At 36.4% G+C, this 115,343-nt stretch carries 98 protein-coding genes and 1 other annotated feature (2 of these 99 cut by a window edge); of the genes, 86 read left to right on the forward strand and 12 right to left on the reverse strand.

Translation table 11 applies throughout. The features are described 5' to 3' along the window. The 12 genes from MHI40_RS04225 to MHI40_RS04280 all read left to right on the forward strand — a co-directional run. A protein-coding gene (locus MHI40_RS04225; RefSeq protein ID WP_093537215.1) for an EsaB/YukD family protein crosses the window boundary here: on the forward strand, nucleotides 1-23 show its final stretch. Its footprint begins 217 nt before the window's first position; 23 of the gene's 240 nt are visible here — the last part of the coding sequence; its start codon lies off the left edge, out of view; its stop codon occupies nucleotides 21-23. Between the two features lie 14 nt (nucleotides 24-37). After that, on the forward strand, nucleotides 38-1,411 hold the full coding sequence (gene essB, locus MHI40_RS04230) for a type VII secretion protein EssB (protein ID WP_340761655.1): 1,374 nt from the start codon (nucleotides 38-40) through the stop codon (nucleotides 1,409-1,411). Nucleotides 1,412-1,474: 63 nt separating this feature from the next. Next, nucleotides 1,475-5,953 carry a type VII secretion protein EssC gene (essC, locus tag MHI40_RS04235; RefSeq protein WP_340761656.1) on the forward strand — a complete coding sequence of 1,493 codons (4,479 nt, stop codon included), beginning with the start codon at nucleotides 1,475-1,477 and terminating at the stop codon, nucleotides 5,951-5,953. Next, on the forward strand, nucleotides 5,950-8,796 hold the full coding sequence (esaA, locus tag MHI40_RS04240) for a type VII secretion protein EsaA (protein WP_340761657.1): 2,847 nt from the start codon (nucleotides 5,950-5,952) through the stop codon (nucleotides 8,794-8,796). Before essC ends, esaA begins: the two co-directional genes overlap by 4 nt. Next, a complete protein-coding gene (essA, locus tag MHI40_RS04245) occupies nucleotides 8,786-9,295 on the forward strand; it encodes a type VII secretion protein EssA (RefSeq protein ID WP_340761658.1) in 510 nt (169 codons plus the stop codon). Before esaA ends, essA begins: the two co-directional genes overlap by 11 nt. A 17-nt stretch (nucleotides 9,296-9,312) precedes the next feature. Beyond that, nucleotides 9,313-9,672, forward strand: a complete 360-nt coding sequence (locus MHI40_RS04250; protein ID WP_093537220.1) for a YwqH-like family protein — start codon at nucleotides 9,313-9,315, stop codon at nucleotides 9,670-9,672. Nucleotides 9,673-9,693: 21 nt separating this feature from the next. Further along, nucleotides 9,694-9,996: a YwqI/YxiC family protein gene (locus tag MHI40_RS04255; protein WP_093537221.1), complete on the forward strand. Its 303-nt coding sequence runs from the start codon at nucleotides 9,694-9,696 to the stop codon at nucleotides 9,994-9,996. Beyond that, nucleotides 9,993-11,453: a ribonuclease YeeF family protein gene (locus tag MHI40_RS04260; RefSeq protein WP_340761659.1), complete on the forward strand. Its 1,461-nt coding sequence runs from the start codon at nucleotides 9,993-9,995 to the stop codon at nucleotides 11,451-11,453. The genes MHI40_RS04255 and MHI40_RS04260 overlap by 4 nt, the downstream gene beginning before the upstream one ends. Before the next feature lie 20 nt (nucleotides 11,454-11,473). Continuing rightward, complete coding sequence (locus tag MHI40_RS04265) at nucleotides 11,474-12,187, forward strand: hypothetical protein (RefSeq protein ID WP_340761660.1); 714 nt, start codon at nucleotides 11,474-11,476, stop codon at nucleotides 12,185-12,187. A 55-nt stretch (nucleotides 12,188-12,242) separates the two neighbouring features. Then, nucleotides 12,243-12,962, forward strand: a complete 720-nt coding sequence (locus MHI40_RS04270; protein ID WP_340761661.1) for a hypothetical protein — start codon at nucleotides 12,243-12,245, stop codon at nucleotides 12,960-12,962. 17 nt (nucleotides 12,963-12,979) lie between these two features. Beyond that, nucleotides 12,980-13,777, forward strand: coding sequence for a hypothetical protein (locus MHI40_RS04275; RefSeq protein ID WP_340761662.1), 798 nt, complete (start codon nucleotides 12,980-12,982; stop codon nucleotides 13,775-13,777). 128 nt (nucleotides 13,778-13,905) lie between these two features. After that, complete coding sequence (locus MHI40_RS04280) at nucleotides 13,906-14,664, forward strand: hypothetical protein (RefSeq protein WP_340761663.1); 759 nt, start codon at nucleotides 13,906-13,908, stop codon at nucleotides 14,662-14,664. A gap of 82 nt (nucleotides 14,665-14,746) precedes the next feature. Here the strand turns inward: MHI40_RS04280 and MHI40_RS04285 are convergent, their stop codons facing one another. Then, nucleotides 14,747-14,956 (reverse strand): hypothetical protein, encoded by a 210-nt coding sequence (locus tag MHI40_RS04285; protein WP_093537227.1) that lies wholly within the window; start codon nucleotides 14,954-14,956, stop codon nucleotides 14,747-14,749. Between the two features lie 200 nt (nucleotides 14,957-15,156). Between MHI40_RS04285 and MHI40_RS04290 the strand changes: the two genes are divergently transcribed. From MHI40_RS04290 to gdhA, 3 genes are all read left to right on the forward strand, one after another. After that, nucleotides 15,157-15,594 (forward strand): HEAT repeat domain-containing protein, encoded by a 438-nt coding sequence (locus MHI40_RS04290; RefSeq protein WP_093537228.1) that lies wholly within the window; start codon nucleotides 15,157-15,159, stop codon nucleotides 15,592-15,594. Nucleotides 15,595-15,824: 230 nt separating this feature from the next. Further along, entirely contained in the window at nucleotides 15,825-17,420 is a 1,596-nt protein-coding gene (locus MHI40_RS04295) for a M20/M25/M40 family metallo-hydrolase (RefSeq protein ID WP_340761664.1), read from the forward strand. Nucleotides 17,421-17,913: 493 nt separating this feature from the next. Beyond that, nucleotides 17,914-19,296 carry an NADP-specific glutamate dehydrogenase gene (gdhA, locus tag MHI40_RS04300; RefSeq protein ID WP_340761665.1) on the forward strand — a complete coding sequence of 461 codons (1,383 nt, stop codon included), beginning with the start codon at nucleotides 17,914-17,916 and terminating at the stop codon, nucleotides 19,294-19,296. 246 nt (nucleotides 19,297-19,542) lie between these two features. Here the strand turns inward: gdhA and MHI40_RS04305 are convergent, their stop codons facing one another. Continuing rightward, nucleotides 19,543-21,243: a methyl-accepting chemotaxis protein gene (locus MHI40_RS04305; protein ID WP_340761667.1), complete on the reverse strand. Its 1,701-nt coding sequence runs from the start codon at nucleotides 21,241-21,243 to the stop codon at nucleotides 19,543-19,545. A 371-nt stretch (nucleotides 21,244-21,614) separates the two neighbouring features. On the opposite strand from MHI40_RS04305, the gene MHI40_RS04310 reads away from it, so the two are divergent. From MHI40_RS04310 to MHI40_RS04320, 3 genes are all read left to right on the forward strand, one after another. Then, nucleotides 21,615-22,100, forward strand: a complete 486-nt coding sequence (locus MHI40_RS04310; protein ID WP_245762690.1) for a C40 family peptidase — start codon at nucleotides 21,615-21,617, stop codon at nucleotides 22,098-22,100. A 232-nt stretch (nucleotides 22,101-22,332) separates the two neighbouring features. Then, on the forward strand, nucleotides 22,333-23,409 hold the full coding sequence (locus tag MHI40_RS04315) for a branched-chain amino acid aminotransferase (protein WP_340761668.1): 1,077 nt from the start codon (nucleotides 22,333-22,335) through the stop codon (nucleotides 23,407-23,409). A gap of 65 nt (nucleotides 23,410-23,474) precedes the next feature. Further along, nucleotides 23,475-24,272, forward strand: coding sequence for a gamma-glutamyl-gamma-aminobutyrate hydrolase family protein (locus MHI40_RS04320; protein ID WP_340761669.1), 798 nt, complete (start codon nucleotides 23,475-23,477; stop codon nucleotides 24,270-24,272). A gap of 18 nt (nucleotides 24,273-24,290) precedes the next feature. On the opposite strand, the gene MHI40_RS04325 is transcribed toward MHI40_RS04320, so the two are convergent. Beyond that, nucleotides 24,291-24,890: a transposase gene (locus MHI40_RS04325; protein ID WP_340761670.1), complete on the reverse strand. Its 600-nt coding sequence runs from the start codon at nucleotides 24,888-24,890 to the stop codon at nucleotides 24,291-24,293. Nucleotides 24,891-25,160: 270 nt separating this feature from the next. On the opposite strand from MHI40_RS04325, the gene MHI40_RS04330 reads away from it, so the two are divergent. The 3 genes from MHI40_RS04330 to MHI40_RS04340 are packed head-to-tail and all read left to right on the forward strand — an operon-like array spanning nucleotide 25,161 to nucleotide 28,458. Further along, the gene (locus MHI40_RS04330; RefSeq protein ID WP_340761671.1) at nucleotides 25,161-25,868 is read left to right on the forward strand and encodes a response regulator transcription factor; all 708 of its coding nucleotides are present in this window, start codon (nucleotides 25,161-25,163) and stop codon (nucleotides 25,866-25,868) included. Next, on the forward strand, nucleotides 25,858-27,219 hold the full coding sequence (locus MHI40_RS04335; protein WP_340761672.1) for a sensor histidine kinase: 1,362 nt from the start codon (nucleotides 25,858-25,860) through the stop codon (nucleotides 27,217-27,219). Before MHI40_RS04330 ends, MHI40_RS04335 begins: the two co-directional genes overlap by 11 nt. 39 nt (nucleotides 27,220-27,258) lie before the next feature. After that, nucleotides 27,259-28,458 (forward strand): hypothetical protein, encoded by a 1,200-nt coding sequence (locus tag MHI40_RS04340; protein WP_340761673.1) that lies wholly within the window; start codon nucleotides 27,259-27,261, stop codon nucleotides 28,456-28,458. Nucleotides 28,459-28,976: 518 nt separating this feature from the next. Here MHI40_RS04340 and MHI40_RS04345 read toward each other — a convergent pair. Next, nucleotides 28,977-29,954 carry a proline dehydrogenase family protein gene (locus tag MHI40_RS04345; RefSeq protein WP_340761674.1) on the reverse strand — a complete coding sequence of 326 codons (978 nt, stop codon included), beginning with the start codon at nucleotides 29,952-29,954 and terminating at the stop codon, nucleotides 28,977-28,979. A gap of 263 nt (nucleotides 29,955-30,217) precedes the next feature. On the opposite strand from MHI40_RS04345, the gene MHI40_RS04350 reads away from it, so the two are divergent. The 3 genes from MHI40_RS04350 to MHI40_RS04360 all read left to right on the forward strand — a co-directional run bounded on the left by MHI40_RS04350 (nucleotide 30,218) and on the right by MHI40_RS04360 (nucleotide 34,427). Beyond that, the gene (locus MHI40_RS04350; RefSeq protein WP_340761675.1) at nucleotides 30,218-32,533 is read left to right on the forward strand and encodes a 5'-nucleotidase C-terminal domain-containing protein; all 2,316 of its coding nucleotides are present in this window, start codon (nucleotides 30,218-30,220) and stop codon (nucleotides 32,531-32,533) included. Between the two features lie 206 nt (nucleotides 32,534-32,739). After that, on the forward strand, nucleotides 32,740-33,588 hold the full coding sequence (locus MHI40_RS04355) for a hypothetical protein (protein WP_340761676.1): 849 nt from the start codon (nucleotides 32,740-32,742) through the stop codon (nucleotides 33,586-33,588). A 197-nt stretch (nucleotides 33,589-33,785) separates the two neighbouring features. Then, nucleotides 33,786-34,427, forward strand: a complete 642-nt coding sequence (locus MHI40_RS04360; protein ID WP_340761677.1) for a hypothetical protein — start codon at nucleotides 33,786-33,788, stop codon at nucleotides 34,425-34,427. A 132-nt stretch (nucleotides 34,428-34,559) separates the two neighbouring features. On the opposite strand, the gene menC is transcribed toward MHI40_RS04360, so the two are convergent. Next, on the reverse strand, nucleotides 34,560-35,666 hold the full coding sequence (menC, locus tag MHI40_RS04365) for an o-succinylbenzoate synthase (protein WP_340761678.1): 1,107 nt from the start codon (nucleotides 35,664-35,666) through the stop codon (nucleotides 34,560-34,562). 453 nt (nucleotides 35,667-36,119) lie between these two features. Between menC and MHI40_RS04370 the strand changes: the two genes are divergently transcribed. The 4 genes from MHI40_RS04370 (at nucleotide 36,120) to MHI40_RS04385 (ending at nucleotide 39,287) form a co-directional block, all read left to right on the forward strand. Next, nucleotides 36,120-36,317, forward strand: a complete 198-nt coding sequence (locus MHI40_RS04370; protein WP_340761679.1) for a hypothetical protein — start codon at nucleotides 36,120-36,122, stop codon at nucleotides 36,315-36,317. Nucleotides 36,318-36,456: 139 nt separating this feature from the next. Continuing rightward, nucleotides 36,457-37,440 carry a GMP reductase gene (gene guaC / locus MHI40_RS04375; RefSeq protein WP_340761680.1) on the forward strand — a complete coding sequence of 328 codons (984 nt, stop codon included), beginning with the start codon at nucleotides 36,457-36,459 and terminating at the stop codon, nucleotides 37,438-37,440. 93 nt (nucleotides 37,441-37,533) lie between these two features. Next, nucleotides 37,534-37,962: a VOC family protein gene (locus MHI40_RS04380; protein WP_340761681.1), complete on the forward strand. Its 429-nt coding sequence runs from the start codon at nucleotides 37,534-37,536 to the stop codon at nucleotides 37,960-37,962. 146 nt (nucleotides 37,963-38,108) lie between these two features. Beyond that, a complete protein-coding gene (locus MHI40_RS04385; RefSeq protein ID WP_340761682.1) occupies nucleotides 38,109-39,287 on the forward strand; it encodes an aminotransferase class I/II-fold pyridoxal phosphate-dependent enzyme in 1,179 nt (392 codons plus the stop codon). Between the two features lie 194 nt (nucleotides 39,288-39,481). Here MHI40_RS04385 and MHI40_RS04390 read toward each other — a convergent pair whose 3' ends face one another. Together MHI40_RS04390 and secA are read right to left on the reverse strand one after the other, a co-directional pair. After that, nucleotides 39,482-40,402 carry an LCP family glycopolymer transferase gene (locus MHI40_RS04390; protein WP_340761683.1) on the reverse strand — a complete coding sequence of 307 codons (921 nt, stop codon included), beginning with the start codon at nucleotides 40,400-40,402 and terminating at the stop codon, nucleotides 39,482-39,484. Nucleotides 40,403-40,566: 164 nt separating this feature from the next. Beyond that, nucleotides 40,567-42,936, reverse strand: coding sequence for a preprotein translocase subunit SecA (gene secA, locus MHI40_RS04395; protein ID WP_340761684.1), 2,370 nt, complete (start codon nucleotides 42,934-42,936; stop codon nucleotides 40,567-40,569). Between the two features lie 163 nt (nucleotides 42,937-43,099). Between secA and MHI40_RS04400 the strand changes: the two genes are divergently transcribed. The 21 genes from MHI40_RS04400 (at nucleotide 43,100) to MHI40_RS04500 (ending at nucleotide 72,483) form a co-directional block, all read left to right on the forward strand. Next, nucleotides 43,100-45,409 (forward strand): hypothetical protein, encoded by a 2,310-nt coding sequence (locus MHI40_RS04400; RefSeq protein ID WP_340761685.1) that lies wholly within the window; start codon nucleotides 43,100-43,102, stop codon nucleotides 45,407-45,409. A 39-nt stretch (nucleotides 45,410-45,448) separates the two neighbouring features. Next, nucleotides 45,449-47,950, forward strand: a complete 2,502-nt coding sequence (locus tag MHI40_RS04405) for a phosphodiester glycosidase family protein (protein WP_340761686.1) — start codon at nucleotides 45,449-45,451, stop codon at nucleotides 47,948-47,950. Nucleotides 47,951-48,039: 89 nt separating this feature from the next. Continuing rightward, nucleotides 48,040-48,444: a hypothetical protein gene (locus MHI40_RS04410; RefSeq protein ID WP_093537250.1), complete on the forward strand. Its 405-nt coding sequence runs from the start codon at nucleotides 48,040-48,042 to the stop codon at nucleotides 48,442-48,444. Between the two features lie 460 nt (nucleotides 48,445-48,904). Next, the gene (locus tag MHI40_RS04415; RefSeq protein WP_093537251.1) at nucleotides 48,905-49,969 is read left to right on the forward strand and encodes a glycosyltransferase family 4 protein; all 1,065 of its coding nucleotides are present in this window, start codon (nucleotides 48,905-48,907) and stop codon (nucleotides 49,967-49,969) included. 71 nt (nucleotides 49,970-50,040) lie between these two features. Beyond that, the gene (locus MHI40_RS04420; protein WP_093537252.1) at nucleotides 50,041-51,156 is read left to right on the forward strand and encodes a DegT/DnrJ/EryC1/StrS family aminotransferase; all 1,116 of its coding nucleotides are present in this window, start codon (nucleotides 50,041-50,043) and stop codon (nucleotides 51,154-51,156) included. An 80-nt stretch (nucleotides 51,157-51,236) separates the two neighbouring features. Next, nucleotides 51,237-51,974 (forward strand): hypothetical protein, encoded by a 738-nt coding sequence (locus MHI40_RS04425; protein WP_340761687.1) that lies wholly within the window; start codon nucleotides 51,237-51,239, stop codon nucleotides 51,972-51,974. Then, nucleotides 51,971-52,984, forward strand: a complete 1,014-nt coding sequence (locus MHI40_RS04430) for a Gfo/Idh/MocA family protein (protein ID WP_093537254.1) — start codon at nucleotides 51,971-51,973, stop codon at nucleotides 52,982-52,984. Before MHI40_RS04425 ends, MHI40_RS04430 begins: the two co-directional genes overlap by 4 nt. An 18-nt stretch (nucleotides 52,985-53,002) precedes the next feature. After that, the gene (locus MHI40_RS04435; protein WP_340761688.1) at nucleotides 53,003-54,319 is read left to right on the forward strand and encodes a nucleotide sugar dehydrogenase; all 1,317 of its coding nucleotides are present in this window, start codon (nucleotides 53,003-53,005) and stop codon (nucleotides 54,317-54,319) included. 13 nt (nucleotides 54,320-54,332) lie between these two features. Then, complete coding sequence (locus MHI40_RS04440; RefSeq protein WP_340761689.1) at nucleotides 54,333-55,064, forward strand: acyltransferase; 732 nt, start codon at nucleotides 54,333-54,335, stop codon at nucleotides 55,062-55,064. After that, complete coding sequence (locus MHI40_RS04445; protein ID WP_340761690.1) at nucleotides 55,065-56,480, forward strand: lipopolysaccharide biosynthesis protein; 1,416 nt, start codon at nucleotides 55,065-55,067, stop codon at nucleotides 56,478-56,480. Between the two features lie 13 nt (nucleotides 56,481-56,493). Then, nucleotides 56,494-58,092 (forward strand): asparagine synthase C-terminal domain-containing protein, encoded by a 1,599-nt coding sequence (locus MHI40_RS04450; RefSeq protein ID WP_340761691.1) that lies wholly within the window; start codon nucleotides 56,494-56,496, stop codon nucleotides 58,090-58,092. Continuing rightward, nucleotides 58,089-59,153 (forward strand): non-hydrolyzing UDP-N-acetylglucosamine 2-epimerase, encoded by a 1,065-nt coding sequence (gene wecB, locus MHI40_RS04455; RefSeq protein ID WP_340761692.1) that lies wholly within the window; start codon nucleotides 58,089-58,091, stop codon nucleotides 59,151-59,153. Before MHI40_RS04450 ends, wecB begins: the two co-directional genes overlap by 4 nt. Before the next feature lie 351 nt (nucleotides 59,154-59,504). Then, nucleotides 59,505-60,803 (forward strand): O-antigen polymerase, encoded by a 1,299-nt coding sequence (locus MHI40_RS04460; protein WP_245762691.1) that lies wholly within the window; start codon nucleotides 59,505-59,507, stop codon nucleotides 60,801-60,803. Then, on the forward strand, nucleotides 60,800-61,915 hold the full coding sequence (locus tag MHI40_RS04465; protein ID WP_340761693.1) for a glycosyltransferase: 1,116 nt from the start codon (nucleotides 60,800-60,802) through the stop codon (nucleotides 61,913-61,915). Before MHI40_RS04460 ends, MHI40_RS04465 begins: the two co-directional genes overlap by 4 nt. Continuing rightward, a complete protein-coding gene (locus MHI40_RS04470) occupies nucleotides 61,912-62,979 on the forward strand; it encodes a glycosyltransferase (RefSeq protein ID WP_340761694.1) in 1,068 nt (355 codons plus the stop codon). Before MHI40_RS04465 ends, MHI40_RS04470 begins: the two co-directional genes overlap by 4 nt. A gap of 28 nt (nucleotides 62,980-63,007) precedes the next feature. After that, entirely contained in the window at nucleotides 63,008-63,871 is an 864-nt protein-coding gene (galU, locus tag MHI40_RS04475) for a UTP--glucose-1-phosphate uridylyltransferase GalU (RefSeq protein ID WP_093537350.1), read from the forward strand. A gap of 13 nt (nucleotides 63,872-63,884) precedes the next feature. Next, on the forward strand, nucleotides 63,885-65,105 hold the full coding sequence (locus tag MHI40_RS04480; RefSeq protein ID WP_340761695.1) for a glycosyltransferase family 4 protein: 1,221 nt from the start codon (nucleotides 63,885-63,887) through the stop codon (nucleotides 65,103-65,105). A gap of 80 nt (nucleotides 65,106-65,185) precedes the next feature. Further along, nucleotides 65,186-66,223: an LCP family protein gene (locus tag MHI40_RS04485; RefSeq protein ID WP_093537264.1), complete on the forward strand. Its 1,038-nt coding sequence runs from the start codon at nucleotides 65,186-65,188 to the stop codon at nucleotides 66,221-66,223. A 1,457-nt stretch (nucleotides 66,224-67,680) separates the two neighbouring features. Then, nucleotides 67,681-70,239: an SH3 domain-containing protein gene (locus MHI40_RS04490; protein ID WP_340761696.1), complete on the forward strand. Its 2,559-nt coding sequence runs from the start codon at nucleotides 67,681-67,683 to the stop codon at nucleotides 70,237-70,239. 18 nt (nucleotides 70,240-70,257) lie between these two features. After that, complete coding sequence (locus MHI40_RS04495; protein ID WP_093537266.1) at nucleotides 70,258-70,953, forward strand: SH3 domain-containing protein; 696 nt, start codon at nucleotides 70,258-70,260, stop codon at nucleotides 70,951-70,953. Continuing rightward, nucleotides 70,954-72,483 carry a SpoIID/LytB domain-containing protein gene (locus MHI40_RS04500; protein ID WP_340761697.1) on the forward strand — a complete coding sequence of 510 codons (1,530 nt, stop codon included), beginning with the start codon at nucleotides 70,954-70,956 and terminating at the stop codon, nucleotides 72,481-72,483. It abuts the gene before it with no gap. Nucleotides 72,484-72,688: 205 nt separating this feature from the next. On the opposite strand, the gene MHI40_RS04505 is transcribed toward MHI40_RS04500, so the two are convergent. Both MHI40_RS04505 and MHI40_RS04510 read right to left on the reverse strand, forming a co-directional pair. Beyond that, nucleotides 72,689-73,858: a CAP domain-containing protein gene (locus MHI40_RS04505; RefSeq protein ID WP_340761698.1), complete on the reverse strand. Its 1,170-nt coding sequence runs from the start codon at nucleotides 73,856-73,858 to the stop codon at nucleotides 72,689-72,691. Nucleotides 73,859-73,888: 30 nt separating this feature from the next. Beyond that, nucleotides 73,889-74,524, reverse strand: a complete 636-nt coding sequence (locus MHI40_RS04510; protein WP_340761699.1) for a YigZ family protein — start codon at nucleotides 74,522-74,524, stop codon at nucleotides 73,889-73,891. 140 nt (nucleotides 74,525-74,664) lie between these two features. Between MHI40_RS04510 and MHI40_RS04515 the strand changes: the two genes are divergently transcribed. Then, on the forward strand, nucleotides 74,665-75,810 hold the full coding sequence (locus MHI40_RS04515; protein ID WP_340761700.1) for a sensor histidine kinase: 1,146 nt from the start codon (nucleotides 74,665-74,667) through the stop codon (nucleotides 75,808-75,810). A 35-nt stretch (nucleotides 75,811-75,845) separates the two neighbouring features. Further along, complete coding sequence (locus tag MHI40_RS04520) at nucleotides 75,846-76,520, forward strand: response regulator transcription factor (RefSeq protein ID WP_340761701.1); 675 nt, start codon at nucleotides 75,846-75,848, stop codon at nucleotides 76,518-76,520. Nucleotides 76,521-76,819: 299 nt separating this feature from the next. On the opposite strand, the gene MHI40_RS04525 is transcribed toward MHI40_RS04520, so the two are convergent. Both MHI40_RS04525 and MHI40_RS04530 read right to left on the reverse strand, forming a co-directional pair. Next, a complete protein-coding gene (locus tag MHI40_RS04525; protein ID WP_340761702.1) occupies nucleotides 76,820-77,233 on the reverse strand; it encodes a hypothetical protein in 414 nt (137 codons plus the stop codon). A 130-nt stretch (nucleotides 77,234-77,363) separates the two neighbouring features. Continuing rightward, nucleotides 77,364-77,741 (reverse strand): nuclease-related domain-containing protein, encoded by a 378-nt coding sequence (locus MHI40_RS04530; RefSeq protein ID WP_340761703.1) that lies wholly within the window; start codon nucleotides 77,739-77,741, stop codon nucleotides 77,364-77,366. Between the two features lie 130 nt (nucleotides 77,742-77,871). On the opposite strand from MHI40_RS04530, the gene MHI40_RS04535 reads away from it, so the two are divergent. The 20 genes from MHI40_RS04535 (at nucleotide 77,872) to MHI40_RS04630 (ending at nucleotide 94,937) form a co-directional block, all read left to right on the forward strand. After that, nucleotides 77,872-78,453, forward strand: a complete 582-nt coding sequence (locus MHI40_RS04535; protein WP_340761704.1) for a nuclear transport factor 2 family protein — start codon at nucleotides 77,872-77,874, stop codon at nucleotides 78,451-78,453. 106 nt (nucleotides 78,454-78,559) lie between these two features. After that, nucleotides 78,560-79,402 (forward strand): DegV family protein, encoded by an 843-nt coding sequence (locus tag MHI40_RS04540; RefSeq protein WP_340761705.1) that lies wholly within the window; start codon nucleotides 78,560-78,562, stop codon nucleotides 79,400-79,402. 281 nt (nucleotides 79,403-79,683) lie between these two features. Then, nucleotides 79,684-80,745: a DEAD/DEAH box helicase gene (locus tag MHI40_RS04545; protein ID WP_340761706.1), complete on the forward strand. Its 1,062-nt coding sequence runs from the start codon at nucleotides 79,684-79,686 to the stop codon at nucleotides 80,743-80,745. Next, entirely contained in the window at nucleotides 80,742-81,365 is a 624-nt protein-coding gene (locus tag MHI40_RS04550; protein WP_340761707.1) for a ComF family protein, read from the forward strand. The genes MHI40_RS04545 and MHI40_RS04550 overlap by 4 nt, the downstream gene beginning before the upstream one ends. Nucleotides 81,366-81,408: 43 nt before the next feature. Continuing rightward, entirely contained in the window at nucleotides 81,409-81,825 is a 417-nt protein-coding gene (locus MHI40_RS04555) for a TIGR03826 family flagellar region protein (RefSeq protein WP_340761708.1), read from the forward strand. Nucleotides 81,826-82,087: 262 nt separating this feature from the next. Then, nucleotides 82,088-82,351: a flagellar biosynthesis anti-sigma factor FlgM gene (gene flgM, locus MHI40_RS04560; protein WP_340761710.1), complete on the forward strand. Its 264-nt coding sequence runs from the start codon at nucleotides 82,088-82,090 to the stop codon at nucleotides 82,349-82,351. 15 nt (nucleotides 82,352-82,366) lie between these two features. Then, nucleotides 82,367-82,861, forward strand: coding sequence for a flagellar protein FlgN (locus MHI40_RS04565; protein WP_340761711.1), 495 nt, complete (start codon nucleotides 82,367-82,369; stop codon nucleotides 82,859-82,861). Nucleotides 82,862-82,873: 12 nt separating this feature from the next. Beyond that, nucleotides 82,874-84,511 (forward strand): flagellar hook-associated protein FlgK, encoded by a 1,638-nt coding sequence (flgK, locus tag MHI40_RS04570; protein WP_340761712.1) that lies wholly within the window; start codon nucleotides 82,874-82,876, stop codon nucleotides 84,509-84,511. A gap of 48 nt (nucleotides 84,512-84,559) precedes the next feature. Continuing rightward, the gene (gene flgL / locus MHI40_RS04575; RefSeq protein ID WP_340761713.1) at nucleotides 84,560-85,429 is read left to right on the forward strand and encodes a flagellar hook-associated protein FlgL; all 870 of its coding nucleotides are present in this window, start codon (nucleotides 84,560-84,562) and stop codon (nucleotides 85,427-85,429) included. A 55-nt stretch (nucleotides 85,430-85,484) separates the two neighbouring features. Next, nucleotides 85,485-86,039, forward strand: coding sequence for a DUF6470 family protein (locus MHI40_RS04580; protein WP_340761715.1), 555 nt, complete (start codon nucleotides 85,485-85,487; stop codon nucleotides 86,037-86,039). Between the two features lie 19 nt (nucleotides 86,040-86,058). Next, entirely contained in the window at nucleotides 86,059-86,496 is a 438-nt protein-coding gene (fliW, locus tag MHI40_RS04585) for a flagellar assembly protein FliW (protein WP_340761716.1), read from the forward strand. A 4-nt stretch (nucleotides 86,497-86,500) separates the two neighbouring features. Then, nucleotides 86,501-86,713: a carbon storage regulator CsrA gene (csrA, locus tag MHI40_RS04590; protein WP_340761717.1), complete on the forward strand. Its 213-nt coding sequence runs from the start codon at nucleotides 86,501-86,503 to the stop codon at nucleotides 86,711-86,713. A gap of 187 nt (nucleotides 86,714-86,900) precedes the next feature. Beyond that, entirely contained in the window at nucleotides 86,901-88,637 is a 1,737-nt protein-coding gene (locus MHI40_RS04595; RefSeq protein ID WP_340761718.1) for a flagellin N-terminal helical domain-containing protein, read from the forward strand. Nucleotides 88,638-89,064: 427 nt separating this feature from the next. Then, entirely contained in the window at nucleotides 89,065-89,790 is a 726-nt protein-coding gene (locus MHI40_RS04600; RefSeq protein ID WP_340761719.1) for a hypothetical protein, read from the forward strand. Between the two features lie 561 nt (nucleotides 89,791-90,351). After that, nucleotides 90,352-90,720, forward strand: a complete 369-nt coding sequence (gene flaG, locus MHI40_RS04605) for a flagellar protein FlaG (protein ID WP_340761720.1) — start codon at nucleotides 90,352-90,354, stop codon at nucleotides 90,718-90,720. A 15-nt stretch (nucleotides 90,721-90,735) separates the two neighbouring features. Next, nucleotides 90,736-92,244 (forward strand): flagellar hook-associated protein 2, encoded by a 1,509-nt coding sequence (locus MHI40_RS04610; RefSeq protein ID WP_340761721.1) that lies wholly within the window; start codon nucleotides 90,736-90,738, stop codon nucleotides 92,242-92,244. A gap of 39 nt (nucleotides 92,245-92,283) precedes the next feature. After that, on the forward strand, nucleotides 92,284-92,685 hold the full coding sequence (gene fliS / locus MHI40_RS04615; protein ID WP_340761722.1) for a flagellar export chaperone FliS: 402 nt from the start codon (nucleotides 92,284-92,286) through the stop codon (nucleotides 92,683-92,685). Next, nucleotides 92,682-93,035 (forward strand): hypothetical protein, encoded by a 354-nt coding sequence (locus MHI40_RS04620; RefSeq protein WP_340761723.1) that lies wholly within the window; start codon nucleotides 92,682-92,684, stop codon nucleotides 93,033-93,035. Before fliS ends, MHI40_RS04620 begins: the two co-directional genes overlap by 4 nt. 67 nt (nucleotides 93,036-93,102) lie before the next feature. Further along, nucleotides 93,103-93,489 (forward strand): hypothetical protein, encoded by a 387-nt coding sequence (locus MHI40_RS04625; RefSeq protein WP_340761724.1) that lies wholly within the window; start codon nucleotides 93,103-93,105, stop codon nucleotides 93,487-93,489. 114 nt (nucleotides 93,490-93,603) lie between these two features. After that, nucleotides 93,604-94,937 (forward strand): IS3 family transposase gene (locus MHI40_RS04630; RefSeq protein ID WP_340761725.1). Its coding sequence is split into 2 segments (ribosomal slippage): nucleotides 93,604-93,991 and nucleotides 93,991-94,937, totalling 1,335 coding nucleotides; the frame shifts between segments, so codons are not numbered across the junction. Nucleotides 94,938-95,003: 66 nt separating this feature from the next. Here the strand turns inward: MHI40_RS04630 and MHI40_RS04635 are convergent. Then, on the reverse strand, nucleotides 95,004-95,330 hold the full coding sequence (locus MHI40_RS04635; RefSeq protein ID WP_340761726.1) for an SCP2 sterol-binding domain-containing protein: 327 nt from the start codon (nucleotides 95,328-95,330) through the stop codon (nucleotides 95,004-95,006). Nucleotides 95,331-95,499: 169 nt separating this feature from the next. Between MHI40_RS04635 and MHI40_RS04640 the strand changes: the two genes are divergently transcribed. The 15 genes from MHI40_RS04640 to MHI40_RS04710 all read left to right on the forward strand — a co-directional run. After that, entirely contained in the window at nucleotides 95,500-96,249 is a 750-nt protein-coding gene (locus MHI40_RS04640) for a C40 family peptidase (RefSeq protein WP_340761727.1), read from the forward strand. Nucleotides 96,250-96,267: 18 nt separating this feature from the next. Next, nucleotides 96,268-97,956: a methyl-accepting chemotaxis protein gene (locus MHI40_RS04645; RefSeq protein WP_340761728.1), complete on the forward strand. Its 1,689-nt coding sequence runs from the start codon at nucleotides 96,268-96,270 to the stop codon at nucleotides 97,954-97,956. A gap of 156 nt (nucleotides 97,957-98,112) precedes the next feature. Continuing rightward, on the forward strand, nucleotides 98,113-99,795 hold the full coding sequence (locus MHI40_RS04650) for a methyl-accepting chemotaxis protein (protein ID WP_340761729.1): 1,683 nt from the start codon (nucleotides 98,113-98,115) through the stop codon (nucleotides 99,793-99,795). A 138-nt stretch (nucleotides 99,796-99,933) separates the two neighbouring features. Continuing rightward, nucleotides 99,934-101,616 carry a methyl-accepting chemotaxis protein gene (locus MHI40_RS04655; RefSeq protein WP_340761730.1) on the forward strand — a complete coding sequence of 561 codons (1,683 nt, stop codon included), beginning with the start codon at nucleotides 99,934-99,936 and terminating at the stop codon, nucleotides 101,614-101,616. A 190-nt stretch (nucleotides 101,617-101,806) separates the two neighbouring features. Continuing rightward, nucleotides 101,807-102,238 (forward strand): hypothetical protein, encoded by a 432-nt coding sequence (locus MHI40_RS04660; RefSeq protein WP_340761731.1) that lies wholly within the window; start codon nucleotides 101,807-101,809, stop codon nucleotides 102,236-102,238. Between the two features lie 475 nt (nucleotides 102,239-102,713). Beyond that, nucleotides 102,714-104,381, forward strand: coding sequence for a dihydroxy-acid dehydratase (gene ilvD, locus MHI40_RS04665; protein ID WP_340761732.1), 1,668 nt, complete (start codon nucleotides 102,714-102,716; stop codon nucleotides 104,379-104,381). 39 nt (nucleotides 104,382-104,420) lie between these two features. Then, nucleotides 104,421-104,672, forward strand: a binding site (T-box leader). Nucleotides 104,673-104,807: 135 nt separating this feature from the next. Continuing rightward, complete coding sequence (ilvB, locus tag MHI40_RS04670; RefSeq protein WP_340764386.1) at nucleotides 104,808-106,559, forward strand: acetolactate synthase large subunit; 1,752 nt, start codon at nucleotides 104,808-104,810, stop codon at nucleotides 106,557-106,559. Continuing rightward, nucleotides 106,556-107,071: an acetolactate synthase small subunit gene (ilvN, locus tag MHI40_RS04675; RefSeq protein WP_093537301.1), complete on the forward strand. Its 516-nt coding sequence runs from the start codon at nucleotides 106,556-106,558 to the stop codon at nucleotides 107,069-107,071. Before ilvB ends, ilvN begins: the two co-directional genes overlap by 4 nt. A 131-nt stretch (nucleotides 107,072-107,202) precedes the next feature. Then, entirely contained in the window at nucleotides 107,203-108,234 is a 1,032-nt protein-coding gene (ilvC, locus tag MHI40_RS04680; RefSeq protein WP_340761733.1) for a ketol-acid reductoisomerase, read from the forward strand. Beyond that, nucleotides 108,221-109,762 carry a 2-isopropylmalate synthase gene (locus tag MHI40_RS04685; RefSeq protein WP_093537303.1) on the forward strand — a complete coding sequence of 514 codons (1,542 nt, stop codon included), beginning with the start codon at nucleotides 108,221-108,223 and terminating at the stop codon, nucleotides 109,760-109,762. Before ilvC ends, MHI40_RS04685 begins: the two co-directional genes overlap by 14 nt. A gap of 174 nt (nucleotides 109,763-109,936) precedes the next feature. Next, a complete protein-coding gene (gene leuB / locus MHI40_RS04690) occupies nucleotides 109,937-111,037 on the forward strand; it encodes a 3-isopropylmalate dehydrogenase (RefSeq protein WP_340761734.1) in 1,101 nt (366 codons plus the stop codon). Between the two features lie 19 nt (nucleotides 111,038-111,056). Then, a complete protein-coding gene (gene leuC / locus MHI40_RS04695; protein ID WP_093537305.1) occupies nucleotides 111,057-112,466 on the forward strand; it encodes a 3-isopropylmalate dehydratase large subunit in 1,410 nt (469 codons plus the stop codon). 15 nt (nucleotides 112,467-112,481) lie between these two features. Then, nucleotides 112,482-113,063, forward strand: coding sequence for a 3-isopropylmalate dehydratase small subunit (leuD, locus tag MHI40_RS04700; RefSeq protein WP_340761736.1), 582 nt, complete (start codon nucleotides 112,482-112,484; stop codon nucleotides 113,061-113,063). 375 nt (nucleotides 113,064-113,438) lie between these two features. Continuing rightward, nucleotides 113,439-114,287, forward strand: coding sequence for a VOC family protein (locus tag MHI40_RS04705; protein WP_340761738.1), 849 nt, complete (start codon nucleotides 113,439-113,441; stop codon nucleotides 114,285-114,287). Between the two features lie 375 nt (nucleotides 114,288-114,662). After that, nucleotides 114,663-115,343: the start of a methyl-accepting chemotaxis protein gene (locus MHI40_RS04710; protein ID WP_340761739.1), read on the forward strand. Its footprint extends 1,008 nt past the window's final position; only the first 681 of its 1,689 coding nucleotides appear in the window; it begins with the start codon at nucleotides 114,663-114,665; its stop codon lies off the right edge, out of view.

Below are 115,343 nucleotides of genomic sequence, written 5' to 3' on the forward strand. Positions count from 1 at the left end.
GTGATCGAATTGAAATTATTTGATAGGAGCTACAAAGATGGTCAATCATTCACATACATACTTGAAAAACCGAATCGGTGCGGAAATTAATGAAGAACCTTCTAAAACTACTTTTGTCTTTCAGAAAGAGAGAGTTGGGTTTAAACGAACAGAAGAGATTATTTTTTTAAAAGAAGTTAATCCAAAAATAAAAAAAGACATAGTCATAACCGACGATGAGTTAATTATTCAAGCAGATATTCCTGCATCCTTTAAGAGATATGATGCTATCCATGTGGAGGATGAAAAGTCTAGGTGGATGTTTGCATACCAATTAGTGGAAAAGGTATATTCACATCCATACCCGCGCTTAAATTTAATTGTTTCTCCGGAAAACATTATATATAGCAAAGGGATGGATCCGAGTTTTCTTTATTTTGGAGTGTTAGGTAGTTTACCACCCTTTGAAACAAATGATGAGCGGGTCTGGTTAGAAACAAAAGCCGTAGTTGCAGCCGCAATAGACGGCTCTTTCACATTTGAGGAGTATTTAAAGTATTCAGAGATTTTGGAATTGAAGGATCTAGGCTCTACGATTATGACGATGAAGGAAAGTGACTCGCTACTCAACTATATAAGTCAGCAAATGGAGCTATTAGAACAAAAAGAACTAGAAAATGTGAAGCTTCCTCGAAAGAAATGGAAATTAACTAAGTGGTTATCGATTGGGTTAGGTGTACTTATTATTCCTGCTATTGTATTTGCAATTATTTACTTCGTACATGAAAAGCCAAAAAACGAAGCCTTTATCGATAGTCAAATGTCATTCCTCGGTCAAAACTACAGCCAAGTAGTAACAATATTAAGCCCTTATAGCGTTAAGTCCATGCCGTTTATCGTGCTGTATGAACTTGCCTATTCCTCCGTTACAAATGAACGCTTAGATGAAGAACAAAAGAAAAATGTGCTTTCTAATATTACCTTGCAAACGGATCCTGATTATTTGAAGTATTGGATTTATCTCGGACGTGGTGAGGCAGAAAATGCTGTAGATATCGCTAGAGCAATGGAAGATGGAGAGTTAATCACGTATGGTCTGTTGAAATTAAGAGAAGAAGTGAAGGCAGATAAAGATTTAACTGGTGAAGAAATGCAAGAAAAGCTAAATGAAATAGATCAAGAAGTAGCGGAATATGAGATGTTGATGGAAGAAATAGAAGAACAAGAACAACAAGCAATAGAACAACAGGAACAGCAAGAACAGCAAGAACAAGAAAAAGAAGAACTAAAGAAAAAGGAAAAAGAAGAACAAGCACTGGAACAAAAACAAAAGGAACAACAAGAACTAGAGCAAAAACAAAAGGAACAACAAGCACTAGAGCAAAAGCAAAAGGAACAACAAGATCAGCAAAAAACGGAACAACCAAAGTAATAGCAAACAAAAATATTGCTCCCTATATAAAATTCGAAAATGAATTGAAAGAAGGTGTACCTATTGCAACAATTATGGTTGTTCTATGACGAAAACTATCAGCAAATTACAATTCCTGAAAAAGGTTTTACCGCTTTGACGATTGGTCCAGCAATTGAACATGATATAACGATTCAGACGTTCCCCTTTCTAAATGGACCTTTAACGTTAAAAAAAGAGGAGGATGGACTCGCCGTTTATAGTGAAGATAATTCCTTTGGAAAGTTAACAGACGATGAGGGATTGACAATTGAACAAAAGGAAAAGTCCCTCCACCTATATGCTTTTTCCACTCCGGTCTCTTCCGGAACATACTATATAGACTTTAAAAATGAAGTTTCATTTGATACCCAATTAGAAATCGCAACATTTCAAAGACTGAAAACTAGTTTTCCAAGAATAGAATCTGGACATTTTTCACTAAATCAAATCGCAGATGGGTGGATTATAAAAAAAGACTACGGGTGTCCATTATATGTAAATGGGAAATTAGTGGATTCTAACACGATTCTAGCTAACGGTGATGTGCTTCAGTGGGCTTTTATGGAGATGAAATTACTTCAGAAAGACTTAATAGAGGTAACTGCTGCAGTTCCTTATACGACGAAACTTCCTATAATTGACATTCCGGCATCTGAAATATTGCAGATGTATCCAGATTATCGTCGAACACCAAGAATGATTTATGATCTTCCAGATGACAAAGTTTCGTTAACATTTCCTACCCAAGAAACGGAGGCTTCTGGAAGAGGATTATTGCTTATTATAGCACCGCCACTTGTGATGCTTGTTGTAATGGCACTTGTAGCTATTTTCATCCCAAGAGGAATTTTCGTCATTATTTCTATTACTATGTTTTTAACAGTATTAGTTACCTCTACCGTTCAATACTTCCGAGACAAAAAGAAAGATAAGCGAAATGCGGAAAAAAGACTTCGAGTTTATACCGCCTATTTAGAGAATATGAGAGAACAGCTTTATGAATTATCCGAGAAGCAGAAGAAAGTATTGACCTACCATTTCCCCTCTTTTGAAGAAATGAAACAAATGACGGAAGACTTGTCTAGTAGAATTTGGGAAAGAACGCTAGAAAGCCATGATTTTTTAGAATTCAGATTAGGAACAGGAAATGTGAAAGCTAGCTATGAAGTTAAACTATCTTCTGGAGATTTAGCAAACCGAGAAATAGATGATTTACTAGAACAAGCTCAGCGAATGGAAAAGGTTTACAAAGAAATTCCAGACGCACCAATTACAACGAAGTTATCAGAAGGCATCTTAGGTTTAACTGGTAAAGAAACCGTTATAAAGCGTGAATTACAACAAATAATTGGTCAATTGGCATTTTCACAAAGCTATCATGATACAAGATTTATCTATATTTTCAATCATGAGGAATATGCTGAAATGGAATGGATGAAATGGTTACCACATTTTAAACTGCCGCATATGCATGCAAGAGGTTTGATACATAACGAAGAAACGAGAGATCAATTATTATCTTCGTTATATGAAATTATTCGTGAGCGAGATACTGACGTCCAAAAGGGGAAAACAATATTTGCCCCCCATTTAGTTTTCTTCGTGGCAGATTATTCCCTGCTTGCTGAGCATGTCATCTTAGAATACTTAGAAAGCCAGCATACAAAAGACCTTGGCATATCTGTTGTTTTCGCAGAATCTGCGCAGGAACGAATGACCGAAAATGTTCATACGCTCATTCGATATGTAAATGAACGGGAAGGAGATATCCTCATTGAGGCAGGAAAGGCTGTTGATATTCCTTTTTATTTAGATGAATTTGATGCTTCGACTAATGAAAGGTTTACACGAATGCTTCGAACATTGAATCACCAAGTAGGCATTAAAAACTCGATTCCAAACTCGGTAGGTTTCCTAGAGATGTTTGGCGTGAAAGATGTAGAGGATGTACCAATAGCACGAAATTGGACATTGAATGAGTCAGCAAAATCACTTGCTGTTCCAATTGGTTTCAAAGGGAAGAATGAACTTGTTGCATTGAATTTGCATGAGAAGGCGCATGGTCCCCATGGATTGTTAGCGGGGACAACTGGTTCAGGTAAAAGTGAATTTTTACAGACATATATTTTATCGCTTGCAGTCCATTATCATCCCCATGAAGTAGCTTTCTTATTAATCGACTATAAAGGTGGAGGAATGGCTCAACCTTTCAAGCATATTCCCCATCTTTTGGGAACAATTACGAATATAGAAGGTAGTAAAAACTTTAGTATGCGAGCACTTGCATCTATAAATAGTGAGCTCAAACGAAGACAACGTCTATTTGATCAATATGTTGTGTCGCATATTGATGATTACTCAACCTTGTATAAAGAAGGAAAGGCAATGGAACCTCTTCCTCATCTATTCCTTATTTCGGATGAATTTGCAGAGTTAAAACGAGAGGAACCAGATTTTATACGAGAGCTTGTGAGTACGGCTCGAATTGGGCGAAGTTTAGGGGTACATCTTATATTGGCTACTCAAAAGCCCGGCGGTATTATTGACGAACAGATTTGGAGTAATGCGAGATTTCGAGTTGCACTAAAGGTTCAGGATGCATCGGATAGTAAAGAAATCCTGAAGAACGGAGATGCGGCTACGATTACTGTAACTGGACGTGGTTATTTGCAAGTTGGAAATAATGAAGTGTATGAGCTATTTCAATCTGCATGGAGTGGGGCTCCTTACAAGGAGGAAGTTTTAGAGGGTGAAGACGATGTGGCACTTATCACAGATCTTGGTTTATATCCTCTTTCTGGTATTGCGACAAATGTGAAAAAGAAATCTAGTGGCTTGACAGAAATGGAGGCAGTTACTGCTAAAATTGCTAAAATAACTAGTGATTTGGGTATCCAAAAGGTGGCTAGTCCATGGTTGGAGCCGTTACCTTTGCGTCTTGAAAAACAACAAGAGGTAACTACTATTCAACCAGGGTTCCCTTTAGGAATGATTGATGAACCAGAAAAGCAAAGTCAGTCATCAATTGCCTATAACTGGACAAAGGATGGAAATCTTGGCGTGTTCGGTTCCTCAGGGTATGGGAAATCATATACATTACTTACAACTATATTGGGACTTGCGGAAAATCTTTCTCCAGAAGAAGCAAATTTTTACTTGCTTGATTATGGAAATGGCTCGCTACTTCCTCTCAGACAGCTCCCTCATACTGCTGATTATTTCACGATTGATGAAGAGTTAAAAAGAGAAAAACTAGTGAAGCTTATGAAAGAAGAAATCACCAAAAGAAAGGTTACTTTCCAACAATCAGAGGTTAGTAACATTCATATGTATAATAATTTATCGACGGAAAAGTTACCTCTTCTATATATAGTCGTTGATAATTATGATATTGTCCGTGAGGAAATGGAAGAATTGGAAGCACAACTAATTCAATTTGGTCGAGATGGTCAATCGCTTGGAATTTACCTGTTTGTGGCTGCAACAAGAGTTCAATCCGTTCGACAGTCCTTAATGAATAATTTAAAAACTAAAATTGTTCATTATTTAATGGATGCAACGGAATCATTTACAGTAATCGGACGAGTACCATTTGACCTAGAACCTTTCCCGGGTAGAGCAATTCTAAAGAAAGAAGATGCCTACTTTACTCAAATTTACTTGCCAGCTAGTGGGGCAGATGACTATGAAGTATTAGAATCTATTAAGAATAAAGTAAGTAATTTAAGAGCGCAATATAAGGAACGAACACATCCGTTACCAATTCCAATGCTTCCACTAGAGCTATCAGCTTCAAGTTTCTCTTTCTACTTGGATGGAAAGAAAAAGAATGGAATCGTACCAATTGGATTGGATGAGGATACAGTTCTTCCAATTACCATCGACTTTAAGAAAAATCGTCATTGTCTACTCATAGGGCAAGTCCAAAGAGGGAAGACCAATACGATCACTTTGATGCTTCACACACTATTAGAACAGAAAACAGGGTTTATCTCTATATTTGATTCGTTTGACAGAGGATTATCCAAATTTACTGCTTATGAATCCATTGATTATCTGGAAACGAAAGAGAATTTAGTGGAATGGATTACTCGGACCGAGCAATATTATGCGGAAGTAGAACGGGACTATCTCGAAAGTATTCAACAAGGGAATCCAGGAAAAATCACGCTTTCTTATTTCATCATTGATGGCTATACAAGATTCCTGCAAGTAGCTGATATTACCATACAGGACAGACTAGCGAAATTGATGAAACGATACGGTCACTTAGGATTTAATGTCATCGTGTCTGGGAATAACGCTGAAATTACGAAGGGCTATGATGCCTTTACGAATGAGTTGAAGCTTGTTAGACAGGCGCTCGTCTACATGAAAAAGTCAGAGCAGACTTTGTTTACAGTTGCATATGAACGAAAAGAAGCAGAGCTTCCACTTGGATTTGCACATTATATTTTAAATGGGAATGCCATTAAAGTTAAAATCCCTTTAAGTGAGTTGGAGAGGACGAACGTACAATGAAATCAACTAAAAATACCAGACTATTAAAATATGGTGTTGGAATTCTATTAATACTAGCTATTCCTATTATCTTTTTCCAACTGATGGGCGTTAATATTCTCGATTTGAATAACTCGAACAAGCGCACTATTGCAATCGTAAATGAAGATATGGGATTAACAAAAGATGCAGAACAAGTACAAATGGGTGTCGAAGTAGTCTCTATTTTAGCAGAGGACTCAGATTTTGGTTGGAAAGTAATGGGACGTGGTGCGGCAGAAAATGGGTTAAAGTCTAACCAATACGATGCCATTGTTTATATTCCTTCCAATTTCTCAGAAAATATAATGTCTTATGATGAACAAAATCCGAAAAAAGCAGAGTTTGCCTATCAAGTTCAGCGTCAGAAAACGGGATTGCGTAAGGAACAGGTTTTACATGAAATAGAAGTAGCAACGGACCGCGTAAATGATAAAATTTCCACTCTATACTGGAGCTATATAGCGCAGGAAATGAATCATATTAAAAAAGAGTTTACGAGCATTTTAGGAAAAGAAACAGAATTCCTTAGTTCCATGTCTGCTTATTATAAGCCTGAGTCGGAAACATTAGCTGAACAGATGCAAACGCAAAAAGATCAAATGGCGGCATTGCAAACGACAATCGGATCAGCAAATAATGCACATAATAGTCGAATTGAAAATGCCGATACATTCGGATTGCAGATGAATAACTTCATCACCTATATTCAGCAATATAAAGAATTTCAAAATACACAAAGGCAAATACTACAACAAGTACAGGATGCCAGCTTGGCAAAAATTCACGCAGCAGCAGCAACACAGGCTGAACAATTTAATCAGTCCGTGCAAATGTTAGAAGAAAGTAATAACAATATAAATGAAGAAATTCAAAAAGTGAATCATGTAATCGATACAAATAAAGAAAAATTTAATGAATTATCCGAACTACGTAAAAATGAAGTGGATCGTCAACTGGCAGATTTACTAGTAGTGCAGGGAACTGCAATCGATCGCTACAACAATACAATCTTAGATAGTTTAGAGAAAGGCATAGAAGCAGGGAAAAGTGGAAATGCAGTTCTTGCAGCAGCTTCCATAGGAACAGAGCCGAACCAATTTACTTCTATTAAAGAACAACTGGAGAAAAAAGCTGCGGACAAAGCTTCTGTTGTTCTACCTGGTTTAGAAGAACAGCGTGTGAAAGTGGATAGTATATTAACAGGGTTAACCTCTTTAAAAACAAAAGTGGCTGAAACGGATCCTGCATCGGCTTTTATAAGTGAAATTGATATCCTTCAAGCAGAATTAGGCTCGATTACAGCAGCTTTATCAGAAAAAGAAGCTACATGGACTAATACAAACCAAACCGCAACGACTGACTATACACAAGCTTCTGAAGAGTATGTAAAACTATTGGAAAACTATAACTCTATTTATAGGGAATACGAGTCTATACAACAAATTATAAATACTTACCCAACTGATACTGCACGTATTGGAATGGAAATAATGCAAAAAGAAAATGATTTGCTTGCTAACCCTAACGTTTCAAAAAATCAAAAAGATAGATTACAAGAACTATTTGATAAGGGAGCAGCTAAAACAGATACTAGTTCTTTGCTATCCTACTATGCTACTTTAGAGCAATTTGAATTTACTCTCAATGAAGGTGGAGGCAGTGCAAATAAGGATGCTATTCTAAAGGATGAAATTTTAACAGCGTTGTTGAAAAATGTGGTAAATATTAATGAATTGGAGTTAGAAGGTTGGACTTCGGTTGAAGAAAGTATTCCAGAAACAGAACTAGGAATGTCTGATTTAAGTACAACATTTGCAGCAATCATGTCTGGTTACAAAGAAACTGCGGAACAACAGCATGCTTCTTTGATCAGCGAACTAAATTCTATCGATGAACAAGCAAATGTCTTACTTGCTCAAATTCAGAATCCAGCGAATATGATTCCATCTGGAGAACCGGTGGCAACTACCTCTGAAGGGCAAGTAATGGCTGGTCAACAAAATGTCACTTCTCAGCTTGTAACATTAAGTGGAATGATTCAATCTTTATCGCAAAAACAAAGCAGTTTAGTAGATTATGCCAATGATTTAACTGTGAAAGCAGACAATATAAAAGAGACATCTAATGAATTCAGTGGTAAATGGGATACGAATGTAAATGCTATGTCTGATTTTGATAATGATATTCAAGAGTTTTTAGCTAACACGTATGTAGATGGTCAGGAAAATGGATATGCATTTAATCACTTTGTGAATCCATTGGAAGTAAAAGGCGAAGCAGCTGTTTCGGATGAAATGGAAAAAGTTCCGCCTGTAATTTTATTTATCATTCTACTAATCAGTAGTTTATTAATCGGTTATTTCTCTTATCAGATGAAAGAAGGACCTATTGGACTCCAGTTAGCTCTGACTGCTCTATTGTCTATACTTGTTGGTCTTATTATCAGTTTCTACAGTATCTATATGTATATTTTAAATGACCACCGTGCACTAGAATGGACAATCTTTACTATTCTTTTATTGCTTGCTGGCGCAGCTATCATTCGTGCTGCATTAGAGTTCGGACAATCCGTTGGGTGGCTAGCTAGTGTGGCGTTGATGTGTTTATACATTATTCCATTATTAATACTTGCTGTACCTGATATTAATATACCAGATGTCTTGTCTACCGTTTATATGTCTATCAAATATGAACCTGAAACTAGCTTTATATGGGGAGCAGTGATTACAGCAGTTATCGCTCTAGCAATGCTTGCTACTACTTACTTTATGAGTACTAATAAATCAAAAGCATCTGTGGCAGATGAAGCGTATGAGAGCTAAATGGCGGTTTATCCTTCCACTGATAATACTTATGTTTATAGGAACTAGTTTTATCGTTGTTGCAGAAGAACCTAAAGAAGCAAAAGACTTGGATCCTTTGATTTATGAAAAACTAGAATTTAAGAAAAATACCGATTATCTACATGACAAGCAAAAAACAGAGATGAAAAATACAATTCCTGAAAAGCAATTTGATATATACTTTGACGGGAGAAATAAGCTTCCTAATCGAGGAGATACATCCTTTTTGTTTCAAACAGCTGAGCGCGGGGAAAAAAGTACCGTAACTGCGAAGTCTTCAGAGCTAAAATTATTTTCTAGCTCTGATACAAAGAAACTAGAATTATCAGCTGCCGACATGAAGGAAGAGAAATCTTCAAATAATAGCGTAAGAAATATCCTGTTTTTCGGAATAATAGCGCTAGGTGTTCTGATGTTGTTTGTCATTCTATTACCAAGGCTAGTCAATGCTAATGATTCCAAAATAATTGCAAAATGAATTAGGAGGTAATGTATATGCTTGGTCATTATTATGCACTCTTAGCTAAAAAGAGGGAAGATTTGCAGAGATTAATAACATGTCAGTCTTCTTTGCAGGGGAAACAATCCGAATATAACACGAATGAACCCAAATGTTTGGAACCGGAACTAACATCCACTACTTGGCAAGGAAATCACGCAAATAAGTTTGACGATATACGGGAATCTGGCATTCACACTAGTTATGTAGATATATCGGGAACTCAATTTTCTAATGTATTTAGTGCTATTTCCGCGAAAATTAGTGAATTGAATGCAGAAATTATATCGATTCAACAGATTATCGCCAATATTGAAGCAGAACAAGCACGGCAAGCTCAAGCGAAAGCATACTAACTTGCAAGGGGGAGAAACGTTATGTCTACAGAAGTTAAAATAGTCTATGCAGATGTAGAAAATCAGCTTGGAGAAATGACTGGTGCAGTTAATCTACTCAATCCAAAAGCAGAACCACCTATTAGTGGAAATACCCTAGATGTTGTTACAAAATTTAATGAGTTATCCTTAAAATTGGATCAATTACTTGTAAAATATCAAACATTGTCGACTGGAAATATTCAAACAACTTCTGCTTCTATCGACTTTATGGAAGAGTCCGATCAAAAAATATCAGCAGCGATGCAATGTACAGTAAATGGAACTAGTGTGGTGGCGAGATGAAAATACTAAGCATACAACCATTTCATGAGGGACTTCAAGGGAATATTAATATGCTGTCAAGACTAGAAGGGGAAATTAATGCGATTCAAACTGCGGTTCAAGGCTTAGTTATGATGGAGGAAACGCTTAAAGGAGAAGGTGGGAATGCAATAAGATCATTCTATAATGATTGCCATCTCCCCTTTCTACATTTCTTTTTAACATTTAAAGACCTATTTAATACGACCCTTACTACGATGAATTCCGCCTTGGATACTTTAGAGCCGGATGCTAATGGCTATATTCGACAAGCATATCTGGAAGGAGAAGTAGAAGATGGGCTAAACGAAATTTCTCAAGTAACCACTAGTTTAACGGACGAATCCAATAGTATTATCAATTCTGTTTCCGATATAGTTCCACTGCCACATTTAGACGATAGTGGTGTGCAAGAAGGTGTAACTAGCGCTAAAACATCTAGAAATAATACGGTTTCGGATTTAAATGAATTCGATTTGTCTCAAACCAATGCACTGCTTCTTATAGAGGCAGCCATGTTAAATATGGAAGCATGGCTAACAGATATGGAGTATTTAATGGAAGAAGGATTAACGGATGTTAACTTCCCAGCCGATAGTTGGAACTCAGTGCAAGATGCAACGCCGATTGGTCAATTTTATTTGCAGCATCAAATAGACATGCTTGCCTCAAATCCACGAGTAGAAGAAAATGGTGTGGAAGTGTCAGCCCCTACCCCTACTTCTACTGCTAAGGAAAGTTTATGGGAAGGCATTATGTCTACTGTAGGCGTTAATATTAATGATTGGCAAAATAAGCCTATCAATGCAGCTGCGACTTTATTAGGCACAGCTGTAGTGGGAAACTCCACCTACAAAGAAGTCAGATTAGCTGCCCAGGGATTTGGGATTACTAGAACTACTAGGACAACTAAACAGAATGTCACTAAAACAGTTATTAAGATTACTAGACCAGACTTAATTGGTGTTAAAAACAAAACATATTCTGGGGCAAACGCTACAAACTATGAAAAGATTTTTAAAAGAGTGGATCCAGCAACAAATGTCAAATCCACGTTTCGTTTTTCTGCAAATAAACTTGGATATATTGGAGTATTTGCTACAGCCGGTGGAGATATCGTACATGGTATACAAAATAATGAGTCTGCGAGCGAAATAGCTGGTAATGTAACAGGTGACGTTGCAGTTGCTGGTGCATCAATGGCAGCTTCAGCATGGGCTGGGGCCCAAGCTGGAGCAATGGTAGGTGTAGCCGGAGGACCAGTAGGCGTTGTTGCAGGAGCAGTTGTAGGATTAGTCGTAGGTGTAGCAGTAACTGCTGTTTTAAGTGAAGTGAAAATTATGGACGTTGATGGTGATGGTGAGTCCGATTCTATAGGTGATGCTATTAAAATAGGAACTAAAGGTCTTATTGACGGTGTTGCTGGTTGGTTTGATTAATAGATTAATTGGAGGAGAAAGTGATTAAACAGCAAAATATTGACAGTAATACATTGTCTTACTTAAAATTTCAAACTCCCGAGATGAATAAAAAAAATATTATAGTATTTTTCATTATATTTTTATATTTCACCGGAATAATTCCTATAATAGGTGAACCGTTTTCTTTTTCATTTTTTATGGCAGCAATAATACCAATTGCACTCATTTCTATATGGGCAATTGTTTATGTAATTGATCCTTATAAAAATGAAAAGTCCTATTATTTATTCTTCGGTATTTATGGAATAGTGAATACGTATGTATTTTTTTTAGTTGTAGTAAAACTACTTTATGTGAATATTGGAGTAGAAGGTACTAAACCGTTTGTTTTATGGCTAATGTTATTTATAGCTCTGTTAGTAGGAGTGAATATATTAAATGTTAAAGCTTTAAATTCAGGAACTTATGATAAGTTACAGAAGAAAAAAAGTCTAAATATGTCATGGGCAATGATTGGGGCTTTAGGGTATATTGTCGGTCAGTTTATATTATCGTTCATTTACAGTGATGACGCGGTAAGTACACTACTGATTGTGTTAGTTTCTTTACTTGCTCTTTTGACTTCCTATTTTTCCGTTTATATTCATCGTTATTATTTTATTCATAAGAATATAGAACTGGTAAAACAGGTATATCCAAACTTTAGTTTGCCGAAAAGTGAGAGAAATACGAGAAAGAAAAAGTTAAAATAAACGGTATATTTTAGCAGGAGTTAGTAAGGAGAGAATTCTAATTCAAAAAGAAAAAATGGATAACATTTTCTCGTCTTATTTAAAATTTGACTCACCTAAATCTAATAAAGAAGGAGTAATAGGATACTTACTTTTATTTTTGTATTTAATGGGGGTTTTCCCTATTTTAGCGGTTCCCTTCTCATTGCCATTTTTATTAGCAGCTATTGTCCCTGCAGCTTTAATAACATGTTGGGGAATTATTTATATAATAGATCCTTATAAATATGAAAAATCCTATTATTTATATTTAGGGGTATACGGTGTCGTCAATACTTACGTCTTTTTTGTAAGCATACAAAAAATGCTATACAAAAATCTTGAAATAAATGGTTGGGCTCCATTTATGTTTAATATAATATTATTCATTCTACTAATTTTGGGGATGAACTGGATGAACTGGAAAGCTCTTTATAGTGAGACATATTATAAGTTACAACAAAAAAGTTCCATTCCAGTAGGATGGGCATCTATCGCAGGGGCTTCATATATATTAGGACAAATAATATTGTCCGTTGTCTATACAGACTCGGGGATCAGTATATTAATGATAGTTTGTCTTACTCTTTTATCTTTTTTTACGGCATTTTTATCTATTAATATTCACCGATACTTTTTTATCAGAAAGCATATGGATAGAGCGTTGGCAATTTACCCAGAATTCGGTTTACCAAAGGATGAGAGGCACGAAAACGAAAAGAAAAAAAGAAAGAGAAGAAAAAAGAAAAAGAAATAGAGGAAGAAGGGAAAATAATGATTCCAACATTTACTGTACAAGACATTTTTGTAATGATGCAAACGTTAAATACGAAAACTTTAATAGGCTTTTCGAATCCCTTCGAACATTTAACAAAGTACGAAATTGAAAGGGAATGGGAGAAAACCTATAAAAAACTACATAAGTTAAATCTAATTGACTTAGTCGATAAGGAAATAAAATTAGAAGAAAACTTTGGAAATGCACTATGGATTATGTCACGTACCAATATGGTTGTGGAGATTATAAAAGATGGGACTCAAAAAAGTTATTTTTATTTTAGTAAAGACCATGTGGTGGAATGCAAAGAGAACGATGACGGTGAGTTTACATTATATGTACATGGAACTCCAGACTATGTTTGGAATAATGTTATTTATCCTCGAATGCTTTTAGGTGTAGAAAGTCGCTCAAACGGTGAAGGGGAAACTATTCTTATACCTACTTCTTCCTATAATTCGTGGGTTAAAGCACGTTCCATAACGGATGTACAGAACTTGGAATTTATCAATTCGGGTGAAATTTGGAAGAGTGTTAGTAGTCAGTTGGATGCTGCATTGAAAAGTATGGTACATAATAATCGATTAATGGTATTTTTTAAAGAGGATAATCATTGGGGTATCGAAGGGATGCATGTGTTGACTTCACCTAGAAATAATTGGACATTCAAAATGGTGAAAAAAGACAATAAAGAGTTATTGGAAGGAAAACAAAGTTCCAATTTGGAAATTGTTTCAGAAATCTTAGATGTGTTAGTAAGGATGCAAAATCAACAAACAACACTTAATAAGTGATAGTAGAGAAATCAAGCACCTTTTCGTCAGTTGAAAAGAGTGCTTGTTGTCTATGGAGTAATATTTGTTTTATTCTATTAACCCTCCAACAATACTAATAATAATTCTTTTGAGTGGGGAGTGTATCAATGGCTTGTAAGCTGAGTGAACAGGATTTTGAAGTGCTAAAAGAGCCTCTTAAATCAGGAAGACAGGCACCTGGTTCAATAGCTGGAGCACTATTTTTGACTATATTTCTACAGGGAATTCTATTTTCATTAGAGTATTTCTTTGTAGGAGTTAACACTACCTATCCATATAAAGATGAAATACTTTCAGTTCATTTATGGATAACTGGCGTATTAATTTTGTTTTCTCTTCTTTATTCTATTCCTGCAGTATATAAAAGAAGCGACAAAATGCAGTATTTTATTTCCATTTTAGTATCACAAAATTTATTTTCTGTTAGCTTTTTAATCTGTGCATTATTTTTGATAGGGAATGACGATGGGAGTGGAACAAAGGAAAGCTCAGAATCTTTACTAAACTTTACCTATGTAACGCTTGGAATTGGGCTGTTGGTCTTCGTTCTCACAAGTATTCGTTTCTATATTTTGTTACAAAGAGGGGAGTATAGAAAAGGATCAAAAAAAGAAGAACTTCGTGGACGGTTTGAAGTGAAATCATATATACCTGTTGCTACTGTTGCAGGTACAGGATTGGTTTTTGTCATACAATATATTGCTAGAATATCTACACTCAATGATTTAAATATGATCATTTTCATTGTTATAGGTATAGGTTTATTTTTTACTATGGTATTTGTATTGCCAGAACAATTGGTGATATTATATTGTAAAATTCGTTTTCAAAGTTTTAACTTCAATGAGCGAGGTTATTTAAAGTAGAATACTATTAAATAATAGTAGAGAAATCAGGCACTTTTTTGTGTAATTAATCAAAGTTCCTGATCTCTCTCAAGTAGTAATCTTATGTATTTTCATGAAGTATTTTGACATTTAATTTTTCTAATTGCGCTAGGTTGATTGTATAGCTGTTTTCGGTCTCTACAAATATTCCGCCATCAACTTTATTTCTTTCAGCTGTACGGATATCTGTATTCGTTTCGAATATCAGATTATTACCACCTTTAAATTTCAGGTAAAATTTATACTTTTTCAATTCACCAGTATTACGCAATATTCTCCCTCCTTTAACGGAGTATAGCATTTGCCTATCTAAAGGTTAATAGATAAAAGATAGTTTTATTGGGTATATAGTTTGTGAGACTTAATGAGGATACCTTTCTTATAGAATAAATTAGGTGATATTACTTAAGTAGTATATAATGAAGGGATGCTGAAAATACTGAATTAGAGAATATAAAGGAGTTTGATCATATGGGAAACAATACAATAAAAACGGAATTACCAGAGAATTATGAAGAACTAAAAAAGGCAGCTAATCGTACTGCAAGCTGGAAATCGCGTTACGATGCAGTAGTTGAATTAGGAAAGTATAATCACAGCCAAGTGAAGGATATATTAAGAACAAGACTTGCAAATGATCCGGTTTACAAAGTACAAGAGGCTGCTTTCCAAAGTTTATTGGATTTTGGAGAAGAAGCACAATTACCAAAGCGTAAAAAGTTTGAGTTAGTAAAAGGAGCAAACAAAGTGTTTGTTCGTGTTAAAAAGAGTTTGCCTAAAGACCATACATTTGAAGAGTTTTTAACAAAGTTAAAGAGAATGCGTATTGATGTATATGATACGTATGAAGGTGACAAAGGCGATGAATTCAAAACTTGGTTAGAAAACGAATGGTCTAACTTAAAATAATTTTAAATACAAAAAAGCAATTGTCTTCATAGGCAATTGCTTTTTTCGTGCATATAAATTTATTATTTATACTTCTGAATTAAGTTGTATTCGGTAATAAGATTAAGTTTTTATAGAAAATAATTTAGTAAATAATAAGTATAAGTAATAATATTCCTTATTAGATTGACACTTAATAGGGTAGCGCATATATTTTAAATAGATAGTTAGTAATGATTGGAGAGAATATCATGGGGAAATTATGGGATATACCTGAGAAGCTGCGTACTTTGCTATGTGAATTGGTTAGTTGGGATAGTATTACTTTAACAGAAGGTGAAAGAGCATTTGCACCAAAATTAGTGAATAAGTTAGGGGAACTTCGCTATTTTCAAGACCGTCCGAGTTTATTACAAATGCATGATGCGGGGCTAGGAAGACAAGTAGTGACGGCATTATATAAACATCCTGAGGCGACCGAAACAGTTGTATTGATCAGTCATTTTGATACAGTTCAGACGGAAGAGTACGGTGTATTACAGCCGCTTGCATATTTCCCTGAAGAGTTAACAAAAAGATTGATGGAAAATCCGGAAGAATTACCAGAAAGCGCTCGTGCGGATTTGGAGACTGGTAAATATTTGTTTGGTCGCGGTACGATGGATATGAAGATGGGTCTTGCCTTACATATGCAGTTGATAGAAAAAGCAAGTGTCGAGGAGTGGCCGATCAATCTTATTTTGACAACGGTTCCAGATGAAGAAGTCAATTCTGCTGGTATGCGTGCTGCTGTTACACATTTAGTCCGAATACGGGAGGAATTCAACTTAACTTATAAGCTTTTTTTAAATAGTGAACCTTCCTTTTCTCAAAACCCTACTGATATTGCAGAATATATTTATACAGGGTCGATAGGCAAAATTATGCCTGCTGCTTTGTTTTATGGGAAGGAAACGCATGTTGGGGAACCTATGAAAGGTATGACTGCCAATTATATTGCATCTTTCTTAACACAACGTATGGAATGGAATGATTTATTCCGGGAAACAGACCTTGGAGAAAGTACGCCGTTACCTGTTTCATTGCAGCAAAAGGATTTAAAATTATCTTATTCTACCCAAACACCGTATCGTGCTGTTGCATTATACAATGTGTTTTTACTAAAACGTACTGCATCGGAAGTAATGGATCTGTTCGAGGAAGTAACAGAAGATGCAATGGAGGCATTGAATGAAAGTTATTCCATGATTTGTGAGCGTGAACAAGTAACAGGTGTGGGGCAAGTGAAAGTTATACGTTATGCAGAACTATTAGCATACGCAAATAAAAAGCTGGGCATCGAGCAGGTGGAACAGCTAAAAGCACAAACACTTTCTAATGAGGAGTGGGATGATAGAGAAAAGTCACTTCGTATCGTAGATGATCTGATGATCCAGTGTCAAGAGCTTGCACCAGCAACAGTGATCCTATTCGCGCCACCTTATTATCCGGCAGTGAACACATCGGATGATCCGGTGATAAAAGATGCAGTAGAATTGATGCAGCAAGCAGGTCGATCGTTTAACAACAAAATTGATCAAATACATTATTTCAATGGAATTTCCGATTTAAGTTATGTCAATTACGTGGATGACGGCAAAGGTTGGACCGCATTTGAAAAAAACACACCTGTTTGGGGAGATACTTATGATATTCCATTTAATGATATGGCGAAGCTAAAAGGTCCTGTTTTGAACGTTGGACCATTTGGTAAAGATGCGCACCAAAAAACAGAGAGACTTCATGTAGACAGTGCATTTGTGGAGATGCCCGAAATGCTAGAAAAATTGTTGAAGAGTTTGTACTAAGTATACAAAAAAGACTTCCTAAAAAAGGAAGTCTAAGACTGTAGACAAACTCAATTTTAGGTGTATAGAGTTGAATATTAAACTCGGCAAGACCCACCACTTCGCTTTCCGTGGGCTTGGCTTCAGCCTCCTCGTCACTACGTTCCTGAGGATAATAAACATCCTTAGGGACATTTATTATTATTCATAACCGTTTATAAAAATACCTTTGTCGTCAAGAGACTTCTTAAAAAAGGAAGTCTTTTTTACTTGCGCTTGTTAGCTGATTACTTAGATGCGTGTATGTTGTCGCTACAAATTGACTCACTAAAAGAGATAATTTACTTTCGAAACGAAAAAAACTGTTATATTTATGACTGATGGTTATTTTACTAATTGTGTAACTTATTAGACTTTTTTGTATTTTAATAATATTTTGTTTATAAATATGTTGAATATCTTGGTTTTTTTGGAGATAATGAAACTAATAATTTTTTACGATAGGAGTAATTGGATGGAAATAACAATGAGAACTAATTTAGAACATAAAAATAGAGCAAATGATTATGTGCATGAAGTATTCGAACTGGTAAAGAATAGAAATCAAGGGGAAAAGGAATTTTTACAGGCAGCACGTGAAATCTTTGATTCACTACGACCTGTATTTCTAAAGCATCCCGAATATATACATAATGGTATTTTAGAACGCATAACGGAACCGGATCGAGTTATTACGTTTCGTGTTGCATGGGAAGATGACACTGGAAAAGTCCAGGTAAACCGCGGTTTCCGCGTCCAATTTAATAATAGTTTGGGGCCATATAAGGGAGGAATCCGTTTTCATCCAACGGTAAATAGTAGTATTATGAAATTTTTAGCTTTCGAACAGACATTTAAAAATGCTTTGACCGGACAACCGATAGGAGCAGGTAAAGGTGGATCGGATTTCAATCCTAAAGGGAAGTCGGAACGTGAGATCATGAGATTTACCCAAAGCTTCATCACCGAGTTAAGCAAATATATCGGACCAGATATGGATGTTCCGGCTGGAGATATCGGTGTTGGGAAAAGAGAGATTGGTTATATGTTCGGTCAGTATAATCGTTTAAAAGGTGGTTACGAGGCAGGAGTGTTCACCGGAAAAGATCCAAACCATGGTGGGAGTCTAGGTCGTAAAGAGGCTACAGGTTATGGGACAGTCTATTTTGTAGAAGAAATGTTGAATGCAAAAAACGATACCTTTGAAGGAAAAAAAGTAGTCGTTTCCGGATCTGGGAATGTTGCAATATATGCTATGGAGAAAGCTATAGAGCTTGGTGCAGTGGTATTAGCGTGTAGTGATTCAAGTGGATATATTTATGATCCTCAGGGGATTGACGTAGAAACGGTTAAACAGTTAAAAGAGTTGGATAGTAAAAGAATTCAGGAATATATAAAGACTCATCCAAATGCAGTCTATCATGACGGCTGCACAGACATTTGGTCAGTAGCCTGTGACATTGCATTACCTTGCGCCACACAAAATGAAATGGAAAAAGAAGATGCTTTGTTGTTAATAGAAAATGGAGTAAAAGCAGTAGGGGAAGGTGCTAATATGCCTTGCACCGAGGAAGCTATTCTTGCATTCCAGGCAAAAGGGGTATTATTTGCTCCAGCTAAAGCAGCAAATGCTGGCGGTGTTGCAGTTTCCGCAATGGAAATGTCACAAAATAGCATGCGCTTATCGTGGACTGTGGAAGAAGTAGATGAAAAGTTGAAACAGGTAATGAAGAATATATATACAAGTTGTTATAGTGCTGCAGAAAGTTACGGCCATCCAGGTAATCTGGTAATTGGAGCTAATATAGCAGGTTTCCTTAAAGTGGCGGATGCAATGGTAGCACACGGGATTCATTAATCAAAACAAAAGGAGCAACTCGAATAGAGTTGCTCCTTTTGCATATTTAGCATTGGTTCTTACTATGACAATAAAATTAGCTGTGGTTACTGTAGTAATAAAACCTTTCGGAAATCACTGTTGAAATAGGGATACTATTATTCAAGGAAACAGATACACATTGCTTAACACTATAAGAAATAAAGAAAGAGGTTGGTCTCGACAAAGTCGCGACCAACCTCTTTAAAAAACTTACGGGAAACCTGATTAAAGCTTAAATTTATTAACAATCTGATTTAATTGATGTGCAATATCATTTGTCTCGTTTGAACGAAGGGCAATCTCATCAATGGAAGCAGTTGTTTCTTCTGTTGCTGCTGAAATGGATGTAGTAACCTGCTCAATTTCTCTTATCGATTCAGTAAGTTGCGTGATTAACTCAACGACCTGTTTTGAATTATCGGCTTCTATTGTTGTCAGCTCTGAGATCATGGAAATTTCTTCAACTGTAATGGCAACGGCTGTAGAAATATCACTTAATGATTGAGAGGTCTGAAGGACAGTAGAAGAACCTGTTTCGATTAACTTTGTACTTTCTTCAGTAGATTCTACTACTAACTTAATACTCTCTGTAATGTCTTTTATAATTGTTTCAACTTGATCAACTTCGTTATTGGATTGTTCAGCTAGTTTTCTTACCTCTTCAGCGACTACAGCGAAGCCTTTTCCATGCTCACCTGCACGAGCTGCCTCAATCGAAGCATTAAGTGCCAGTAAATTAGTTTGAGCTGCAATTGCTGAAATAGATCCAGTAATTTGTTGAATCTGTTTTGTTGCCTCATTTAGACGGCCAATTGTTTCACTTGTTTCAATAGAAGCAGTTTTGATTTTATCCATATCATGACTAATCTCACTTGCACGTGTCAGACCTTCCTTGGCAGTGTCCATAGTTGTTTTGGAATTTATGACCGTTGAATCTGCTCGATCTTTTGAAATTTGTAAACCTTGTGCGAGATTTTGCAAGATTTCGGATGAACGTTCTGCAGTAATCGTACCATCAGATACCGATGCGGCAGTTTCACTCATGTTTGTAGATACTTGATGAACAGCATCCTTCATCTCATTAAGAGAGATAGAGTTGTTCTCGACATTATTCGTTAATTTTACTGATGTCGTTTGAATTGTTCCTATAATTTCTCTTAGATTTGACGCCAATGTATTTAATATTTTACTTAAATCTCCAACCTCGTCTTTACTAGTAAAGTTCGTGTCCTCTACTGTTAAATTACCTTTTGCAATTTCGCCAGCGTGTGCAATAAGTGCTGAAAGTGGTTTTGTTTTTCTTCTTATTAAATATAAAGTAATTAATGATGCTAAAATCAGTGGAATCAAACTAATAAGTATTCCCTTACTAACTACGTCCCATGTACGATCTGATACAATAGATGCATCAAAATCAATAACACTTATAGCGATAATATCCTTTGAAGGATCATGATCTTCAAAAATAGGTGCATATCCAGATAGTCTTTCTAAGTCAGCAAATTCATAAGCCTCTGAATAAGTAGCATGTTGCATTTCTACTAACATTGCAACAGCTTCTTTATCTATGTGAAACTGATCTCCGGCTTTGAACCCATCTTCTCTTAAATTGTCATCCATAGCGAGCAGTTTACCATCTAAATCTATAATGTACTGTGTTTCAAAGATTTCTTTATGAGCAGTAGTCCAATTTAGTTGTTCCCCAACACTTTCAATTGCTGAAGTATCTCCTGCTAGAATCTTTTTAACATCATCCGGTTGGATTAATCCAGTTGTGATATTGGCACATCCATATGCCTCAATTCCTGCTGCTTTATATAACTCGTTATAAGCAGTGTTGTACGTGGCAACGGAGGTGATTAATAGCATAGAAGCAATTATCCCAACAATGATCATTCCTAGATGCACTGTTAAATTATTTTTCATTTTAAACTCTCTCCTGTCTAACTTTCAAACTTATATAACATTTATAACATAACAATAGGGATAAAGATATAGTATTATAAGCGTGATTAATGCGCGAATGTGACTAATTACCTTCCATTTTAAATTTAAATATATAATTCTTTGTCTTATTAACAGGCAAACTATTATAGGAAACACAGAATTAATTTATAAATTGATTTAGAAAAATTTGAATCTATTAATAAAAAGTCTATCGAAACGACATAAACTCTGTAATATTATTGTTACACAACTGTAAAGGTAGTTTTGTTTGAAAGATGTTAGTATGGGTATAGAGAAATTTTCCGACATGAAAATAAATTTTTCAATCACATCTTTGGGGGAACATAATTTTGACTTCTTTGTTTAAAAAAATCATTACAATCTTTAGTTTAACTGTAGTTTTAGCCGCGGGAACATTTGCAGGAAATACAGAAGCAGCAAGCACTGTAGCATCCAATGAAATAGTATCGAGTGCGAAAAGTTTAGTAGGAATTAAATATCGTTATGGTGGAACAACGAAGGCTGGTTTTGATTGTTCAGGTTATATCGGTTATGTTTACAAAAGTAAAGGTGTTAACTTACCAAGAACAGCAGCAGGCATGTATAACTCTGGAAAAACAGTAAAAAAAGCAAATTTAGCAGTAGGAGACTTAGTGTTCTTTAACACATCGGGTAAAGGCGTATCTCATGTTGGAATGTACATAGGTAGCAATAAATTTATCCATGCTTCAACTTCTAAAGGAGTTCGAGTAGATAAGTTAAATGATCCTTATTACTGGGGTAAAAAGTATGTTGGTGCTAAAAGAGTAGCAACTGTTACAGTAGCAAAAAAATAATTAAAATTATACAACCGTTCCGGCAATTTGCTGGAACGGTTTTTTGACTCATGTAATTTTATAATGGAGAATGTTGTCAAAAGGTGAAGTAAAGTTAGATAGTTTTAAATTATTTGAAAATAGTTTTAAAAAGGTATTTCTAATTTACGTAAAAGTAGTATAATTGCATATAATATATTGCACACTTAAAATTGTCGCAATTTACTAATTTATTTGATAGGGGACAAACACCATGAATAGTCTAAAAATCCGTTTCACAGAAAATGAAATGAAAAATGAGAAAACACCAGCTGAGCAGTTAGTGTTCGGTACAAAATTTACAGATCATATGTTTGTCGCTGATTATACTGAAGGGACAGGTTGGCATGATCATCGAATTGTCCCTTATCAAGCCCTTACTTTAGATCCATCAGCATCCATTTTACATTATGGTCAAACAGTTTTTGAAGGAATGAAAGCATATCTGTCAGAGGATGGAATTGTTCGTTTGTTTCGTCCAGAACAAAATATGAAACGTATGAATATTTCAGCTGATCGACTAAGTATGCCTCAAATAGAAGAGGAGTTAGCTCTTGAAGCTTTAAAACAGTTATTAGAAATAGATAAAGAGTGGATTCCTAAAGAGCCAGGTACTTCGTTATATATTAGACCTTTTATGATTGCAACAGAAGCGCATCTAGGAGTGTCCGCTTCTAAAACATATACATTCATTATTATTATGTCTCCAGTAGGATCTTATTATAAAGAAGGAATTCATCCAGTAAAGATTTTAGTGGAAAGTGAATATGTACGGGCGGTAGCGGGTGGAACTGGAACAGCAAAAACTGCTGGGAATTATGCTTCAAGTCTAAAAGCCCAGGAAGTTGCCGATCGTGAAGGCTACGCCCAGGTACTTTGGTTAGATGGACTAGAAAGAAAGTACATTGAAGAAGTAGGAAGTATGAATGTATTCTTTAAAATCGATGGGGAAGTAGTTACTCCAGCCTTAAACGGAAGTATTTTAGATGGGATAACGAGAAAATCTATCATTGAATTATTAAAATACTGGGGTGTCCCAATTACTGAACGCAAAGTTTCAATGGAAGAAATTCGTGAAGCGTACTTGAACGGAAAACTGGATGAGGCTTTTGGAACTGGTACTGCCGCTGTAATTTCCCCGATTGGAGAATTACGTTGGAAAGGGGAATTGTTCTACGTAAATAACGGAGAAACAGGAGAACTTTCACAAAAACTATATGACACACTAACTGGTATTCAAAGAGGCGTTATAGAAGATCCATTTGGTTGGGTTGTTGAATTAAAAAAATAATATTTCGTTGTCGCTTCTCTTAACGGAGAGGCGATCATTTTATGTTGGCAGAATGGAGAATACTGATGAAACCACTAATAGGCATATGTGCCAACTATTTATCCGATGATGCAATAGGACTAGCAGCTGGCATTGGGGCGAAATATCAAGAATGGCAGTTACTAGCGGATGATTATATTGTAGCTATTGAAAGAGCCGGAGGGGTTCCAGTTATTTTACCTATCACTAGAGAAGTAGAAACTTTGATGCCACTCCTTCAGAAGTTGGACGGAATACTATTTTCTGGTGGTTCTGATATTGACCCGAATTTATACGGAGAATATCCGAAATTTGGTTTAGGAGCTATTGAACCACGCAGAGATGCCCATGAGATCAGACTGGCTCAGATCACTTTAACGAAGTTGAACATACCGGTACTGGGCATATGTCGTGGAATGCAATTGCTTACAGTAGCAACGGGAGGCAAGCTTTATCAGGATTTAGCATCTCAAAAACCAGAAGGAATTAACCACTCCGTTCCAAAATCCATCAGACATCATGCATTTCATCCGGTTAGGATGGAAGTTGGTTCTGTATTGTATAATATTTATCAAGGTGACGTTTTGACGGTAAATAGTTTCCATCACCAAGCAGTAAAAGAGTTAGGGCAAGGTTTTAAAGCAACAATGATTGCTCCTGATGGAATTATAGAAGGGATGGAATGGGAAGAGTCAGACCGATTTGTTGTAGCCGTACAATGGCATCCCGAAATGATGGAAGAAAAAGTGGATACAATCAGACCGATTTTCACTGCATTTGTTGAGGCTAGTAAAATGACGGCCGAAGTTAACGAATTAGTAGCATCAGTAGAGACTATAGCATAATGATGAAGAAAGTCCTCCCTACGTCAAGCTATATGGACGTTGGAAGGATTTTTCTACTTCAATTTGAATAGTTTCACAGTACATAGTATAAGTTTGCATTTTTAATTCAGGATACTTTTTTATTAATGAATTTAGTAAATGCGTGTTAATATAAGAAGGTTTTCTTATTTTCTTATCCGTATAAAATATAAAGGAACTATAAGGGTAGTTTGCCAATCCTTCTAGGATAGCTCTTTGTGTATAAAGATGATTTCGATGAATATACTTACTAGCTTTTAATAACTCCTTCGCATCAGAAATCATATTAGTGTAATATCTAGTTTCGAATAACTGATCAGAGTATTTATATTTACGCTTAAAATAGGATGAGTATTGTTGATTAATGAATATTAAAACTTCAGAAAGTGGGATTACGGGAGAACGTATTAATAAATGGTAGTGGTTATTCGTAAGAGAGTAAGCGATTATAGTAAAAGTGTACATATTATTTGCCTGGTTTAGCGTAGTAGTAAAAAATAAGAAATCTTCTTTGTTTTTAAAAATATTTTGCTTATTATTGCCACGCATCGTAATATGATAAAATATTTCTGGTTGCCATACTTTCCTAATATTACCCATTTAAACCTTCCCCTTCTCTATATATTGATAACACTATATTTTATAAAAGCTTAAAATGCAATTGTCATAATTTGTGCTTTTAAGCAACAATTTCATTTTCACCTCAAAAACAGTCTCAAAACTTCATTTATCTCAAAGTTAAAGCCTCAAAATAAAATTCTTTAATAGTTCTCTATATGACAAGTAAACTAATGGAGTCAGTTATTATCGCATAATGTAGAAACTACATTGCCCTTTGTATGATAAAATAGGGGGAAAAGGAGTGTTTTTATGAAGGACAAGGTGTTAATTGTAGAAGATGAAAAAAATATTGCACGTGTTCTTCAGTTGGAACTAGAATTTGAAGGATACGATGTAGATATTGCATATACAGGAACTGATGGATTGATCAAATATCGGGAGCAACAATGGGATTTAGTTTTACTAGATTTAATGCTTCCAGGTTTAAATGGCTTAGATGTATTGAGACGAATCCGTGCTACAGAAGACGAAACACCAGTAATCTTATTAACAGCAAAAAATAATACAGAAGATAAAGTCACTGGCTTGGATCTTGGGGCAAATGATTATGTTACTAAACCTTTTGAAATTGAGGAATTACTTGCACGTGTTCGCTCGGCAATTCGATTTACTAAAACATCGAGTGTAACTCCTGTTCAGGACGAGAATATTCATGTTTTTCATACGCTTTCACTGAATGAGCAAACACGGGAAATTACTAATTCTGGAGAGTCTATCAATCTAACTCCACGAGAGTATGACCTGCTATTATATATGTTGAAGCATCCTAACCAAGTATTGTCTCGCGAACAGTTGTTAGATGCTGTCTGGGGGTTTGATTATTATGGAGATACGAATGTTGTAGATGTTTATATACGTTATGTTCGGAAAAAGTTAGAAGAAAAACAACAATCTTCTCTAATTCAAACAGTGCGGGGCGTCGGATATGTGTTGAAGGAGCAAAAGAATGAAGCTTAAAACGAAAATACATCTATTCTCTACCCTATTGACGTTCCTAATCATAGGATTAATGAATATAGGTGTATATTTTTTATTTGAGGATATGGCCTATGATTCGGAATATACCCAGTTTAACTCGGATGTAGATGAAATGATCCAGGCATTAAGTAAAATGCAAGAAAAGGACGATCCTGCAACTATTTTACGTACTTATATTCCGCCTAATGGTGGGATTCGCATCTTAAATAGTAAAAAAGAGCTACAATTAGTTGTTCAGTCCATTGAAGAAATAACAAATTATCAACCTAAATTTGAAGATGGTGAACGTTACTCAATTGGTATGCTCAATGGGTCTCCTGTTTTGACGATTAGCAAACCAGTTATTTGGTCAAATGGAGAAGTAGTAGAAGTTCAAACGATGAAACAATTATTAGAAGTAGGAAACAATCTAGACTTTCTTCGACTTATCCTACTTGGTGTCACCGTAGGTGGAATGCTATTAATGGCCTTATCAAGTGTTACTTTAGGAAAAATTATTACGAACCCAATTAGTAAATTAATCAATACAATGTCCCATAGCAGGATTTCGGGTAAATATGAAAAAATTACAGTCCATCCAAATCGAAAGGACGAAATGGCACAAATGGGCATCGCTTTTAATGAAATGATGGAGCAGCTGGAACAAAATTATAAAAAGCAGGAGCAATTTGTTTCTGATGCATCTCACGAATTAAAAACACCGTTAACAGTAATAGAAAGCTATGCAAAACTATTGTCTCGACATGGTTTCAATAATATTGAAATTGCAGAAGAATCCGTTCAGGCAATTATTAATGAAACTAGTAGAATGAAAGAAATGGTCTCACAAATGCTCGTTCTAGCAAAAAGCAACGGGAAACAACAACATAAATATGAATTAATAGATGTAAACATTTTAGTAACCGAAACTTTACAGTCGATGCGAACTGCATATGATCGAAATTTTCTTTTAAAAGAAGAAGGACCATTCTATATAAGTACAGATACTGAGCAACTAAGACAATTGCTTTTTATCATTTTGGATAACGCTCGTAAATACAGTGAAAAAGATATAAAGACAACTATTGCTGAAACTGATGATGGAGTTACTATTTCTATCATGGATTATGGTGATGGGATTCCGAAAGAAGACTTGGATCGGATTTTTGATCGTTTTTACCGAGTCGATGAGGCAAGAAATCGTAAAACGGGAGGTACTGGACTTGGTATGGCAATTGCAAAAGATATAGCAAACCGGCTATCTGCAACTTTAACCATTCAGAGTATGGTAGGATTTGGTACAACCATCCATATTTTTCTTCCTTCTAATCAAATTCTCATTGATTTTTAATGTTCGTCTATTAAGATGAATTTGAGGAGGCGTGCGTGAATGAAGTTTATGAAGATGAAAAAGTTTTTTATCGTTTGTTTCGCTACATTGGGAATTATAGTAATTGTATTCATAGTCAACATTGGCTCAGATCAATTGCCTATAACCGAAAACAATGTACGCACCCAACTCGAGCAAATGTATGATGCAGAAGTAGCAGAAGTGAAGAAAAATGAAGATGTTTATGAAGCTATTATCGCTAAGAGTGGACAAGTGTATTTGGTCGAAATGAATGCCTCGACTGGAGATGTGAATTCATTGGAACATACAGATGAGTTTATCATCCAGGAAGTACCACTAGAACCTTCAGTGACCTATGAAGAGATAGAAAATGATCATAAGGAAAATTCCAAAATATTAAAAGATTCGACTAAAGTAGAAATAGTTGAGAGTCATATAATTTCCTCTAATGGCACTACTAAATTAGTTATTATAGAAAAACCTAAGGGAACATCCTCGAACATTAAAGTGGTGGAGAACCCTAATATTGCTGAAAAGAAAAACTCAAAACAAACTTCAGTAGCTAAAGATACTAAAGCTGAAGAGAAACCAATGAAAGAAGTGTTTAAAGATGCTATTAAAGGAGTATTGGCAACTGAAAATACTAAAACAGTCGAAATTGTTAAAGAAGAAACAAAAAAAGATTTAAAAACAGAGGTAACCAATAAAACAGAGGTTCCAAAGACAGAAACTGCTAAAGCAGAAGTAAGCAAAACTGATTCCAGTAAAACTGATACAAGTAAGACAGAGGCTAGTAAATCAGATTTGGAAAAATCAGAACAGGCCACTAACAAACCATTAAGAACAGAAGCAGAGAAATCAGAAACTTCTAAGAGTGAAACGACTGTAAAAACGGAAGTATCGAAAACAGAGCCTTCAAAAACAGTTGTACAACAGAAACCTGAGACCAATGAAATCACTATAACAAAAACAGAAGAAAAGAAGACGGAAGTTACCGAAAAACCAGTTACTGTTCTAATTACAGTAGATGAAGCTTTAAAGATTGCTAATCAACAACTAAAAGGCATAGTAGAAAGTAATTCCTTCGTGAAGACCAATGAGGGTGGGTATTATTTAATAGTAATGACCGCTTCGAAAACAGAGGAAACAAAAGATGCTAATGCGAAGGATAAGAAAACGAAAGCAACAATTCAAGTTCATGCAATCTCTGGGAAAATACTTTCTGTGACTTGGGAATAATATTCTCATCAAATTCTAATAAAACTCTATTGGTATTCTCATTTAGTTCCTATAATATGAAATTAACAAATGAATAGTATTTCAAGTTGTTGAACGAGTTTGAAGGAAACAAGTTCAGTCAACTAAGCATAATAGGGGAACGATCTTACGGCGATCAAAGCGATAAAACGAGCGAACGAAGGTACTAATGTTTACGGCGTAATAATATAATCCTTGTGCGATAACAAGGAGAAATACACCTCATTCTACAATTCCCCGTAGAATGAGGTGTTTTTTTATTTCTGAAAATATAGTAATGCAATTTCTAACATTTAAGTTCTAACCAAATAAAATTTTAGTGAATAAAAGGTACATAAACACACGTAAATAAAATAGAATTGAGCAATTAAACATATCTGTCCATAAATAAAATACAAGTACAAGTAAGTAACCATACGTAGAGGTGCTAGACTGATGGTCTCCGAAAGTAGAATTGAAAAAGTTGTCTCCCTGTAGCTTTCAACAGGGAGACAACTCTATTATTTGCGTTTGTTACGTTTAGTTATGCGACCAAGTGCAAATGCACCGGCAGCAAGACCAATCATTGTATTAGTATTTTTATTGAAAACTTGTTTTACAACTAAGTTCATATTAGCTGGACGCTCTGCAAGACGACGCATGAAGTAACCGTACCAATCTTGTCCAAATGGTACGTACGTACAGAAGTTGTAACCTTCGTTAGCAAGTTGTTGTTGCATTTCTGTGCGGAAGCCGTATAACATTTGGAATTCAAACTTATCATAAGGAATGTTATTATCTTTAATGAACTGTTTGATATGGTTAATCACATTATGATCATGAGTTGCAATAGAAGTAAATTTACCATTAAGAAGATGCCATTCAATAAGCTCTACATAGTTTTTATCAATTTCTTCCTTTGTTTGATACGCATATTCAACAGGTTCTTTATAAGCTCCTTTTACTATACGTAGGCGGAAGTTTTTGTACTTTTGAATATCTTCCTCTGCACGGTAGAAGTATGCTTGAATTACAGTTCCCACGTTATCATAGTTTTTAGAAAGCTCGTCCAAAATATCGAATGATGGTTGTAAATGTTTGGTAGATTCCATATCAATATTGATGAAAGTACCATATTTATGTGCGATTTCAACAATTTCTTTTAAGTTATTTAATGCGAAGTCAAAGTCAATATCAAGTCCAAGTTGGGATGGTTTTAAAGAAATATGTGCATCCACTTGATGTTCTTCAATTGCCTCAATTACTGCGATAATTTGTTCTTTAGCAGCCAATGCTTCTTCTTTTACGAAAACAAATTCGCCTAAATTATCTACTGTACAAGAGATACCCATTGCATTTAGCTTTTTGATGCTTTCAATAGTCTCTTCAATGTTTGTCCCAGCAACAACATGCTGTGCTCCCATTTTTAAACCATATTTTTTTGCCGCACCATTTAATACTTGATTCTCCGACAAAGCCATAAAGATATCTTTTAACATTGTAATGCTCCTATCTCTGTTTTGATGCTTAGATTATACCACATTTAGTATACCTGATAGTATTCATTTAGCTGTTAATTCGACATATTTCTTTGAGTAAAAAGTTCAACCTCCTACTAGAAAAATATTTACAAAATATTAATGCTATTTATCAACAAATTATCTTGCCATTTACAAAATTGTAAGTTAACTTTGAGTTAGTGAGTAATTTTAGTGAATTTTCAATAATTACTTATATTAAATACTCTTTCAGGAGGCAGAATATGACGAAAAATAAGTTTAAAAAGTCTGCGGTAGCAGCAGTAATTGCAACATCATTATTCTCTGTTTCAAGCGTTTCATTTGCAAATAGTTCGCTACAAGAGGTAGTTGACAACGCAAGGAAAGACGTAAAGAATTCAGCTTACTCCTATGTAGTTCCAGCTCAAGCAGGAAAACTCGCGCCAAGTAAAGACTTATACCCAGCTTTGAATATTGCGAAAGCAAACTACCAAAAAGCAAGAAATGAAATTATTAAATCTTCAGCTAAAAACAAAGATCTATTACTCAAAAATTTAGATGAATTATATAACGAACGAGTTGTTAAAGGAATAGTTCCTTATATCGATGCTTATAATTATGCGGATAAGTATTTAAATCCAATTATGAAAGAAATTGAACAGGCTGAAGCTAGTAAAGATTGGGATAAGTTAGAGAAGGCATACCATAAACTTTCTGTACAGTTAAAAACTCGTACTGCTATTTTGTACCGTTTTACAGGTAAAGCAGCTCGGGATCTATTACTAGACCAATATAAAGAGCCTGCAAATAAAAAACGTGACGAACTAATGCTACCGGTTACTATTTTTATGAAAACGAAGGAAGCAGAAGCCTACATAACTGCTAATAAAGAACAAGAAGCTGTAAAAGTGCTTGAATCTATTAATCTATTAATAGAGAAGTTACCAAGCAATTCTACTTCACCAATTATTAAAGAATTACTAGTGTATGTTGAGAATATTAAAGCTCAAACAAATACAAAATTCACATTATCTTTAATGCATGTAAATGATACACATGCCCGTACAACACAGGCACCTAAACGTTTAACAGCTATCAAAGAAGTGAGAGCTCAAAAACCTTCTACTCTACTTATTGATGCTGGAGATGTATTCTCTGGTACATTATATTTCAATGAATTTAAAGGACATGCAGATTTAGAGTTAATGAAGTTAATGGATTATGACTTAATGACATTTGGTAATCACGAGTTTGACCTAGGAAATGACACTGAAGGACATAAAGCATTAAAAGAATTTATAGAGAAGTCTAACTTCCCATTTGTTAGCGCAAATGTTGATTTTTCAAAAGATGCAAATTTAAAAGGATTGTTTAATGTAAAGGTTTCAGCAGATCCTAAAGATGGGCAAATTTATAGTGGAATTATTAAAGAAGTAGATGGTCAGAAAATTGGCTTATTTGGTCTTACTACTGCTGAGACTGCTACAATATCTAGTCCGAAAGAGGTTACTTTTACAGATTATATAAAAGCAGCTCAAACAATGGTGGATGAGTTTGAAAAACAAGGCGTAAATAAAGTTGTTGCTGTTACGCATATTGGATATGATGATAATCCTACAGTAGACAATGATCTATTGCTAGCAGCTGCTGTAAATGGTATTGATGTGATCGTTGGTGGCCATAGCCATACTAAATTAGAAAAACCTGTATTAGTAGGAAAAGATAGCTCTGGCAAAGAGAAAGATCCTACTATTATCGTACAAGCTTCGCAATATAGTGAATTCTTAGGAACACTGGATGTGGACTTTGACAAAGAAGGTAAAGTAGTAGCGCACGCTGGAAAACTGATTGAGATTAAAGATCAAGTAGAAGATAAAGCGGCAGCTGCTTTATTAAAAAAATACTCGGATAAAATAGATACAATCAATAAGACTGAAATTGGTGTAGTTGCGGAAGAAGAGTTGCAAACACCACGTACTGATGGAGATGATACAAAGCCAAGCGTTCGTAAAAATGAGACTGCTCTTGGAAATATTATTACTGATGGTATGTTGTCAAAGGCAAAACAATTCGATAATAAAGTTATTATGGCCTTCCAAAATGGTGGAGGTATACGTGCTGAAATTGGCAAAGGCCCGATTACAGTTGGAGAAGTAATTACAGTTCTGCCGTTCGGCAATACACTTGCTACGATGGAAATCACTGGAGCAGAACTAAAAGCTGCATTTGAAATAAGCTTTAAAACTTATCCAAAAGAAAACGGTGGATTCTTACACGTGGCTGGTGCAAAAATTGAATTCGATTCTTCAAAACCTGCTAATGAACGGGTAGTTTCCATTAAGTATAAATCAGCAGATGGCTCGTTAGTAGATATTAAAGATAATGAAAAATACATGGTAGCAACTAATGCATTTACAGCTAAAGGCGGAGATGGCTACGATGTATTTGAAAAAATTTATAAAGAAGGTCGTGTAACAGACCTGGGCTTATCAGATTGGGAAAATCTTCAAGAGCAATTGAAAACTTTAAAAACAGTTAACAATAAAACAGAAGGTCGAATTGTTGACGTGAAAAAGTAAGATCTGTAAAATGCTTTCGCTATTAATTTGGCGAAAGCATTTTTTTTATGGAAAACTTTACAGTTATTAATTACCGTTACTGTTATATTACAGATCTGTGATTTCCGTTTATAGAAAAAGTGGTGGGGTATCAAAATGTTAATGTAGTTATGATTTTTATATGTATCGGTAATTCCTGGTTTATTAAGAAAGAGGAGGGATTTCATATGAAGAACAATACTTTTAAGTTAACAGCTGCAACGGCTCTATTATCTACAACAATTTTTGGTGTTCCTTTAATGGGAGAAGCTCATGTCAATGGAGACGGAAGAGATGGTGGACACAAAGAAGGAAAAAGCTCTCACCAAATGATGGATCGCAAACAGGAGCGAAAAGAACAGCGGCTAGGGACAAATCATAGAAACTATGATAACTGGGATAAAAAAGAAGATTTAAAGTTTAATGATAAAAATACAAGCAATAAAATGTTAGATAAAGTTAAGAACAATTCAGGTGAAGGAAAAGATAAAGAAGCTAATGCTAAGAAAAAAGGTGATACCAAAATACAGAACAAGCCAGAAAAGGTGAAGTATGAACCAAAAGTTCCACTGGTTACCTATACAGAGGCAGATGCTTATGGGAAGGATACTATTTTACCATTAATAGCTGGATTGGAAACTGCTAAAGTAAATTTAGATTGGGAAACATTGGCTAAAAACTATCATTTATTATCAAATGAATTGAAAAAAGGCACGAAAGTCTTCTATAAAGTGGATGGAAAAGCCAACCGTAACAAACTAATTGCCACATATAAAGCTCCTGCACAAGAAAAGCGAGCTGAACTAGCTTTACCATTATCTATTTATATGGTTGTGGAAAATATAGAAGCAGAGTTAGAAACTGAAAATATCGGCGAAGCAGCTTTAAAATTAAGAAAACTGAAAATGTTAATAGAAAAATTAGGTAATACTGAGAATAATGCACTACTTACCGATTTGGTTGCTAAAGTAAATACTTTAGAATCTAAAATTAATACTAAGAACTCTATGAGTTATTATAAACCCGTTTCACTATAAATAATAAGAAAAAAGATAAGACTACTGGAAAGATTGAAAGAGTCCTCGAAGATATTTGAAAGCGAGAAGCAATTAAATGAGAAAAGTTAGGACTAGCCTATAAATCTCTATTAAAAAGGAAAATATACTTTAAATATCAAAATATTACTATTTTATATGTTATAATTTACTTATTAACTAGTGAAAGAGGTAAGATAATGAAAAAAATTATGTTAACAATAATTGCATTTACTTTAATGGCGATGTTTACTTTCAGCATTACATCAGAAGCTTCATCCACAAAAGTAATGTGGGGTAAAACGGAATTAAAGAAGGGGCAAATTGGTAAAGTTACCATCTTAAAGGACACACCTCTATTGCATATAGGTAAAGACCCAATGCTTGACGGAGGTGCTGTCCGTGAATTGAAGAAGGGCGAAGAGTATCGAGTATATTCCACCAAAACACCAGAAGGATATTTTCCTATGTATAATGTAGGCGGTGAGTATTATGTTGTCCAAAATAGTACATTAAATGGTGTAAATGTAAAATTCGAAACACCATCTAAAGCAAAACTTGCATTACTTGAAGATTCATCCCCAAAAGTAATGTGGGGAAAAACGGAACTTAAAGTAGGACAGATTGGTAAAGTAACACTTTCCGCAGATGTGGCAACATTTAATGCAGATGGCACTAGCAGAAAAGAAGTGTTACCAGCGGGTGGAGAGTATCGTGTCTATACATTCGTATCAGATAATCACGGAGGAGCATACGGCTTAGGCGGCGGCTTGTTTGTGGATATGCACGGTGCTTTGAAGTATGAAACACCTTCTAAATCAAAACTTGCATTATTAAAGTAAAATAAGTCACCTTTTATTGTAATCCATTAATCTTAGAGATTAATATAATGAAAGCTAAATGGCTGGCGTGAATACGGTATATAACCGGACTCATGCCAGCTAATTTTTTAAGACTGTTTTTTACAAAGATTACTATTCAAATACAATCGTGTCTAACAAATAACGTTGAATTACTTTCATATTTGGCTCATAACCTATTCCATTCCCTTTTGGAACTTCTATATAGCCATTCACAACAACTATTTCCGGGGAAATGATATCCTCCTCCCAATAATGAGAAGAACCTGCAGTATCACCTGGCAGCGTGAAATTGGGTAGCGAGGTGAGTGCGATATTATGTGCACGGCCGATCCCTGCCTCTAACATTCCACCACACCAAACAGGAACACCTTTTTCCATACATAAGTCATGAATTTTCTTGGCTTCCGTCAGACCTCCAACACGCGCAATTTTTATATTGATAACCTTTGTGCTACCAAGTTCGATTGCATTACGTGCATCAGCTACAGAAAGAATACTTTCATCTAAGCAAATAGGGGTATTTAACTGTTTTTGTAACTTAGCATGATCGACAATATCATCATTAGCGAGTGGCTGTTCAATCATCATAAGCTCATAATCATCCAGTTGTTTTAAAAGTTCAAAGTCCTCGAGCGTGTAAGATGAATTCGCATCAGCCATAAGAGGGACACTAGGAAATGCTTCTCTCAGTTTTTGAATCACTTCGATATCATATCCAGGTTTAATTTTCACCTTAATTCGCTTGTATCCTTCTTGGATATAATTGCCGACCACTTCTAATAATTTCTCTGTAGTTGTTTGAATTCCTATGCTAATGCCCACTTCAATTTTTTCTGTAACTCCGCCCAGAGCTTGTGAAAGTGATTGATTCGTTCGTTTAGCATATAAGTCCCAAATAGCCACTTCCACGGCGGCCTTTGCCATATTATTCTTTCGGATAGTTGCAAAAATTTCACTTACTTCATCTGGGTGACTAATTTCTTTGTTCAACACAAGTGGTATTAAAAAGTCCCTTATCATATGTAAAGTAGTTTGAACGGTTTCTTCTGTGTACCATGGTGCTTGGAAGGCTGCGGACTCTCCCCAACCAGAGTTTCCCTTTTCATCAAAGACCTCTAGTAAGAAAAATTCTTTTTCCTGCATACTTCCAAAGCTAGTGACAAATGGGTTTTTCATTGTCATTTTCAAATGCCGCATAGTTATTTTTTTTATAATCATGTTTAATAACTCCTCTAAGAACACTATTATTATTCAACTTATCATGTTCTAGCTACTAAAACAAATTAAAAAAACCCTACTACTGTAGGGAAGTTAAGGTGTTTCATACTCCTCTTTTTCGATTTCCACTGTCGAAACAGGGGCGCCTTCCCAAATCATTTGAAGGGACGCTTGTATATCTAAGTCATTTCTATAAGCCATTTCTTCTGGTTCAACTGGATTTGGTTTAATAGAAATCTCCTCCTCCTTTTCTTTCTACTATTATATTAACCGAAAATAAAATAAATCATGGAACAATCAAATTTATTTTGAGTATCTAAATCCGTTGAAAAAGGATTTTTAAGGGCGAAATGTCGGTGAAAATTCTATAGTTGTATTTAATGATATATTCTGACAATTGCTATAACTTGTTGAGCAAGTAAAATAAGGGGAAATGAAGGGAGTGGATAAATTATGACAGTTGAGTATCTAGTACAAGTAATGAATCGCAGTATTCAAAAAGTGGAGGAAACAGTTGACCAGGTAGAACGTCATACAAATATGTCTAAGGCAGATCAGCATCAAATTATGCAAGCGGTATTGGAACTAAGTGACCGGATAAAATTAATTGAAATGCAAATAGATATAAATAAGGTGAAAAGAATTCAGTAAAATGTATGTAATACTTCGAGTATTTATGTGCATGCTTAGTATAAGAGATTGACATACTACTCAAAATGATGTAAATTACCAAATGGACGAACGTTTTTAGTTCAATTTATAATAATATTCGTATTTGGGAGTGTATATGATGGAAAATGTATTCGATTATGAAGATATTCAATTAATTCCGGCAAAATGTGTAGTTAATAGTAGATCAGAATGTGATACTACAGTCACACTTGGGGGACATACTTTTAAATTGCCAGTAGTGCCTGCTAATATGCAGACAATTATAGATGAAAATATTGCAAATTATTTAGCGGAAAATGGTTATTTTTATATAATGCATCGCTTTGAACCACAAAAACGTATTGCTTTCATCAAGAGTATGCAATCACGTAGCTTAATTGCATCTATAAGTGTGGGTGTCAAAGAAGAAGAGTACAAATTTGTAGAACAGTTGGCGGAAGAAAATCTTGTACCTGAGTTCATCACCATCGATATTGCTCATGGTCATTCTAATGCAGTTATTAACATGATTAAACATCTTAAAAAACATTTACCGAATAGCTTTGTCATTGCTGGTAATGTTGGAACTCCAGAAGCAGTAAGAGAGTTAGAAAATGCTGGAGCGGATGCAACGAAAGTTGGAATCGGACCTGGGAAAGTATGTATCACGAAGATTAAAACAGGATTTGGAACAGGTGGTTGGCAACTTGCGGCATTGCGTTGGTGTGCAAAAGCAGCTAGCAAACCCATAATTGCAGATGGTGGAATTCGTACACATGGTGATATTGCAAAATCCGTTCGTTTTGGTGCTTCTATGGTTATGATTGGCTCTCTATTTGCAGGTCATGAAGAATCTCCTGGCGTTACAGTCGAAAAAGATGGCAAGCAGTATAAAGAATATTTCGGTTCTGCATCTGAATTTCAAAAAGGCGAAAAGAAAAATGTTGAAGGTAAAAAAATGTTTGTAGAATATAAAGGTCCACTAGAAGATACTTTAAGAGAAATGGAACAAGACTTGCAATCTTCTATATCATATTCAGGTGGAAATAAATTAGAGTCGATTCGTAATGTAGACTATGTAATTGTAAAGAACTCTATTTTCAATGGTGATAAAGTTTACTAAAAATTAATGTTATTTTAGATCTCTGAGTGCTACAATAAAGTTGATATTTATTGTTTGAATAATTACATTATTTGAGAAGAGGAGTGTTCTAAAATGGCTATTAATATATATCTTACTTTTAACGGGAATTGTCGAGAAGCTGCAGAATTTTATGCAGAAGTATTTAAGACAGAAAAACCAGAGATTATGACTTTCGGTGAATCACCGCAAAGCCCGGATTTTGTATTGCCTGCAGAAGCAAAAGACTTAGTTCTCCACACTCGCTTAAATATTAATGGAAGCAATATAATGTTCTCTGATACGTTTCCAGGATCACCGTTTACGGAAGGAAATAATATCAGTTTAGCTTTTGTAAGTAATGAAGAAGATATGGTTAAATCCGCATTTAATGCTCTTAAAGAAGGCGGTAAAGTGAGCATGGATCTTCAAGAAACATTTTGGAGTAAATGTTACGGTTCCTTAAGAGATAAGTTCGGTATTGAATGGCAATTTAGCCACGAACCAGATCAACTGCCACAATAAAATAGGAAGTCATGCAATGTTTAAGTATACATTGCATGACTTTTTTTATTACTAAATAATTCAGAATGTAATAATAAATCGATGCTGTTTAAAGTATACTAGCATATATACCTACTAGAAAATTAATAGAAAGAAGAGATCAACCGATGAATATACAGATAAATCCTCGAGCACAAGCATTGAAAATTCCTGGAACACGACAATTCTCCAATCAATTAGTTCTTTACCCGGATGCCGTTAATCTAACGATTGGTCAGCCAGATTTTCCGACACCTACATCAGTAAAAGAAGCAGGTATCCGGGCAATTGAACAAAATTTAACCGGGTATTCGCATAATGCAGGGCTGCTAGAGTTAAGAAATGCAGTGAACTCTTTTTTCTTTGACAAATATGGTTTTTCATATGATCTTCAAAGTGAAATTATAATAACAAATGGTGCTAGTGAAGCAATCGATGCAGTCTTTCGAACAATTTTAGTAGAAGGAGACGAGGTTATTCTACCAGCTCCTACTTATTCAGGGTATGTACCTGTGATTGAACTTTGTGGAGCGAAAGTAGTGTATTTAGATACGACGGACACTAATTTCCAACCGTCTGCAGAAAGACTTGCAAACTTGATCAATGAGCGAACAAAAGCCGTGTTTTTCAATAATCCCTCTAATCCAACTGGGGTTGTTCTTACAAAAGAGACGATGAATGAATTAGTTGATGTGATAAAAGAAAAGAATTTATTCGTACTAACAGATGAAATATATAGCGAGAACACTTTCTCAGGAAAGCATCATTCCTTTGCAAGCTATAAGGAAATACGCGAAAAATTATTTTATATTCATGGTGTTTCCAAGTCGCATTCGATGACGGGTTGGCGAATCGGCTTCCTGATGGGCCCAGCAAATGTGTTGGAGCATGTAGTAAAAGTGCATGCCTTCAATACAATTTGTGCCTCACTACCTGCCCAATATGCAGCAATGGAAGCACTCACAAATGCCAAAGACACTCCAAGTGAGATGAACTTGCAATATGTGAAAAGACGTGACTTTGTATTTAGTCGATTAACAGATATGGGACTGACGGTGGAAAAGCCAAATGGCGCTTTTTATATTTTCCCTGATATAAGAAAGTATGGAATGAATTCCTTTGAGTTTGCTACGAAGCTATTACAGGAGGGCGGTGTGGCTGTCGTTCCTGGAAGCGCGTTTACAGCATATGGAGAAGGTTTCATACGTATTTCCTATGCGTACAATATGGCTGTACTAGAAAAAGGAATGAATAGACTAGAAGAATTCCTTCTTACATTAAGTCATCTCAATTCCTCTAGCATTTAAGTTTAGATAACAAAACAAAGGCTATTCCATCAATTTGGAATAGCCTTTTGCAATTTAACCTACTTTAGAATAGAAGAATCTCCCGTACCGAGAGTAACCACAGGTTTAACAAGAGTAACAACTCCCGAACGAGAGTATCTGGAGTGCGGCCACGAATATTCAACCATCAACCGCGTGTAAACATCTTCAAGCCATTATTCCCTCTGATTGTTAAGGAGTTCCAAATGCTCCTTCAAGGTCCACGTTACATCGCTCATCTCTTCATCGTTGGGCACATAATACCAAATGCCGTCCATTCGCTGCCCACTTCCATTCGTTAGCGTAATAGATTCTACATTTGTTAGTGAAGTCTTATAACCTTTTTGAATATCCATCATTTGACCGAATGTCATGTTTGTACGGATGTTGTCCGATAATGAGGCCAATAGTTCCTTATAGTTAAGTAAGCTATTGAAAGAAGCACCTTCCTTCAATATACCCAGGAGAACTTGTTTTTGGCGTTCCTGTCTTCCAAAGTCACCCAGTGGATCATTCTTTCGCATGCGAACATAACTAAGTGCACTATCGCCGTCTAGATGTATGGGACCCGCAGCAAACTGATAACCGTTTTCTGTGAAAGCAGAAGGGTTCTCAACCGTAACACCACCAACACTATCGACAATTTTTAAAAAGCTTTCCATATTAACTTGTACAACATAGTCAATTGGAATATCTAGAAGGTTTTCAACAGAACGAAGGGCCATATCTATTCCACCGAAGGCATAGGCATGATTTAATTTGTCCATTTTATCTAATCCGATAATTTCCGTATATGTGTCTCTTGGGATGCTTAATACTTTAACGGAAGCTAGAGACGGGTTAGTGGTGATGACAATAATAGTGTCGGACCGTCCGATATCCCCATCTCGTTCATCCACACCTAGTAGTAAAATGGAGATTGGTTCTTTTTCTACGAGTTCTACTTTCGTTTCTCTAAGCTCAGAAACTTTGCGAATCTTTGGTTCATGGATCGTCTCGAGTGTAGTGGATACATTTTGATAAATACTTGTAGCATACACAATACCAGCTAAAAGCAAGCAACTAATAATTGTAATCCAAATTTTTTTCTTCGACATTCATGGTCCTCATTTCTTATAACTACAAGCCTTTTGTAAATATATGAGTGTAAGTCCCAGAATATTAATGAGAACTGATAATAGTATGTATAGTTTATTGTTTAATTAAACGTCAAAAAAGAGGATTGTGGCAGTAACCACAATCCCCTTAAGAGATATAAAATTTATTCTTCTATTTTTGTAGCGCTTAATTGTAGGAAGTGTCGAATAATATCACGGAAGAACGCCTGTAACATTTCGTCGAAAGTATGAAGTGCATCAAAAGCATACAATCTATAAGGATCTTCTTGTCCATATCCACGTATATTGATACCTTCTCTTAAATGATGAAGATTATCTAAATGCGTGATCCACGATCTGTCTAATGCTTCTAAGTATATGGATTGTATATTTGCCCAAATATCTTCTTCTAGGGAAACCGTACTGGCAACATCCATTGCTTGGCTATACACCTTATTTAATGCTACTTCTAATTGCTCTTTACTGTCTTTATCGGTAGAGTCCATTAAATTTTCGGTATCGGAATTTAGTGTGGATAAAATTCTAATTTCATCAATAATTTCATTCCACATAGCGACGCTGTCTACATTATCTAAGTTAATGTCCAAGAGTTCTTGGATAAGATGTTCTTTTCTTTCGTGCATCGCATCAATGATGAGCGACTGCATATTATTGACATGTAGCGCTTTCTCCCGATAATTATACATAACTGATTGCTGATCATTATTAATATCATCAAGTTTCAATAAATGAGAGCGACTAGAGAAATGTGTACCTTCAATAACCTTTTGTACATTATAAACAAATTTAGATGGATTCGGAGCAATTATTAAACCAGTTTGATCTGTTTTGACTTTCTTTCTATATTTCTCCAACTCTTCTTCGTCATAATAATAGAACAGTTCATCTTCTAAAGAAATAATAAATTGTGTACTACCAGGATCTCCTTGACGACCTCCACGGCCACGGAGTTGCATATCTATACGAGCACTACTATGTAGCTCGGTACCAATAATATGAAGTCCACCTAGTTCGTGTACGTCTTTACCAAGAATAATGTCGGTACCACGACCAGCCATGTTAGTGGCAAGCATAATTTTGTGTAGCTGCCCTGCGTTAGAAATAATCTCCGCTTCGTCTTCTTCGGTTTTAGCATTTAATATAGAATGTTTTATATTTAATTCTTTTAGAGCAGCAGAAAGCTTTTCAGATTGTTGGATAGAAGTAGTTCCTATTAATACTGGACGACCAATACTATGGTAATTTTTCGTTTCTTCAATAATTTTTTTGATTTTATCTTCTATTGTCACATAAACAAGTGTTTCTAAATCTATACGTTGATTTGGTTTGTTCGTTGGAATTTCTGTAACACGTAAATTATACGTCTCCCAAAATTCATCTTTAGATGGAACTGCACTTCCCGTCATACCAGAAACGTGTTTGTACAATCGGAAGTAATGTTGGATCATAACCGAAGCTTGGGTGTTATTTTCTTCCTTCAATGAAACCTTTTCTTTTGCTTCAATAGCTTGATGTAGTCCATCACTAAATGTGCGCCCTTCCATTACACGACCAGTGTAAGGGTCTACAATCATAATCTTATCTTCTTTTACAATATAATCTACGTCTTTACGCATTACTACTTTAGCCCGAAGCGTCTGCATTGCGATATGCATAAATTCCCGATGCTCACTATCATAAACATTGTCAATTCCAAATGCCTCTTCTAATCGGTCTGCTCCATCGTCTAATAATACGATTTGTTTTGTTTCAGGATAATAATCATATTCTACTTTATCTTTAAATGAATCAATTACCATATGCATAATTGGGAATAAGTTCAAACTTGCATTAGACTTCCCAGCTATTATCAAAGGTGTTCTAGCTTCGTCTATTAAAATACTATCCACTTCATCGATTAAAGCGTAAAAAAGAGGACGCTGAACTAGCTGATCTGCTTCTTGCACCATATGGTCTCGTAAGTAATCGAACCCAAATTCTGTCCCAGTCCCATAGGTAATATCACAATTGTAAGCTGCTTTTTTTTCGTCTGCTTCTATTCCAGAAATATTTAAGCCAATTGTCAATCCTAAGAACTCAAACAGTGGTTTCATTTGTTGATAATCACGAGTGGCCAAATATTCATTGGCTGTAATGATATGAGTTCCTTTCCCGTGTGCACCCATCACATAAGCAGGAAGTGTTGCTACTAATGTCTTACCTTCACCCGTTTGCATTTGAGCGATTTGTGACTGCGTTAGTACAGCACCACCCATCAACTGAGAATCATAATGTCTTAACCCCAGAACTCGTTTAGATGCTTCCCGAACGACGGCGAAAGCCTCAATGATCAATTCCTCTGGAGAGATTCCATTATTTAGTTGATCTCGGAAAACTTGTGTATAAGCTTTTAATTCCGCATCTGTCTTAAGAGAAAATGACTCTTCTAAGGCATTTATTTTAGATACAATTTTATTCAGTTGTTTTAATTCAATCATTTCACCAGATATCATCTTTTTAATAGAATGTAACATATTCATTCTCCCTACTTTTAAATTCCAAATTCCATTATATCATGAATTATATAATGGAGCATTTGTAAGATAAAGTGCTTATATTTCAATTATATTACAACAATAAGTTTTAAATGTTACCAATAGATGTTAATGTTAGAATAAGAGGGAAAGGGGTTATGAAATGAGAAAAATTTACAAATCTATGGTATGTATTATGCTAGTTGCTCCAATAAGTTCAACCGTTTATGCAGAAGAATTAAAAGCCACGGAAGTAAAAATAGAGAACGTAGTAGAAGTAGAAAAAGTTGGAAATTCAGTGGAAGAAATTATTGAAGTAGAAGGTGACTCCGAAGAATGGCTAGAGGATGCGGTTGAAGCTGAGCCGGAAGAAGAGGTTATTTTAGAAGGTTATGAAAATCTTGGTTCGTTGATATTCAAATCATCAGCAGTTTCTTCGAAAATTGCAGCAAATGAAAAGGGAGAGTACTTCATCTATTACATCATGCATGGTTCTCCAGCAGCTTTAGTAGTTGTTAGTTATGCTACAAAAGAAATTCTACATACGTTTACGCTGGAAGATTCAAAAAGTGCGTGGGGTCTTGATGTAGATGAAAACGGTAAGTTATGGGTTGGTGGTTCTGTTTCTAGTACGTTGTACAGCTATGATCCTAACTCAGAGGAATTTGAAAAGCATGGTGCTATTTTTTCGAATAAAAGCGATACATCTATACAAGATTTAATCGTTTCTGGTAACAAAGTATATGCAGGTTCTGCATATGGAGGAAGTTTAGTTGCTTTTGATACAGAAACAAAAAGAATTGAAGAATTTGGTCAAATTCGGAAAAGAAGAGAATTTGTGAAAGCAATTGTAGCAGATGAAGAGAAAGATGAAATTTATGTTTCAATTGGATCTCCAATGGATTTATTGGTGAAAAAACCTAAAACAAAAAATTTCACTTCATTTTTACCTTCTAAATATATGTCTGAAAAATATGCACAGGATTTAGTTCTAACGGAAGACTATATTATTGCAAGATTACATCCTTCGAATCTAGCAGTAATCTTTGATCGTAAAACATTAAAAGTTGTTGATGAGTTTGAATTGAATTCTAAAACAGTTTCAGTACTATCTCCGAATGAGGATGCATTGTATTATACAAAAGCGCAACAGCTTATTAAATATAATTTAGAAAAGAAAGAACATACAGAGCTAGGTGTCTATTTACCAAAAGGAACAGAAGCTATTAGCTTAGACTTTATCATTAAAGAAACTCCTACATCGGAACAAGAGATTCAAGATAATTCTAAGGATACGATTTTAAAAGGAGCTTTAGACGCGTTTGGAAAAGAAATTCCAATTGGAAGTGCTCTACCAGTCATAGTAAATCCAATCGATAAAGGAATTCCTAATAAAGAAGGATTAGTAATAGAAGAACAACCTATCGAAGAAGAACCAAAAGAATTTGTTCTTTCTGGGATGGTGGATAATTTAGGGCAACATTTTGAATATAATCCTCAAACAGGTGAAATGACTTACCATCAATTTGACTTACCAGAACAGCCAGTAGAGTTATATACACTTGCTTCAAGTTCAGATGGCAAGAAAATTTTTGCTAACGGATATATGTCTGGTGGACTTGGTGTTTATGATGTACAAACAGGAAATAAAGAATTATACCGTAACATTAGCCAAATTGAATCTATGTTTGATATTAATAACAAGCTATATATCGGCGCTTACCCGCTAGCAAGATTACTAGTTTATGATCGTGAAAAAGAATGGTCTACTGGAAATCCAAAAGAAGTTATTCGTATGAACCAATATGGTCAAGAACGTACGACTGCTGTAGCACCATATAACAATGGTAAAGAAATCATTTTTGGAACCTTGCCAGATACAAGTGTTGGAGGCGGAGCTTTAGCATTCTACGATACAGCAACAGAAAAAATGGAAATTTACGAGAATTATATTTATAACCAAAGTATTGTTTCGCTTGTTAGTAGAGGAACACAAGTATTTGGCGGAACGTCTATTCATGCAAACCAACAAGTAAATCCTAGGGGAGCAAGACTATTTTACTTTAATAGAAGTACACCGGAAGACAAGAAGTATATTCATCTACCATTTAGTGCGAGTATGGTTACTAGTTTAATAGTAGATAAGGATAATAAAGTTTGGGGTATGGCGGACGGAAAGCTATTCGTCTACACAGATGAGTGGACAGATGTTAAAACAGTTGAATTATTACCATTAATTTCAGGTAGATTCCGTAATGCTCAAATCCTTGAGAACGTTGATGGATTTATATACGGAAGCGTTGAAGGTAAATTATTCAAAGTGACAAAAGATACATTAAAAGTTGAGTGGTTAAAAGATAAAGGCGTTTACGGCCTAGAAAAAGATTTGAACGGTAATTTATATTACTACGATGGCAGTAATTTGTGGAAATATACAATCGAACAAAATCGTAAAGTGAAGGAAAACGAATAGCGATAAAAGTTCAACGAAGCGAAGGAGAATGTAACTTAAATGAAACAAAAATTGCTATATCTTTTTATTATTTTTGCAGTAGCCATGGGCGGATTATTTCAAACGAATCAGGTAGAAGCACAAACTACTAAAGTGTATTGGGATGGGATTTTAATGGTTCCTGGCCAAGCTGGGAAGATTAAAGTTGTTAAACCTATAAACTTATGGAAGCGCACTTCAGATGGATTAGTATTTGAAAGAATATTAAAACCTGGAGAACAATACAGAGTTTACCGTTATGACAATATGTACGGTGGACAGTATGGTTTAGGTGGCGGCATGTACATTACGAAAATGGCTGGCTATGTAGAATATAAAACACCATCTAAAGCAAAGTTAAAAGAATTAGCAAATGCACAAGGGACGGCGCCAGCACCAGGAAATACAACTTCTAATTTATTTCCTGTAGAGAAAAAACCTTCTTTAACAATAGGTAAGGTTTCTAACCAATCTATTACACAAATAGCTCCTGGTGTACGCAAAAAGTACTTTGATATCGATTCAACAAATGGTTTACAAAAACTATTCATGCTTGAATACGATGGCAAAACATCAAATATTGAGTTAAAGACTGAGTTAGCAAAAGATCAGATAAAAGGCTTTGAAACTACTTCCTCACAGGCAAATAGTGTGGTTGAAAATGATTCCTATCATGTGGTGGGGGGAGTAAATGGAGATTATTTCGATAAATATGGTCAACCTATTGACTTAATGATGATGGATGGATCTATCGTATCTACACCTCAAACGGCATTAAGTGATCTAGCTGTATTAGGCATCAAAGCAAATGGAAAAGCTATTATTGGTGCCCCGACAGTAGCGATGAATGTTACAGTTAATGGTGGACAATCTTATGCTATTAATTCGGTTAATAGAAGTAGAGCTGCAAATCACCTAGTAATATATACGAAAGACTTCTCGGGAACTACAGGGACAAATAACCTAGGAACCGAAGTCAGAGTGAAAGTGGAATCTGGCAAGTTAAATGGTTCTGAAAAATTAGTAGGTACCGTAACTGAAAATATCTCTAGTGTTGGAAATGCAAAGTTGAACAGTGGAGAAATTATTCTTTCAGGACACCATTTTGCAAGTAAGTTCTTAGAAACTGTTCAAATAGGAGATCAAATAGAAATTGTAACTAACTTCACGCCTACTGAATGGAATGATGTTCGTGAATCTATTAGTGGACGTTATCATTTAGTGAAAAATGGAGCACTACAAACGATCAAAGTTGCAGGGGTTGCGCCACGTACGGCAGTTGGTATTAAAAAAGACGGAAGTATTTTTACAGCAGTAGTAGATGGTCGTAGTACTGCAAGTAAAGGTTTGACACTACAAAATACTGCTAAACTTATGAAAGATTTAGGCGCTCAATATGCGATGACATTCGATGGCGGTGGTTCTTCTACTCTAGTAGCTAGAGAACTAGGAGCAGATAAGGTGACTGTTGCGAACAAACCATCAGATGGTGGAGAACGTTCTGTATCTAACACACTATTATTTATCAGCAAGTATAAGACAAGTGCACTAGCAACAATTGCACCAGCTTCGGATGTTTTAGAACTTTTCCAAGGTGCAACTTATACTAATCTTTCCGTGCCTGTTAAAGGTATTGATCAATACATGAATCCTGTAGCAGTATCCGGGAATGGCACAGTAACTTCTTCTGTTCTAAAAAGTACGAATGGAAAACAAATAGTTACAGCAGGTCCAGGAACCTATGCTGGCGTTGTAACATATGACGGCAAAACTACCAATATTCAAATTAAAGTTACTAATACGTTAGATAGCATTAAAACGAACGAAAGTACGTTGCATGCAAACAAAGGACAAGCTATTCAAGTTACTGCAAGTGGAATGAATAATGGCCAAGCAGTAATTACAGATCAAGCTGCATTTACTTGGTCAACTACTATTGGAACGATAAAAAATGGTAAATTTACAGCTCCAAACAAAGATGGTATTGGGACGATTACTGTAAAATATGGATCTAAGACTACGACAGTTCCTGTTGTTATAGGAGAAGTAGCTCCAACTATTCTAGAATCATTCAATAAAGGTATTTCTAACTATGAGGCTTCAGGTGATCGTGTAAATTCTGTTTCAGTTGAATCAGTTACAAGTGATAGAGATGGGTCCAAAGCGCTTAAACTAGTTTATGACTTTACAGGTACCACTGGAACATCGGGTGCGTATGTGGATGCAAAAACTAGTCTAACGATCACTACTCCTGCTAAGAAAATTGGTATGTGGGTTAAGGGAGATAGTAAGGGACATTGGTTGCGTTCTCAAATTACCGATGCCTCTGGTAAAACAGTTCAATTAGACTTTAGTAAAAATGTAAACTGGTCTAATTGGCAGTTTGTTTCAGTAGAAGTACCAGCGGGGTTATCGTATCCACTGAAAATGGCTCTACCTGTTCGTTATATGGAAACAGAGAATAACAACAAAACAAATGGTTCTATTATAATTGATGATATTCAATCTATTTATAAAGACTAACGTAAGAGAATAGTAATAGTAGTTGCGAACTATATTAATGTATGATAACGTAATTCGTATGGATTTTTGCTAATAGTGGAGGGAAGTACATGAGTTCGGAAGAGAGAGAAACGAAAAAATCAAACGCCTCAGTGGAAGCTGGAGCGGAAAAGATTATTGGTTATTATAAGCGACAAGCTTGGGCTTTAAAAGTATTTGATAAAATTGAACAAGATAGCGTTGTCGAGGATGGTAAAAATGTAATACTTGTTTCTTCTATTATACAATCTAATAATGATTTGTTCTTCCCAGCTTTTATTCGTATTAATACGAAAGAAGCAGGAAAAGTGGAGGGAGCATATTTGATTCTAGAAGAAGAGGAAAGTTTTCAATTGCTACCACTTGAAAAGGCATTGGAAGAATATAAGTTGGATGAGCTAGTACCATTCAAGTATAGAACTCTCGAAAAGATTGAGGGAGATCAGTTTCAAGTAAACTGGCCAGAGTTCTCTTAAAGAATAGTTGGAGTTCTTAATAACTATGTTTTTCACAAAGGAGTGCGACTGCTGTCGCGCTCCTTTGTGTGTTTTTATAGATAAAAGAAATAGCGGAGCCTATCAAATGGTTTTACAAGCACCCCTTTCCGATAATGGAGATTGTGATTATTATATGCATAATTTACCATTTTATTTATCTTGTAATACAGTTAACATATAGAATTGAATCTGATAGTAGATATTTCAAGTAGTTATATAAATTTGCGATCAGTGCAAGTGGATTCTAAAATTTAGTGCTTTATTACGAACCTGACTGGATTGTTTAAGAAAAATCTGTCTTTTCTTTCTTTATACTAAATTTGGTTATAACCGTATTTTTATAGTATAATCAGTAATTGAAGAAACTTTCATATAGCATATACGTCTAAATGGGAGTTGCATTTAAATTTTTGAAAATAATAAAACAAGGATGATATATTTGGATATTAAATTACTTCTTGCTTTTATCATATCTATGGCGACAGCAATAGCGGTTACTCCGCTTGTTATTAAACTAGCACACAAAATAGGAGCGGTTGATAAGCCCTCTGAAAGAAAAGTACATCAAAACGTAATGCCTCGATTAGGAGGACTTGCTATTTTTATAGCGGTGATTGCTGGTTATTTTGTTGCTGGATTATATGAGGCGAAAATTACTGGTATTATGGTCGGTGCATTGATCATAATTGTTTTGGGAATAATAGATGATAAATACGAGATTTCAGCAAAGATTAAACTATTAGGTCAGATATTAGCGGCTTGTGCAGTAATGGGTAGTGGATTAACGATTGATGTTTTAAATATCCCATTCATTGGTGTTTTCGAACTTGGTATCTTCTCGTATGTAGTTACATTGTTTTGGATATTAGCTATTACCAATGCTATCAATTTAATTGATGGCTTGGACGGGTTGTCGGCTGGGATTTCCTCCATTGTATTTGCGAGTATTGCGTTCCTGGCTTTCACAGGAGATAAAATGTTGATTTTGACACTTTCCTTAATATTATTGGGAAGTACGCTTGGATTCTTGTTCCATAACTTCTACCCTGCGAAGATTTTCATGGGTGATACTGGTTCGATGTTCCTCGGATATGCAATATCGATACTGTCATTACTTGGTTTATACAAAAGCGTCACTTTGTTTAGCTTTGTTGTTCCAATTATGATTTTAGGTGTTCCAATTTTTGATACGTCCTTTGCGATAATTAGAAGGGTCGTCAACAGGAAACCTATTTCTGTTGCAGATAAGTCGCATTTGCATCACCGATTATTAGCATTAGGGTTGAAGCATCGTGACACTGTATTAGTAATATATGGTTTTGGTTTAATATTCAGTATTACAGCAATTACATTTGAAACACTAACTTTACGATGGGCAATATTTATCTTGTTGTTTATATTAGTTGCGTTTGAAATTATTGCTGAAAAGATTGGACTAGTCAGTGATGAATACAGGCCGATTATTTCTGTATTCCAAAAAGTTGTTGGGTATAAGCGCAATTAATTTGTGCTTTTCACATATTTATTTAAATTTATATTAGATTTTAATTTATGGAATAGGTTGGTGTTGAGACAATGAAAGTACCAATGTTAGATTTATCAGAACAATATGCAACATTAAAAAGTGAAGTTTTGGAAGCATTAGACGGAGTTATGAGTAGCTCTCAATTTATACTTGGTAGTAATGTTAAAAAACTAGAAGCAGATATTGCAGAATATAGTCATGTTGCTCATGGTATTGGCTGTGGGAATGGTAGTGATGCAATTCATATAGCTTTACAAGCAGCTGGAGTTGGACCTGGAGATGAAGTTATTACAACTCCGTTCACATTCTTTGCAACTGGTGGAGCAATTGCAAGAACTGGTGCAACACCTGTATATGCAGATATTGATCCAGTATCATTTAATTTAGACCCTAATGAGATTGAAAAACATATTACTGATAAAACAAAAGCTATTATTCCAGTACATTTATATGGACAAATGGCTGACATGGTAAGCATTCGTAAAATTGCAGATAAACATAATCTTTTTGTTGTGGAAGATGCAGCACAAGCAATTGGTGCTAAACAAGGGGAGTTTACAGTTGGTGAATTAGGAGATGCAGCTACATATAGCTTCTTCCCTACTAAAAACCTTGGTGCCTACGGCGATGGTGGTATGGTCGTTACTAATAATGATGATATTGCAGAAAAAAGCCGTGTAATTCGTGTGCATGGTAGCAAGCCAAAATATTACCACCATGTACTTGGTTATAATAGCCGTTTAGATGAGTTACAAGCAGCTGTATTAAATGTTAAATTCCCTCATTTAGATACATGGAGTGCACAACGTAGAACACATGCTGATTTTTATACAAATCTGTTAAACGAAAAAGTTGCAGATCATGTAAAAACACCAGTAGTTGTAGAAGGATTCCATCATGTATTCCATCAGTACACTATTTTGACGGAGCGTCGTGATGAATTACAAGCTTTCTTAAAAGAAAATGGCGTTGCTACAATGATTTATTACCCACTACCATTGCATGTTCAACCTGTTTTTGAAGGTTTAGGTTATAAACAAGGTGATTTCCCTAAATCTGAAAAAGCTGCAAACGAAGCACTTTCTTTACCAATGTTCCCAGAGTTAAAAGAAGAACAACAACAATACGTGGTAGAGAAAATTGCCGAGTTTTTTGCTAGTAAATAATGAATGGATAAATAGTAGAGGGAGACGTTATTTACGTTTCCCTCTTACTGCCTGTTCAAGAGATTTGAAGGAGAAGTGAAATGGCTGAAAATAAAACATATCGTTTGTACGATTCATTAGAATTTTTTTGGAAAAAGAAAGTTTGGTTTATTATTATTCCTGTAATTTTAGCTTTGTTAGGTTACCTTGGCGCAATGGTCATACCTAAAGATGGAGATTACGTAGGGAAAAGTACAATCTTTACAGGTTCTGTTAAGTTAGAAGCATTGACTAACCCAGAACATATTAAAACAAAATATGGTCAACACTTTACTGGAACTACTGAAGTATTTGTACCTACAAGAAGTTATATTAAAGTTGAAACTCATGGGAATAATAAGGATGAGTTAACAAAAGAGTTAACTCAATTTAATGATCAGTTAATAGAAGGGCTAATGGCTCAGCATGATAAAGTGGTAAAAGGAACAGAAACGTATGCAAATACGCAGGCTGCCCAAGTTGCAACTTTACAGACTGCAATTGAGTCCTATAAAGGGATTCTTAGTGATACAGAAAATTTAACAGTAGTAAATAACTTTGCAGCATTATTAAGTACTGCAGAAATGGATTTGAAAAATGCATTAGCTACAGAGCAACGTGTGAGAAATGACATAATTACTTATGAGCAACCCGCATTAGCAAATACGTATGTGGTAGAAACAAAATCATATGGTTTAGAAGGAGCAATCGCAGGATTCATTCTTGGTATATTGGCTACTATCCTTACTTTATCTTTATGGAAATATATTTTAGAAGCTAGAGGGAGTAAAAGAGTATGATTCAATTTGCAATTGTAGGTATGGGTTTCATAGCAGATAAACATATAGCTGCTATTCAGAATGCAGAAGGAGCAAATCTTCTTGCCATCTGTGATACAAATCCGGAAAGATTATTAATCGATGATGAAAATGTGTTGAAATATACAGATTTAGATAAAATGCTGACTGAAAATCCACAAATTGATGTAGTAAACATTTGTGTTCCTTCTGGTCTTCATGCGACCTTAACGAAGGCTGTTGCAAAACATAAAAAGCATATTGTTACAGAAAAGCCAATGGCACTAAATTCTTCAGATGCTCTTGAAATGATGGAAATTGCCAAAGATGCAGGCGTTAAACTTTCTATCGTTCATCCAAATCGTTACCGTCCAGCTATTATGGAAGTTCGTGAATTAATGGATGCAGGGAAATTCGGTAAAATTAGCCATGCTAATGCAACTGTCCGTTGGAATAGAGGACAAGCGTATTATGATCAAGCACCATGGAGAGGTACAAAGCAATTCGACGGTGGAGTCCTGATGAATCAAGCAATACATAATCTAGACCTGTTGTTATGGTTTATGGGACCAGTGAAATCTGTTCAAGGAATGGTCGCTACACGTTTCCGTGATATAGAAACAGAAGATGTGGCAACTGCGTTAATAGAGTTTGAAAGTGGTGCTCTAGGAGTGGTAGAAGCAGCTACGACTGTTTATCCGCAAAACTTGGAAGAATCTTTATCCATTTTTGGTGAAACTGCTAGTGTTAAAGTTAGTGGGAAAAATGCAGTATTCATCGATACTTGGGATGTAGAAGGTTATTCTCCAGAAGAAGTAGAAGCATTAAAAACTAAAATACAAAATGATCCATGGGGCAAAAAGGGTCACGACTGTATTATTGAAGATATGGTTGCAGCGATCAACGAAGACCGGGATCCAGAAGTTGGCGGTTTAGATGGTTATAACCCTGTTCGACTTATAGAAGCAATTATCGAATCATCTGAGACAGGTAAACGTATTACATTCAGTTAATTTAAAGGAGAGACATATATGTCAAATTACTATGAAGAATTATTAGCAAAAATTGAAAACCGTACTGCTGTTATTGGTGTCGTTGGATTAGGGTATGTTGGATTACCACTAGCTGTAGAAAAAGCAAAAGCTGGTTATACAGTTATCGGTTTTGATGTACAAGAATCTAAAGTTGAACAAGTAAACAAAGGCGTTAACTATATTGGAGACGTTGTAGATAATGACTTAAAAGAAATGGTAGACACAGGCCATTTAACAGCCTCTTCTGATTATGGTTCTATTAGTTCAGTGGATGCGGTAGCTATTTGTGTACCAACGCCTCTTGATATTTATCAACAACCGGATACTTCATACGTTGAAAGTTCAGTAACTGAAATCGCAAAATATGCGAAAAAAGGTACACTAGTTGTTTTAGAATCGACAACTTATCCAGGTACTACAGAAGAAATTATTCGTCCCGCTTTGGAAAAATTAGGATTTATTGTTGGAGAAGATATCTTCATTGCGTATTCTCCAGAGCGTATCGATCCAGGTAACAAAACTTACAATACTAAAAATACACCAAAAGTAGTTGGTGGGATTACAGAAAAATGTACGGATGTAGCCGCTGCATTATACAGCAGTGTTCTTGAAGGCGATGTCCATGAAGTTTCAAGTCCAGCTATTGCTGAAATGGAAAAAATATTTGAAAACACATTCCGTCATATTAATATCGCACTTGCAAATGAAATGGCCATTCTATGCGAAAAAATGGGAATTGACGTCTGGGAAGTAATTGACGCAGCTAAAACGAAACCATATGGCTTTATGGCATTCTATCCAGGTCCTGGTTTAGGTGGTCACTGTATTCCAATCGATCCATTCTATTTAACATGGAAAGCACGTGAGTATAACTACCACACTAGATTAATCGAACTAGCAGGAGAAATAAACAACTCTATGCCTGATTATGTTATTACGCGCGCAATGCAAATCTTAAATGATGAAGGTAAAGCGTTACGTAATGCAAAAGTTCTTCTTTTAGGTGTAGCATATAAAAAAGATATCGATGATATGCGTGAATCTCCATCACTTAAACTAGTCGAGTTATTATTACATCATGGTGCTGATTTCAAAACAGTGGATCCGCATGTAGAATCTTACCGTGTAAATGGGGAAGTTCTTCATACTTCAGAATTGACGGATGAACTACTTGATAATGCAGACATGGTTATCCTCGCTACAGATCATACTGGGTTTGATTATGAAAATATAGCTAAGAGATCTAAAGTTATCTTTGATACGCGTAATGCATTCAAAGGAATCGAAACTCCAAATCGTTATATTAAACTTTAAGGGGGATATGAACATGAACTTTATACATGAAACTGCGGAGCTAGGTGAAAATACAACAGTTGGACATTTTTCAGTAATTGAAGAAGGGGCCAGAGTGGGAAGTAATGTACGCATTGGTAATCGTGTGACTATTCATGCAAACACAATCATTGGTGATGGAACAACTGTCGATGATGGTGCTGTTGTTGGAAAGCAACCGAAGCCAGCTAAAACAAGCACAATGCAAATTACAAAAGAAATTCCACCCCTTGAACTAGGAAAAGAATGTACAATTGGTGCGAATACTATTATTTATAGAGGTGCTATTATCGGTGAAAGTACATTAATAGCCGATTTAGCTACTGTTCGTGAAGATGTGAAGATTGGATCATTTGTTATTATCGGACGTAATGTTACGGTAGAAAACTTTGTAACAATCGGAGAACGCACAAAAATTCAATCGAATTCTTATATAACGGCGCATTCTACTCTAGAGGATCATGTCTTTATCGCACCTTGTGTTACTACTACAAATGATAACTTTATGGGAAGAACAGAAGCTCGTTTTGATAAAATCAAAGGAGCAATTGTGAAAAAAGGTGCACGTGTAGGTGGAGCATCTATTATTCTTCCGGGAATCACTATTGCAGAAGAAACTTTTGTTGCTGCAGGAGCAATCGTTACAAAAGATACAGAAGCAAAAACAGTTATAAAAGGATTCCCAGCTAAATTCATGAAAAATGTACCTGAAGAGGAGCTTCTCTAAGTGTTCTCTCAGTTAAAACGTTTAGGAGCGGATTCGCTCCTTTACGCATTTATGAATGTCGGAACGAAACTAATAGCTTTCATCCTGTTTCCTTTGTACGCTCATTATTTAGTTGATACATCGCTAGTAGGTTTGCTTCAGTTAGTCGATACAAATGTGTCGATGCTTACTTTCTTAGTAATCTTTGGTACAGATTCAGCTTTGGCCTATTACTACTTTGAGTATAAAGATAAAGAGACACGTGAAAAATATGTTCGATCCGTTATGACCTTTAGAATATCCATAGTTATTTTGTTATTTGTTGTATTTTTAATCGGTGGAGAGTGGCTTTCTGTATTGCTATTAGACGTTCCTGGTCAAGCTACATTGTTTTATATAGCTCTTGGTACACTTTGTTTAGATACAATACTGACACTTGTTCTAACTATTTTGAGATACGATTTTCATACAAAAAAAGTAGTCGCAATGACTGTTGCCAAGATGCTTTTAATAGCAATCGTATCTCTCCTTTTCTTGATGTTCGTTTGGACTTCACTGGAAGGAATACTATTAGCTCGCTTGATAAGTGTAGCTATTATTGTCTTAGTATTGATAAAGCCAGTAAGAGTTTATTTGAAACCGCTGTTTGATTGGAGTATTTTAAAGAAAATACTTGTTTATGCTACTCCGTTAGTACCTGCTTCTTTAGCGTTTTGGATTATTGCAAATGCAAATAATTACTTTATCAGAGGGTATGGAACTATTGGCGATGTGGGGCTCTATGGTACCGCTATAAAATTTGCTACGTTCATCACCTTGTTGACGAGTGGGATTCAGCTTGCTTGGAGACCTTTTTCTATGTCATTGAAAGATAAGGAAAGTAGCCCAAAACTATTTTCTACTCTATATGCAGCATTTTTATTGATAGGTAGTTTTGGAGTTTTAGCGTTAGCTACAGTTATGCCATGGGTTATTTTAGTAATGCCAGAGCAGTTTAGAATTGCGTTTCAATATGTAGCACCTATTTCAATTGCTACTTTTTTAAGTTTTTATTATATGATCGTTTCTACGGGGATATTTTATTCCAAACAAACAAAACACATTTCTATAGCATTTGGAATAGCCGCAGTTGTATCTGTTATATTGAATTTTATATTCGTTCCAAGTTTCTTAATCTGGGGCACTGTCATTTCCTATATATCAGCATACTGCTTGGCTCTATTTATGGTGTTTCGCAAAAGTCAGAAGCTATACTATGTACCTTTCTCTGGATTTAAAATGGCATGGACAATCTTCTGGTTAATCGCTGCTACACTAAGCATAGTGTATATACAATTAACGGATTTAAATGACTTGCTAATAGCTGGAGTATGGCTAGCGTTCATCATTTTAGTACTGCTTGTTCGAATGGATAAGTATTTTGTAAATAGAAAATAATGGGGGATATGACATGGCGAGAAATTGTAAAATTAACCTGAGGCATAAAGATTTTTATCCTATTATAGGCGAAGGGTATGAAGGGTTTTTCAGAGGTTATTTCTACTATGAAAATCAATATGTCACCCATGAAAATTTTGGTAGCCTATTTAATGAAGCACAGCTTTCCACTATGGAATATTCTAAATGGAATGGCGAATATGCATTAATATTCACGAATGAACATAACACCACTTTAGTGACAGATATGAAAAGATCCATCCCATTATTCTATTCACAAGATTCTGCAGCCAATTGGATTGTCCAAGATTATATTACACCTCATGAAGGCATGGACATGGTAATGGAAGCAGAAGATGAGTTTCTTGTCACAGGATTTGTATTTAGAGATAAAACTCTATTTGCAGACTGGTTCCAAGTACCAGCGGTTTCTTATGTAAAACTTGCTAAGGAAGCTAACCAAACATATTATTACACCTATGTTTTGGAAAAAGAATCCGAGTCTATTGATACATTTGCTGCGGAATTGGAGCAGGTTTTTCATGATTTATTTGATGATTTGGCAACGCGCTTAAAGGGACGTCAAATAATTATCCCACTTAGTGGTGGCTATGATTCTAGGTTAATAGCATTGAATCTCGTGGAACGAGGTTTAAAAGAGAATATTACTACCTTTACATATGGAAGACCAGGTAATGGTGAATCTACAGTTAGTAAACAAATAGCAGATCAGTTAGGGCTTAAGTGGAAGTATTTTGCTTATGACAAAAAAATGTGGGAAGACATGTACAAATCTGAGGAATGGAAAGACTATGTTGTATATTCCAGTAATGGTGTTTCTGTTGCCCATTTACAGGATTTTCCGAGCACAAAGTTATTAGTGCAAGAAGAAAAATTAGAGGATGCAGTGTTCCTTCCAGGTCATTCCTTAGATTATCTAGCAGGTGGTCACTTACCCTATGAATCGATTATTGATAAAGACTTTGAAGTGAGTGAAATTCAAACCTTTATCATGAATAAACATTTCCGATTATGGGAACTAAATGGTGAAAAAACTTATGCAAACACGAATATAGGAAGAGGTTTATTCGAAGACATAGAAGTGTATTCCAATTACACGAATGAGCGAGTGTCTTCATTAATAGATGAGTGGAACTGGAGAGAAAGACAATCTAAATTCATTATTAACTCTGTCCGCGTGTATGAATATTTTGGCCAAAGCTGGTCCCTTCCCTTATGGGACGATCGGTTAATCCATTTCTTCAGTAAGCTTCCAGCAGACTTAAAATATAAAAAATATTTATATGATTATACATTGCATAAAATGCATCCAGATTATTATCCAATGCCTCAAAAACCAGGTCCAGAAAATTCATTAAAAAATAAGTATGGGATTCTTTATCCTGTTTTGCGCAAGCTATATAGGAAGAAAAATCTATACCGGAAATACTTTGATGAGCCGATGGAATGGTTTGGTATTTATCCAACATATAAGCAATATATAAAATCGTTAAAGTTCTCACGAAATGGTAAAAAGTATGAACATCCATATAATATTAATTCATTTATCGTAAAAGACATGATTGAAATGATGAAGGAGATTACAAAATGAAGGTTCTTACAATTTTAGGAGCAAGACCCCAATTTATAAAAGCTGCAGCGGTATCACGTGTAATTCGTGAAGAAGTGACAGAACTTATCGTGCACACTGGGCAGCATTATGATGCGAATATGTCCGACATCTTTTTTGAAGAGTTGAATATTCCTAAACCAGATTATCATTTAGGAATTGGTTCTGGAAACCATGGGAAACAAACTGGAGAAATGTTAGCTAAAATTGAAGAAATAATTTTAACTGAGACTCCGGATTTTGTACTTGTATATGGTGATACTAACTCAACACTAGCAGGGGCTCTTGCAGCGGCTAAACTTCATGTACCGATTGTGCATATTGAAGCAGGACTTCGTAGTTTCAACAAGAAAATGCCAGAAGAAGTAAACCGTATCCTAACAGATCATATCTCTACACTACTTCTTTGCCCAACTGATACAGCTATCCAAAATTTAACAAACGAGCATATTTCAGATGGCGTTTATAATGTAGGGGACGTCATGTATGATGCAGTATTGTACAACAAAGAATTAGCAGCGTCATCTACGACTATTTTAGAACGTGAAAATCTAACAGCTAAAGATTACTTATTAATCACGATTCATCGTGCAGAAAACACAGATGATGTAGAACGTATGAAATCTATTTTAGATGCATTTAGTCAAATTCCCGATAAAAAAGTATGGCCAATACACCCACGTACGAAGCATATGTTAGAAGATTATGGATTTAAATTAGATGAAATTCCTAATTTACATGTAATTGAACCTGTAGGTTATCTAGATATGCTCTCATTGGAAACAAATGCGAAAAAAATCGTTACAGATTCTGGTGGCGTACAAAAAGAAGCATATTTCGCAGAAGTACCATGCGTAACAGTTCGTGATCAAACAGAATGGGTAGAAACATTAATAGAAGATGCAAATATTTTAACTGGTACAGATACAGATAAAATAGTAGCAGCAGTAAACAAACAAGTTTCTCCTTCATACACACCTGTATTTGGAGATGGGAACACAGCTCAGAAAGTTTTGACGTTACTCAAGGAATATTTAGCTTAGTTCTGAAAATCTCGGTGAGTAAGTCCTTTTTATATGTAAGTCGAGCTTGTTGATTGAAGTGCAAGGCGGCGACTCCAGCGGGAACAGCGCGAGCTGAAAGCCCCGCAGGAACGCAGTGACGAGGAGATTGAAGCCGTGCCCGCGGATAGCGTTCGCCTGTAAGGGAGATCAACAGTGATTCAAGTGATCAAAAAATCTAGTAAATGCCACAGATATCCAAGCTGGGCGTTATTGATGAATATAAAGTAGGTGTGAGCATTGTTAATTTTTAGCATATGGCTCTTTACTGTGGTGGCTTCCACATACCTTTTCAAAAAGGTTTCTGGAAGCCTTTCTCCTGTAAGGCCAAATATGATTACGATAATATATTATTATTCTTTCCTTATCTCCAGTTATATTGGCGGATTATTGATAGCTTTAGGAATTGACGATTATTATATGATCAAAAGAATGGACCATGAGGAATATCGAATCATTGGATTTATTTTGTTGACGATATTAATGATTTTATTTCCATTAACGCAATTGGTTGTAGGAAGAATGTTCGGTTTTAATTCCGAAAAAGAGTTTGACCGCTACCTACACGAACCCGTTCGTACAAGTGTAGATAAGAATAGACGCTTGTTTAGGTTAGCATTTGGTGCACTAACTGCTATATCAGTGTTAGCCGTTGCGTATACAATGTTAAAAACCTCCACAGTTCCTTTATATGAATTGTTAAAAGGAAACACTTCTGAACTTGCGAAGATGCGTATTGATGCATCGCGAGGAATAAGTGGAATAGATGTATATATACGGAACATATTTGCGATTGCTTTGACACCGGTGCTTTCTATTATTGCTTTTATATACACAACACAGTCTAAAGCATTGTATTGGAAAATTGTATTCTTCTTATTGTTTATGTCATCTTTAGTAATAACTACATACGATTTGGCAAAGTCACCTATTTTCTTTTATGTCATCATGTTGTTGTTAGCGGGTGTATTCACACAAACGTTAAAGTTAAATTGGAAGAAAATCAGTGCCTTTGTTATTTCAGGGACTGTGTTATTAGTAATAATGTATATAGCTATCCAAGGAGTTACAGAGGTAGAGAGCTTTTTGTCTTATAATTCTGGTCCAATCGGAAGAATTATTCTCGCACAAATATCTCCTTTCTTTTTACATTTGGATACATACTCGCATTCAATCGCTTTCCTTGAGATGAAAGGATTGCCGTCATTTATTGCTGGTATTTTCGATGTTGAACAGGTACGTTCAGCAAGAATGGTCATGGAAAATGTGTTCCCTGAAAATGTAGATAAAGGAACTGGCGGAGTATTAAATACAATTTTCATCGGAGAAGCATTTGGTTCCTTTGGTTATGTCGGTGTTATTGTATGTATTATTTATGTAGCGGCTGTTATTCAGTTGTTATATATTGCTTTCTTAAGACTGCCAAAAACTCCAGTCGTTATTGCATTAACAGTTTACTTTACGATTAATATTCCAAGAACACTAGTTGGTGGAGCAGCAGACTTTTTCTTCAATCCTATTTGGATAATGATGACAGTCGTGCTAGCAGGATTATTTATAGTAGAGCAATATTTTCACGTCATTTGGACATTCCTTATGAGTAAGGTGAAGAGGAAAAAGGTGAAAGCATGAAAAATATTCTTATTTATTATCCTTTTACGATAGCTGCAAATCCAAAGAGCGGATCTGCTATCCGTCCAGTAGAAATGATTAAAGCCTTTGAGTTATATGCACAAAAGCATGAATTAGAACTTATCATCATTTCAGGTAATACAACTGAACGTCGTCTCTTGTGGAATAAAGTATTACAGGAGAGAAAGCTAGAGCAGACACTATTTTGTTACTCTGAAAATCAAACGATACCGCTGTGGTTAACTGATGCGGGGCATATACCAAAAGACTGGAAAATTGATAAAGATGTCTTTAAAACTTTAAAAAAACACGATATTCCAGTCGGAGTATTTTATCGAGATGTGTACTGGAAATTCGACGAATTGTATTCATTAAAAGGGTTAAAGAAATTTATCATGCAATCTATCTATAAGCTAGAAGAGAAGTTTTACGGAAAATATGTGCATACGGTCTTTTTGCCAAGCGATGCTATGGGCAAGTACGTTAATATAAATGCAACTAAAATGGCGCTTCCTCCAGGAGGACGTTTTACAGAAATAAAATCAAGTACAAATGAGATACAAAATCCGTTTAAAGGGATTTATGTAGGTGGTATTAATAATGATGATTACGGCTTACCTACATTAGTGGATGCCTATGATGCGTTAAACAAGAGCGGAATTCAAGGTAAATTAGTAATTGTTTGTCGTAAAGATGAATTTAATGATTTACCAAGAGCGGATAAGGACAAGCTAAACAAATCCTATATAGAGGTTAAGCACGTTAGTGGGGCAGAATTACAGAAAGTATATGAGGAAGTAGATTTTGCTTTTATTCCACGTAAACGTTCGGTGTACAATGATTTTGCAGTGCCGATTAAAATGGTGGAATACTTAACAGCAGGACTGCCGATCATTGCAACTAATTGCTCTGCACAGGAAGACTTCATAGCTTCTGGACCTTACGGGGTTCTAACAGGTGATGATGCTGAGAGTCTTGTAGAAGGAATGCAAGCAATCCCATCTCATTTCGCTGAATACAAACAAAATATACAGCGAACTTTTTTACAAAAGCATGCATGGAATGAACGAGCTGAACAAGCAGCGCATGCGCTAATAGGAGGTAACCAATGAAAATTGCGTTATTAGCACCAAGCAGATCCATTCATACTCAAAAATGGGCGTTATTTTATCAATCTCAAGGAATTGACGTAAAAGTATACACATTTAAAGATCATTACTCTGAGGACAATGCTAAATTAGTACAAACTGTTGTATTACCGAAATCATTACCAGGCAAAGCTTCCTATTTAGCAGCAGCTCCTGCGTTGAAAAAAATGCTGAAAGAATGGCAGCCAGATGTTTTACATTCTCATTTTGTTTCTAGCTATGGATTGTTAGGGGCGATGGTTAATTATAAAAAGTATTTTGTTTCGGTATGGGGAAAAGATATTTTTGACTTCCCTAAAAAGAGCAAACTCAATAAAAAACTAATAGAATTCACATTAAGTAAAGCTACAGCTGTTTTCTCTACCAGTCATGTGATGGCTAAAGAGACAAATTTATATACAAAACGTTTTGTAGAGGTAACCCCATTTGGGGTAGATATTAATATTTTTTATCCGGAAATAGGTACAGAACAATCTACTGATAAAATCATTGTTGGTACAGTAAAAGCACTGGAAGATAAGTATGGAATCGCTGATTTAGTGAAGGGCTTTGCTTTGTTCCATAAGGAATTTTCAAATTCCGAGCTGGTGATAACAGGTGACGGACCACAACGAGCAGAGTATGAGCAACTATCCAAAGACTTAGGTATAGATTCAGTTACTACGTTTACAGGTAAAGTACCGAATACAGAAGTACCAAATGTAATTCGGAAAATGACCATTTTTGCAGTACCATCTACGGAAGATAGTGAAAGCTTTGGAGTTGCTGCAGTGGAAGCGATGGCTTGTGGGATTCCAGTAGTCGTCTCAAATGTTGGTGGACTTCCTGAGGTAGTAGTCAATGATGTGACTGGAATAGTGACCGATAAAGAAAGTCCAGATCAGCTGGCAAAAGCGTTCAAGAAGCTAGCAAGTAACGATGAATTGAGAGCTTCCATGGGACAAGCTGGAGTTACACATGTATTGGAACACTATAGTTGGATTGATAATGCGCACTATATGTTAGAGCTATATAAAAAGTATCTTTAATCGTATAGAAAGAGAAAGGTGATTGGATATGATTAAAAAAGCGGTTATACCTGCAGCAGGATTTGGAACTCGTTTCCTTCCTGCCACAAAAGCATTACCAAAAGAAATGTTACCTATCGTAGATAAGCCCAACCTACAATATATTATTGAAGAAGCTATTGCTTCTGGAATTGAAGATATTATTATTGTAACTGGTCGCAATAAAAAATCGATGGAAGATCATTTCGATAAATCCATTGAGCTAGAGCTATTATTGAAGAAGACTGGGAAATTAGAGCTGCTAGAAACAGTAGAAAACATTTCTAATTTAGTCGATATACATTATATGCGTCAAAAAGAGCCACTTGGACTTGGACATGCGATTTTATGTACAAAGAAATTCATTGGCAATGAACCATTTGCAGTCTTACTACCTGATGACATTATTGATGCAGAAGTACCTGCATTAAAACAAATGATTGATAAGTATGAGCAAGTGCAAAGTAGTATTTTAGGAGTCAATGAAGTCCCAACTGAAGATGTCAGTAAATATGGTATTGTTGACTATAGCGAAGCAGATAATAATTTATATACAGTGAAAAGATTAGTCGAAAAACCAGCCATTAAGGATGCTCCATCCAACCAAGCAATAGTTGGTCGTTATATTTTGACACCTGGTATTTTTGAAGAATTGGAAAAAGTACAACCAGATGCAAAAGGCGAAATCCAATTAACAGATGCAATCGATTCCTTGCTCGCTAAAGAGCCTATTTACTCTTATATGTTTGAGGGGAAACGCTATGATGTCGGTGATAAATTTGGATTCCTACAAGCGACATTTGATTTTGCTTTAAAACGTGATGATTTAAGAGAGCCTTTATTGGCATATTTAAAGAATAAATTGAAAGATTAAAACGGTGATTTAAATGCGTATTGTATATTTGTGTCAACATTTCCCGCCAGAAACAGGAGCACCACAAATTCGAGTATATGAAGTGAGTAAGGAACTTCTTGCTCAAGGCCATGATATTCAAGTGGTAACAGCATTCCCTCATCATCCTCACGGCATTATTCCAGATGAGTATAAAGGGAAAAAATATGAGTTTGAAGAATGGGATGGAATTCCTGTTCATCGTACTTGGATTTATCCTTCTAAAAAAGGAACATTTTATAAACGTTTAGTATCGTACTTTTCTTTTACATTCAGTTCGTTCTACGGATTGATGAAAACTGGTAAAGTAGATGTTATTATAGTGAATTCACCGCCTATCTTTTTAGGCTTAACGGGACTACTAGGCGCCAAATTAAAAGGTGCAAAATTTGTCTTTAATGTTGCCGATGTTTGGCCAGAGTCTGCGGTAAAATTAGGGTTGGTAAAAAATAAATTTTTTATTAAACTTGCTGAAATTTTAGAGTCATTTTTATATAAGCATTCATGGAAAATTGCTACTGCAACAGATGGTATAAAATCATACATTATTAACCACTCTCAGCCGCAAGACAAAGTATTTGTCTTGCCAAATGGAGTAAACACAACTTTCTTCCAACCAGAAGAAAAAAATGCGGAGTACGTAGAAAAGTTCAATCTACAAGGTAAGTTCGTGTTTTCTTATGGTGGTAATTTGGGTTATGCTCAAGGGTTGGAATTTATTTTATACGCTGCAAAGAAAATGCAGGAAACAGTTCCTAACGCTTTCTTCTTAATAGCTGGAGCAGGTCCAGAGGAACAAAAACTTCATGAATTAGCAAAAGAATTAGGACTTATGAACATAGCTTTTTTAGGCCATTTACCTTTAAAAGAAATGCCTAAATTATTCTCAGTGACAGATGTAAGTATCGTACCACTAAGAGACATTCAATTATTTGAAGGAGCTCGCCCATCGAAAATTTTCCCAGCTGCTTCCTCTGGGGTTCCGGTATTATATTGCGGAAAAGGGGAAAGTGCTGAAATTGTGACGAAAAATAATATTGGATTAGTTGCAATGCCAGAAAATGTTGATTCTATAGCGGATACGATGTTCTCATTTGTAGAAATGGATGAGGCAGTACGTACAGAAATGAAAGAATGCGGACGAAATTTAGCATTGAACGAATACAGCTGGGTTTCAATCGTCAAAGATCTCTTGCATAACCTTACGAAGAAGTAAGCAACTTCCTGATATACATACGACAATATTTTATGTATAATTGGTGAGATTATATTTTAACAGTAAAGTAGGGAAGAATTATGGCTACTTCACGTCATACAAAACGAAAAAAGAAGACGAGAAGAAAATTATTATATACGGTTCTAGTCATTTCGATGGTTTTATTGTCTGGTGTGATTGTATTCGCTACTAACCTATCCTTACAGACAAAAAATGCGACCTCGAACATGTTTGAACCGTTAGAACGAGATAAAGAAAATAAAGCAGAAAGTAAGTTTGATAGTGCGATGGCAGAAGATTCCGCTTTCACATTGATGCTTACAGGTATTGAAAATCAAGAAGGTGCTACTTATGGTAGATCCGACGTGATTATTGTAGCAACGATTAATCCGAAAACGGAAAAAATCTCAATGGTTAGTATCCCTCGTGATACTAAAGTGTATATTCCGGATTTAGGTTATGAAGATAAGATCAATCACTCTTATGCAAATGGTGGTATTAACTATACGATTAATGCTGTAGAAGAGTTTTTAGATTTAGAAATTGACTACTATGTTTCTACTGACTTCCAAGGATTTGAAGATATCGTCGATACAGTTGGCGGTATTGAAGTGGATGTGCCATTTACGTTCAAGGCTCAGTTAACTGAGAGTTTAAAATGGAAAACGTACACAGAAGGACCTATGGAGTTAAATGGGAACGAAGCGCTTGCTTATGTACGTATGCGTAAAACGGATCCCCAAGGGGATATCGGACGTAATTTACGTCAAAAACAAGTAATTCAAGAGATTATCAATCAAGGCACAAGCCTCGGTAATATTACAAAAATTGATGATATGATTAAGGATGTAGGAAAAAATGTGAGAACTAATATTCCTTCATCTGATTATTTTGGATTGATTAAAATGTATCAAAATTTAAAGTCGTCTCCTTTTGAGCAGTTACAAATAACTGGAGATGATGCAACTATTAGAGGAATCTATTATTTCATCCCTGATGAGGATTCTATCGAGACTGTTTCAAAGCAGTTAAAGTTGAATTTAGATGATTTTGGACAAAATGCGCAAAGTGAATTAAATGAAACTAAGACTGCAAATGATTTATCTTTTGGAGAGTAAAATGGAGCGCCTTCGTGGGCGTTTCGTTTTACTCTTTTTTTTTATAGAAATATAAAGAATTGGATTCTAAGGAGAGGAACTGCTTGTCTATAAAATAAAATTGATTTTCTTATATTTAAATTGGAGGGTGAGAGATAAAAGATAAAAGATAAAAGATAAAAGATAAAAGATAAAAGATAAAAGATATGTAATATATGCTGTTGATTTCCGTTACGGTCGGACGCTTTCCGCGGGCACAGCTTCAATCTCCTCGTCACTACGTTCCTGCGGGGCTTTCAGCTCGCGCTGTCCCGCTGGAGTCGCCGACTTCACTTCAATCAATAAAGTGAGTAGTATCAGATTAAGAGATTTGTCAGAGCTTATCGCTTTGGATATAGAATTAGATTTAGCAATTTAAAGGATAAGGATTCTATGGCAACTGTTAGCCTTTCATTTTTCTTAACTTATAAGGAAATAGAACAGATGCAGCTGATTTCCGTTTCAGTTGGACGCTTTTCGCGGGGTGAGCGATGAGCTATCACCGTCGCTAGCGCGTCGCTGTGGTAGCTCATCTGCCTCACTCATCCCGCCGAAGTCGCCAGCTTGCACTCCAATCAATAAAGTAAGTGCATCTCGATTTGATGTTTGGATAGAGGTTATCGCTTAAATAATAAAATATTAAACTCAGTAATAGAATAGATGCAGTTGATTTCCGTGTAGTCGGACGCTTTCCGCGGGCACAGCTTCAATCTCCTCGGGCCAACAGGATGTTGGTCACGAAGGCGTTGCCACACGAAGTGGCGTTCTTAGCCTTAGTACCTCTTAAGCGTTCCTGCGGGGCTTTCAGCTCGCACTTTGCCGCTGGAGTCGCCGACTTCACTTCAATCAATAAAGTGAGTGGTATCAGATAAAGAGATTTGTCAGAGTAATTTAGAGGATAAAGATTCTATGACAGGTGTAGCTTTTCATTGATTTCAATTTATAAGGAAATAGAATAGATGCAGCTGATTTCCGTTTCAGTTGGACGCTTTTCGCGGGGTGAGCGATGAGCTATCACCGTCGCTAGCGCGCGTCGATGTGATATCTCGTCTGTCTCACTCATCCCACACTCCAAATATTAAGATTTTAAGTTTGAATAGATATGAACGGTAATTTTTATAATTCTTTATCCACTAATTGAAAGAGATAGGGTAATTAAAGATGTTGCAGGTTTGACCGATACTTTGTGAGAATGCATTATGTTCCCTTGTATAATATTCGGATATTCTTTTCTAGTAAATTCGAGATATATTACATTTTAATGACAGAATGTCGAGAATTGTAATAATATTGTTATACAAATGAGTAATTTTAGCTTATGCTATAAAACTTGTTTATATGTTAAATTTATAGTACATAGGTTTTAAATTCATTAATTGGATTGTTTTATGAGATACTGTGTTCTATTATGTAGAAAATAAACGTTCTAGGAGGAACAAATGAAAAAAGTAATAGCATCATCTGTATTAGCAACTTCTGTCCTTTTGCCACTTAACCTTCTTGCTAGTGAAGCACCGTCCGTATACGCAGCCTCTAATTCTTCGATAATAATAGAAGATATTCAACAATTGATAGGTAACAAAGCATTAGTTACTGAAAATAATGTCAATATTAGATCAGGTGCGGGTACTGAGTTCAATAAAATATCACAAACTAGCGCAGGTCAGTCGGTTTCTGTACTTGCCAATGAGAAAAATAGTAAAGGGGAAATTTGGTATAAAGTTTCCTTTAATTCGACTGAAGGTTGGATTATTAGTGACTATTTAAAAGCAACCACAACTGCTGTTAAAGCGTCTGCTACAAAATCTGGGGATTCCTATGTTGGAACAACACAGAAAATAGGGAAAAATGCCACTAATATGAGAAGTGGAGCAACAACTTCTTATAAAGTAGTGAAGACTATTCCTGCAGGAACTTCATTAAAAATTATCGGTGCTTTTACAAATGCTCAAAATGAGATTTGGTTTAACGTAGAATATAGCGGTAAAAAAGGCTGGGTTAGCTCGGACTTATTCGTCTTGAATGGGACTGCGGGAGAAACAGCTACAGTGATGACAGTTATCAATTCATCAACTGTTCATAAAGGAGCTACGAAAAACTATGCGACAGTTTTCACAGCTAAAGTTGGATCAACCCTTACCGTTCACCAAGAGTTTACTAATGCTTATAACGAGAAATGGGTTCAAGTTACATATGCCACTGGGAAAAAAGGTTGGATTCTTGCATCTGCCTTTGAAAATAACTCCATTGCAAATAAAGTCGTGAGTAAAACATCGACAGTACATTCTGGTGCTACAAAAAGTTATAAAACTGTAGCAACTATTAATAAAGGTGTAAAACTAGCAATCCATCAAGAGTTTACGAATGCTGCAAAAGAAAAATGGTATCAAGTAACTTATGCAGTGGGTAAAAAAGGTTGGATGTCTGCTGAATCATTTGACAGTGTTTCTACAGTACCCGAAAATCCATCAACTGAAACACCATCTCCAAATGGAGATATAGTTACAGAAGAAAATAACTTGAAGGTTTCTGTTTCTGTAGCAAATATGCGTTCAGGTCCGGGAACGACTTATGATGTTGTAACTCAATCAAAACTTAATGACCAATATGTTTCTTCTCAATATGCAACTGATGCAAGTAAAGAAAAATGGTATAAAGTAGTTTCTACTAGTGGAGATGCTTGGTTACATCAATCTGTTGTAACTATTGTAGATAAAGTGAACGATACTCCAGTTGTCACTCCAGGGAATGGAGAAACAGGTACAATTCAACGTTCAAATGCTTTAATGTATGCAGATAGCAATTATAATTCTGCAGTTTTAGGAGGAGTAGCAAAAAATACGAAGTATACCGTATTGAGCAAATTAGTTTCGACTGATGGTACTACTTGGTTAAATATTCAAGCGAATGGAAAGCAAGGTTGGATTCCTGACTTCGAAATAAGTACAAACCTTCCAACTAAGTACGGGACAAAGACTTCTACAGTGTATAACGGAGCAAGTGCAACCGCGAAGAAAGTAGATACAATTTATTTAAGTTCACCTGTACGAATACTACGTACGCTTAACGGGTGGGTAAATATCGAAACACCAACTGAAAAACGTGGTTGGATTCAAGCATCTGTTCTTTCAGATGCAGCACCAGTTTCAGCAATTTCATTGACTAATGGGAGAACAGAAGTAAGAAATGGTCAAAACTATATGGTTTGGTCTAAACCTAAGAAATTTGACATTACTTACTCAGTACCATCCACAAATGTACTGCGTGTTTATGGCAATTTAACAAGTATCAACGAGATTAAATCGAATGTAGTTGGCGTGAAGAGCATGAAAGTGGAGAAAGTTTCAGGAGGCACATCTGTATTATTAATCACTTTCGATCCTAAATACTCCTATACAATTAGAGATTATAATAACGAACTAACAATCAAAGTAGTACCTAAAGGGTTAGTAGGTAAGAAAATAATTATCGATGCAGGACATGGTGCTTCTGATCCTGGTGCAATAGGTAAAAAAGGAACGAAAGAGAAAGATGTGAATCTGGCAACTGCTCAATTCCTTAAAGCTGAGTTAGAGGCTGCTGGAGCTACTGTGAAGCTTACTAGAAGTACAGATGTATTCTTAGAGCTTTCACAGCGTACAGGTATCTCAAATGCTTCTGATTATGATGCATTTATAAGTATTCATGCAGATTCATTTAATTCTACTTCGAAAGGGACTACAACGTTCTATAATTCGTCAGTGAGTTTTAATGGTCCTAGAAGTTTGACACTTGCGAAGAGTATTCAATCCGATTTAGTAAAATCTATTGGAACTTATAATCGTGGAGTGAAACAGGAAAATTTCTATGTGAATCGTATGAATGAGATTCCTTCTGTTTTAGTCGAATTAGCATTCCTTTCAAATCCTACGGAAGAAGCACAATTGGCTACTACGGCCTTCCGTAAAAAAGCTGCAACTGGAATTCGTAAAGGGTTAGAAAACTATTTCAATCAGTAATGGAAGGAAGATAAACGTATGAAAAAGAAATTATTAGCAACAGTTGGTACTGTATTAGGGTTGAGTTTGTTATTAACTATTAATGCACCGACATCAACGAAGGCAGATTCAAATCTACTTTTGGCATCAGTTGAATGGGTACAAGCACAGTTAAATCCTTTGCAAACAAAAGTAGCATCATTAGAAAAACAAGTTGCACAACAAGATGCGACTATCAAACAATTACAAAAAGCAGTAGCGGATGGTGGTACAGTTGTAGTTCCACCAGTCACAACTAATCCTCCTACTGGAACACCTGCTGTAATTTATACTACGACAAGTGCAAAAGTACATTCTGGAGCAACAAGAAGTTACAAAGTAATTTCCACAATTGTAGCCAACAAAGGTTTGACTGTTATTGGTGAGCATAAAGGTGCAGATGGAATTTGGTATAATGTAGAAATTTCAGCAACTGTAAAAGGTTGGATTTTCTCTGGTGATGTATCTACGACCAAACCAGGAAACTTCGTACCATCAAAAGTAATAACAAAAGAAGCTACAAATGTACGTAAAGGGGCAACTACTAATTACACATCACTTGAAACAGTTGCAAAAGGCTCTACATTAACTTATTTAGGGTCATTCAAAAATGCAAATGGTGAAACTTGGTATAATGTTCAAACTCCTAAAGGCAACAAAGGTTGGGTGCTAAGTACGCTGACTGAGGTGAAATAATTGAAGAAAAAAGTAATAGCCATTTTATCAGTAGCAGCACTTAGCTTAGTTTCAACAAATAGTGCATTTGCATATAAGCAAGAAAGCTATTCCAAGCAAATACAAGTAGAAGTACACAATGCTTCCTCGACTTCTCTTAATTTATCAGGAGTGTATAAGCTTCAAAACCTAACAACTAACGAAATGTTCTATGCTTTGCCTAATACACCCGTAACATTTTCTCAAGTGAATGGGGAAGTTTCCATTTATCAAACAGGGGCATCTATGTTTTCGTCAAAGGGGTATGCTTTACATGCAATATCCGGCAACGAAAAGATAGTAGTATTTAATAAAAATGTAGATGGCAAAAAAGGTGCAACAACTGAGTATGAAACAGTAAAATCATATAAAGCTTTCCAAGGTGCAAACTATGTGAATGAATTTACTAATGGTAACGGAGAAACCTGGTACTCTATTACGGATGAGCAAGGCGTTTCATCGTGGATTCCCGCTAGTAGTGCAAGAGTTGCTGAAGTTTCCTCATTACCAATTGGGAAAGCACCAGATGGCAGAGAATATCGTGGAAGTTTTAATGTTGTTAAATCAGGGGCGACAGTTCAAATCGTTAACAGATTAGATTTAGAAAATTATTTAAAAGGTGTAATTCCAAATGAATCACCAGCGTCTTGGCATATCGAGGCTTTAAAAGCTCAGACGGTTGCAGCAAGAAGCTATACATTGAGTAAAGCTGGTATTCTAAGTAGTACTACGAAAGACCAAATGTATAAAGGGTATTCATCTGAACACAAAAATTCAAATGCTGCAGTAGAGGCAACAAACGGTTTGGTGTTAAAAGCTAATGGCAAACTAGTTCAGGCATACTACTACTCTACTAGTGGAGGAAGAACAGCAAACATTGGGGAAGTATGGAATAGTACCCAAGTTTCACACTTTGTTTCTGTAGACGATTCCATTGAGGTATCACCATATAAAAATTGGTCAGTGAGTATTCCAGTATCAAATATATTAAAAAAATTCGGATTTGCGTCAACTGATACTTTGTTAGACATCAAGCTAACAAAAGGTGGATCTAACGGTGAAGTTACTGCTGTAACTGCTGTGACATCAACCGGTCAGAAAACAATTACTGGCAATGAAACTGTTATGAGAAATGTATTTTTAGATGCCAACAATGCATCATTAAAATCTAGCTGGTTCGATATATCATTCACGAAACCAACAGGCGGAACTGACATTGCTATTCAAGGGGCTAAAAGTTCCTCAGAGGTGACATCACTTAGGGGAATGTCTGTTCAAACAGCAAATGGTACAGTGACGATTCCTGATGGTTCAGTGAAAGTCCAAACGAATGAAGGCATCATCTCCACAACAGGCGTGACAGGTGTCCAAACAGTAACTGTCAACGGTAAAGGCTATGGTCACCGAATCGGTATGAGTCAATACGGTGCCAAAGCACGTGCCGAAGCAGGTTGGACATATGATCGTATTCTAAAACATTATTACCAGGGCACGACAATTGAAAAGTACTAATTAAAAAAGGCAGTCCAGAATTTATAATCTGGGCTGCCTTTAATCTATCTTAAGAGAATAATAAAATCTCTTCTATGAATGAGTCTCCGTCTAGACTCTAGCCCCTTGAATCACTATAGCCTAGCAAGTAAAGACAAAAAACACCTTTATTCCTATTCTTTCAGCGCTCGTCGGGGCTATTTATAAGCGTTTAGGCTTTATTTCATTAAGGTCTTATAAAGTTTTCGGTATAGTAGGGAATAGATCCATATGTCCAATCTGCAAAGTACACACCTACGCCTAATTGAGAGTAAGAGGTACTAATGATATTTTTACGATGACCTATAGAATTCATCAGCGCTTCATGTGCAAAGTAAGGACTTGTATAACCCATTGCAATATTTTCACCAGCATTTCTAAATGCGATTCCGCTATCGGCTAGACGATCAAATGGTGATTTTCCTTTCAAATTATCATGATTAAAATAATCATTTAATCCCATATCCACGCTATGAGTTCGTGCAACACTCGCAACCTTCGATGAGCTTTGTAAAACTGCAACTCCCTGTGCCTTACGCTCAGCGTTTGTCAATTCGAATAACAGTGTCTCATAACCTCTTTCTAGTGTAGTAGACTTTTTAGGATAGAGATTAGGATTCTGATCTATCAATTGATGGTCTATTAAATAGATAGCAGAAATTTTGTTGTCACTATGTACATCTATGAAAAAGTTTGCTTCATATTTTGGCAAATTATACGTAATTATTTCAATTGGATATGTATTTCCAGTAGTTTCATAGATAGTACCCAGTGTACTTTCTAGCTGTGCAATTGTGTTCGATATTGAAACACCATTAATACTGAAATTCTTATCTTTCGTATAAACGGATGCAACTTTATTGTTTAAATAACTAATTGCATAGAAGCTATTATAATTATTATGATAAATCGATGTGGAAGCACCAAATTCGTTTATAACTGCTTTTTGTTGTGCGCCTAGTTTTGATGCTGTAGTCGTTTTTCTATCTCCAATGGAAATAGAAGTGGAAGCTGTTTTCACACATTTTAGTTGACTAAGTTTACTTTTAGAAGGTGTTTGATACACAATATCGGCATTATCTCGAATGACTAATCCGCCACCAAGATGATAGTATGTAGATTTATTTGCGTATATTCTGTAGTTTTCTCCCGGTTTAACAGTTCTAGAAAATTCGAACTTTCCGTTTACATTTTTATAAATAGTTGTTGGTTTTTGTATCAAGACTCGGCCGATTTGACCGGGTTTTAGTTGAACACCATCCCAGTATACGATGGAAGGACAATCTGCTGCTTGAGAGATTGCTGGAACTGAGACTAAAGTGAACAATAACATTATGATAATAGCAATTTTTTTCATAGATTCATCTCCTCATAATAAAAGTATAAATCAATTTACCGTAAATTCCAAAAACTCTTTTTCGACAAGTTCGACTTTTGCCTGTCCATTAGTCATTTCAGCCATCCAGTTAATAAAGGTTTCTTCTTCATCTGCTTTTGTAAATACCATTACTTCGACAAGCTCCGCATAGTTAATCTCTTTTAGAGGATAGGCGGAGTTCCGAACTTCATTTTCCACTTTTCCTAGCCATGTGTAGTCTATAGAGATCTTCATCAGATGATGCAGCTTTCGTTCCACCACTTTTGCGGCATCAATTCCTTCTGTAGTAGCTTTCCCGTAAGCTCTGATAAGTCCGCCACCACCGAGCTTAATACCCCCAAAGTAACGAGTGACGACAACAACTGTATCCTGTAGACCCTGTTTCTTCAATACTTCGAGCATTGGGACTCCTGCAGTTCCACTTGGTTCCCCATCATCATTGGCTTTTTGTATATTGTCATGCTCGCCAATAATGTATGCAGAGCAGTTATGATTAGCACTTTTATGCTTTTCTTTGATATTATTAATAAAATCTTGCGCTTGTTGTTCTGTTTCCGCCCGGCTCACATACGTTAGAAAACGTGATTTTTGAATGATTATTTCGCTCTCGCCATAGCCTTGGATAGTATGGTAATCTTTTCTCATAGATATATTTCCCCTCCTGATTCTATTGAAACATAGTTGTAAAGTAATTTTAATTTATTTTTAGTCACTTAGTGCTATAATAGGACATGTCATCATTTGTGAATGAGGACTCATTTGGGCGCATAAAGGAGAAAAAACAGATGACGAATATGAATTTTGAAACGCAATCGTTAGATGTTATTTTCGATCGAATGGTCGAAGTGATGGATCATTCGAAAAAGGATATATTCATTATAAGCGAACAGAGTCGACAAAGCTTTGAAGAAATGAAAGTGGAGTTAGAAATTATTCGTGGAGATATCGAGACAGTTATTATAGAAGGAGATTTGCTCGATACACAATCGAGACACTCCCGAAATCGGTTAGCTGAGGTTTCCAAGAATTTTGACTCGTACGATGAACCACAAGTTCGCCAAGCTTATGAAACTGCAAATGAAATTCAAATAAATCTTCTCATCAAACGTAGTGAGGAACGTCAGCTTAGACTTAGAAGAGATGATTTAGAACGCAGATTACAGGGCTTGCTAGAAATGATTGAACGTGCCGATCATCTGGTCAATCAGGTGAATATCGTCATGAATTACTTAACATCCGATTTGAAAAATGTAGGAGCTGCACTTGAAAATGCAAAAATTAAACAAGATTTCACCTTGAAAATTATCGAAGCACAAGAAGAAGAACGTAAAAGACTTTCAAGGGAAATTCATGATGGCCCTGCGCAGATGCTAGCGAATGTTCTTCTTAGAACAGATTTGATCAATCTTACATATCAGCAGCGTGGCGGAGAAGCAGCAATGAAAGAAATTCTAGACCTTAAACAAATGGTTCGTGATGCTCTTTCAGAAGTACGTCGTATTATTTATGACCTACGACCTATGGCATTAGACGATTTAGGTTTAATACCAACGCTTCGAAAGTATATAACAACAATCGAAGAATACAACCCAACAGGTAGGATTAATTTCCAAAACTTTGGAGAAGAGAAAAGACTAGATACCAATTTTGAAGTAGCCATTTTCCGTATTGTTCAGGAGTGCTTAACTAATGGAACTAAACACGGAAAATTTACTGAAGCTTGGGTGAAAGTAGAATGGTTGAAACAAAAGATAAATATTATCGTCAAAGATAATGGAGCTGGTTTTGATCCAGAAGTAGCAAAAGAAAAATCCTTTGGTTTAATCGGAATGAAGGAACGAGTGGATTTGTTAGAAGGAACGATGAAAGTAATATCTTCCCCTGGCAAAGGAACTAGTATTTTGTTTAGTATTCCATTAAATGAGGAATAGTAAATACGGCTTTTTAATTATAGGAGGAAATGAACATGACAAAAATAATAATCATAGATGATCACCAACTATTTCGCGAGGGAGTAAAACGTATTTTAGATTTTGAAGACTCTTTCGAAGTAATAGGAGAAGGTGACGACGGCCACGACGTTTTAAGTCTTTATGAAAAATATCTTCCAGATGTAGTATTGATGGACATCAATATGCCTACTAAAAATGGTGTAGAGGCTACAGGAGAATTACTAGTGAAATTCCCTGATGCAAAAGTAATCATCCTTTCTATCCATGATGATGAGTCATACGTATCACACGCACTAAAAACAGGTGCTCTTGGATACATGCTAAAAGAAATGGATGCCAATGCAATTGTCTCCGCTATCAAAGTAGTAGCAAAAGGCGGTTCATACTTACATCCAAAAGTTACGAAGAACCTAGTTGCAGAATTCCGTCGCTTAAGCGAGCGCGAAAACAAAGGGAACTTCCATCAAACAGAAATTCGTCGTCCATTCCATTTACTAACAAAACGTGAATGCGAAGTACTTCAATTACTAACAGATGGCCAAAGTAACCGCACAATCGGAGAAACACTATTCATCTCCGAAAAAACCGTAAAAAATCACGTATCCAGCATCCTTCAAAAAATGAACGTAAACGACCGCACCCAAGCCGTAGTAACCGGCATCAAAAACGGTTGGGTTGAAGTACGCTAATACACATATAAAGTATCCCACTCCAATGTTTTGGAGTGGGATTTTGTTTTTGTGGGGTGAATTTGCGATTTGTGAGACCGATCTTGCGATTCAACCAAGGTATGTTGTGATTCGCGGTGGCCATCTTGCGATACGAAGTCTTTAATTTGTGATTCACCTGGAAACACGTTTCACCTTGCGATTAGAAGGATGGATCTTGCGATTTCCCCAAAGTATGTTGCGATTCCCGAAGTCCCTCTTGCGATACGAAGTTCTTAATTTGCGATTCACTGAAAACAAACAGCTACTAAAATATAACCCTATTTTCTCGTGTAATATGTCTTCCCGCCAGCTCTATGCATCTGTAAATCCATATTGCTTAGCATTCTCGAAGCTGCATATATAGAGTCCACCATACAAAATTTTTGGAAGTCCCTATTCGTTATCTTATTATTGATAAGCCAAAAGTAATCATCCACCGCTTTTTTATGAGCGTTCCGGTCACGCTTGCGGCAGCTAGAACATGTCCAAGTTTTACCTGTACGCAGCATCCCCAAAACCCCACAACCAGGACACTCCACACCTAGCCGAATCTCACTTGCATTAATCCGATAATATTCACAAAGTGGGGGATACTCAAAAGCAGACCTATTCTCTAACAATAGCTTTTCGACAACCTCTAACTCCCCAACAGAAAAAATCTCACCACCAGAACTATTGTAAATCTGTGTCACTCTCTCAACCATGCTCTCTAACTTATAATGGGATAATGGGTAGGTTTTTGCATTATGCGGCAGGACTTAGCAGTCATGATCACTGCACCAGTCACTTTCATCTGTGGAAGGGTGTTACGTAGTTATTCTTTCATGAAATGAAGCGAATATGTCGCATCAATTGAAAATACGGATTAGAAATAGGGGTTTCCGTTCCATTCTCTTCCTTATAAAATTCGTCTAATTCTTCGTTAAAATACAAGCGTCCACTTATATTCTTCGACTCGAGCACTATACAACAACGGTCGGTCACTACAAGGCAATCTATCTGCACTTTCCAATCATCCAGCACCAAACAGACATCCGAGAAAACGCGAAACTTACCATACAAACGTAACTCCCTCAATCTCTCAACAAGTCGATTCTCTCCGCGCACTCCTGCATCCATTTTTCGAATCTCTTCACGAATAAAATCAGAAGACGGAGATCCATCATTCAACCTTTTGAACAACGCAAAATGTCCACTCAATCCTTCAGCTCCTTTCTACCTATATCTTACATTCCAATACCGGAATATTCTACCTATTTTAAATGGGAACTTAATAATTGAGTTTTCGTCCTAATTATGACAAAATAACCTTCAGCAGGAGGAGACATATATGAAAATAATCCAAGCAATTACACTCGTGGCCTTCACACTAACGCTGGCAGCTTGCAATAGTAACGACGAAACAGCGCAAAACGCTAATTCCGCAACCGACATCGCTCCAACGAACACACAAACGACAACGGATCACGGTGCAGAAGATAAAAGCGAAACCAATATAGGCTTCGAATTGTCAGGTGACAGTATTGAAGAAGCAACAAATGTACCAGAAAAAGAAAAAACGGCTTTACTCGAATCTTTCACGGAATACATGGAATCATTTAACGCAGAAGACCCAGAACGCTATATGAACACAATTTCCAAAAATCCAGAAGGCTTTAACTACGACGCTGAAAAAGTCAAAGTAGAAGAAACGTTCAACGACTTTAACACAATCCGTACAGCTGATAATATTACGATTATTGAATACGATAAATCACAAGCGCAAGTATTCTCCAATATCCATACTTCTTTTGAACAAATGGACACAGGTGCTAAACTTGAACAGAACGGACGCCAAGTAACTGTATTTGTCAAAGAAGATGGCAAATGGTTAGTTTCTAGCGTCTACTATATAGGCGAAACAACTGAATAACAACGTATTCCCCAGACATATATGACAAATATCATGTTTGGGCTTTTTTATGCTTTCATTTCTACCAATTATTCAGTAAACTACAAGTAGGAGTGTGATTTATTAAATGAAGACAGCAATCGTAACCGACAGCACCGCATATATCCCGAAAGAAATTCGTGACCAACTGAATATTCATATGGTGCCGCTAAGCGTTGTCATCGGAAATGACACCTATCAAGAAGAAATAGACATTAACACCACAGAATTCTACGATAAAATCCGTAAAGGTGGAGCGCTTCCAAAGACATCCCAACCAGCCTTAGGAACATTTATCGAAACATATGAAAAACTTGCAAAAGAGAACGACTCAGTTATCTCTATCCATCTATCTAGTGGCATCAGCGGAACGCTTGCCGGAGCAGAACAAGCAGGAGAAATGGTAGCAAACCTCGACGTACGAACGTTCGACACTGAAATTTCCTGTATGGTCCAAGGTTTCTACGTACTTAAAGCTGCTGAAATGGCAGAACAAGGTGCTTCACCGGATGCTATCCTACAAGAACTAAACAACATGAAACAAACGATGCGTGCATACTTTATGGTCGACAATCTAGACCATCTTCACCGCGGAGGAAGACTAACTGGCTTCGAGCGTGTCATTGGTTCCGTCCTGCAAGTAAAACCGATTCTACATTTTGAAAACAAAGTTATTGTGCCATTTGAAAAAGTTCGTACGCGTAAAAAAGCGATGAAACGTATTTCGGACATGCTTCAAGAAGACTCAAACAAATTTAACATAAAAGCGACAATCATTCATGCTAACTACGAAAACGAAGCAATCGCATGGAAAGAAGAACTTCAAGCAACAATGCCAAACGTAGACTTCACGATCAGCTACTTCGGTCCCGTAATTGGTACACATCTTGGGGAAGGGTCCATGGGTCTCGGTTGGTATAAGATTAACTAATGAGGAGAATGCCCATGAACGAACAGTTCCAACAATTTCTAACTGGCCGCATATGGCTTCGCGAACACACCCCATTCCCACGCGAAGTCATCGACGCCTACATCGACTCCGGTCACATCCACCTAAAACCTGGTGTCCTCACAAAAACAGATTCCAACCTTTTTTGGCAATCAAACATGAACACATGCAACAGATGCCACAATACGAACCCATCCTTATTTCACTCATTCAACTGTGCTCGTTGCAACAAAATCTGTACGTATTGCCGCCACTGTATCCGAATGGGGCGGGTGAGTAGTTGTTCCGAATTACTCCTTTGGGACAAGCAGCATGCTCGCAGCGCGAACGCACATGTCTTTGAATGGAACGGCCAGCTTACACCTCTCCAACAAAAGGCGAGTGAAGAACTACTTGCTAGTGTGGAGCAAAACCAATCCCACCTAGTCCATGCAGTATGCGGAGCAGGAAAAACAGAACTCCTATTTCCAGCTATATTTGCATGTTTACAAGCAGGCAAAAGAGTTTGCGTTGCTGCACCAAGGACCGATGTTATTTTAGAGCTATTCCCTCGATTCCAGAAAGTCTTCCCAAACACAACGATCCACGCATTATTCGGTGGAGTACCTGACCAACAAGGATTTCCTGAACTCATACTTGCAACAACACACCAACTTTATAGATTTGAAAATGCCTTTGACGTAGTATTTGTCGATGAAGCAGATGCCTTTCCTTACTATGCCGATGAAACCCTCCAAAAAGCAGTTACTAAAGCCGCAAAACCAGAAACTTCCATACATTATGTAACAGCCACTCCTACGAAATCATTAAAAACAACCAACCAATCTATACTCACGAGAAGATACCATGGCCACGACCTGCCAGTACCTAAATTTGTAAGTCTATGGGGCTACGCTAGACAACTCAAAAAAGGAAAAATTCCTTCGAAACTACAAAACTGGATAAATGAAAAAATAGAAACAAACACGCCTTTTCTTATCTTCTTGCCTACTATCGAAATGCTAGAGAGCTTCCCAGGTGATTTACCAAGGGTTCATGCAGAGCACCCAGATAGAAAAGAACTAGTGATGCAATTACGCGAAAAGAAAATCCCGGGCTTATTAACAACAACCATATTAGAAAGAGGAATTACGATCGAAAACGTTCATGTAGCTGTAGTTGGAGCAGAGCAACCCATCTTCACCTCCAGTGCCCTCATTCAAATAAGTGGACGAGTCGGTAGATCAGCGCAGTATCCAGATGGAGACATTACTTTCTTTCACCACGGAATAAGCAGAGAAATGGATAAAGCGCAAGATGCGATAGAAGGGTGGAATCGTTCATGACGTGTTTAATTTGTGGCGCACTTTACCAATCATCAGCAACCTGGTCGAAGCTTTTTATATACAATTTGGATTCTTCTACTTGCAAGAGATGCTTCGCAAAATTTGAAGTCTCAAAGTCCACCACCGATTTTACCGATTTCCTTGGAACTCCTTATGAAGGAGCAGTAGACTCAGTCTTTTGTCTATACTCATACAACGAGCCCATGAAAGAATATTTACACCAGTACAAGTTCCTCCAAGATGTTGCATTAGCAAAAGTGTTTTCCGGAAAGTTACAACAAGTATTTCAGAAGATAGAAGGGATTGTTGTCCCCATTCCAATGCACCCAAAAAAACTACAGGTACGTACATTCTCTCAAGTGGACGAGCTCCTAAATGCAGCGCAAATTCCTTTTAAACAACTGATCACCAAAACAACACCCGATTCTCAAGGGAAGAAAACAAAAACAGAGCGATTAAAAACAACCAATCTGTTCGAAGCAATCCAAACAATCGAAGCAACAAATTATATTTTATTTGACGATATATATACAACTGGTGCTACCATCCATCATGCAGCAAAGATTTTAAAGAATGCAGGGGCCAAAAGAGTCGACGCAATCACTTTAATAAAAGGGTAACTTGCCGATAAATAAAGGGAGAATATTTTTTGGAGGTAACAACATGGGTGAACTTAAAAATTGTCCTTCTTGCGGCGAGTTTTTTAACTATACGGGATTAAGAGAAGTATGCAATAACTGCGCAATGAACGAAGAAAAACAATATGAAACGGTTTATCGCTTCCTTCGCAAACGCGAAAACCGAGCAGCAACCGTTGAAAGAATTGTAGAAGCTACTGGAGTAGAGGAGTCATTATTACATAAATGGGTACGTAAAAATAGACTACAACCTGCCATGTTTCCAAACTTAGGTTATCCATGTGACAACTGTGGGAAAATCACGCAGTCAGGTAAACTATGTATAAAATGTACGGACGAATTAAAATCCGGTCTTCGTCAATTTGATGCAGCAAAAGAATTCCGAGATAAAGTATCCCAACAAGAAACAGGGACTTATTATTCAGATAGCAAGAAGAAATAACTCTCACCTAGAGTGAGAGTTTTTTCATGTGATGAAACTGATATTAAAAAATGAGTTCTACCCAACTTAGCTTGAGTACCACACATAGCCACACGAGTTCCACCCCAATCGATTCGAGTTCCTTCAAAAGACCTCCTAATTCCACTAAGCCCTTTAATTCCCAAGACCTATTCCACACAAATCGTTCAAATTACTCTAAACACTTCATATTTCCTGCCGAAATAATACATAGACACTTTGAAAAAAGAGGAGGATGAAGTTTATGAAAATCACAAATGTGGGTGTAAACCAAGTAAATCCATACAAACGCAATCAACAACAGGCTGAAAAAGTACAAAATACAACCAAAACAGCTGCAGATCAATTAGAAATTTCGTCTACGGCGAAGAGCATGCAAACCAAATCCCCAGTAGAAGTAAAACAAGCAGAACGAGTTGCCGCAATAAAAGCGGACATCGATGCAGGAACATACAAAGTAGATGCAAAACAATTAGCATCGAATATCCTAAATTATTACCGTCTATAAAAGGAGCTTACAAACATGTCCATCGTTAACATTTTGCAATCACTAACCAAACTAGACATGCTTCACAAAAGTTTGTTAGAGGTTGCATACAAAAAAACAGAAGCTATCAAAACAGGGGACATGGACAGTCTAAACCAGCTGCTCAAGGATGAGCAGGCACATGTTGCAGGCATTTCACAGCTAGAACAACAGCGTCAAACAGAGGTAACGGATTACCTTCGAGCAAAAGGAATTGCTCCTACTGACAACCCAACTGTTGCACTTGTCTTAGAAAATACCAACACAGACGAAGAAAAAGCTCAACTAACCAAAGCACGCAATAATCTATTATTAACCCTAGAAACATTAAAACAACAAAACGATCTAAATCAAAAACTTACCATGCAATCACTTCAATTTGTTAATTTAACATTAGATGCATTAAGACCCAAGCCAGACCAAATAAACTATTCGAGATCTGAAGTACAAAGTCCTTCAAAAGACAAAACCTACTTCGACTCACAAGCATAAGGAGGCGAACCCATGGGCTCTACATTTATGGGACTAGAAACAAGTAAACGCGGATTATACACGCAACAATCTGCACTATATACAACCGGACACAATATATCTAATGCTAATACAATTGGATATTCTCGCCAAAGAGTGAATATGGAAGCAACTTTAGGCTATCCCGGAACAGGACTAAACGCACCAAAAATTCCAGGTCATCTGGGTACAGGTGTGCAAACACAGTCAATTCAACGTATTCGTGATTCTTTCGTTGATACGCAATATCGTCAAGAATCCAATAAACTAGGTTATTGGGAAACAAGGTCTCAAGCAATAACACAAATGGAAGATGTGCTTAACGAACCGTCCGATTATGGATTAGCTAAATCAATGGATGAGTTTTGGAAATCACTACAAGACTTAAGCGTCAACCCTGAGAATGGTGGGGCACGTTCTGTAGTTGTTCAACGTGGAATAGCAGTAGCTGATTCTTTCAACTACTTGTCCAAATCCATCTCCCAAATCAAAGAAAATGCAGGTAAAGAAATCGGAATTTCATTAAAAAATGTAAACTCGATTTTAGAACAAATCGCTACCATTAACGAACAGATACAAGCGATTGAACCGAACGGCTATATGCCTAATGATTTATATGATGTTCGTGACACGTTGCTAGATGAGTTGTCAACATACTTCCCAATCGAAACTAGTAACGTTAAATCAGGGGGTAATTCACTAGCTATTGCAGAAGGTTCCGTGACAGTTTCATTGAAATTAAAAGACGGTTCATCCTTAAAATTGATTGATGGAAAAAATTTTGCTCAGCTTCGAAATTCTGGTGCAAGTGAAACAGATGGGATGACACCCAAATCTGCAATCGAAGGTTTTCATATTGTCAGATTAGACTCTAGTAGAAATGATGTTCCTCTAAATAATGATTGGACTGATGCTTTAGCAGCTGTACAACATGACATTTCTAAATTTAGCGATCTAGGCAAACTTAAATCACTTGTGAATTCATATGGTCAGGCTACTGGTGATCCAATAGCGCCTGTAAAAGGATTATTGCCAGATATGCTTGCAAAATTAGACAAAATGGCAGAAGCATTTGCGACTGAATTTAATAAAGTTCATATGGGTGATCCAACTGACACTGCAAAGTATCCACAAGGTTCAGATATTTATGGAAAACAAGGTGAAACTTTCTTTATTAATAAAGATGAAGCTGATAATAGCGGAGCCGGAATAACTGCAAAAAATATCTATATTTCCTCTGATATTATTAAAGATCCTGGAAAAGTTGTGGCTTCTGATTCAACGCCTGGAGAGGCTGAACCAGGTAACGGCAAATTTGCATTAAAATTAGCAAATATGAAATTTGCAAGCCTTGATGATTTAGGAAAAGTTAGTGCACAAACCTATTTCGAAGGTCTTATTGGTCAATTAGGTGTAGATGGTCAACAAGCTACACGTTTATCATTCAATTCAGCGACACTTCAACAAGCAGTAACAGAACGTCGTGCTTCTGTAAGCTCCGTATCACTGGATGAAGAAATGACAAATATGATTATATTCCAACAAGCATACAACGCATCGGCGCGTATGATTACAGTAGTGGACGAAACACTAGACAAAATTATCAACGGCATGGGCCGTGTGGGACTATAAAATAGAAAAGCGTAAGCGATGAAGACTAGACAATAGGGGGAACTAAATATGCGTGTAACCCAATCAATGTTATCAAGTAATATGTTACGGAATTTATCCAGTAGCTATAACAAAATGGGAAAACTACAAAATCAAATTGAGACAGGTAAAAAAGTAAACCGACCTTCCGATGATCCAGTAGTGGCGATGAAGGGAATTGGCTACCGAACTGCATTAGACAAAGTAGAACAATTCCAACGTAACATTGGAGAAGTAAATAACTGGTTAGATAGTTCTGACGATGCTTTTGATAAAGTAGGTGCAGCATTACAACGTGCTAACGAACTAGCGGTAAAAGCGGCAAGTGATACAACAACAGACGATGATCGACAAAAGGTTCAGAGCGAGTTAGACCAACTAAGACAACATATTCAAAATATAGCTAACACAAAAGTTGGAGACAAATATATTTTTAGTGGAACTAAAACAACTACAGCTTTATATGATGAAAAATCGGGTGGATATCCGACAACAAACGTAGATGCATTTAATAAAGATGTGGAAATAGAAGTATTCGATGGAATAACACTTAAAGTGAATACAAATGCAATCGATGTATTTAAAAATATCGATCAAATGTTTGCGGATATTAAAGAAGGAAATGTCAACTACAGTGAGGCTATCGGAAAAATTGACGAACAAATGAATGAAATACTAACAACACGTGCTGATATTGGAGCTCGTCAAAACCGTGTAGAGCTAATGAATGACCGACTGCAATCACAAGAAGTAATTGCGACTAAACAAATGTCCGAAAATGAAGACGTGGACATGGAAAAGGCAATTACTGAAATGATTACTCAAGAATCAATTCATCGTGCAGCCCTTTCAGTTGGTGCGCGAATTATTCAACCGAGTTTAGTAGACTTTTTACGATAATAACAAAAGCGTTTGGACATATGCTCCAAACGCTTTCTTTAAAGGGTGAGAAAAGATGAATATCCCAAAACTCCAAGTAAACTCAACAAAAGCACAAATTGGTTTAAATATACAAAAACCAGTGCAAGAAATTGAACAGCCAAGCGCGAATCTAGATTTGCAACAACCAAAAGCAATACAAACGATGAGAACAACAAAACCGCAACTTTCCATAGACACGGAGCAAGCCCGGGCTGATATTGATTTAAAAAGCGTCAGAAGAAGAATCGAAGACTTTGCTGCTGAGGGACGTCAAGGGGTTTCAGAAGGTATCGCTAGACGTGCGCAACAAGGCGCCGAACTGATGAAAATTGAAAACGGTGGGAATCCGATAAAATCACAAGCTCAACAAACGGGTAGACAACCATACTCTGGCTTAGCGATTAAATTCGTGCCGTTTTACGGTAGCGTAAAAGTAAATTTTCAACCAGGAAGCGTTGATATCCAAGTAGAACCACAACAAGTGATTAATAATACAACAACCAATAAGCCAATTCACAACTACACTCCTGGAAAAGTGAAAGTGGAAATGCAACAGCACTCATCTATTCAAATAGATTGGCTTGTATAAATAGATAGGAGCAAATTATATGAATCTCAAAACAGCATACTCAGGAGAAGTGGAAATTGATACTGCTGAAATACTTAAGTTCGAACATGGTATACCAGGTTTCGAATCCGAAAAAGAATTCGTGATACTTCCCATTGAAGACAACGAGGAGTTTACTGTCCTCCAATCTGTTCAAACAGAAGCCTTAGCATTCATTGTCACAAATCCATATAACATAACGGTAAACTACGATATTGAATTGGACGAAGCGACGGTACATGCTCTTCAAATAAAAGAACAGAAAGAGGTAGCTGTTTTTTCAATTGTCTCTTTAAAAGAAACAATTGCAGAATCGACAATAAACTTAAAAGCACCTATTATTCAAAATACATCCAATAATAAAGCTAAACAAGTAATCTTAAACAATGAGGATTACAGTATTCGTCATCTTATATCTTCAGAAAGCCAAAAGGGGTGATCAAATGCTAGTATTATCCCGTAAAGCTGGGGAAACGATTTGGATTGGGGAAGACATCGAAATCATAATCTCAGAAGTAAAAGGCGAACAAGTAAAAATAGGAATCAGCGCACCGAGAAGTATTGATGTAATTCGTGGCGAATTAAGACAGGATGTGTCTACTTCTAATACTGAAGCAGTACTTAAAAACATGGACATTTTCAAATCAAAAAAGTAACGATTTAATAAATCGCCAAAAAGATACAAAAAAATATATAAAACTATTAAACAATGGAAAAACATTCCGATACTATCTATGTAAGCAAGAAAAACGGGGTCCGGCCGGCTCGGTTCTCTTGTCTCATACAAAATACAAAACACTGCTCACAAGGAAGTGAGCAACACATTCCAAGGAGGAAATAATAATGAGAATTAATCACAATATCGCAGCACTTAACACACACCGTCAGTTGAACAGTGCTACAACTGCACAGTCTAAATCAATGGAGAAATTAGCTTCAGGTCTTCGTATTAACAAAGCTGGGGACGATGCAGCTGGTCTTGCAATCTCTGAGAAAATGCGTGGACAGATTCGTGGGTTAGACCAAGCTTCTAAAAACTCTCAAGATGGTATTTCGATGATTGCTACTGCTGAAGGTGCACTTAACGAAACACATGATATCCTTCAACGTATGCGTGAACTTGCAACTCAAGCATCTAATGATACAAACGTTGGTGTGGACCGTAACGAAATTCAAAAAGAGATTAACCAATTAACTTCTGAAATTAACCGTGTAGGTAACACTACTGAATTCAATACTCAAAGCCTTTTAAAAGGTGATGGAAAAGTTAATTTAGCTGAAACTGGTAAAGCTACAAATGCTAATTTAACTGGTGGTAATGTTACAACTACAGAGGCTACTCAAACAGCAACTCTTACTGCAGCAGCAACTAATGGACAAACAGCAGAATTCACATTAAATGGCGAGAAAATTACAATCACGTTTGCAACTAACCCAGGTACTGCAGCTGATGGAATTGATTTAGATGGTAAATCTATTGATGTTACAGGAAATAGTGCAACTGTATATTTAAATAATACATTAACTACTGCACCTCCTGCAGTAGGTGACTCTGAAACAACTGCAGCTACAGCAATTACTAACGCTCTAAAAGAAATAATTGCAAAAAATGATGCGTTAAAAGGAAACTTCACTACTAGTTCAGCTGCAGGTGCAGTAACTGTAGCGGCAACTAAAACTGGATTAGCTGCAGGGGGAGCTGGAAGTATTGCTACTTCAGGTGGTACTATTGCAGGTGCTGATTCAGGTGTTGCTTCAGTAGGTGTAACTAACTCAGCAAAAGCTACAGCAGCAGACGTTGTTGATTTCACTGGGGTAAATTCTACAGCTACAGCACAAGAGTTTGTGGGTAAAGGATTTACAGTTGGCGATAAGCAAATTGAATTCTACAATGCCGATAAAGGTGCTTATACTGGAACTGGAATAGGTGTTAATATTAGTGCGGCAGCAAATGCAGCAGACATGATAAAAGCTGTAGTTGACCAAGCAGGTCCACAAGTAAAAGACGTAGTATTTTCAGAAGGAGCAACAGGTAAGCTTTCTGTAACAGCTGCTGTTGGTGGAGAAGCTGGAAATAGTATTCGTGTTACTGATGGCGGCGTTCAAGAGAAATTCACTGCTAACTTCCAAGTTGGAGCAAACAAAGGTCAGTCAATGACAATTGAAATTGCAGATATGCGTGCAAGTGCATTAGGGATTACTAGTAAAGCTGGAGCTGAAGGTTTCACTACTGCTAACTCAGTAACTGATGGTACTAACAATACAAATAAAGAAGCAGCGCTTGATGTTTCTTCACATGAAAGTGCTTCAGCTGCAATCAAAACTATCAATGATGCTATCGAAAAGGTATCAGCACAACGTTCAAACCTTGGAGCATCTCAAAACCGTTTAGAGCACACAATCAACAACCTAAACACTTCTTCTGAAAACTTAACAGCTGCGGAATCTCGTATCCGTGACGTTGATATGGCGAAAGAAATGATGGAACAAACAAAGAATTCAATTCTTTCTCAAGCAGCACAAGCAATGTTGGCTCAAGCAAACCAACAACCTCAAGGAGTTTTACAACTTCTTCGTTAATAATTAATAAAAGAGTGGACCTTCTCCTTTTGGAGAAGGTCCTTTTTTAATGTTAGTGTAGTGTTACCAGGCTCTAAAATATATCAAATTTGTTATTGAGCCTGATAGGCCTATTCAATAAAATATTTTAAATTTTTTATTTACAAATAACTGATATACTGGTAACGAATTACGGAATATTTTGTGGGAATTTTATTATCAGAAGCAGCTAGAATCTAGTAAAGACTTAATAATACTGCAGTAGCCATAGATTATTCCGTAAAGGGCAGCCGTTATTCTTGTTTTGTAATATAGCTTTTCTTTTCCATGGTTAATGGAAATATAAGTTCAAACTTGTAGTGTAGTGTCGATATAACTAATGATAGGAAATTCATTATTTTCATTATTTTTGTAATGTTATGGATTAAAAATTACTAGGAGTGTTGTTATGGTTAAGAAAAGAACAACGAAGAATCAATCGTATTTAGTTCCAATGTGGGTATTTATATTAACTATTTTTGAAAAACTATCACTTTTTGCTTTGATTGGATTTTTATTACCTAAATTAAGAAGAAAGTATTCGTTTGTAGATAGTTGGGTAATCGGAAATTTGCTCCTATCAATTATTTCAGTGTATTTAGTTTATTTTCAAATAGGTCCTCACTTTTTGTCATATTGCTTGATGATTTATGGTTTTATTAGAGTATTTGAAATTTTTATTTATCAGCTTAATGTTTTACTTGTTCATCCTTTTAGAAAAGAGAATCCAACTAGTTACACACTTGTAGGATATAGGAGAATGACAATAGCCCTTGTACATAATTTTTTTGAAATTATCTTTTGGTTTGCTACGACATATGTCGTATTTCAATTTTCTTTTGATACTTCACTAGAGAACTTAAATCCTTTTATTCTTATTTATTTTAGTTTTCTAACGATGGTGAGTTACACTAGTAATTTAGATAATACCAGTTGGACATTATTAGCTACGATAGTACTTCATTTCCAAGCATTAATTGGTTTATTTATGACTCTTCTTTCACTAGCTAGGTTCATATCTTTATTACCAAGGCCAGGTACACTTGATATTTCTGAACAAGAACAAGATATGAAAGAGCATATTATTCGTATTGAACAAAAGTTAGAAGAGATGAGTAGACAAATGATTAAGTGAATTAAAGTATATTCTTTTAATTGAATGTAAGTGACTGATATAAATAAGGGATTAATGCTTTAATAATGCATAGAAAATTCTCCTAAACATAAAAAGAGTCGATAAATTGGTATGTCATGTGTTATAAAAAGGTTGCTGATCGAGATGTATAGTACGACATTTGAGTCTTTTTTCAAAAAGTAAAGGTTAAAAAGCACAAAAAAATATTTCCAAATAATTTGCCATGGGGAAGACTTTGAGATCGAGGTAATGACGGATACTAGAACTAAATTTGCAATATATTACTACTGTTAACAGTTTTTTTGCTATTATCAAGTGAATTGAATAAATAAACTAGATATTAATCTTACAGATGTAGAAGAAATAGGTGGCTATTTGGGAATAAAAATTATATAAGACATATAGTAGCAAAAATTGGACATTGAACCTAATAGCACTCAGGCTTCCGGTTTTTGTGTTTTATGAGATCTGTAATTTATCATCCTTACTTATTAAGATAATTTTTAACGAACCGATATAAACAATAAGATATATTTACATCAACAAGGGGGCAAGATCCGTATGGTCAATCGAATTTCTGATTCTGTTGTAAATATTCCACAATATACATCTGTAAAAACAGCTGATGTTGAATCAGGTGTCCTCATTTCTACTGAAAGTGAAATTAACTCACTTTCAAAGGAAAATGCTGAACATGAGTATTTACCTGCTGAAAAAGCGAAAAAAATGGCAGATAGTATGAATAACTTTTTGGAGACAACTAACACCGAATTACGATTCAAGTATCATGATGAGTTGGAAACCTATTATGTGACATTGGTAAATTCAAAAACAGATGAAGTTGTTCGAGAAATTCCCTCCAAGAAACTGTTGGATATGTATGCGGCTATGTGTGATTTTGTCGGATTATTTGTAGACAAGAAAATATAAAAGGTTGGTGATTTCGTGCGTATTACTGGATTAGCAAGTGGCATGGATACTGAAACAATGATAAAAGATATGATGAAGGCACAGCGTATTCCTTTGGATAAAATAATGCAAAAAAAGCAATACATGGAATGGCAAAGAGATGATTATCGAGCAACGAATAAAAAACTATTTGATTTTCGTAATTTAACAAGCGATACTATGTTACGTCAATCTACTTATATTCAAAAGACGGTGACTAGTTCAGCACCTGACGAAATTAGTGTGAAAAATATAAACTCGACAAGCGATTTCACTGGAAAGATTAAAGTAAAACAGCTTGCGGAAGCGGCTACTCTGCAAAGTACTGATCGAGTTTTACCTTCTGATGCTGATTTGACAAAAAAACTAAAAGATTTGAACGTTCAAGTGCCCTCTACATTCACTATAAAAGCTATAAAAGCGGATGGAACGGAAGATAAAGTTGGTTACGTAGTTCGAATTGATGAAAATTCCACTATGCAAAGTGTGTTGGCCGACATTAACAAAAGTTCTGGGGTGACTGCTTTCTATGATTCCTTTACTGGAAAGATGGCATTTACTGCAAAAAATAGTGGTGAGATTGCAAATACGATCGGGCCGGATGGAACTACTATAAATCCATCAGAGATTGTAATCGAGGGAGATACTAATAACTTCTTGAAATTTGATACAGCCATAGCGACAGAAGGTAAGAATGCCATTTTTGTTTACAATGGTTTAGAAACACAACGTCAATCTAATACATTCCAAATCAATGGATTTGAAATTACATTGAAAAAAGCAAGCGAAACAGATATTACATTTAGTTCTGCACCAGACACAGACAAAATTCTTGAATCGGTGACTAAATTTGTAGATGAATATAACAAGTTAATTGAGAATTTAAACAGCGAGATTCGTGAAAAAAAATATAGAGACTTCCAACCTTTATCTTCTGAAGAAAAAGCAGATTTGAAAGAGAAAGAAATCGAACTTTGGGAAGAAAAAGCAAAAAGTGGGACTCTACGGAATGATAGTGTTATTTCTAGTGCATTAAGTCAATTGCGTACTGCGTTAAATTCAGCTGTTGGTGGAGTAACAGGTGCAGATAGATTAAGTGAAATTGGTATTAAAACTTCTAGTAACTATATGGACAATGGAAAATTAGTTATTGATGAAGCGAAGTTGCGTAAGGCAATTTCAGATGATCCCAACCAAGTGTATGAACTTTTTGCAGCGGATGGTGCTACGGATTCAGAGAAAGGATTGGCTAGAAGATTAGTAGCTACTTTAGATGATACCCGTAAAAAAGTTATTGAAAAAGCTGGTACGGATACAGCAGTAGGCACTTCTTTCTCACTTGGCCGTACATTAAAGAGCTACGATGATCAAATTACCCGTTTTGAAGCTCGCTTAGAAATGGTTGAAAGTCGTTACTATAAACAATTCTCGGCTATGGAATCTGCAATACTACGCGCGAATAGTCAATCTTCCTATCTAATGAATGCATTTGGCGGCGGACAATAATAAATATGCTACAAACGTTACAAAAAGAGGAGTGTTATCATGGCTATAAATAATCCATATCAAGCCTATCAACAAAATAGTGTGACTCAATCTACACCGGGTGAGCTAACACTAATGCTATATAATGGCTGTTTAAAGTTTTTGAACCAAGCGAAAAAAGGGATAGAAACAAAAGATATTGAGCTGAAAAATACGAATATCCAAAAAGCACAAAATATCTTACGTGAGCTAATGATTACTCTAGATCCATCACAAACTATCTCACAATCAATGACTAGTTTATATGAATACATGATTAATCGCTTAGTAGAAGCAAATATCAACAATGATGCTTCTCTTGTTGATGAAGTATATGCACTTACAACCGAATTTCGTGATACCTGGAAACAAGTTATTCAAATAAATCGTCAGAAACAATACGGCTCCACAGGTGAAATATGATTCGGGAGAGTCTAAAAGATTGGAGAATTGTTACAGAACAGTTGATTCATATTTTAGATGAGAGAGAAGAAGAAAAGCGTGATGCTATTATTTCGCAAATAGAAGAGTTATTAAACAAACGGGACGAATTTCAGCAATCAATTCAACAACCTTTTACTGATGAAGAAAAGACATTTGGACAAGCGCTTCTTTCGTTAGAAAAGATTCTTCAAGTAAAGTTAAAAGTGTATATGAAAGATATACGCTTAGATATTTCTGATCAACAAAAAAAGAAAGTGTCTGTCCATGCTTACATGGATCCCTATGCAAAGGTATTCCGAGACGGTACTTTTTACGATAAGAAAAAATAAACAAACCGGCATCAGCTAATGCTTGTGCCGGTTTGTTATTTAGATATGAAGAATTGGGGCTATTAAAATGACAACTTTAACAGAGGATCAAGTACAATTAGTTCGAGAATATACAACAATGCTTCAGAATATTGATGAAGCATTTGAATATGTTGTTGCTAGTTTTTCAGATTACTCAAAAACAGAAGGTGACCTGGTGTTAAGTGATATTCTTTCATCCTTTGTTCAGCTTATCCAAGTGAATGATGATTTAACTACTATTTATCATGATAATATTGAAGTGAAAAACTCCATACGTGACTTCAAAGAAATTATTTCTGCAACTGAGAAGTTAGATGGTATATTTGAAAAATCACAGGAAAAACAAGAAGTAGTTCAACAATATCTTTACCCAGCATATAAGAAATGGTATGAGTCTATTCATCCACAATTAGTCGTATATACACAAGTATAAAAAATAACCCAATGAGTAAACTAAAATGTACCCCATAGAATAGACACTTAAAAAAGTCTATCCTCTGGGGTACTTTTGTTTATAATGAGAAAAAACATGTTAGGGCGGATCAAAATGACAATAAGTTTATTTACTGAAAATGAAATAGAACTGCTGAAATGCAATCCTAATGTACGTGCAGTTAGTGAAAAAGGAATTACCTATACCGACGAATTTAAACGTAGATTTATTTCTGAAAATGAAATGGGGAAATTACCTCGTGCTATTTTTGAGGAAGCTGACTTTGATGTGGAGTTAATTGGTATGGAGCGTATTAAATCTGCAGCTAAGCGGTGGCGAGCTGTCTATCATGAAAAAGGGATATTCGGATTAGAAGATACGAGGAAAAAGAATAGTGGTAGACCTTTAGAGAGAGAACTAAGTTTAGAAGAAAAATACGCTCGATTAGAGGCGCAGAATCGATTATTACAAGCGGAAAATGAACTCCTAAAAAAGCTCGATTTACTCGAAAGGCAGATGATGAAAAAGAAACCAAACTCCTAAGCGAACAGAAATTCCAATTGATCCACGACACGATTGAAAAATATCAATTAAAGCGTATGGTTCGTTTTCTGTGTGTATTAATTGGCGTATCTCGATCGGGCTACTACAACTATTTCTCAGAAAAAGCCATGCAAAACCGCGAAGAACGCAAGTTAGCAGATGAAGAAGTAAAAGAAATTATTCTAAAAGCGTTTCTTTTCCGCCGTCGAAAAAAAGGCGCGCGTCAAATAAAAATGACGTTAGAAAATCAGTATCTCATTACATATAACTTAAAACGAATTCGTCGCATAATGAAAAAGTTTGGGATCATTTGTCCATTTCGAAAAGCGAATCCTTATCGAAGAATGGCAAAGGCAACACAGGAACATCGCACATTACCAAATCTATTAAACCGCCGGTTTAAGCAAGGAGTCATTGGTAAAGTTCTATTAACAGACATTACATATTTAAGTTATGGAAAAGGAAAACGTGCCTATTTATCCACCATTAAAGATGCAGAAACGAATGAGATATTAGTATGTGAAGTATCCGATAAACTAACCTTAGATATCGCACTAAGTACCTTAAAAAAATTAAAAAAGAAAGAGATAAAACTATCTAAAGAGGCATTTATCCACTCAGATCAAGGCTTCCATTATACAAGTCCTCAATTTCAAAAACTGGTAAAGAAAATGGGATTAGGTCAATCCATGTCACGTCGTGGAAACTGTTGGGATAACGCACCTCAAGAATCGTTCTTTGGTCATTTTAAGGATGAAGTAGACTTGAAGTCTTGCGAAACTTTAGAGGATTTAATACGAGAGATTAAGAGTTATATGACGTATTATAATCATTATCGAGGTCAATGGAACTTAAAAAAGATGACGCCTGTACAATACAGACATCATCTTCTTCAAGTTGCTTAAGAGCTTTTTTTAAAATGTCCTTTACAAAGGGTACACTTTAAACATCATTGGGTTATTTTTAAATCACTAAAACTTATACTCCTTCAACACCCCCTCCAACTTCAAAGCCAACCCAATACTCCCATCCACCTTCAACTTCCCAAACATAAACGCAGTAGTGCTATTCAACTCACCTGCAAGTAGTTTCATAAAGTCTTTCGAGCTCAATGTTAACTTGCAATCAGCCTTGGTCGAAGTGTCGTCTGAAACCTCTGCAGTTCCATTTGCCAAAATGAGCTGTTTTACACTTGGATTATCACCCGTTAAGTTAAACTCATAACAAACATTTTCATTTTGAATTGGTGCTGGATTTTCATTCATCGTTGTTTCGATTAGTTGCCAAGTTTCGTTCATATATAAATCTCCCTCTCTATTTATGACTGAATATTCATTTATATTTAATTTTCTCATATTCGACTCTTTTTGGCGAGTTAATATTTCCTGGGAAATTAAAAAATAGTAATGTGATTAGTAAGTAGAAATGGTATTATAAATATAATAGTTATATAGAAGGAGGGTCTTTATGTTCAAGAAAGTGCTAATAGTAACAGTCTTACTTATTTCCTTTGCATCATCTGCTAGTGCTAATACCTTATATGAAGTTAAAAAGGGGGATACCCTATCGAAAATAGCTAAGCTTAATAAGGTGACAATCAATGATATTCGTTCATGGAATAAGTTGACGAAGGATAGTGTTTACATCAAACAAAAGTTAGTTGTGAAAAAGCCCGCTATTGGGACTAAAACTCCGGCAAAGGTAGTTACTACTAAACCTGTAGTAGTTACTAATACATCGAAACAGGAGACAGTAGTAACTCCAGTACAAGTAAAGGATGCACAGCTGATCACTGCACCATTTCAAGAACAAGAAAAGAGTTTATCTGCTAAAGGACAAGCTATGTATCCGTTAATAGTAGATTTTGCAAAACGTCTAGAAGGCATACCGTACGTATATGGTGGTTATACAATGTCGGGGTTCGACTGTAGTGGATTTATTTATTTCTTACATACACAAGCAGGTTTAGATATTACGAGACAAAGTAGTGAGAGTTACTTCGCACAATCATCTGTTGTTTCGATACCAGTTGTAGGGGATTTAGTATTTTTCCAAAATACATATAAACAAGGAATCTCTCATATGGGAATTTACATAGGTGATAATAAGTTTATCCATGCGGGGTCTAAAGGTGTGGAAGTAACGAGTTTAGATTCTTCTTATTGGAAAGAACATTTTGTTTCATTCAATCGATTTAATTCATTAACTGTGAAGTAAGGCAAAGGGGGATTTGACATGAAATGGACTATCGGTAGGAAGATGTGGCTGGGGTTTGTTACTGTTTTAGTGTTATTAATAGCTGTATCTGTTTTGTCGCTTATGACCATAATGGAAACTAGTGATAAATATAAATTTTTGCTTGATGATCGAGCGGTTAAAGTGAATCTAGTAAAAGATATCGGAGTATCTCAAAAAGACACGTCCGGAGCACTAATGGATTATTTACTATTTACTACGGATGCATCCAGGGCAAGTGTAGAGGAACACCAACAAATTACGAATAATTTAACTGCTGAATTACGTAATAAGTTGTTTTCAGAAGAGACGTTAGAGATGATGACAGAATTTGAAAAGAAAAATGATATGTTCGCTGCTATTAATGCAGATGCGATTAAAGCGAAAATGGAAAAAGATACTGCGGCGGTCAATAAACTTACTGCCAATGCGAAAACTACAAATGCAGATGCGTTAGTAGTACTAGCAGAAATTGAAAAGTTTTTACAAGACGATATGGATAAAACGAGAAAAGAACTTACTAGTTATGAATTCGGCGCAAAAGTATTCGTTAGCTCCTTAGCGGCATTAGGTGTTTTACTAGGTGTTATACTTGCATACTTTATCAGTAGAAGTATTTCAGCACCCGTGAAGCGTGTTACGGCAGGCCTTACAGAAATTGCAACAGGTAACTTATTAGTTGATCCTATTGTGATCAAAAATAATGATGAAGTCGGCGAAATGGCCACAGCATTTAATACAATGTCTAAAGACTTAAGAGATATTGTATCAGGAGTACGAGATTCTTCTATCCAGCTTGCTGCTAATGCAGAGGAACTTTCCGCTAGCTCAGAAGAAAGCTTAGCATCTTCTCAAATGGTTGCAAAATCTGCGGGAGCTCAAATGGTCTCAAGTGAACAGCAAGTGCATCATATGGATTCATCGGTTCAGTCAATGACAGAGCTATCACAAGGCATCAGTCAAATTTCTGTTAGCAATGAAGAAATGCTACATGCAGCAAATGATGTACAAAAACTAGTTCATACAGGATCTGATGTTGTATCAGATGTTGCTAAACAAATGGATACTATTCACACAACATTTACTGATACGACTATAATTATGAAGAATATGGCGAAGCATTCCAATGATATTCAGACGGTTACTGCTTTAATAACGGATATATCAGAACAAACGAATCTATTAGCATTGAATGCCGCAATTGAAGCAGCAAGAGCTGGTGAATATGGTAAAGGCTTTGCAGTTGTAGCCGATGAGGTGCGTAAACTTGCAGAGCAATCTAAGAACTCTGCTACAGAAATAGCTTCTATGGTTCAACTGATTCAAAGTGCTTCAGGTGAGGCTGTTCATGCTATCACAGATGGTGGCGAGAAAGTGGAAGCTGGTATCGCTAAAACAACGGAATCCTTAAAGGTATTCCAAGGCATTGAAGAGGCTGTTGGAGAAGTTGGTCTTAAAGTAGAATCGGTTTCTGCTGCTATCGAACAAATACAAGCTATGGCGGAGTCTGTTTCACAGGGTGCGCAAGAAGTTCAACGACTTGCAACGCTTGCAGCAGATGGTGCTAATGATACTAGTGCAGCAACAGAGCAACAAATCGCTGCAAATGAAGAAATTTCATCCAATGCACAAGCATTAGCAGATCTTGCGGAAGCATTACAAAACAATGTTAGTCACTTTAAAATTTAAATTAAAACTTTTTATCCTATATCATTTTATATGTTATAGGATATTTTACTGAAATTTTTCAAAATTTATGTGTCCAAATACCCTTCTATTATGTATAATGATATAGTTACATTAGAATCATATAATACTAATATAAATAGGAAAAAGGGGATACAAATGAAGTTGACAATATCTAAGAAAATGTGGTTTGGTTTTAGTGCTGTTTTACTATTACTAGTAATCACAAGTGTTATTACTCAAGTAGGAACGTCAATGCTAACGGATAGATACAAGGGGCTATTAGATGATGACGTTGCAAAGATAGATTTAGTAGAAGAGATTACTGTCATTCAAAAAGATATGGCTACTGCTATATTAGAGTTTGTTATGTTTGGTAAGAGAGAAGCTGTGGATAAGTTCGATGCTGAAATAGAGAAAGGTTCCGTTGCAGCACGAGCTTTAATAGAAAAAGCTCCTGATGCAGAGTCCATGGAGTTGATGAAAGAACTTCAAACAGAAACAGTGAAATTATTTGAAAATAATAATAAAATTATTGAGTTAAAATCTGCAAATCAGTCTTTTGAACAATATGCAGCAAACTCATCGGAAATTAATGCCGGGGTACTTGATATTTTGGCAGAATTACAACAAGTCCAAGAAGGAAATTTGGCAGATACACGAGCGGAATTAGAAAAGTTTGAGGCTAACACATCAAAATTACTAATTTTATTAACTATAGTAGCAATTATTATTGGAATTCTGATTTCTTACTTCATCGGAAAATCTATTTCTAAACCAATTCAAAAAGTAACAAAAGGTCTGGAAGAAATTTCTAATGGTAACTTAGCCGTTGAACCAATTATTATTAAAAACAAAGATGAAGTAGGCACAATGGCGAAAACATTTAATAAAATGTCGAGCGATTTACAACAAATTGTATCAAGTGTACGCGATTCATCGATGCAGTTAGCAGCAAATGCAGAAGAACTTTCTGCTAGCTCCGAAGAAAGTCTTGCATCCTCTCAAATGGTAGCGAAATCTGCCGAAGAGCAAATGGTCGCAAGTGAACAACAGGTAAAACATATGGAGTCATCGATGAATTCTATGGAAGGTCTTAAGCATGGCGTTTCAGAAATTGCTTCGAGTAACGATGAAATGTTACAAGCAACAGATGGTGTGCAAACTTTAGTAACAAAAGGTTCTTCTGTGGTTTCTGAAGTAGCTAACCAAATGGAAACGATCCATACTACTTTCACTGAAACAACTGAAATTATGAAAGATATGGCTAAGCATTCAGATGAAATTCAAAACATTACATCGCTTATAACGGATATCTCCGAACAAACGAACTTACTTGCATTAAATGCTGCAATTGAAGCAGCTCGTGCAGGAGAATATGGTAAAGGTTTCGCGGTTGTTGCGGAAGAAGTTCGTAAGCTTGCAGAGCAATCGAAAAATTCCGCTTCTGAAATTGAGTCAATGGTTAAACTAATCCAAACTGCATCAGGGTCAGCAGTTAAAGCAATAACAACTGGTGGAGATAAAGTAGAGCAAGGTCTTGCGAAAACGACAGAATCTCTTCATGTTTTTGAAGAAATTGAAACTAGTGTAGTGGATGTAGTGAACAAAGTAGAGCTTGTAACATCTGCTATTGGACAAATTCAAGAGATGGCTAATTCTGTTACAGAGAGTGCCCAACAAGTACAAACAATTGCTACTCACGCTGCAGATAGCGCAAGTGACACAAGTGCCGCTACAGAACAACAATTAGCTGCAAATGAAGAAATCTCTTCCAATGCTCAGTCTCTAGCAGATTTAGCAGAAAAACTACAAAACGAAGTAAGTCACTTTAAGATATAACTTTCAAAGACCCTAAATTGTAAGTTGGATTTAGGGTCTTTTACTTCTAAAAAATAAATATTTCGACAATAAATGTCGTCAACTTTCAACTTGTATAATTAGGTTTAAGTAGCATCTATAGAGAAAAAGGGGATAATTATGAAATTAACAATTTCTAAGAAATTATGGGGTGGATTTGCAGCAGTATTGGTGCTGTTAATAATAGCGAGTGCTATGTCTATGTGGACAACTTACGACATATCAAGTAAATATGATTCACTAATTGATGAAGAAATGGAACATGTGTCTCTTATCGAGAAAGTGGAACTAATTCAAAAGGACACGTCCACTTCAGTATTAGAGTATTTAATGTTTAGCAAACTAACATCAGTGGAAAAACTAGAAAACAATTATAAACAAGTGACGGAGATTACAACTTCACTTTCTAGTGATCTTAAAGATACGACTTCAAAAGAGTTAGTAGAAGAATTACAGAAGAAATCTAAACAACTATACGAATCAAACAATCAAATAATTGAAATAAAAAAGAAAAACGGTATGTACCAAAAGAATGCATCCGAATCTACAAAGCTTAACTTGGAGATTGCGGATGTATTAGTAGAACTAAAATCAAATGTTGAAAAAAGATCAGAGCAAACAAGGGACGAATTAAATACATATGTAGGAACAGCTAATATTGTTACACTAATATTAACGATTCTTAGTATCGTTGTTGGAGTACTCGTATCACACTTTATAAGTAGAAGTATAGCTAAACCTATTACTAAAGTGACGAATGGTCTTGTAGAAATTGCAGATGGCAATCTTACAATAGAACCAATTATTATAAAGAATAAAGATGAAGTTGGAGAAATGGCCACTACTTTTAACAAAATGTCTGGTGATTTACAACGTATAGTTTCTGGTGTCCGTGATTCATCGATGCAATTAGCAGCAAACGCGGAAGAACTAACTGCTAGTTCCGAAGAAAGTTTGGCATCTTCCCAAATGGTCGCAAAATCTGCAGAAGCTCAAATGCTAGCAAGTGATGAACAAGTAAATCACATGGATGCTTCAATGCAATCCATGACAGACTTACAAAAAGGTGTTTCACAAATTGCTTCAAGTAATGACGAAATGTTAAAAGCTACAGATGGAGTGCGATCTCTTGTTACACAAGGGTCTAACGTCGTTACGAATGTAGCTAGTCAGATGGATAATATTTATACAACTTTCCATGAAACAACAGAAATTATGAAAAACATGGCAAAGCATTCCGATGAAATTCAAAACATTACTTCCATGATTACAGACATTTCCGATCAAACGAATCTGCTGGCATTGAATGCAGCAATTGAAGCAGCGCGTGCTGGTGAATACGGAAAAGGATTTGCAGTTGTAGCAGAAGAAGTGCGCAAACTTGCGGAGCAATCCAAAAACTCAGCAGCAGAAATAGCAGCCATGGTCCAGTTAATCCAAACGGCATCGAGTTCAGCAGTTAAAGCAATCACTTCGGGCGGTGAAAAAGTGGAAGAGGGCTTAGCACAAACAACTGAATCTCTAAATGTCTTCCATCAAATTGAAACAAGCGTAGACGATGTAGTACAAAAAGTAGAATCCGTTACAATCGCTATAAGTAATATCCAAGAAATATCTAGTTCCGTAACCGAAAGTGTCCAACAAGTTCAATCATTAGCAACACAAGCAGCAGACGGAGCAAGTGACACAAGCGCTGCAACTGAACAACAATTAGCAGCAAACGAAGAAATTTCATCCAATGCTCAATTCCTAGCAGACTTAGCAGAGAAACTTAAAAACGAAGTAAGTCACTTTAAAATATAACTAACACAAACGACTCCTATTGTTTATAGGAGTTGTTTTTCTAGAGAGGCAAAGGGAAATTGCGCAAAACTAGAAAGTTGCGCAAAATTATATCACCCTAATTTTCAAAGATTATCTTCTAACATTCCAGAACTCGTCACAAAGTTTTCAAGGGAAATCAGGTATACTTGCGATAGGGAGTTGTTTCGAAATGTATACATTCATTATTTTCATACATGTGATTAGTGCAGTTTTATCGATTGGTCCTTTCTTTGTTCTGTTCCCGTTATTAAATAGGATGAAAGGCAAAAGTAAAGAGATGATTGATACATCATTAGAAGTATTCCAAGCAGCTATTCGTCTAGTTAAACACGCTGGCCATGTGCTTGTTGGGTCAGGGATTCTTCTTGTATGGCAAGGGAACTGGCCATGGACAACCTCGTGGGTGGTTATGACAATTGTCGTGATGGTAAGTTCAATCGTATTTCTAGCAAGAGCATTTAAACCAAATATTCGAGAATTGCGCGCAGGAACGATTGATTTGGATACACTCATCAAAAAACTAAAATCCAATGTGTGGAAATATATTTTTTTGTTATTACTCATGCTATGGTTCATGGTTGCAAAGCCAAATTTGTGGTAACAGACAACCCTTTCTCTTTTTTTTTGGAGAAAGGGTTTTTATTTGTAAACTTGCGATTATCGAAGTAAATATTGCGATTTGTAATAGATGACTTGCGATTCTTCCAAACCAATTTGCGATTGACTGTGTACAACTTGCGAATAGCCACACACAATTTGCGATTCAAAAGATATACCTCATTCACACTCACCTCTCCCAACCAACTTAAATATCTTCCAAACTCATGTCATTTTAATAAAAAGTTCACAATTATTTTTTCTTTCTGCGAAATGCGATATATCGCAGATGAAAGCGATTACAAACAAAAAGAATATTCGAAAATAACTGACAATTTAAAAATTGGGTGTTGACGGGGCATTTTAAAGGCGATATGATATCAACAATATATTAATTATTGTGAGAAAATTCACAATGATAAATATTCAGAGCTGCAAAGCTAAACGCTACATAAGCGGAAAGTATAGGAGCGATTGAATTGAGAAGTGACATGATAAAAAAAGGCGTCGATCGCGCCCCACACAGAAGCTTGCTTTATGCAACTGGGGTTAAAACGAAAGATTTAGATAAACCGTTTATCGGTGTTTGTAACTCCTATATTGATATTATTCCTGGTCATATGCACTTAAACAAATTTGCCGAAGTTGTGAAAGCAGCTATTCGTGAAGCAGGAGGAATTCCATTTGAGTTCAACACGATTGGTGTAGACGATGGAATTGCAATGGGTCACATCGGCATGAGATATTCACTTCCTAGCCGAGAGCTTATTGCAGATTCAGCTGAAACAGTTATTAATGCGCACTGGTTCGACGGAGTGTTTTACATTCCAAACTGTGACAAGATCACACCAGGTATGTTAATGGCAGCGGTAAGAACGAATGTCCCATCTGTATTTGTTTCAGGTGGTCCGATGGAAGCTGGTACTTCAGCCGACGGGAAACAACTTTCACTCACTTCTGTGTTTGAAGGAGTAGGTTCTTATAAGTCAGGTGGTATGTCAGCAGAAGAGCTACTAGATATTGAACAGAATGCATGTCCAACATGCGGATCATGTTCAGGTATGTTCACTGCAAACTCCATGAATTCCTTGATGGAAATGCTAGGAGTGACACCTCCCGGTAATGGAACGATTATTGCAACTTCAGATGAACGGCATCGCCTTATAAAAGAAGCAGCACATCATCTAATACGAATGGTAAAAGAAGATGTGAAGCCTAGAGATTTAATAACAAAAGAAACGATCGATGATGCATTTGCGCTAGATATGGCAATGGGTGGTTCAACAAACACAGTTCTCCACACATTAGCAATTGCACACGAAGCTGAAATTGAATATAACGTGCGTGAGATCAATGAAGTCGCAAAACGTATTCCTTACTTATCGAAGATTATGCCAGCATCTGATTACTCCATGCATGATGTTCATCTAGCAGGAGGAGTTAGTGCCATTATAAAAGAGCTTTGTGAGATTCCTGGAGCGGTTCATCCAGATCGACTAACGATTACTGGAAAATCACTCTATGAAAATGTGAAAGAAGCAGAAATTACGAATGATCGAGTCATACGCCGAAAAGAAAACCCATATAGTCCTGTAGGAGGCTTATCCGTATTATTTGGAAATATTGCTCCTGAAGGCGGAGTTATTAAAGTAGGTGCGGTGGATCCTTCTATTAAAGAATTCACTGGTAAAGCGATTGTGTTTGATTCGCAAGAAGCAGCACAAGAAGCGATTGATGATGGTACCGTTCAAGCAGGTCATGTCGTTGTTATCCGTTATGAAGGTCCAAAGGGTGGACCAGGAATGCCGGAAATGCTTGGACCAACTTCCGCGATTCAAGGTCGCGGATTAGGAACACAAGTAGCACTAATAACAGACGGTCGTTTCTCCGGAGCATCTCGAGGGATTTCAATCGGACATATTTCTCCAGAAGCCGCAGACGGTGGACCGATTGCTTTAGTTCAAAATGATGATTTGATTGCTATTGATCTAACAAATAGAACGATAGATTTACAAGTTAGCGATGAGGAATTAGCTTCTAGAAAAGCAAACTTACAACCATTTGAACCAAAGATTAAAAAAGGCTATTTAGCAAGATATTCAAAACTAGTAACATCAGCGAGTACTGGTGGAGTAATGAAAATCTAAGGATAAACTTTACAAACGGTTTTTATTAAAAATAAAATATATAAATCATTGATGAGGCAAAAGTTAAAGGAACCTTGTATTAACAGAGAGTCGGTGTGGTGGGAACCGACAATACAACCTTTAGCGACATCCCCTCGGAGTGAAGTGTTGAACGGGAAACCTTTTAGATACTTCCGGGTGTAGTTTAGCTACTCTCGTTATAAATGGATAGTGGGCAATTGCTTGTTATCTGCGAGGTAGCGGTTGCGCTACGAACTAGGGTGGTACCATGAAAAGAATTTCATCCCTATACAAAAGAACGATGGTTTCTTTGTGTGGGGTGAGATTCTTTTCTTTTTTATACATTTAACTTTAGTCATTTAAAGTGAGAGTTAAGTGAAGTTTTCAAGCAAACTGGGCGATTTGATTAAAAAGGAGGAATTAATGATGAAGTTGACCGTTGAGGAAACTGAGCAAGTTTATGAAGAGCCAATAACCACACAGGCTCCTACACAGTTGAATGGTGCAGATGTTTTTATCGAAACGTTAAAGAAGCATCAGGTTGAAGTAATATTTGGTTATCCAGGTGGTGCGGTTCTACCAATTTATGACGCATTGTACAAAAATCCGATTAAACATATTCTTGCAAGACATGAACAAGGCGCTATTCATGCAGCGGAAGGATATGCCCGTGTTTCTGGAAAAGTTGGAGTAGTGATTGCTACTTCGGGACCAGGTGCAACGAATTTAGTTACCGGCATTGCCGATGCGATGATGGATTCCATTCCGTTAGTCGTGTTTACAGGGCAGGTTGCTACAACCGTGATTGGTACAGATGCATTCCAAGAAGCAGATATTATCGGTATTACGCAGCCTATAACTAAACATAATTACCAAGTAAAAGATGTAGCTGATTTTCCAAGAATCATTAACGAAGCTTTTCATATTGCTTCTACAGGTCGTCCAGGACCAGTTGTCGTAGATATACCTAAAAATATGGCTACCGGATTGTTCGTAACGCCAAAAGATGAAGATCAGGAAGTAAATCTTCCAGGGTATCAGCCAACGACAAAGCCAAACTTTTTACAAATTCAAAAAGCGGCTCAAGCTATTTCTACCGCCAAACAACCGTTAATCCTTGCTGGAGCAGGAGTATTATTTGCAAAAGCATCAGACGAACTTGCTGAATTTGCTGAAAAATATCAAATTCCAGTAACGAATACGCTGCTAGGATTAGGGGGTATCGAAGGTAATCATCCACTATTCCTCGGAATGGCAGGCATGCACGGAACTTATACAGCGAATATGGCCATTCAAACATGTGACTTACTTATAAATGTTGGTGCACGATTTGATGATCGCTTAACAGGAAATTTAAATTACTTTGCTCCAAACGCTAGAGTTGTTCATATTGATATAGATCCAGCAGAAATTGGCAAAAACGTTCCAACAGAAATTCCGATTGTAGCGGATGCGAAAGAAGCATTAGAAGCTTTGATAGCGCATGAAGCACCGAATGGAAATACAGTCGCTTGGCTAGAAAGCTTAAATATTTCTAAAGAGCAATATCCATTTCATTATCAAGCAAGCGAAGAACGTGGATTGCTTCCACAGCAAGTTCTCGAGCTAGTACATGAGTATACAAACGGAGACGCGGTTGTCACAACAGACGTTGGACAGCATCAAATGTGGACAGCACAATACTATAAATTTAATCATCCACATAATTGGGTAACATCCGGTGGACTAGGAACGATGGGATTTGGTTTCCCAGCAGCAATTGGTGCACAGCTAGCAAAGCCTGATGCGAAAGTGGTTTCAATTGTTGGGGATGCAGGTTTCCAAATGACGTTACAGGAATTATCTCTATTACAAGAGCTGAGAATTCCAGTAAAGGTAATTATTTTAAACAATCAAGCACTTGGTATGGTACGCCAGTGGCAAGAGACCTTCCACGGTGAAAGGTACTCACAATCATTAATTTCGGTTCAACCAGATTTCGTGAAACTAGCGGAAGCTTACGATATCAAAGGGTATAAAATTGAAACGTTTGAAGACGCGAAGGTTCAGTTAAAAGAAGCATTAGAATCAGATGAGCCAGTTTTAATCGATTGCCGAGTAGTACAAAAAGAATTAGTTTATCCAATGGTTGTTCCAGGCACAGCCCTACATGAAATGATTGGGGTGAAGCCAGAATGAAACGAATCATCACAGTAACAGTGATCAATCAAAGTGGAGTACTCAATCGTGTGACTGGCTTACTCATGAAGCGTCAGTTCAACATTGAAAGCATCACAGTAGGGCATACAGAAAATCCGCAAATTTCTAAAATGACATTTGTGGTAAATGTGGAGGATGAACAAAAGCTTGAGCAGCTATTAAAGCAGCTACAAAAACAAGTAGATGTTCTGAAAGTAAATGATATTACCGAAAAACAAATTGTCGTAAGAGAACTGGCACTCGTAAAAGTCGCGTCGCCACCAACTGTAAGAGCAGAGGTTAATAGTATTATAGAACCTTTCCGTGCTTCTATTATTGATACTGGTAAAAACGTAGTCACTTTCCAAGTAACAGGTAGTCCAGAAAAAATTGATGCATTCATCGATTTGCTCAAACCCTATGGCATTAAAGAACTAACAAGAACAGGCGTAACCGCTTTTGTTCGCGAGACACAGAAAGTAAACGGCCCACAGCTATCCATTTTAAAATAATAAAAACTCATTTGATTGGATTGTAATGTGGGACCGCCCGTGGAAAGCGTCCGCATGAAACGGAAATCTATCATTATTAGTGATTAATGAATAAAAAATATAAAAAACCCAAATTCGAGGAGGAAATAACAATGGCTAAAATGTATTATAACGGAGATATCAACGAAGGACTTTTACAAGACAAAAAAATCGCAATCATCGGGTACGGATCACAAGGTCACGCACACGCACAAAACCTTAAAGATTCAGGATTTGATGTAGTAGTTGGTATTCGTGCAGGTAAATCATTCGATCAAGCAAAAGAGGATGGTCTAGAAGTATATTCTGTAAAAGAAGCGGCAGAAAAAGCAGACGTTATCATGATCTTATTGCCAGATGAAAGACAAAAAGCAGTGTATGAAGCAGAAATTGAACCTTCGTTAAAAGCTGGCAAAACATTAGTATTCGCACATGGCTTCAACGTACATTTTGGTCAAATCGTTCCTCCAACAGATGTGGATGTATTCCTAGTAGCACCAAAAGGTCCTGGTCATTTAGTGCGTAGAACATTCGAAGCAGGAGCAGGAGTACCTGGATTATTCGCAGTTTACCAAGATGCAACTGGTCAGGCAAAGGATCTAGCTCTTGCTTATGCAAAAGGTATCGGAGCTGCACGTGCAGGCGTTCTAGAAACAACGTTTAAAGAAGAAACGGAAACAGATTTATTCGGAGAGCAAGCGGTACTTTGTGGTAGTACAACTGCAATTGTTAAAGCAGGTTTCGAAACATTAGTAGAAGCAGGTTACCAACCAGAGCTTGCTTACTTTGAAACTTTACACGAATTAAAACTAATCGTTGACCTTATGTACGAAGGAGGAATGGCTACAATGCGTTCTTCCATCTCAGACACTGCAGAGTGGGGAGATTTCGTATCAGGACCACGTATCATTGATGCATCTGTAAAAGATCGTATGAAAGACGTATTAACAGATATTCAAGACGGTACTTTTGCAAGAGAATGGATTAAAGAAAACGAAACAGATCGACCAAAATATAATGCTATTAAAAAAGCAGAATCAGAGCACCAAATTGAAGTAGTTGGAGCTAAATTACGTGAAATGATGCCTTTCATCAATGAAGGGAAAAAAGTCAAGAAAGAAGTGGTGACTAGTGCGCAAAATTGAATTCTTTGACACAACTCTACGTGACGGCGAACAATCAGCTGGTATTAATTTAAATACAAAAGAAAAGTTAGAGATTGCTCGTCAGCTAGAAAAGTACGGCGTTTCCATTATTGAAGCAGGGTTTCCTGCTTCATCCCCTGGGGACTTCGAGGCAGTTAAGCTAATTGCAGATACGGTAAAAAATTCAGTCGTTACTGGTCTAGCTCGGTCGATTAAAAGTGATATCGAAACTTCTTGGGAAGCGTTAAAAGGTGGGGTACAACCACATCTACACACATTTATCGCAACTTCACCGATTCATATGCAATATAAGTTAAATAAAACACCTGAGCAAGTAATCGAAATTGCTGTGGAATCTGTGAAACTAGCAAAAAAATATTTTCCACTTGTGCAGTGGTCTGCAGAGGATGCAACTCGCTCCGACAAGGATTTCTTAGTTCGCATTATGAATGAAGTCATTAAAGCAGGAGCAACAACAATTAATATTCCCGATACAGTGGGCTATGCGAGTCCTATTGAATACGGAGCTCTCTTCAAATACTTAAGTGAAAACGTAACAGGTATCGAAAAAGTGAAATTATCAGCTCATTGTCATGATGACTTAGGAATGGCTGTAGCTAATACATTAGCAGCTATCGAAAATGGAGCAACGCAAGTAGAAGGTACGATTAATGGTATCGGTGAACGTGCGGGTAATGCAGCACTGGAGGAAGTAGCTGTTGCACTACATATTCGCAACGATTATTACCAAGCAGATTCTGGCATTATATTAAAAGAAACAAAACGTACTAGTCAACTAGTAAGTCAGCTTACAGGCGTTGTAATTCAGCCAAATAAAGCGGTTGTCGGAAAAAATGCATTTGCACATGAATCTGGAATTCACCAAGATGGCATGCTTAAAAACCCGGAAACGTATGAAATCATTACACCTGATCTAATCGGTGACGTAGCTACTGAACTCGTTCTTGGAAAACATTCCGGTCGTCATGCTTTCTTCTCGAGAGCCGCGGAAATGGGCTTCCAGCTAAGTGATGAGAAACTAAATGCCGCATTTGTCGCATTTAAGAAGTTGGCAGATCGTAAGAAAGAAATTGCAGAAGAGGATTTATTTGTTTTATTAACTGATCAGCAAGTGAAGAGTGGAGAAGTGGAATTGTATGAATTAGAGGAATTAGTCGTCCACTATGAAAACAATGTCCCAACCTCTACGATTACTGTAAAAGTACCAACAGGTGAACAAGTAGTGGAAACTTGCGCAGGTTCTGGTGCAGTAGAAGCTATTTTCAATACACTAGAAAAGATTGTGAACGGCGAAGTTCGCATTTTAGATTACCGTGTATCGTCTGTATCTAAAGGACGCGACGCACTGGGTGAGGCAGTAATCAACTTAACATTCAACGGCAAAACATCCACGGGTAGAAATGCTTCCCAAGATGTATTGAAAGCATCTGCCAGAGCGTATATCAACGCCATCAATCGTCAATTAGTAAACGTTCAAATAAAAGAACAAGCCGCAGTAGGTCAGTGAATAGGTGTTTGTAGTGAAAGGTGGCGACTCCAGCGGGATAAGCGAGTAAGTTGAGACCCCGCAGGGAGCGTAGCGAACGAGGAGGCTCGACCTCGCCCGCGGAAAGCGTCCACCTGTAACGGCTCAAAAGCCTTTTAAATAAACTTTGTAAATAAAAAAATGGGAGTGAATGAGATGGAAAAAACGATAACGGTATTACCGGGAGACGGAATCGGTCCAGAAGTAACAGAGGCAGCAGTAAAGGTGCTTCAAGCAATTGCAAAACGTTATAACCATACGTTCAACTTGCAATACGGATTAATGGGTGGAGCAGCAATTGATGCTTGTGAAAACCCACTTCCAGAAGAAACAATTAATGCATGTAGTCAAAGTGATGCCATCCTATTAGGCGCAGTAGGTGGGCCAAAATGGGATCAAAATCCATCTCATTTACGTCCGGAAAAAGGTTTGCTAGCTATTCGTAAGCATTTTGGATTGTACGCTAATATTCGTCCAGTCAAAGCGATTCCTGCATTACTAGAAGCATCTCCTCTTAAAAAGGAGGTAGCAGAATCAGTAGATTTAGTCATTGTACGCGAGTTAACGGGTGGTTTATATTTTGCTGAACCACGTAAGAAAACAAATGATTACGCAGTCGATACGTTAGTTTATACCCGCAATGAGATTGAACGAATTGTAGATACTGCCTTCCAATTAGCAAGAAGCCGTCGGGGCAAGCTCGCTTCTGTGGATAAAGCGAATGTATTGGATTCTAGTAAACTATGGCGTCAAATTGTGGAAGAGAAAAAACAAGGATATCCCGATGTGGAAGTAGAGCATATGCTTGTCGATTCAACAGCGATGAAGCTAATTACAAAGCCAGATTACTTTGACGTAATTGTAACGGAAAATATGTTTGGAGATATTTTAAGTGATGAAGCTTCCGTAATCACTGGTTCTTTAGGAATGCTGCCATCTGCAAGTACGCGTGAGGATGGTTTTGGTTTATATGAACCGGTCCATGGCTCTGCTCCTGATATCGCTGGGCAAAACAAAGCAAATCCAGCCGCTACAATTCTTTCAACAGCAATGATGCTACGTGAGTCTTTCCAAATGGAAACAGAAGCAGCAGCTATTGAAGAAGCAGTATTCAATGTATTAAATGACGGTAACTTCACAAGTGACCTAGAAATAAAAGGAAAACGAGTGCTTTCTACTACAGAATGGACGGCTAAAGTTTTAGAAGAATTAGACTCAGAATTTGTATCAGATAGTATTATGTTTTCTTATGTCTAACCAAAAGGAGAGAAACTAAATGGCAAAAACGATTATTGAGAAAATTTGGGATGAACATATTGTGTACGAGGAAGAAGGTAAACCAGACCTTCTCTATATCGATTTACACTTAATCCATGAGGTGACATCTCCCCAAGCGTTTGAAGGGTTACGACTGAATAATCGTAAGGTGCGTCGGCCAGATCTTTGTTATGCAACGATGGATCACAATGTCCCAACTCGAAATAGAGAACAGATTAAAGACGTTATCGCTCGTAAACAAATTTCTACACTTCAACAAAACTGTGAAGAGTTTGGCGTTCCACTTGCCAATATGGACCATCCGGACCAAGGGATTGTTCATATTATCGGACCAGAGCTGGGTCTAACTCAGCCTGGTAAAACAATTGTTTGTGGAGACAGTCATACATCTACACATGGTGCATTTGGTGCCATAGCTTTTGGTATCGGTACTAGTGAAGTGGAGCATGTACTTTCAACGCAAACTTTATGGCAAGCTAAACCGAAAACAATGCAAATTAAAGTGACGGGTGAGCTTGGATATGGCGTTGCTGCAAAAGATATTATTTTGGCAATCATTGCGAAGTTTGGTATCGATATGGGTACAGGTTATATCGTCGAATATACTGGCGAAGCGATTCGAAAGCTATCAATGGAAGAGCGTATGACGATTTGTAATATGTCGATTGAAGCAGGAGCACGTGCTGGTTTGATCAGCCCGGATGAAACTACAGTTGAATTCCTTAGAGGGCGTGAGCATGTACCGGCAGGGGAAGCTTTTGAAACAGAAGCAGCACGTTGGTTAGCCCTAGCAACGGAAGAAGGGGCACTTTACGATAAAACGGTAGAAATTTCTACAGATGAAATTGAGCCGTTTGTCACATGGGGTACCAATCCTTCGATGGGTTCTGGTGTATCGCAAAATATTCCATACACATCTGATTTTGCTGAAATAAGTGACCAACAAGCACATGAAAAAGCATTAGCTTATATGGGACTAGAACAAGGGATGCCGCTAGAGGACATCGCTATATCAAATGTATTTATCGGATCGTGTACAAATGCACGCTTAAGCGATCTTCGCACAGCAGCAAATGTTATTGCAGGGCGTAAAGTACATCCAAATGTAACGGCGATTGTCGTTCCAGGGTCCCAAACGGTTAAAAAACAAGCAGAGCAAGAAGGCATCGACCAAATATTCCTTCATGCAGGATTTGAATGGCGCGAATCAGGCTGCAGTATGTGCCTAGCGATGAATGATGATATAGTTCCAGCAGGAGAGCACTGTGCATCCACTTCTAATCGAAACTTTGAAGGCCGTCAAGGTGCGGGTTCGAAAACACATCTGATGAGCCCAGCAATGGCAGCAGCTGCTGCAATCGAAGGGCATATTGTAGATATTCGCAAATTTGGACTAGTAAATGCATAAGGAGGAGGAAAACAAATGGAGCCTATCAATGAAATTAAAAGTGTCATCACACCTTTAAATCAAAAAAATGTAGACACAGATCAAATTATCTCGAAAGAATTTCTAAAACGTATCGAACGTACTGGATTTGGAAAATACCTATTTTACCACTGGCGCTTCGATGCGAATGATCAACCAATTAAAGACTTCGTATTAAATGATGAACGATATAAAGAATCTACAATTCTAGTAGCCCATGATAACTTTGGATGTGGCTCCTCCCGTGAACATGCTCCTTGGTCCATCTTGGATTACGGATTTCGAGTAGTCATTGCACCGAGCTTTGCGGATATCTTCTATAATAACTGCATGAAAAATGGAATTTTACCGATTAAGTTATCGGTGAGTGAAGTGGAAGCCTTGCTAAGCAAAGAAGTATATAATGTCGCAGTTAATCTAGAAGCGCAAACCGTAACAGGCGAAGATGGTATGGTATATTCATTTGACATTGATCCATACCAAAAGAAAATGCTTCTAAATGGATGGGACGAAATTTCGTTAACCTTCCAATATGAAGATAAAATTAAAGCTTATGAAGACAAAAAAATAGCTAATTAGCAACTCGAAAACACCACTCCCTGATTGAGGAAAGTGGTGTTTTGATGTTTTACAAGAAGAGTGATTATAATATTGCGAGAATGCGTAAATCGAGGTATACGTTGCGTATACGACGTAAGATGTTGCGAATAATAAAACGATGCGCAAAACTGTAATGCTCCGATTTAATCCCACCATTTGCGATTCCACACAATCATCTTGCGATATGCATCAACTAACTTGTGATTCTGTCCTCAGACCTTGCGATTAACACCAACTAATTAGCGATTCACCATTATTACAAGCTTAACCTAAACTCTTCTCTTGACTTTATTAAGTAACTAAAATATAATTACTTACGAAAAGTAACCTATATAAATAACTGGAGGAATCAACATGAAATATCATAATAAACCAAACACATTTGTAGAATTAGTAGAGTTAAAGGTAGTAGATCTTCAGCGTTCCGTAGAATTTTATGAGAATATCATAGGCTTTACAATATTGGAACAGCAAGCTAACAAAATATATCTTACTGCTGATGGTAAAACAGCACTTCTTTCTATTGAACAACCAGCTGATATTATGCCAACTCAACAAAAAACTGCTGGATTATATCACTTTGCGTTATTATTACCAACACGTGCGGATTTAGGGGCAATTTTAAGATATTTTTCTGAGCTTAGCATTAGAGTGGGAGCAGGAGATCACTTAGTTAGTGAAGCACTATATTTAAATGATCCTGATGGAAATGGCATTGAGATTTTTACTGATCGTCCAGATTCTGAGTGGAAATGGGAAAATGAGTATGTGGAAATGGCTACCCTTCAAATTGATGCACAAAGTATTTTGACGGAAGGAGCTAATACCCCGTGGAATGGTTTGCCAGCAGGAACTGTAATGGGACATATTCATTTACATGTCTCTGAACTAGACTTAACGAAAGAATTTTACAATGCTTTAGGTTTTGATGTGATGACTCCTAATTATCCTGGGGCTTTATTTATGGGAGCTGGTAAATACCATCACCATATTGGATTAAATACTTGGGCGGGAATTGGAGCACCTCCTACACCAGAAAACGTGGTTGGGTTAAAAGCATTCTCTGTCGTTTATCCTTCAAATGAAGCACTACAAATAGCAATTACGAAAGTAAAAGCATTTGGATCAGAAATTTTTGAAGAAAATGGTATATACACCGTTAAAGATCCTTCTCAAAATAAAATTAAATTAACTATAAAATAAACAAATGACTCCGAGAAAATCGGAGTCATTTTTGAATCTTCTCCCTCTATCTATAGCTTCAACGAATTTCTACTCTCGCATCTTCATTTCCTTCATTTTTGAAATACTCTAGCTGTGACAAAATATGTTTGAATTCGATCTTCCAAACCTATATAAGGCATTTTGTTGTTTCCTGCATTTATATCGACACCTCTAATCAGAGTATTCGACAGGTTAATACAATAAATTAAAGAGAAAACAATTGAAATTTTACTAAGACTATTAGGTTACACCGAAAGCTCCTTTGTAAATTTGTAAAATCCTTGTAAAGTTTCAGAAAACACACTCATTTAAGCAAGGTGTTATGCTATATTTCAGTGGGAGGTCGGAATACCTATGAAAAAATGGTCTACTATACCAATGCGAATGAAGTATTTAATTGCTATTTTTAGTTCCTTTATCTTATTTGGAGCGATGACTGTCTTATTGATTTTCCAAGTAGTTCACAACCAAGAGTTAGCTAATGATATGGAAGTCTACTCACAAAATGTCGAGAGTGCGGATATTATGCGATCGGAGGTAGCGAGTTTATATATCGCCATTTCTAATTTTGCTGGAGATCCTCTAGAAGAGTTTGACAAAGATTATGAATCGACAAAAGAGAATCTAATTAATCTACAAATTTCTTCAAGGAAACAGATGCCCTATGTAGATTGGAAAACTTTCTCAGAAACCTTACAATCAATACAAACTACATATGAGAATAACTTAAAGGAATCGGTTATGAACAAAGAAAATGTCGCCAAACGAAGACAACTTCAGTCCATCAATGAAAAGTACGTAAGCCTGACAGTATTGCTAAAAGACGCTAGACAACTTGAATCTGACAAAAGAATTCTTTTAATAGAAGAAATGTCAGAGAGTCAGAAAAATACAATTTATATTGTCGTTGCATCGTTTCTAATCGCGGGATTACTATCACTCGCTCTAGTATTATTAACAAATCGACAAATTAAGACTCAGCTTTCGCAAGTAGTACTATCTGCAAAAGATATATCTCTAGGAAAACTAAATAGT

Origin of the sequence: Psychrobacillus sp. FSL H8-0510 (assembly GCF_038008345.1) — a bacterium.
Classification (GTDB): Bacteria; Bacillota; Bacilli; order Bacillales_A; family Planococcaceae; genus Psychrobacillus; species Psychrobacillus psychrotolerans.

What these genes read in the sequence shown, in the direction of transcription:
- MHI40_RS04340 (WP_340761673.1), top strand. Translation starts at nt 27,259, where the DNA reads ATGAAGTTTATGAAGATGAAAAAGTTTTTTATCGTTTGTTTCGCTACA.
- MHI40_RS04360 (WP_340761677.1), top strand. Translation starts at nt 33,786, where the DNA reads ATGAAAAAAATTATGTTAACAATAATTGCATTTACTTTAATGGCGATG.
- MHI40_RS04600 (WP_340761719.1), top strand. Translation starts at nt 89,065, where the DNA reads ATGGTTAAGAAAAGAACAACGAAGAATCAATCGTATTTAGTTCCAATG.
- MHI40_RS04625 (WP_340761724.1), top strand. Translation starts at nt 93,103, where the DNA reads ATGACAACTTTAACAGAGGATCAAGTACAATTAGTTCGAGAATATACA.
- MHI40_RS04655 (WP_340761730.1), top strand. Translation starts at nt 99,934, where the DNA reads ATGAAATTAACAATTTCTAAGAAATTATGGGGTGGATTTGCAGCAGTA.
- MHI40_RS04280 (WP_340761663.1), top strand. Translation starts at nt 13,906, where the DNA reads ATGGCTTGTAAGCTGAGTGAACAGGATTTTGAAGTGCTAAAAGAGCCT.
- MHI40_RS04465 (WP_340761693.1), top strand. Translation starts at nt 60,800, where the DNA reads ATGAAAAATATTCTTATTTATTATCCTTTTACGATAGCTGCAAATCCA.
- menC (WP_340761678.1), bottom strand. Translation starts at nt 35,666, where the DNA reads ATGATTATAAAAAAAATAACTATGCGGCATTTGAAAATGACAATGAAA.
- MHI40_RS04650 (WP_340761729.1), top strand. Translation starts at nt 98,113, where the DNA reads ATGAAGTTGACAATATCTAAGAAAATGTGGTTTGGTTTTAGTGCTGTT.
- ilvN (WP_093537301.1), top strand. Translation starts at nt 106,556, where the DNA reads ATGAAACGAATCATCACAGTAACAGTGATCAATCAAAGTGGAGTACTC.
- ilvB (WP_340764386.1), top strand. Translation starts at nt 104,808, where the DNA reads ATGAAGTTGACCGTTGAGGAAACTGAGCAAGTTTATGAAGAGCCAATA.
- flgK (WP_340761712.1), top strand. Translation starts at nt 82,874, where the DNA reads ATGGGCTCTACATTTATGGGACTAGAAACAAGTAAACGCGGATTATAC.
- MHI40_RS04345 (WP_340761674.1), bottom strand. Translation starts at nt 29,954, where the DNA reads ATGTTAAAAGATATCTTTATGGCTTTGTCGGAGAATCAAGTATTAAAT.
- esaA (WP_340761657.1), top strand. Translation starts at nt 5,950, where the DNA reads ATGAAATCAACTAAAAATACCAGACTATTAAAATATGGTGTTGGAATT.
- MHI40_RS04295 (WP_340761664.1), top strand. Translation starts at nt 15,825, where the DNA reads ATGGGGAAATTATGGGATATACCTGAGAAGCTGCGTACTTTGCTATGT.
- MHI40_RS04430 (WP_093537254.1), top strand. Translation starts at nt 51,971, where the DNA reads ATGATTCAATTTGCAATTGTAGGTATGGGTTTCATAGCAGATAAACAT.
- MHI40_RS04405 (WP_340761686.1), top strand. Translation starts at nt 45,449, where the DNA reads ATGAAACAAAAATTGCTATATCTTTTTATTATTTTTGCAGTAGCCATG.
- MHI40_RS04390 (WP_340761683.1), bottom strand. Translation starts at nt 40,402, where the DNA reads ATGTCGAAGAAAAAAATTTGGATTACAATTATTAGTTGCTTGCTTTTA.
- wecB (WP_340761692.1), top strand. Translation starts at nt 58,089, where the DNA reads ATGAAGGTTCTTACAATTTTAGGAGCAAGACCCCAATTTATAAAAGCT.
- essA (WP_340761658.1), top strand. Translation starts at nt 8,786, where the DNA reads ATGAGAGCTAAATGGCGGTTTATCCTTCCACTGATAATACTTATGTTT.
- flaG (WP_340761720.1), top strand. Translation starts at nt 90,352, where the DNA reads ATGGTCAATCGAATTTCTGATTCTGTTGTAAATATTCCACAATATACA.
- MHI40_RS04520 (WP_340761701.1), top strand. Translation starts at nt 75,846, where the DNA reads ATGACAAAAATAATAATCATAGATGATCACCAACTATTTCGCGAGGGA.
- MHI40_RS04350 (WP_340761675.1), top strand. Translation starts at nt 30,218, where the DNA reads ATGACGAAAAATAAGTTTAAAAAGTCTGCGGTAGCAGCAGTAATTGCA.
- flgL (WP_340761713.1), top strand. Translation starts at nt 84,560, where the DNA reads ATGCGTGTAACCCAATCAATGTTATCAAGTAATATGTTACGGAATTTA.
- MHI40_RS04620 (WP_340761723.1), top strand. Translation starts at nt 92,682, where the DNA reads ATGATTCGGGAGAGTCTAAAAGATTGGAGAATTGTTACAGAACAGTTG.
- guaC (WP_340761680.1), top strand. Translation starts at nt 36,457, where the DNA reads ATGGAAAATGTATTCGATTATGAAGATATTCAATTAATTCCGGCAAAA.
- MHI40_RS04640 (WP_340761727.1), top strand. Translation starts at nt 95,500, where the DNA reads ATGTTCAAGAAAGTGCTAATAGTAACAGTCTTACTTATTTCCTTTGCA.
- MHI40_RS04450 (WP_340761691.1), top strand. Translation starts at nt 56,494, where the DNA reads ATGGCGAGAAATTGTAAAATTAACCTGAGGCATAAAGATTTTTATCCT.
- MHI40_RS04485 (WP_093537264.1), top strand. Translation starts at nt 65,186, where the DNA reads ATGGCTACTTCACGTCATACAAAACGAAAAAAGAAGACGAGAAGAAAA.
- MHI40_RS04370 (WP_340761679.1), top strand. Translation starts at nt 36,120, where the DNA reads ATGACAGTTGAGTATCTAGTACAAGTAATGAATCGCAGTATTCAAAAA.
- MHI40_RS04595 (WP_340761718.1), top strand. Translation starts at nt 86,901, where the DNA reads ATGAGAATTAATCACAATATCGCAGCACTTAACACACACCGTCAGTTG.
- MHI40_RS04305 (WP_340761667.1), bottom strand. Translation starts at nt 21,243, where the DNA reads ATGAAAAATAATTTAACAGTGCATCTAGGAATGATCATTGTTGGGATA.
- MHI40_RS04545 (WP_340761706.1), top strand. Translation starts at nt 79,684, where the DNA reads ATGGGGCGGGTGAGTAGTTGTTCCGAATTACTCCTTTGGGACAAGCAG.
- MHI40_RS04550 (WP_340761707.1), top strand. Translation starts at nt 80,742, where the DNA reads ATGACGTGTTTAATTTGTGGCGCACTTTACCAATCATCAGCAACCTGG.
- flgM (WP_340761710.1), top strand. Translation starts at nt 82,088, where the DNA reads ATGAAAATCACAAATGTGGGTGTAAACCAAGTAAATCCATACAAACGC.
- MHI40_RS04565 (WP_340761711.1), top strand. Translation starts at nt 82,367, where the DNA reads ATGTCCATCGTTAACATTTTGCAATCACTAACCAAACTAGACATGCTT.
- MHI40_RS04660 (WP_340761731.1), top strand. Translation starts at nt 101,807, where the DNA reads ATGTATACATTCATTATTTTCATACATGTGATTAGTGCAGTTTTATCG.
- fliW (WP_340761716.1), top strand. Translation starts at nt 86,059, where the DNA reads ATGAATCTCAAAACAGCATACTCAGGAGAAGTGGAAATTGATACTGCT.
- MHI40_RS04275 (WP_340761662.1), top strand. Translation starts at nt 12,980, where the DNA reads ATGATTCCAACATTTACTGTACAAGACATTTTTGTAATGATGCAAACG.
- leuB (WP_340761734.1), top strand. Translation starts at nt 109,937, where the DNA reads ATGGAAAAAACGATAACGGTATTACCGGGAGACGGAATCGGTCCAGAA.
- MHI40_RS04255 (WP_093537221.1), top strand. Translation starts at nt 9,694, where the DNA reads ATGTCTACAGAAGTTAAAATAGTCTATGCAGATGTAGAAAATCAGCTT.
- MHI40_RS04510 (WP_340761699.1), bottom strand. Translation starts at nt 74,524, where the DNA reads ATGAGAAAAGATTACCATACTATCCAAGGCTATGGCGAGAGCGAAATA.
- MHI40_RS04420 (WP_093537252.1), top strand. Translation starts at nt 50,041, where the DNA reads ATGAAAGTACCAATGTTAGATTTATCAGAACAATATGCAACATTAAAA.
- MHI40_RS04270 (WP_340761661.1), top strand. Translation starts at nt 12,243, where the DNA reads ATGGATAACATTTTCTCGTCTTATTTAAAATTTGACTCACCTAAATCT.
- MHI40_RS04330 (WP_340761671.1), top strand. Translation starts at nt 25,161, where the DNA reads ATGAAGGACAAGGTGTTAATTGTAGAAGATGAAAAAAATATTGCACGT.
- ilvC (WP_340761733.1), top strand. Translation starts at nt 107,203, where the DNA reads ATGGCTAAAATGTATTATAACGGAGATATCAACGAAGGACTTTTACAA.
- MHI40_RS04645 (WP_340761728.1), top strand. Translation starts at nt 96,268, where the DNA reads ATGAAATGGACTATCGGTAGGAAGATGTGGCTGGGGTTTGTTACTGTT.
- MHI40_RS04440 (WP_340761689.1), top strand. Translation starts at nt 54,333, where the DNA reads ATGAACTTTATACATGAAACTGCGGAGCTAGGTGAAAATACAACAGTT.
- MHI40_RS04335 (WP_340761672.1), top strand. Translation starts at nt 25,858, where the DNA reads ATGAAGCTTAAAACGAAAATACATCTATTCTCTACCCTATTGACGTTC.
- MHI40_RS04435 (WP_340761688.1), top strand. Translation starts at nt 53,003, where the DNA reads ATGTCAAATTACTATGAAGAATTATTAGCAAAAATTGAAAACCGTACT.
- fliS (WP_340761722.1), top strand. Translation starts at nt 92,284, where the DNA reads ATGGCTATAAATAATCCATATCAAGCCTATCAACAAAATAGTGTGACT.
- leuC (WP_093537305.1), top strand. Translation starts at nt 111,057, where the DNA reads ATGGCAAAAACGATTATTGAGAAAATTTGGGATGAACATATTGTGTAC.
- MHI40_RS04325 (WP_340761670.1), bottom strand. Translation starts at nt 24,890, where the DNA reads ATGGGTAATATTAGGAAAGTATGGCAACCAGAAATATTTTATCATATT.
- MHI40_RS04540 (WP_340761705.1), top strand. Translation starts at nt 78,560, where the DNA reads ATGAAGACAGCAATCGTAACCGACAGCACCGCATATATCCCGAAAGAA.
- gdhA (WP_340761665.1), top strand. Translation starts at nt 17,914, where the DNA reads ATGGAAATAACAATGAGAACTAATTTAGAACATAAAAATAGAGCAAAT.
- leuD (WP_340761736.1), top strand. Translation starts at nt 112,482, where the DNA reads ATGGAGCCTATCAATGAAATTAAAAGTGTCATCACACCTTTAAATCAA.
- secA (WP_340761684.1), bottom strand. Translation starts at nt 42,936, where the DNA reads ATGTTACATTCTATTAAAAAGATGATATCTGGTGAAATGATTGAATTA.
- MHI40_RS04555 (WP_340761708.1), top strand. Translation starts at nt 81,409, where the DNA reads ATGGGTGAACTTAAAAATTGTCCTTCTTGCGGCGAGTTTTTTAACTAT.
- MHI40_RS04320 (WP_340761669.1), top strand. Translation starts at nt 23,475, where the DNA reads ATGAAACCACTAATAGGCATATGTGCCAACTATTTATCCGATGATGCA.
- MHI40_RS04580 (WP_340761715.1), top strand. Translation starts at nt 85,485, where the DNA reads ATGAATATCCCAAAACTCCAAGTAAACTCAACAAAAGCACAAATTGGT.
- MHI40_RS04425 (WP_340761687.1), top strand. Translation starts at nt 51,237, where the DNA reads ATGGCTGAAAATAAAACATATCGTTTGTACGATTCATTAGAATTTTTT.
- MHI40_RS04470 (WP_340761694.1), top strand. Translation starts at nt 61,912, where the DNA reads ATGAAAATTGCGTTATTAGCACCAAGCAGATCCATTCATACTCAAAAA.
- MHI40_RS04380 (WP_340761681.1), top strand. Translation starts at nt 37,534, where the DNA reads ATGGCTATTAATATATATCTTACTTTTAACGGGAATTGTCGAGAAGCT.
- MHI40_RS04400 (WP_340761685.1), top strand. Translation starts at nt 43,100, where the DNA reads ATGAGAAAAATTTACAAATCTATGGTATGTATTATGCTAGTTGCTCCA.
- MHI40_RS04705 (WP_340761738.1), top strand. Translation starts at nt 113,439, where the DNA reads ATGAAATATCATAATAAACCAAACACATTTGTAGAATTAGTAGAGTTA.
- MHI40_RS04385 (WP_340761682.1), top strand. Translation starts at nt 38,109, where the DNA reads ATGAATATACAGATAAATCCTCGAGCACAAGCATTGAAAATTCCTGGA.
- MHI40_RS04480 (WP_340761695.1), top strand. Translation starts at nt 63,885, where the DNA reads ATGCGTATTGTATATTTGTGTCAACATTTCCCGCCAGAAACAGGAGCA.
- MHI40_RS04250 (WP_093537220.1), top strand. Translation starts at nt 9,313, where the DNA reads ATGCTTGGTCATTATTATGCACTCTTAGCTAAAAAGAGGGAAGATTTG.
- MHI40_RS04355 (WP_340761676.1), top strand. Translation starts at nt 32,740, where the DNA reads ATGAAGAACAATACTTTTAAGTTAACAGCTGCAACGGCTCTATTATCT.
- MHI40_RS04290 (WP_093537228.1), top strand. Translation starts at nt 15,157, where the DNA reads ATGGGAAACAATACAATAAAAACGGAATTACCAGAGAATTATGAAGAA.
- MHI40_RS04490 (WP_340761696.1), top strand. Translation starts at nt 67,681, where the DNA reads ATGAAAAAAGTAATAGCATCATCTGTATTAGCAACTTCTGTCCTTTTG.
- MHI40_RS04515 (WP_340761700.1), top strand. Translation starts at nt 74,665, where the DNA reads ATGACGAATATGAATTTTGAAACGCAATCGTTAGATGTTATTTTCGAT.
- MHI40_RS04260 (WP_340761659.1), top strand. Translation starts at nt 9,993, where the DNA reads ATGAAAATACTAAGCATACAACCATTTCATGAGGGACTTCAAGGGAAT.
- csrA (WP_340761717.1), top strand. Translation starts at nt 86,501, where the DNA reads ATGCTAGTATTATCCCGTAAAGCTGGGGAAACGATTTGGATTGGGGAA.
- MHI40_RS04495 (WP_093537266.1), top strand. Translation starts at nt 70,258, where the DNA reads ATGAAAAAGAAATTATTAGCAACAGTTGGTACTGTATTAGGGTTGAGT.
- MHI40_RS04505 (WP_340761698.1), bottom strand. Translation starts at nt 73,858, where the DNA reads ATGAAAAAAATTGCTATTATCATAATGTTATTGTTCACTTTAGTCTCA.
- MHI40_RS04535 (WP_340761704.1), top strand. Translation starts at nt 77,872, where the DNA reads ATGAAAATAATCCAAGCAATTACACTCGTGGCCTTCACACTAACGCTG.
- galU (WP_093537350.1), top strand. Translation starts at nt 63,008, where the DNA reads ATGATTAAAAAAGCGGTTATACCTGCAGCAGGATTTGGAACTCGTTTC.
- MHI40_RS04635 (WP_340761726.1), bottom strand. Translation starts at nt 95,330, where the DNA reads ATGAACGAAACTTGGCAACTAATCGAAACAACGATGAATGAAAATCCA.
- MHI40_RS04410 (WP_093537250.1), top strand. Translation starts at nt 48,040, where the DNA reads ATGAGTTCGGAAGAGAGAGAAACGAAAAAATCAAACGCCTCAGTGGAA.
- MHI40_RS04315 (WP_340761668.1), top strand. Translation starts at nt 22,333, where the DNA reads ATGAATAGTCTAAAAATCCGTTTCACAGAAAATGAAATGAAAAATGAG.
- MHI40_RS04460 (WP_245762691.1), top strand. Translation starts at nt 59,505, where the DNA reads ATGATTACGATAATATATTATTATTCTTTCCTTATCTCCAGTTATATT.
- essB (WP_340761655.1), top strand. Translation starts at nt 38, where the DNA reads ATGGTCAATCATTCACATACATACTTGAAAAACCGAATCGGTGCGGAA.